The following is a 111,213-nucleotide window of genomic DNA, read 5'->3' as shown; positions in this document are numbered from 1 at the left end:
ATCTATGGCATGGGCAACAGCCTCACGGTGCAGATGGACCGCCACGGCCTGCGGACTGAGCGGCGGCTGCTCGGCCTTGCAAGCTTCAAGAGCGCGGCTTCGGCGAGCGAGGTGGCGCGCCTGGAGATCCAGGAAAGCTATTCCACCACCACGGGCGGCAACAGGGAGACCTACTACCGCCTGCAGGCAGTGCTGGCCAGCGGCAAGGGCATCACCGTGGCCGACAGCCTGCGCGGCAGGGCGGCGGCGCAGCAACTGCTGTCCTCGCTGTGCCGCCAGACGGGCTACACGAAGGGATCGGCGCTGGATTGAGGGGCGAGCCTCACCCCGCCCTGCGGAAGGTCAGGTTGATCCGAAAGGCCCCCGTCAATGGGTGCACGGCCTCGGCCAGCGGCATCACGCCGTGGTAGCGCAGGCGCGCCGGGCCACCCCAGACCACCACGTCGCCATGGACCAGGGGAATGCGCTGCGGCTTGTCGGCCCGCGCATCGCCACCGAACAGGAACACGGCAGGGATGCCCAGTGACACCGAGACGATAGGGTGCTCGTGGCTCTTCTCGTCCTTGTCCTGGTGCAGCGACAGGCGCGTGCCGGGGGCGTAGCGGTTGATGAGGCAGGCGTCGGGCTCAAAACCGCCAAAGCCTGCGGTATCGGCTGCCTCGCGCGCCAGGGTCGCGAACACGGTGGGCAGGGGTGGCCAGGCGCGGCCGGTCAGCGGGTCGGCCCGGCCATAGCGGTAGCCGCTGCGGTCGGAGATCCAGCCCAGCGGGCCGCTGTTGGTCATGGCCACCGACATGCGCTGGCCGCCGGGCGTTTCGAGGTGGCGGAATGGGGCGTGGGCGGTGATCGCGCCCACGGCCTGCAGCAGAGAAGGCGCCACGCCGAGTGCAAAGCCGCGCAGCAGCGCCGCCCCGGGGGCCAGGGCTTCGCGGGTGCCGGCCTGCTGCGCCAGCAGCAAGGCCTCTTCGTCGTCGCTGAACAGGTTCAGGGTCATGTCGCGTCGTGGAAGATGATGCCGGCGGTGTGGCGCATGCCTGAGCGCAGGCGGCTCACCCCGTGGCGCATGTTCACCCGGTAAGGCCCGCGCGTGCCGTTGACCGGGCGGTGGTGTACCGCGAACACCACGGCATCGCCCTGGCGCAGGGGCACGACCTCGGCACGCGACTGCATGCGCGGGCGCTGCTCGGTGAGCACGAATTCGCCGCCCGTGAAGTCGCGGCCCGGCTCCGACAGCAGTATCGCCGCCTGCAGCGGAAACACATGTTCACCGTACAGGTCCTGGTGCAGGCAGTTGTAGTCGCCCGCCTCGTACTGCAGCAGCAAGGGCGTGGGGCGCACCTGGCCGGCCGCGTGGCAGCGGTCGATGAACTCGGCATGCGTGGCCGGGTAGCGGGTGGCGATGTCCATCACCGCATTCCAGTGGTTGGCCGTGGGGTACAGGTGCGGGTACAGCGCCTCGCGCAGCCCGGCCACCAGTGGCGTCAGCGGGTAGGCGAAGTACTGGTACTCGCCCTTGCCGAAGCCGTGGCGGGCCATCACCACGCGGCTGCGGAAGATGCCTTCTGTGGCATACAGGCTGGCCAGGGCTTGGCACTCGTATGGGCTGAGCAGAGCGGGCAGGATGGCCGCGCCCTCGGTGTTCAGGGTGTCCGTCACAACAGGCCAGTCGATGGCGCTGGCGCGGGCAGCCCAGTCGGTCGTCTGTTCGGGAAGCCGGGCGTTCATGCGGGCTGGCCCTCTGTTTGGCCATGCGTGGCCTGCCGCTGCTCACGCTCCAGCAGGGCCTGCTTGCGTTCCACGCCCCAGCGGTAGCCCGACAGGGCGCCATCGTTGCGCACCACCCGGTGGCAGGGGATGGCCACGGCCAGGGCATTGGCGGCGCAGGCCTGGGCCACGGCGCGTGCGGCGGTAGGGCTACCGATGCGCTGGGCAATGTCTGTATAGCTGGCCGTTGCGCCGGCGGGAATGGCCTGCAGCGCCTGCCATACACGCTGCTGGAAGGCCGTGCCCTGCACATCGAGTGGCAGGGCGAGGCCGAGGCCGGGGGCCTCGACAAAGGCCACCACCTGCGCCACCAGCGTGTCGAAGCTGCGGTCGTCGCCCACCAGGTGGGCCTGGGGGAAGCGGTCCTGCAGGTCCTGCGCCAGCAGCTGGGCATCGTCGCCCAGCAGGATGGCGCACACGCCGCGCGCGCTCTGCGCCACCAGGATGGCGCCCAGCGAACACTGCGCAATCGCAAAGCGGATGGTGACCTGATTGCCGCCCGCCTGGTAGCGCGTGGGCGTCATGCCCAGCACGCCATCGGCCTCTTCGTAGAAGCGGCTGGCGGTGTTGTAGCCCGCGTTGAAGATGGCATCGGTGACGCTTGCAACCGGTGCCACCAGTTCGCTGCGCACGCGCCGGGCGCGCTGGGCGGCGGCGTACGCCTTGGGCGTGAGGCCCGTCGCCTGCTTGAAGATGCGGTGGAAGTGGTGGGCGCTCATGCCCACGCGGCCGGCCAGTTCGTCCAGCGTGGGCGGCGTGTCGGCCGCCTCGATGATGCGGCAGGCCTCGATGACCAGGGCGGCATGGTGCGCCAAGGGCGACGCCTGGGTTGGCTTGCAGCGCTTGCAGGGGCGAAAGCCGGCCTGCTCGGCGTCAAGTGTGCTGGCATGGAAGCGCACGTTTTCGGGCAACGCCGGCCGTGCGGCGCAACTCGGGCGGCAGTAGACGCCGGTGGTCTGCACCGAGTAGTAGAACGTGCCGTCGGCCTTGGCGTCGCGCGTGCGCACCGCCGCCCAGCGCGGATCGGCCAGGGTGGCTGCTGCCTGGGCGGCCCTGGTGGCCCTGGAGAGGCGGGTTGGCGGCATGGTGCTGTCAGCGGTGGCGGTGGAATGCATGGGGTGGCCTCGCAAAGTGAATGGAGATGGCCTGACTGTAGAAACAGCCCGCGATCCATGCACCCCGAAGCTTGCTTTTGAATTCTGCACCCATGTCGCATGCCAGGGGTGGCCGTGGGGTCAGGGATCAGGCACAAAGGGCCGCGCCCTGCGCAGGCCCGTGCCACCCCAGCGCCGCGCATCCTCGCCCGGTATCGCCAGCGGGTTGTTCTGCGGCTCCGACAGCGGTGCCAGCAGGGCGTGCAGGTCGGCCTCGCTGAACTTCACGGCGCCCTCGGCATCGTGTCCCAGCACGCCCTGGGCCAGGGCGGCCTTGCGGGCCTGCAGCTCCAGCATGCGCTCTTCGATGCTGCCTTTCACCACCAGCTTGTAGACGAACACCGGCTGGTCCTGCCCGATGCGGTGGGCGCGGGCCGTGGCCTGCTCCTCCACGGCGGGGTTCCACCACGGGTCCATGTGGATCACGGTGTCGGCGGCCGTGAGGTTCAGGCCCACGCCACCGGCCTTGAGGCTCACCAGCAGGATGGGCGGGCTGGTCTCGTCCTGCGCCTGGAACTGCCGCACCACGGCGCCACGCTGGCGCGGCGGTGTTTCGCCCGTGAGGCTCAGGAACGGCAGCTCCAGCGTGTGCAGCTGCGCTGCCACCAGGTTGAGCATTTCGGTGAACTGCGAGAACACCAGCACGCGCCGGCCTTCGGCGACCAGGGCGGGCAGCATGTCGGCCAACAGTTCGAGTTTTGCACGCTCCATGCCGGCAGAGGTCTTGCTTCCTTTGACCAGGCGTGGGTCGCAGCACACCTGGCGCAGCTTGAGCAGGGCGTCGAGGATGGTGATCTGCGCGCCATCGAAGCTCTCGCGCTCCAGCACGCGGCGCACCTGCTTGTCGGCGGTGGCGCGCACGGCCTCGTACAGCTCGCGCTGCTTGCCCTGCAACTGCACGCGCTGGATGACCTCTGTGCGCGGGGGCAGCTCGGTGGCCACGTCCTGCTTGCGCCGGCGCAGGATGAAGGGGCGCACGCGCTGCGAGAGCAACTGCGCGCGCAAGGTCTCGCCGTTCTCCTCGATGGGCTTGCGCCAGCGCGCGTTGAAGCTGCGCACGTCGCCCAGGAAACCCGGCATGAGGAAGTCGAACTGCGCCCACAGCTCGCCCAGGTGGTTTTCCAGCGGCGTGCCGGTCAGGCACAGCAGGTGCGGGGCCTGCAGGCGGCGCAGGGCGCGCGCGCTGCGGCTGCCGGCGTTCTTGACCATCTGTGCTTCGTCCAGGATCAGGAGGTGAAAGGCTTGTGCTGCCAGCGCCTCCACGTCGCGCCAGAGCAGGGGGTAGGTGGTGAGCACCAGGTCGTGCTCGGCAATGTCGGTAAACAACTGGCCCCGCTCGGGCCCGTGCAGGGCCAGCAGGCGCAGGCCGGGCGCCATGCGCTGGGCCTCGGCCTGCCAGTTGAACAGCAGCGAGGTGGGCAGCACCACCAGGGCCGGGCGGGTGAGGCGGCCGGATTCCTTTTCCACCAGGATATGGGCCAGCGCCTGCGCGGTCTTGCCCAAGCCCATGTCGTCGGCCAGGATGCCGCCCAGGCCCTGCGCGCGCAGGTACTGCAGCCAGGCCAGGCCTTCGAGCTGGTAGGGGCGCAACTGCACCTGCAAGCCCTTGGGTGCGGCGACCGGCTCGGGCGTGCCGATGGCCTTCAGGCGCTTGGCCAATTGGGACAGGCCGATATCGCCCTGCAGCTGCCAGTCATTGGCGCCATCCACCCGGTGCACCTGCACCAGGCCGGCGCGCAGGGCTTCGAGCCGGCGCAATTCCCAGACGCCCAGGCGCAGCGGGTCGCCGTCACGGCGCTGCTTGCGCTCGGGGTCGGTGAGCAGGTCGACCATGGCGCCCACGATGGCCTTGAGCGGGCCGGCGGGCGCGTCGATGCGCCGCCCGCCGGGGGCGCGCAGCGAGATGATCTCCAGGTCATCGATGCGCGCCATGCGCCGCGCGATGAGCCAGCGCGCGTCGCGCTTGAGCAGGTCGGCCAGCATGGGCGCCAGGTCCAGCGTCTCACCGTCGATCTCAATGCCCAGGCTCAGCAGCCAGGCGCCTTCGCGCGCGGGCAGCTGCAGCTTTTGCACCGGGCGCTCGCGCGGGCCCACGGGGCCGGCCAGTTCCTTGCCCAGCACCTCGCCGGTGTCGGGGGCGATGATGAGCTTCCAGCGCTGCACGGGCACGCTCTCGTGCGCAAAGCCGGGTCGCACCACCACGCTCCAGCCCTTGGCCGAGAGGCGCGGCACCTGCTCGGCCCAGAAGTCGCCGAAGAAGGCCTCCTGCGCCAGTGTCCACAGCGGACCCAGGTTGGCCGCGGCATCGCGGTTGCGCCATTGCAGGGTGCGTGCGTCCAGGGGCTGCAGGCCCAGCTCCCAAACCAGGTCCATGGCGTCGGATTCGGCCGCCAGGTCGCGCTGCATGCGCACCAGGGGGCCACCGGTGTCGTACAGGTCCTGCAGCGGTGCAGGGCGCGAGTTGAGGATGGAGGTGGGAGCCGGTGCCTGCCAGGCAATGGTGGCCTGGGGCATGTCTTCGAGGCGGTACGTCCAGTCGATCTGCGCCAGCGTCACGCTGTCGCCGCGTGGGCCCATCTTGCCCTGGGGCTTGAGGCCCAGCAGCCCCTCGCCCCGGCCCAGGGTCATGAGCGTGATGCGCGGCTGGAAGTGGCCGGCGGCAATGCCGGGCGGCAGGGTGGGGCGCCTGGATGGGATCGCCTCGGTGCTGGCCTCCCCGTCTCCACGCATCAGCCCCATCACCCTGGCGGCCTCGGCGTCCGTCAACGGGGGCAGGGCCTTCAGGGCGGCGGCATCGGCCTGGCGGCGCAGGGCAGCCACCCAGGCAGCGACCACTGCCTGGCGGTCGAAGCGCGGCGGGAGGGGTTCTGCGGGGGAGGGAAAGGGGTCGCCGGAACGTGTCACTGGGCGGTGATTGTGCCCGCACTACCCGACACGATCGGGCACTATCCGACCACGGGCACAGCGTAATGCATGACGGAAGTTTCCGATCCGCCCTGGTAGCTGGGCCCGTAGATTTCCAGGTCCGCGCCGCCGCTGTGGCGGTGTTCGGCCCCCGACAGCCAGTTGGCGTAGATGTAGTTGACGGTATGGTTCACGTTTTCGGGCGCGCCCCGGTGCTCGAAGGTCGCGTAGCGGGCGGCCGGCACTTCAAAATGCACCATGCCCTCGGGCAAGTCGCCGGCTTGCGAGACCTCGATGGCGGCGTGGTACAGCAGCAGGTCCGAGGTGCTCGCGGTCTGGCTCACCACGCCATAGCAGACCCCGGGCACCCGGTGGGGGATTTCTGCCAGCCGGGGCATGAAGCGGGCCCACAGCGGGGGCAGCTTCTGGCCCAGGTTGTCCTTGTCGGAGTCTGCACCGTAGAAGTGGGTGGCCAGCCCCACCAGTTGCAGGGGCGCACGCTCGCGGATGTCCGGGGTGAGCGACAGGTTGCGGTCCAGCTGGCGCAGGTAGTCTTCGTCGAACTGGATCTTCTTCACGAAAAGGCTGCGCCTGCCGAATTTGCGGTACTGGTTGGGGGTGAGCTCGAAGCAGGCCTTGAACGCACGGGTAAAGCTCTCCTGCGTGTCGTAGCCGGCCGCCAGGGCAATGTCGAGGATGCCCAGGCGCGTATTGAGCAACTGGTCCAGCGCCTTGGCGAAGCGCCGCGAGCGGATGTAGGTCTTCAAGGTCTCATTGGTCAGGGCCTTGAAGATGCGCTGGAAGTGCCACTGGCTCAGCCCCGCCGCCTGGGCCACCTCCGACAGGGCAATGTCGGTATCGAGGTGCGCTTCGATGAAGTCGATGCCGCGCTGGATGCGGTGCAGGTAGAACATGCCGTACTAGATTCAGGGGGTGTCGTAGAAGCCCGTCATGGCCACCAGCTTACCCTGGCCGTTGTACTGGCCAAAGCTCACGCCTTCCCCCATCACTGCGCCGCTGCCGTCGTGCATCTTCCACTGGGCCATGCAGACGTTGTGGTGGCTGGCGAAACGCTCGGTCACGAAATAGGCACCGGGCAACTGCTGGTGAAAGCCCTGCATGGTCTGCGCCAGCGCCTCCCAGCCTGAGGCCACGCCCAGCGGGTCGGTGTAGGTGCAGTGTTCGTCAAGGCTGGCGGCGAACAGGGCCTGCTTTTCAGCGGGTGTGGGGGCCTTCCATGAGGCGACGTAGGTTTCCCAGGTGGTTTGCAGTGCGTTGTCCATGTGAGCTCCTTGAAGTGAAATAGGAGCTGCGATGGTGCCCACGGCCGCACGCTGGTTTTGATATTTTGTGCTTTTGCCACCGATCTACTTCGCGACCTGCGCAGCTGGCTCTTGCGTCGCCCGCGGCCGACTGCCCTGCAGATTCATGGCCGCTGCGGCCAGCAAAATGGCGGCCGCGCCCAGCCACTGGGCGGGCTGCAACCGGTGGCCGAAGGCGATGAAATCTACCGCAATCGCCACCACCGGGTAGATGAAGGACAGCGCGCCCTGCAGGTAGGTGGGCAGCTTTTGCACCGCGCCGTAGAGCAGGATGTACATCAGCCCGGTATGCACCACGCCCACGGTGACCAGCAGCAGCCAGGTGCGCGCATCCTGGGGCAGGGTGCCAAAATTGGCGAAGGGCGCGAGCATGAGCACGCCCACGCAGACCTGCACCAGCGCGATCAGGTGCGGCGGTGTGCCCGTGAGCCGCTTGGCGATCACCGAGGCCACGGCCCAGAAGAAGGCCGCGCCCAGCGCCATGGCAATGCCCAGTGCATAGTTGCTGCCCGCATCGCCGGCACCCGGGCGCGCCTGCACGATGAGCAGCATGCCGCCAAAGGCCAGGGCCAGCCAGCCGAGCTTGGGCAGGGTAACGCGTTCGCCAAACAGCAGGGCCCCAAAGGCCACCAGCATGAAGGGCTGGGTGTTGTAGACCGCCGTGGCAATCGAGATGGAGGCATGCGAGTAGGCGCCGAACAGCAGCAGCCAGTTGGTGACGATGGCCACGCCGCCGAGCGCGGCCCAGGCCGCCTGGCGCCAGCTGAGCACGCCGCGCAGAATGCCCATCGCCGCGCAGACCAGCGCCAGCGTGGCCGCGCCGAAGGCGCAGCGCCAGAACACCACGTCGAGCGCGGCCTGCCCCGATTGCACGACAAACCAGCCGATCGTGCCTGAAATGGCCATGGCGCCGCTCATTTCCAGCGTGCCCTGCGTCTTCTTGTCCATCACCGTTCCACCTTGTAGTCAGATGCACCGAGTGTAGAAAAATGGCAGTGCCGAGTGAATGGTTGAAAGAAGGCTGATTTTCAGATAGTCCTCATAATCGAAGGCATGGCTCGAAATTGGAGTAATTTTCCATGGACCTGGTCGATCAATCCATTCTGTCTGTGCTGCACGCGGACTCGCGCACCTCGCTCAAGCTGCTGGCCGAGCGCGTGGGCCTTTCGGCACCGAGCGTGTCCGAGCGGCTGCGCCGGCTGGAGGAGCGCGGGGTGATCCGCGCCTTCACCCTCGACATCGAGCCGCGCGCGCTGGGTTACCAGTTGCAGGCCATCGTGCGCATCAAGCCGCTGCCGGGGCAACTGGCGGCGGTGGAGGCGCTGATACGCGATACACCCGAGTTCTGCGAATGCGACAAGGTGACGGGCGACGACTGTTTCATCGCCCGGGTCTACGTGCGCTCCATCGAGCAGCTCGACGGCGTGCTCGACCGCATCGCCGACAAGGCCCAGACCAGCACCGCCATCGTCAAGGCGCAGACCATCCGGCGCCGGCCGCCGCCCTGGAATTTCGGCGGCTGAACGCTACCGCCCCAGCACTTTCGCAAACAGCTCGTTGCGAAAGTGAATGCCCAGGCGGGCAAAGGCGCGGTTGCGGTAGGTCTTGACGGTGGGCACGCCCAGGCCCAGGTCGGCGGCGATGCCCTCGTGCGTCATGCCCTGCAGCACGCGCGCGCAGACGTCGAGTTCGCGGTCTGTCAGGTCATGCTGCAGGCGCAGCAGCCGCTCGCGCAGCGCCGGCAGGCCCTGGGGCAGGGCGACCAGGGCAGGGAGCACGGCATGGTCCGTGTCTTCCTCCTGCACCAGCGGCACCATGGCCTGCGGGCGCGCCAGCGCGATGTGCTTGCGGGCCAGGGCCAGCAGTACGGGCGCCACACTCTCGAAGCCGCTGATCTGGCCATCGCGAAACGGCGGCTGGTGCAGGTGGCGGTAGAAATTGACCGCGAACACCGAGCCGTCGCTCTCATAGTCGACCACCGAGACGCGCTCGGCCACGCCATGCGCTTCGTAGACGCGGGCGCGGTGCTCACCCTCGACCTCGGTGGCCGTCACATGGCACAGCCGCGTCAGCGGTTCGGCGGGGGCGTCCTCGAACGAGCGGCCCCAGGTGCGGTCGCGGCGGTAGGGCCCTGACAGGTACGCCCACCAGCAGTCCTGCGTGGTGTCGGGCACGCCCCGGCTGGCCGACATGAACAGGGTGGGCTTGCAGCGCTGGCCCGTGCGGTACACCGACCAGGAGGCCGCAGGCAGCACCGGCGCCAGGTCGTCGAGCAGGCCGGATGCAAAACCGGGCTCGCCCAGGCGCTGCACCATGCCGGCCAGGGCCTGGCCGCTGGAGGGTTGCCTGCCCGATGCGGGCGCCACAGGGGGAAGCCATTGCCTCATGGGGTGGGGGAGATCCGTGTCATAGCGCTGTCATCCTCAGGGATGACAGGCGGTGGGCACAACCGGATTTACGCTAGGTTCATAACCAATTTTGCCGCCAACACCGCCCATGTCCGACCTGCCCCCCCTGCCCGAACCCCGCCTGAAATTCTTTGCCGACCTGCGCGTGCAGGTGGGTGTGCCGCAGGAGGTGGGACAGACCGCCCATGGCCTGCGGCGGTTGATCCCCATCACCGGTGGCACGGCCACGGGCGATGGCTGGACGGCCCGCGTGCTCCCGGGCGGCGCGGACTTTCAGCTCATCGTCAATGACCGCCTGTCCGAGCTCGATGCGCGCTATGTGCTCGAAACCGATGGCGGCGATTTCATCTACGTGCAGAACCGGGCCGTGCGCTCGGGCCCGCCCGAGCTGATCGCCCGCCTGGTGCGTGGCGAGCCGGTGGACCCGGGGCAGATCTATTTCCGCTGCAGCCCGAGTTTCGAGACCGCCTCGCCCACGCTGGCCTGGATTGCCGAGCGCATGTTCGTGGGCTCGGGCGCGCGCTACCCGGATGCGGTGGCGATGCGCTTCTTCGAACTGGCCTGAGCTTTCCATTTTTTCTTCCCCGACTTTCCCTCACAAGAACCACTGGAGACAAGCATGATGAACACCTCTTTCAAACCCGTGCGGCGCGCCTTGCTGGCTGCGGCCGTTGCAGCAGGCCTGGCCGCACCGTGGGCCGGCGCTCAGGCGCAGCCCGCTGCCTACCCGAACAAGCCGGTACGCATCATCGTCGGCTTTCCGGCCGGTACGGGGCCGGACATCGTGGCGCGCCTGCTGGCGCAAAAGCTCTCCGAGGGCTGGGGCAACATGGGGGTCATCGTGGACAACAAGCCGGGCGCCGGTGGCCTGATCGCCGCCAGCGAAGCGGCCCGTGCAGCACCCGATGGCTACACGCTGATGCTGGGCGAAACCGGCCAGCTGAGCATCGCGCCCAGCAGCTACAGCAAGCTGCCGTACTCGCCGCAAAAGGATTTCGTGGCGGTGAGCCAGGTGGTCACCTCGGACTTCGTGCTGCTGGTCAACCCGCAGAAGGTGCCCGCGCGCAACGTCCGGGATTTCTTGGAGTGGACCAAGCAGCAAAAGGGCCTGTTCCTGGCCACCTTCGGCGCGGGCACGCCGGGGCATTTTGGCGCTTTCATGTTCGGTGACGCGGTGCAGCTCAAGCCCGAGCCCGTGCACTACAAGAACACGGCCGACGCGCTGGGCGGCCTGTTCAGCGGTGACGTACAGGGTGTGTTCGCCAGCGTGGGCCTGGCCGCCCCCAATGTGAAGGCCGGCAAGCTCGCGGCCCTGGGCAGCACCGGCGCCACGCGCACCAACGCGCTGCCCGACGTGCCCACCATCAAGGAGCAGGGCTACGCCAACCTGGAGTTCTCGTCCTGGTTCGGCATCGTGGCGCCCGCCAAGACCCCGCCCGAGATCGTGGCCAAGTTGAGCGCCGACATCGTCAAGGCAGTGCAGTCGCCCGAAGGCAAGGCCAAGATGGAAGAGGCCGGCTTTCGTGTGACGGGTACGGGGTCGCCGGAGTTCACCAAGATCATCGCGGCCGACACGGTCACCTGGGGCAAGGCCGTGGCCGCCACGGGCTTCAAGGCGGATTGAGGAACGCAGGCAAGAGAAACCAACACACAACAGGAGACAAACCCCATGCCTTCCCTTCCATCCCGGGCGCTGATCCCTCGCCGCGCTGCATTGCCCGCGGCCGTGCTGCTGCCCATCGCGCTGGCCGCCTGCGGCGGCAGCAATGACGGGCCCATGTGGCCCCCGGCCAATGGCGCCTATTCGGCCGCCTGTACCGGCCTGGTGGCCAGTGCCAAGCTGGCGGGCACCACGCTGGCCACCAGCTATGTGGCGCCCGACAGCAAACGCCCCGGCGGAGCCGCCACCGGCGCCTTTCTGCCCGGCCATTGCGTGGTCACGGGCAGCATCAATCCGCGCGTCGGCGTGGATGGCAAGAACTACGCCATCGGCTTCCAACTGAGCCTGCCGGACAACTGGAATGGCCGTTTCCTGTTCGTGGGGGGCGGCGGCAACGATGGCGTTCTGCGCGATACCTCGCTGAGCTCCAGCATCTCGGGCGGCACGCCCTCGCCGCTGGGGCAGGGCTTCGCGGTGGTGTCCACCGACGGCGGCCACATCGGCACCACCGCCAGCTTCGGCGCCGACCCGCAGGCGCGCATCGACCATGCGTACAACTCCTACGACAAGACGGCTGTATCGGCCAAGTCGCTGATCGCCACGCACTATGGCCGCAAGCCCGACCGCTCGTATTTTTCGGGCTGCTCGGGCGGGGGGCGCCAGGGGATGGTGTTCTCGCAGCGCTTTCCGGAGTATTTCGACGCCATCACAGCCGGCGCGCCGGCGATGCGCGTATCCAGCGGCGCCACGGTGGCGGCGATGTGGAACACCGTTGCCTTCAACGCCATAGCCCCGCAGGACGCTTCGGGCAACCGCATCCTGTCGCAGGCCTTCAGCAACGCAGACCTGAACCTGGTGGCCAATGCGGTCAAGTCGTCTTGCGACGCCGCCGACGGTGTGGCCGACGGCATGGTGAACAACACCAAGGCCTGCCAGTTCAACCCGGCCGTGTTGCAGTGCAGCGGCGCCAAGGGGGCGGATTGCCTCTCGGCGGGGCAGGTGGACGCGCTCGCCAAGGTCTTCACCGGGCCGCGCAACTCGGCCGGCCAGGCGCTGTACGCCGGCCAGCCATGGGATCCGGGCCTGGCGGCCCCCGGCTGGCGCGCCTGGACGCTGGGCAGCTCGACCACCGCCACGCCGGACGCGCGCTACATCACGCTGATGGTGGACGCGCTGATCAACGAGTTTTTCACCCCGCCGGACCTCAGCTTCAACCCGCTGGCCTTCAACTTCGACACCGACCCGGCGCGCATGGCCGCCTACTCGGCGATCTATGACACCTATGCCGACGACAAGCTTACGGCCTTCCGCCAGCGCGGCGGCAAGCTGCTGCTGATCCACGGCATGTCCGACCCCATCTTCTCGGCCAAGGACACGGTGGACTATTACGAGCGGCTGGCGGCCAACAACGGCGGCATGGCCAGCACCCAGGGCTTTGCGCGGACCTTCCTGGTGCCGGGCATGAACCACTGCTCGGGCGGCCCGGCCACGGACAGCTTCGACTCGATACAGACCATGGTGGACTGGGTGGAAAAGGGCGTGGCGCCCGACACGATCGCGGCCCGGGCGCTGCCCACGCAGGCGGACTACCCGAACCGCACGCGGCCACTGTGCCCCTATCCCCAATTCGCCAAGTACAAGGGGACGGGCAGTGTGGAGGATGCGGGCAGTTTCGTCTGCTCGGAGCAATAGCCGCAGATCTACTCGACAGCCATAGCACTGCGCACAAGTCATCAACCCATGCAACTGGCGTGACTCAGGCCAGTGCCCCCGCGCAAGGGCCGCCCCGCCGCACAAGCGGCGCTTCGCTTGCGTGCGCTGGGGGCGTCCCCCTCGGGGGAAGGCGCGCAGCGACTCAGGGGGGCTTATTTCCTGGGGGCGGGCAGTTGCAGTTGGGCTTCCTTGGCCACACGCACGCAGTCCTGCATGTGCTGCTCGCCCAGGTAGCGCAGCGTGGCGTAGCCGATGGCCGCCGAAACGGCCTGGCCGGCCAGCGGCACGTACTTGGCCAGCTGCTTGGTGGTCAGGCGCAGCCCCACGGTCTGCGTGGCGCGTATCACCAGTTCACGGGTGATGAGCTTGCCGATCAGCACCGAGCCAACCAGGCCCACGGCCTTTTGCACCTTCTCGCGCTTTTCGGGGTCGAGCTGGTCGAGTTGCTGGGCCGACAGGCCGAACTCCGAGCTGATCTGCGGCAGCAGGCGCGAGAGCAGGGCGGCGTCCACCGCCCAGTCCAGGCCCGGCACGGGCACGGTGCTGGCAGCGGCCGCCACCAGCGCGCGCCGGTGTAGCAGGCGCCGGCTGCGCTGCACGGCAGCGGCCAGGTCGGGGTCGTCAGCGGCCATGGTCTGGGCAGTGGGCATCGGTCAGGTCCTGAAAAAGTGCTCGCTCTGATCTGGGGCCGCCGCGGCCCAGGGCAAGAGGCCAGCGCTCAGCTCTTGCCCTTGATCAGGCTGTAGATGAACAGCAGCACCATGGCGCCTACGATGGACGCGATCCAGCCGGCTGCGTCGCCTTGCTGGTACCAGCCCATGGCCACGCCCACATAGCTGGCCAGGAAGGAGCCCGCCACGCCGAGCAGGGCCGTCATGATCCAGCCCATGGAGTCGTTTCCGGGTTTGATGGCGCGCGCGATGAAGCCCACGACCAGTCCAATCAACAGCGTTCCTATCAGTGAGAACATGGTTTGTCGCTTTGTATGCAGGTGAAAGAATGGCCCGACTGTAGCTGCACCACGGATGCCCGTCTGTCGGACGGGATGCCTTGGCCCGCGTTGGTGCCACATTGTTCACAATGCCGGGGCGCCATGTAGGACTTGTCTCACAGGCTGGCGCGCGTAGCGCTGATGACGGCCGGGACAGCAAGTGCCTAAAGTCATGGACATGCCCAGCACCGCCAGAAAGAGGCCCGCCATGCGTCCATTGACCCCTCCCATTTCTCCCACGTCCTTCATGGTTGCCATCGCGCTGGTGGTCGGGGTGTTTTCTGCCTCCCCAACCGCTGCGCACGCCCAGGGCGATGAGGCATCGCTGCAGCGCGGCGCCGTGGCCGACATCACCCCGCAGCAGCGCTACAACACGGCCATCCGCGAGGCGGGTGGCGGAATGAAGGTCGCCCTGGAAGAATGCCGCACCCTGGCCGCTGCCGAGCGGCGCCCGTGCGAGGCGCAGGCCCGGGCACGCTACCAAGCGGACATGGCGGCCGCCAAGGAGTTCCTGCGCAACCCGAATGCACGGCCGGTGAACGTGATAGGCGGCCACATTCGCGGCACGGAATCCACCTATGTGGTCAAGCCATGACCCAAAGCAAAAGCGCGCCGAGGCGCGCTTTTTTCGTGGTCACTGACGCGGTTTACTTTGCGGCAGGTGCGCTGGTTTCGACCGCGCTGGCTTCGGGAGTGACGCGGCGCGCCCCATCGAAGCGACGCTGCCAATACGAAATACGCATGTCTTCGACCCGGATTTCCGATCCACTGCGAGGAGAGTGAATGAATTTGCCATCACCCACGTAAATGCCTACATGGCTGAACGCACGGCGCATGGTGTTGAAGAACACCAGATCGCCGGGCTGCAGTTCCTTCTTGTCGATCACCGTGGTGGTGGCGGCCTGCTGGTCTGCGCGGCGGGGAAGCAAAAGGCCCACCGTCTGCTCGTACATGGCGCGCACGAAACCGCTGCAATCAAAGCCAGTCTCGGCACTGTTGCCGCCACGCTTGTAGCGGACGCCCAGGAAGCCCATGGCATTGCCCACCAGATCGGACGCCTTGTCCGCCACCGTGTGGGCCTTGTCGGCCACGGTGTGCTGCATGTCCTTGAGCTGGGACAGGAGCCCCTTGTCCATCAGTATTCGCTCCATGTCATCCGCTTGACCGGTGGATGGTGCAGCCTGTGCGCTGACAGCGCAAGCCATGAGGAGGGTGCAAAACCATTTGGACATGGGGGCGAAGGGTACCACGCTAAATTGCCCGTTTTGTGAGGGAAGTCACGTATGCCTGCATGTGTGTGCTGGACTTGCCTTCTCCGTTCCCTTATGCCAGTGGGTTGCATGGAACCCAGGGCCACCAAGGTTGACATGTATCTGACATCGAAATGCCGCATTTCTGCGCGCGCCGTGGGGTTTCTTGCTCTTTTTTGCGTAGCATCCGCAGGCGTGGGGACCGTCCATGCCCAGGCGACCTCCGCGCCCGTCAAGGCTGTCACCTTGGCGTCAGTCGCCACCGGTCTGGTGAACCCGTGGGCCGTGGCGTTTCTGCCTGAAGGCCGCTTTCTGGTCACCGAACGGCCTGGCCGTATGCGGGTGGTGGAGGCCAATGGCCAGCTCGGCCCGGCGCTGGCGGGCCTGCCGAGCATTGCCGCAGGAGGGCAGGGAGGCCTGCTCGACGTGGTGACCGACACCGACTTTGCGAAGAACCGCCGCATTTTCTTCTGCTATTCGGAGCCCGGCGCCGCGGGCACCTCGGACAACAGCACGGCGCTGGCACGTGCCACCCTGGCCCCGGACAACCGCTCGCTGCAGGACATGAAGGTCATCTTCAGCCAGAAGCCCAAGGTAGCGAGCAACCTGCACTTTGGCTGCCGCATCGTGCAGGCGGGTGACGGCAAGCTGTTTTTGACCCTGGGCGAGCGTTACCACCGCAAGGACGACGCGCAAAAGCTCGACAACCACCACGGCAAGATCGTGCGCATCACGCCCGATGGTGCGGTGCCGGCCGACAACCCGTTTCGCGAGCGCGCAGGCGCCTTGCCCGAGATCTGGAGCTACGGCCACCGCAATGCCCAGGGTGCCACGCTGGCGCCGGACGGCAAGCTGTGGATGCACGAGCATGGCCCCCAGGGGGGTGACGAGATCAACCTGCCCCAGCCGGGTCGCAACTATGGATGGCCGGTGATCACCTATGGCGAGAACTACGGCGGTGGCAAGGTGGGCGAGGGCACGGCCAAGGCGGGCATGGAGCAGCCGGTGCACTACTGGGTGCCGTCCATAGCGCCCTCGGGCATGGCCTTCCTGACCAGTGACCGCTATGGCGCCGCCTGGCGCGGCAGCCTGTTCGTGGGCTCGCTCAAGTTCGGCACGCTGCACCGGCTCGAAGTGGCGGGCGGCAAAGTGCAGCGCGAGGAGAAGCTGCTGCAGGGCAACAACGAGCGCATCCGCGATGTGCGCCAGGGGCCCGATGGCTGGCTCTACCTGCTGACCGACAGCCCGCAGGGGCGCCTGCTGCGGCTGGCACCGGCGCCCTGAAGCTCCGCTCAGGGTCCTGGGGCTGCGACAATGGGGCATTCCCATTGAATTGCCGGTACACGCCATGCTGCTCGACGCCTCCGAATCCCAACTCGTCCTGGTGGATTACCAGGAACGCCTGATGCCCGCCATTGCCGAAGGCGCCGCCGTGCTGGCCAATGCCCGCCGCCTTGCGCAGATCGCGCAGCTGCTGGAGGTGCCGGTCTGGGGTACCGAGCAGAACCCCTCGCGCCTGGGACCCAATGACCCGGCGCTGCGCGCGCTGTGCGCCAAGACCCTGGCCAAGATGCACTTCAGCGCCGCCGAAGAAGGCCTGGGCGAATGGCTGCGCCCCCCCGCCAAGGCCCAGCAGGGCGGCAATGCACGCAGCCTGCCCAAGCACCTGCAAAAGCCTGCCCAGCAGGCACCCGAGCGCGGCACCATCGTCATCGCCGGCTGCGAGGCCCATGTCTGCCTGCTGCAGACCGCGTTGGACCTGATCGAGGACGAGTTCGAGGTCTGGGTCGTGACCGACGCCTGCGGCTCGCGCACCGACCGCAACCGCGACGCCGCCTTCGACCGCCTGGCCGGCGCGGGCGCCGAACTGGTGACCACCGAGATGGTGGCTTTCGAATGGGTGGGAACTTGCGAGCACCCTGACTTCAAGGACGTGCTGGCGCTGATCAAGTAAGCGAGGCGCTGGCAGGCACATGTTCACCTTTGGCCGCGCCCATGAGGTCCAGCATGCGGTGCGTTTCGTCGGGTCCCCTGAAAAAGCAGTCCTGCTGGTGGCGGTGATCGAAGCTGTCCATGACCTGCTGGAAGGGCATGACTCCGAGGTGGTGGTGCTGGGTTGCCTGCGCACCGCCTTGGTCGAGGGCCAGTCGGGGACCTGGGAGTCTGCCGGCGGCTGGTTGCGCAAGCTGGGCACCGACTATCCCGCCACACAGGCCTTGTGGACCGAGCTTGCCGCGCATCGCAGCGCGACGGTACGCTTTCGCGTGGCTTGCCATGTGGAGGATCTTGCGGAGCCTCAGCGGTCCGAAATCTCGCGCCTGCTGCTCCAGGACCCCAGCAAGCGGGTGCGCGAGCGCTTGGAAGGGAAGACGCCCTGAAGATCGGCGGGTCTGTGCGTCAGCTTGCAGCAAGCCCATCATGAATAATTATGAATTCAGAAATGCGCTCCCAGCCGAGGAGTGCAGACGAGATGCAGGAGACACCGCATGACGCGCTACGCAGATTTCTACCGCCACTCCCTCGAGCAGCCTGATGCCTTCTGGGCCGAGCAGGCCACCCTCATCGACTGGCAGACCCCGCCCCAGCAGATCTGCGACTACAGCAACCCGCCTTTTGCGCGGTGGTATGTGGGCGGCACCACCAACCTGTGCCACAACGCGGTGGACCGGCACCTGGCCGCGCGGGCCGACCAACCGGCGCTGGTGGCCATCTCCACCGAGACGGACAGCGAGCGCAGCTACAGCTTTGCCGAGTTGCATGCCGAGGTGCAGCGCATGGCGGCCGTGCTGCGGGCCCTGGGCGTGAAGAAGGGCGACCGCGTGCTGATCTACATGCCCATGATCGCCGAGGCGGCGTTTGCCATGCTGGCCTGTGCGCGCATCGGGGCGCTGCATTCGGTGGTGTTTGGCGGCTTCGCATCGGGCTCGCTGGCTTCGCGCATCGAGGACGCCGAGCCCGTGGCCGTGGTCAGCGCCGATGCTGGTTCACGCGGCGGCAAGGTCGTGCCCTACAAGCCGCTGCTCGATGAGGCCATCGTCCAGTCGCGCCACAAGCCGGCCGCGGTGCTCATGGTCAACCGGGGCCTGGCACCCATGCAGCTGCACCCCGGCCGCGACCATGACTGGGCCGCTCTGCGGGCGCAGCACCTGAACGCCGTAGTGCCCTGCGAGTGGGTGGAATCCATCCACCCGAGCTACACCCTGTACACCAGCGGCACCACCGGCAAGCCCAAGGGCGTGCAGCGTGACACGGGTGGCTATGCGGTGGCCCTGGCTGCCAGCATGAAGCACATCTTCGACGCCAAGCCCGGCGACACCTACTTCGCCACCAGCGACATCGGCTGGGTGGTGGGCCACAGCTACATTGTCTACGGGCCGCTGATCGCGGGCATGACCACCATCATGTACGAAGGCCTGCCGACCCGGCCCGACGCGGGGGTGTGGTGGAGCATCGTCGAGAAGTACCAGGTCACCCACATGTTCTCGGCCCCCACGGCCGTGCGCGTGCTCAAGAAGCAGGACGCGAGCTGGCTGCGCAAGTACGACGTATCGAGCCTCAAGGCCCTGTGGCTGGCCGGCGAGCCGCTGGACGAGCCCACCGCCCAGTGGATCAGCGATGCGCTGCGCGTGCCCATCATCGACAACTACTGGCAGACCGAGACCGGCTGGCCCATCCTCACGCTGGCCAATGGCATCGAGCAGCAGACCACGCGCTTCGGCAGCCCGGGCAAGGCCATGTACGGCTATGCCGTGAAGCTGATCGACGAATCCACGGGGGAGGAACTGACTGGTGCCAACCAGAAGGGCGTGGTCGCCATCGAGGGGCCTCTGCCGCCCGGCTGCATGCAGACGGTGTGGCGCGACGACGAGCGCTTCGTCAACACCTACTGGAAGAGCATCCCCGGCAAGCTGATCTACAGCACCTTCGACTGGGGCATCCGCGATGCCGATGGCTACCACTTCATCCTGGGCCGCACCGACGACGTCATCAACGTCGCCGGCCACCGCCTGGGCACGCGCGAGATCGAGGAGAGCATCGCCTCACACCCCAACATCGCCGAGGTGGCGGTGGTGGGCGTGGCCGATGCGCTCAAGGGCCAGGTGGCCATGGCCTTCGCGGTGGCGCGCGATGCCAGCGGGCTTGACGACTCGGCGGCGCGCCTGAAGCTCGAGGGCGAGGTCATGCAGCGCGTGGACCAGCAATTGGGCGCCGTGGCCCGGCCCTCGCGCGTGCACTTCGTGACCGTGCTGCCCAAGACGCGCAGCGGCAAGCTGCTGCGCCGCGCCCTGCAGGCCGTGGCCGAGCGGCGCGACCCGGGCGACCTGACCACCATGGAAGACCCGGCAGCGCTGCAGCAGGTGCGGGAACTGGTGGGATAGCGCGGAGCGCTTTCTTCAGAGCCGGTGGACCTTGCCACCGGTGCCGCGCACGCTGGCCCCGATGAGGGCCTGCATCTCGGGCGACAGGTCGGCCACCGGCAGGGTACTGAACTGGGCCGGAGAGAAGAGCAGCAGCCAGACGCGCTCGAACTGCCAGACCTCCTTCACGCTGGACCAGGGCAAGGTGGCCAGGCCCGCAGCCGAGGCGAGCGTGAAGCTGTGCTCGTCCGCCCGCAGCGTGGCCTCTGGCGTGCCGCCCATGTCGCGCAGCTTGCCCATGGCATTGCGGTAGTGCACCACATAGACGGTGGCGCACACCAGCAGGCTGATGGCCACCGCCGCCCCGGTCACGCCGATCTGCCACGACCGGTCGCCGCGCGCCACCAACACCCCGAACCAGATAGCCAGCGCCGCGCTGACCAGCAGCGTGCGCCGGCCCGTCGAGCGGCGCCAGAAGCAGATGACGGCGTGGCGCACCAGGTCGGGGTGGTAGTGCAGGGTGGTTTCCAGGGGCATGGCAATCAAGGCATGGCGAAATGGCTGCAGTGTGCCATCTGCTGCAGGCCGTGCTTAGCCGCCCTAGTGCCGCTGCCGCTGCCATCCCGCCGGCGTCTGCCACTGGGCGGCCCAGTCCACGAACTGCTCCATGGCCATGGGCCGCGCGATGCAGTAGCCCTGGGCCTGGGCGCAGCCCAGTTGCTGCAGCATCTGGCCCTGCTCGATGGTTTCCACCCCCTCGGCGATGACGCGGTAGCCGAAGGAGCGGGCCAGGCCGATCACGCCCTGCACGATGGCCAGGTCGCCGGGGTCGCCCATCATGCCGTGCACGAAGCTCTGGTCGATCTTGAGCGTGTCCATGGGCAGGCGGCGCAGGTAGGTCAGCGATGAATAGCCGGTGCCGAAGTCGTCGAGCGACACGGTGACGCCCAGCTCGCGCAGCTGTGTCAGCGTGGCGGCCACGGCGCTGATGTCGTAGAGCGCGGCACTCTCGGTGATCTCGATCTCCACCTGGCGCGGGTCGATGTCCGGGCGCTCGGCCAGCATGTGCGCCATCCAGTCGGCAAAGCCGGCATGCTGCAGGTGCAGGGCCGAGATGTTGATGCTCACCGGCAGGGCCAGGCCGTGGCCGTTCAGCCGCCTGAGCAGGGTCAGGGCGGCCTCGACCACCCATTGACCAAAGCCGATCTCCAGCTCCGTGCCTTCCAGCAGCAGCAAAAAGGCACCGGGCGGCAGCAGGCCGCGTTCGGGGTGCTGCCATCGGGCCAGGGCCTCGGCGCCCACGATGGCGCCGCTGCGCATGTCCACTTTGGGCTGCAGGTGCAGGATGAACTGCGCGCCCGCAATGGCGTCCTGCAGGTGCTTGCCTTGCTCGCGCTGCGCCACCAGGGCCCGCTCCTGCGCCGCATCGAACTGATGGAAGCGGTTGCGCCCGGCCTGCTTGGCCGCATACATGGCCTGGTCGGCATGGCGCAGCAGGGTGTCGGCGTCGGCCTCGTCCAGCGGGTACACGGTGTAGCCGATGCTGGCGGTGACCACCACCCGCTCGGTGTCCAGCGCGTAGGGAGCGGAGATGTTCTCCATCACCCGGCCCAGCATGCGCTCGCACTCGGCGGTGTCGGCCAGGTCGGGCAACAGCATCACGAACTCGTCGCCGCCCAGGCGGGCCACGCTGTCACCGGGGCGCAGGGCGCGCGAGAGCCGGCCCGCCACCATCACCAGCAGGCGGTCGCCCGCGCCATGGCCCAGGCGGTCGTTAACGGGCTTGAAACCGTCGAGGTCCAGGTAGCCCACCCCGAGCTGGGTGCCATGTTCGCGCGCCTGGTCCAGGCACTCTTGCAGCCTGCGCGCCAGCAGCACGCGGTTGGGCAGACCGGTAAGGGCGTCGAAGTGCGCCAGCTTGTGAAGCAGCACCTCCTGCTCGCGCTGGGGGGTCACGTCCAGCGCCACGCCCAGCATGCGCAGGGGCTGGCCATCGGCGCCAAAGCTCACGATCTTGCCCAGGTTGCGCACCCAGCGCGTGCCCTCGTGGGGGGCTGGTACTTTCCAGGTGGCATCGAAGGGCGTGGCCGGCCGCGCCGCGTGGCGCGCCACTTCGGCCGTGATGCGGTCGATGTCGTCCGCCGCCACAGCGCTGGTCCAGCGCACCGAAGTCTGCGCGATGGGCCCCGGCGTTCTGCCCTGCATGGTGGCCCAGCGGCTGTCGCCGGTGATGGTGCCGCGCGCCATGTCCCAGTCCCACAGGCCCAGGGAAGCGGCGGAGATGGTGAGCGACAGCAGCTCCTCGCGCTCGCGGATCTGCTCTTCGTACCGCTTGCGGTCGGTGATGTCATGTACCGAGAAAAGCCAGCACGGCTCGCCGTCGAAATCGATGGCGCGCATGGACTGCAGTACGGTCAGCCGGGTGTTGGGCCGGCCTTGGAGGGTCACCTCATGGCTGGCCTGTGGGCCCTTCTGCTCGAAGGCCTGCATCAGCTGTCGCCGGTCCTCTGCCGTGAAGATGCCCAGTTGTACGGCAGTCTGGCCCACGGCCTCCTCGCGTGGTATGCCCAGCAGGGCCTCCCAGGCCGGGTTCACGTCCAGGTACTGCCCATCGCTGCGGCGCGACAGGCCCATGGGAAAGGGCATGAGCTGAAAGATGCGCGAGAACCGCTCCTCCGACTGGCGCAGGCGCTCGTTGGCGCGCTTGGCTTCGTCGATGTCCTGCATCACCCCGCGCACGCGGGTGACACGGCCGTTTTCGACGACGGGCTCGCCGCGGGCGCGCACCCAGACCAGCCGGCCATCGGTGTGGTGCACTTCCAGCTCCATGCTCCACTCGGCGCGCTCGAGGATGCTGGAGCGAAAATGGTTGCGCAGCGTCTCGCGGTGGGCAGGGGCCACCATGCGGTCGATGTAGTCGCCCGGCAAGGGCGAGCCGGGTGGCATGCCGTGGATGTCAAAGCACACGTCCGACCAGTAGACCAGGCCCTGGCCGCGCACGTCCTCCCAGGCGCCCAGGCGTGCCAGCCGGCCGGCCTGCTGCAGGAGCCCGTTGAGTGCGCGCAACTCGTCGCTGGTGCGTTGGGCTTCGGTCATGTCGTGGAAAACGAAGACGAAACAGTCTTCACCGTCCACAAGCACGGACCGTGCCGACATCAGCCCCGGAATGCGCACTCCGCCCCGCTGCGCCACCAGGGGCAGCCGGTCCACCTGGCCATGGCGCTGGAAGGCGTCCAGCAGGCGATTGCGCTCCTCGTCGGTGGCCCAGATCCTGAGTTCGGTCGAGGTGCGGCCCAGAACTTCGCTGTGCGGTAGGCCCAGCAGCTCGCAGAACGCGGGGTTCACGTCGATGTAGCGGCCATCCGAGATACGGCTGATGCCCGCCGCATCGGGCAGCGTCTGGTAGAACGAGGTGTACTTGGCCTCGGAGTCGCGCAGCGCCTGCTGCGCTTCGCGGTGCGCGGAGATGTCCACGTCCATGCCGATCATGCGCAGCGGCCGGCCCTTGGCATCGCGCAGCGCCACCATGCCGCGCGACATCAGCCAGCGCCAGCGCCCGGCGGTATCGCGCACACGGAACTCGGCTTCGTAGGATTCCTCCAGCCCATCCATGGCGCGGGCCAGCCGGGCGGCGTTGCGCTCCCTGTCCACCGGGTGGCGCAGCTCGTACCAGCGTTGCCACAGGTCTGGCGCCGCGCGATCGGCTGCGGTGATGCCGAACAGGTCGTAGAAACTGCCTTCGCAGCGGAACTGGCGCGTTTCCACATCCCACTCCCAGCGGCCACCATTGAGGGACTCAAGCGCCATGCGCAACTGCTGCTCGCGCTGACCAAGGGCGTGCAGGGCCGACGTAGTGGCCACCAGCGACTGGGCCTTGCTGATCAGCAGCAGCCGGCAGGCGCCCAGCACCACGATGCCGACGCCATGGTTCCAGGGCAGATTCGTCCACCAGTCCACCGTGGCAGGGCCAGGAGAGGGGATGCCCGCCAGCGCCAGCACGAGCCCGCTGACCACGGGCAGTGTCAGTGCCAGGCCCAGCAATTCGCGCCAGCTGCTGCGCCCGCTGCGCAGCGCCAGTTGCCGCCACAAGGCCCCGGTGGCCCAGGCGACGGCCAGCACCCAGGCGCCGACAAGCGAAGCTGAGCCCTGTATCCAGGTCCCTGCCAGCAGGGCCAGGCCTGCGGTGAGTGCGGTTGCCCGGGCGCCAAAGCACAGGGCCACGAAGGCCGTGGCCGTCGGGTAGACCACCATGCCGGGGCCCGGCGCCTGAAAATTGAGCATACCCAGCATGGCCGCCGAGACGAGGCCGCCGGCGACGCCCGCCAGCCATTCGGTGCGCCGCGAAGGGGCCAGCACCTCCATGGGCGGCAGCAGGGCCAGCGCCAGAACGGCCAGCAGCAACAGCAGGCTGCCCGCCAGCAGGGTGTTATGCGCCATGGTGCCCATGGCCTGGTCTGTGTGCACGCAGGCTTGCGCGCGCCGCCTTGCCGGTGGCGTCAGGCTTGCACGGCGATCCCGTGGCATGTGAAAGCGTGCTGAAAACCGACGCGACTAAGAGCATGCATCGAGTTTAGGGCCGTTCCGGGGCCTCCACGGCGGGGCCGCGCGTCCTGACAAGCCCGGTTGACAACAGCGTGCCGGTGACGATCACGAGTGCGCTGCCCACCGTCCATGCGGTGATGCGCTCCTCAAGGAACAGAGCACCGTAGAGCATGGCGAACACCGGGGTCAGGAATGTCACTGCCAGAGCCCGGCTCGGACCGGCATGGGCGATCAGCCGAAAATACAGGATGTAGGCAATGCCTGTGCACAGCACGGCGATGGCGATGACGGCGCCCCAGGCGCGGGGTCCCGGCATCTGCGCAGGCCAGAACCAGAGGGTGGGCAGGGCCAGCCCGAGGGCCGCGCCCAACTGGCTCCCCGTGGCGGTGGCCAGTGGGGGAATGCCGACCAGGCGCGTGCGCGCAAAGCTGGCCGCCAGCCCATAGAACGCCGACGCCAGCAGGCAGGCGCCGATGGCCCACAGTGCCTGGTCGGTCTTGAAGCCCGTGCCCGCCGGGGCCTTCCAGGCCAGCAGTGCGACCCCGAGGAAGCCCAGCGCCAGCCCGACCCAGCGCAGGCGGCCGATGCGGTCGCCCAGCCAAAGCCAGGCGATCAGTGCACCAAACAGGGGCACTGTGGCATTCAGGATGGAACTGAGCCCGGTGGCGATGTGCAGCACCGCCCAGGAGAACAGCGCGAAGGGGATGGCCGAGTTGATGATGCCGGCCACCATGATGGGCCGCCAGTGGCGGCGCAAGGCGGGCCAATGGCCTTGGCGCAGCATGATGGGCCACAGGAAGACGGTGGCCAGGGCAACGCGCAGCCCGGCCGTGGGCAGAGGCCCGAACTCCGAGGCGCCCATGCGCATGAACAGAAAGGACGCTCCCCAAAGCGAGGCCAGCAGCACGAACTCGCCGATCCAGGCGGAGACGGGTTTGGATCCGCAATCGCTCATGCCGCCAGCGGGCGCGCGCCCTCGATGGCCAGCAGGGCGCCCTTGCGGTCCAGTCCGCCGGCATAGCCGGTCAGGCTGCCGTCGGCGCCCAGCACCCGGTGGCAGGGCACGATCACGCTCACGGGATTGCGCCCGACAGCCGCGCCCACGGCCCGCACCGCGCGCGGGCGGCCCAGGTCTTGGCTCAGGGTGCCGTAGGTGGTGGTGGCGCCGCAGCCGATGGCCAGCAGGGCGCGCCATACCTCTTGCTGGAACGGCGTGCCGCCCGACAGGTCCAGGGGCAGGTCGAAGCCCCTGCGCTTGCCGTGCAGGAACTCCTGCAGCTGCGAGGCGGCTTCCTGCATCAGGGCATGGCCGGGCGCTTCGGGCCAGGCTCCGGGCCCGTCCAGCAAGGCGGTGGGCTGGTGCCGCTGGCCGTCGAACCACAGGCCGACCAGGCCCTGGGGGGAGGCAGCCAGGCGCACCGGGCCGAGCGGAGAAGGGGTGCGCGATTGCACCGTGGCAGGATGGAATTGCATGGGAGGGGCTGATTCAGAGGGTTTTTTGCGCGGCAGCGCCGGGCAGGGGTAGCTCCGCCCAGGCGCGCAGCACGGCATAGCTGCGCCACGGGCGCCAGGCCGCCGATGCCTCGGTAGCGGCGCGGGCCGGGTTCTTCTGGCCCTGCACGCCGAGGGCCTTGTGCAATGCCACGTCGCCCGCCGGGAAGGCATCGGGCCAGCGCAGCACGCGCATGGCGATGTACTGCGCGGTCCAGTCGCCGATGCCGGGCAGGGCGCACAGGGCCGCCGTGGTGGCTGCCACGTCGGCACCGGCATGCAAGGCCAGGGCCCCGCTGTCCACCGCTTGCGCCAACGCCACGATGGCCGCCTGGCGCTGGCGCACGATGCCCATCTGGCCGAGCACGTCGCCCTCGGCGCGGGCCAGCACAGAGGGGGGCGGGAACAGCCGGCTCAGCTCGGGCCACGGTGTCTCGAGGGGCTCGCCCAGCCGCTCCACCAGGCGCTGGCCCAGCGTGCGCGCGGCGGCCACGGTGATCTGCTGGCCCAGCACGGCGCGCACGGCCAGCTCGAAGCCATCGAAGGCCCCAGGCACACGCAGGCCGTCGCCGTCGGGGAAGCGCGCGTGCAGCACCGCGTTGATGGCGCTGGGCTCGGCATCCAGGTCCAGCATGGCACGCACCCGGGCGATCACCACCGGCAGCACCGGGTACAGGCTGTCGCTGGTCTGCAGCAGCACCTGGTGGCGGGTGGTGTCGAAGCGGGCGCTGAGCCAGCCGGTGGCTTCCAGCCCGCCGGTCACGGCGGGGGACAGGCGCACCGTGCGGCGCAGGGCCGGGGCGCCTTCGCCCTCCTGCTGCACCCATTCAACCCCCAGAAAGCGACGGCGCTCGAAGAAGGCCAGCAACGCCGCCACGTCGAGCGGCGGGCGGTAGGCCAGGCGCAGCGTGCCGGTGCTGCCGGCACCTTCCACGCTGCCGCTCTTGCGCAACTGGGTGGGGTTGAGCCCGTAGTGCTCTGCAAACGCGGTGTTGAAGCGGCGCACGCTGCCAAAGCCGCTGGACAGCGCCACCTGGGTAATGGGCAGGGGGGTATCTGTCAGCAACTGCTTGGCGGTGAGCAGGCGCCGCGTCTGCAGGTACTGCAACGGGGAGACGCCCAGGGCCGCCTCGAAGATGCGGCGCAGGTGCCGGTCGCTCACGCCCAGGCGCTCGGCCAGCCGGGCGACGGTGGCCCCCTGGGTGTTGTCCCGGGCCCAGCCTTCAGGAGCGTCGAGCAGGCGCACGGCCTGCTGCACGAGGATGCCCGAGGCGTCCTGCACCGACCAGGCCAGGGACTGCGGCGCCATCTCGGGCCGGCAGCGCAGGCAGGGTCGAAAACCCGCGCTTTCGGCCTGGGCTGCCATGGCAAAGAAGCGGCAGTTCTCGCGCCGGGGCGTGCGCACCGAGCAGACCGGGCGGCAGTAGATGCCGGTGGACGTCACGCCTGTGAAAAAGCGCCCGTCGAAGCGGGCATCGCGGGTCTGCAGAGCCAGGTAGCGGCCCTCGTCCTCCACCGCTGGAGCGGCAGCGGTGGGCGACGGGCCGAGGGGGCTGAGAGGGGTGGGCATGGCTGGAATGATAGGCCCCGCCTACAAGCAGTCTGGCCGTTTTCGGACATGTGCCTCCAAGCGCTCTGGTCTACCGTTGAGAGGCATCCCCGGCACAGCATGGGGTGCCCCCCTACAATCCAGCGCACCGTTCCAACGCTCACAGCAAAGGCCCCCCACGTGCAACCCACGCCTGCCATTTTCAAAGCCTATGACATCCGCGGCATCGTGCCGTCGACCCTGAACGAAGAAGTCGCCCTGGGCCTGGGCCGCGCCTTTGGCACGGCAGCCCGCGCCGAAGGCCAGACGGCTGTGGCCGTGGGCCGCGACGGCCGCCTGTCCGGCCCGGCCATGTCGGCTGCGCTGATCCAGGGGCTGGTGGAGGCGGGCATTGAAGTGATCGACGTGGGCATGGTCACCACGCCCCTCTTGTACTTTGCCGCCAGCACGCTGTGCAAGAGCGGCATCCAGGTGACCGGTAGCCACAACCCGCGCGACTACAACGGCTTCAAGATGGTGCTCAACGGCCGCGCCATCTATGGCGAGGAGATCCAGTCCCTGCGCCGCACCATGGAAGAAGAGAGTTGGCAGCTTGCGCCCGGTGGCAGCGTGCGCCATGTGGACGTGCTGCCCGCCTACCGCGAGCGCATCATCGGCGATGTGAAGCTGGCCCGCCCCCTGAAGATCGTGGTCGACTGCGGCAACGGCATTGCTGGCGCCACCGCCCCGGGCATCTTCCGCGCCCTGGGCTGCGAGGTGATCGAGCTGTTTTCCGAGGTGGACGGCAATTTCCCCAACCACCACCCCGACCCGAGCAAGCCCGAGAACCTTCGCGACCTGATCGCCGCGCTGCAGGGCAGCGATGCCGAGCTGGGCCTGGCCTTCGACGGCGACGGCGACCGCCTGGGCATCGTCACACGCGACGGCGTCAACATTTTCCCCGACCGGCAGATGATGCTGTTCGCCCAGGACGTGCTCTCGCGCGTGCCCGGTGGCAACATCCTGTTCGACGTGAAATGTACCCAGCGCCTGGCGCCGGCGATTGCCGCCGCGGGCGGCGTGCCGGTGATGTTCAAGACCGGCCACTCCCTGATCAAGGCGCGCATGAAAGAGCTCGACTCGCCCCTGGGCGGCGAGATGAGCGGCCATATCTTCTTCAAGGAGCGCTGGTACGGCTTTGACGATGGCACCTACGCCGGCTGCCGCCTGCTCGAGATATTGAGCCGCCATGCCGACCCAAGCGCCGTGCTCAACGCACTGCCCACCAGCTTTTCGACGCCCGAACTCAACGTCTCGTGCGCCGAGGGCGAACCGCACCGCCTCACGGCCGGGTTGCAGGCCCTGGCGGCCGGCACCTTCAGTGAACCTGCCAAGGTCAACACCATCGACGGCCTGCGCGTGGACTGGCCGGACGGCTTTGGCCTGATCCGCGCCAGCAACACCACGCCGGTGCTGGTGCTGCGCTTCGAGGGGCATACCGAGGAGGCGCTGGCGCGCATCGAGGCGGCCATGCTGGCGCTGCTGCACCGGGTCAAGCCCGACGCGAAGCTGGGCGCGGCTGCCCACTGATTTCCAGGCCCGATCCCATTTTTGCGAACGCGTTCTCCTTGACCACCCCCATGCCTTCCTTGCTGTGCATCGCCGCAGCGCAGTCGATTTCCGCTCCCGGTGAAGTACGGGCCAATGTGCAGGGGCACCTGTCCATGGTGCAAGCAGCAGCCCGCCATGGCGTGCAGTTGCTGGTGTTTCCCGAGCTGTCGCTCACCGGCTATGAGCCTGCACTGGTGGCCGGCCTGGTGCTGGGCGCGGACGATGCCTTGCTCGCGCCCCTGCGCGACGCCGCCCGGGCCACCGGCATGGCGCTGGTGGTGGGCGCACCCGTGGCCCCGGTGGTGGCGGGGGACAAGCCGGCCATCGGCGCCTGGGTGTTCGGGGCCGATGGCAGCGCTGCCCTGTACCGCAAGCGCTACCTGCACCCTGGCGAAGAGCAGTTTGCCAGTGCGGGCAGCGAAAATGTCCACCTGCGCACGCTCGCGGGCCAGCCCACGGCCCTGGCCGTGTGTGCCGACACCACCCACCCCGAACACGCCCTGGCGGCACGGGAGGGCGGGGCAGCCCTGTATGCCTGCGGCTCGGTGATCTCCGAGGGCGGGTATGCCAGGGATTCCAGCCAGTTGCAGGGCTACGCGGCCGACCTGGGCCTGGCCGTGCTCATGGCCAACCATGGCGCGCCCACGGGGGGCTACACCTGTGCAGGCCGCAGCGCCTTCTGGGCGCCGGGGGGCGAGGCCGTCGTGGCCGCACCGGGGGCAGGGGCCTGCCTGGTCATCGCCTCCCGCCAGGGCCTGGCATGGCAAGGCCGCGTGGTCGACGTCGTCGCGCAATGAGACCCCGGATGACCACCGCACGCGCCCTGTATTCCATGGTCACCTGGGCGGCCCAGCCCCTGCTGCGGCGCAAGCTGCGCCGCCGCGCCGCTGCCGAGCCCGGCTATGCGGTCGCGGTGGGCGAGCGCTTTGGCCGCTACCCGCAGCCCATCGACAGCCTGGTGCTGCACAGCAGCACCGACCCGCTGGGCCAGTTCGTCTGGATCCATGCCGTGTCGCTGGGCGAGACGCGCGCAGCCGCCATCTTGCTGGGCGAGTTGCGCGCACAGCTGCCCGGCATGCGCCTGCTGCTCACGCATGGCACGGCCACCGGCCGTGCCGAAGGTGAAAAGCTGCTGCAGGCGGGTGATGTGCAGGTGTGGCAGCCGTGGGACACCCAGGGCGCCGTGCTGCGCTTTTTGCGCCAGTTCCGCCCGGCCATCGGCATTCTGATGGAAACCGAAGTCTGGCCCAACCTCGTGGCCGCCTGCCGGCAGCGCGGTGTGCCGCTGGTGCTGGCCAATGCCCGCTTCAACGAACACTCGCTGCGCAAGGCCCGGCGCGTGTCTCCGCTGGCGCGCCCGGCCTATGCCGCGCTGACCGCCGTGTACGCCCAGACCGAGGACGACGCCGAGCGCCTGCACGCCATCGGCGCGCAGGTGCACGGGGTGTTCGGCAACCTCAAGTTCGACGTGGTGCCCGATGCGGCGCAGTTGGAGCTGGGCCGCGCCTGGCGCGTGCAGGCCCTGCGCCCGGTGGCCATGCTGGCCAGCAGCCGCGAAGGCGAAGAGGCGCTGTGGCTGGAAGCGGTGCGCGCCTGGATCACCTCCCGCGCAGATGCGGCGCAACCCGTGCAATGGCTGGTCGTGCCACGGCATCCGCAGCGCTTCGATGAAGTGCAGCAACTGCTCCAGGGCGCCGGCCTCACGGTGTCGCGGCGCAGCACCTGGAGCCTGCAACCCGAACCGGCGGACGTGTGGCTGGGCGATTCGCTGGGCGAAATGTCCCTGTACTACGGCATGGCCGACGTGGCGTTGCTGGGCGGCAGCTTCGCCCCCCTGGGCGGACAGAACCTGATCGAGGCCGCCGCCTGCGGCTGCCCCGTGGTGCTGGGCCCGCACACCTTCAACTTTGCGGAGGCCGCCGAACTGGCCTGCGCCGCCAGGGCGGCACAGCGCGTGCCCGACCTCACGGCCGGGGTGGCGCAAGCCATGCAACTGGCGCGCGACCCCGCGCAGCAGGCGGCTGCCAGCGAGCGCGCGGCCCGCTTTGCGCGCCAGCACCGGGGTGCCGCCCGCGCCACGGTGCGGGAGTTGCTGCAACTGGTGCGCCAGCGCACGGTGGGGCGGCATGAAGAAGACGTCGATGCCTGAGCCGCAGCCGTCTCCGCCGCACATCCGCACGGCGGTGGCGGCCGACGCGCCGGCCATCGCTGGCTTGATGGGGCAATTGGGCTACGAGGCCAATGAGGCGCTGATCGTCCGCAAGCTCGCGATCCTCGTCGCGAATACCTGTGACAGCGTGCTGCTGGCCGAGGTCGATGGCTGTGTGGCCGGCGTCATCAGCCTGCACGTGATGGAGCTTTTCCACGCCGAAGGCCGCATCGGCCGCATCACCTCGCTGGTGGTCGATGCCGGGCACCGGGGCCGCGGGGTAGGGGAGGCACTGGTCGCCGCAGCCGACCGCTCCTTCACCGGACAGGGCTGCGTGCGCGCCGAAGTGACCAGCGGCGACCACCGGCCTGCAGCGCATGCCTTCTATGCGGCGCAGGGCTACGCGCCGGATGAGCGGCGCTTTCTCAAACGCTATGCCGGCTTGAGCGCCCAGGAATCTGGCTGACCTTGCCTGGGGCTGCGCAAAGTAAAGGCCTTGATTGCCTTACGTCCCCACCACGCCTCCATCCGCCTTGCGGATCACCACCGTGGCCGAACGCGGGCGCCCAGCGGGGCGCTGGTCAGGCCAATTCGAGAACTTGCGCGGCTCGCTGGGGTCGCTGCGCTCGCTCGGGCTCTCGCCAGGGTGCTGGATGTTGATGAACATGGTCTTGCCATCGGGCGTCATCGTCGCGCCGGTGATCTCGCAACCCGAGGGGCCGACCAGGAAGCGGCGGATCTCGCCCGTGCGCGGATCGGCCGCCAGCATGGCATTGTTGCCCATGCGCGAAAGGTCTCCCTTGCCCATGGCCGAGGTGGACATGTCCGTCTGCACCCAGAGCACGCCGCGGCCGTCGACCCACAAGCCATCGGGGCAGGCGAGCATATCGCCCTTGACACTGCCCTTGGCATCTGCGCGTTCGTTCGCCGGATCGCCGGCCAGGATGAAATGGTCCCACTGGAAGCGGGCGCCATCGAAGTCGCCGGCTTCCTTCCAGCGGATGATGTTGCCCATGCTGTTGTTGGCACGCGGGTTGGCTGCATCGACGCCAGGCTGGCCTGCCGTGCCACGGCTGCTGTTGTTGGTCAGCGTGCAGTAGACGGCGCCGTCCTTGCCCACGGCAATCCACTCGGGGCGGTCCATTTTTGTGGCGCCCAGCAGGTCGCTGGCCTGGCGCGTCTTGACCATCACCTCGCCGGCATCGGCAAAACCATTGGCGGCGGTGAGCGGGCCCTGGCCATGGGTGAGGGCGATCCACTGACCACTGCCATCGGCGTTGAACCGGGCGACGTACAGCGTGCCGTGGTCGAGCAGGTCGGCGTTTTCACGCGCGCCGCCCTTGCGGATCGCTTCCCGGCTTACGAACTTGTAGATGTACTCGAAGCGCGAGTCTTCGCCCGAATAGACCACGGCACGGCCGTCCCGGGTCACGGCAACCGTGGCGCCTTCGTGCGCGGCGCGGCCCAGCGCCGTGCGCTTGACCGGGGTGGAGCTGGCGTTGAACGGGTCGATCTCCACGATCCAGCCGAAGCGGTTGGGTTCGTTGGGGTTCTTGGTGGCGTCGAAACGTGCATCGTGCTCGGCCCAGCGGTAGCCGGCGGGCTCGCCCTTGCGCAGGCCCCAGCGGGTGTCGTGGGCATTGGGCGCGTCCGGGCCCTTGAAGTAGTTGATGAAGTTCTCTTCGCAGGTCAGGTAGGTGCCCCAGGGCGTGATGCCGCTGGCGCAGTTGTTCAGCGTGCCCAAGGGTTGTCGGCCGGCGGGATCGGCTGCGGTGCGCAGCAGGGCGTGGCCGGCGGCCGGGCCGCCAAATGCCATGGGCGTGCGCGCGGTGATGCGGCGGGCCCAGGGCGAGGGGCGCACGATATCCCACTGGCCATCGGCCTTCTGCTCCACCTCGATGACCGAGACGCCGTGCGCGGCCTGGGCCTTGCGCACCTTCTCGGCCGTCCAGGTCTTCATGCCGTCGGCGTGCAGCAGGCCGTCGTCGGTGTACTCGTGGTTCATCACCAAGAGGCCCTGGCGGCTGCCTTCCTGCGAATAGAAATGGATGCCGTCGTGGTGCATGCCGAGCTGCGCTTCCTGCTCGGCGGCGGTGTTGGAGCCGTCTTCCTTGAAGGCCGGGTTTTCGCCCGACAGGCCCACGGGATCGCCCCAGGGCGCAATGATCTGGGCCACATAGCCCTCGGGCACGACGATGCGGTCGGCCGTGCCGATGGGCACGCTCTTGAAGCCCAGCAGCGGGCCGCTGGCGATGCCGGCACCCGTGGCACAGCCGGGCAGCGACACGGCGGCCAGCGGCGCCAGCAGGCCGCCGACGGCCGAGGCCAGGCCACCGCTGAGCAACGTGCGCCGGCGCAGTGCCGACACCTCATGGATGCTGGGGTTGCCCGAGCGGTTGCTGTCTTCCATCGAGTCAAAGTCTTTTGCCATGAAAAATCCTTCAGTGGGGTGGGATCGCTTCTGGGGGAGGGAGAAAACTCATGCGCGCCGGGGCTGCAGCGTCTGGCGGTAAATCGCGGTGCCGGATGCATCCTTGAGCTGCACCGATAGGGTCCGGCTCTGCGCATCGACGTCGAGTTGGCCGAAGAACTGCAGACCCGCCAGGGGTGAGAGGGTCTGGCCCGGCTCGGCCCCCTTGCTGAACACCACCTGGGGTCCGAAGGTGTTGTCCATGGGGAGCGGCGCAGCGGTGCCCGCGTGGATGGGGCCGGCCACGAACTCCCAGAACGGCTCGAAGTCGTGGAACTGCGCGCGTGTGGGGTCGTAGTAATGGGCGGCGGCGTAGTGCACGTCGGCTGCGGTGAAGACCACGTTGCGCACGCGTTCGCGCGCCAGCTGGCGCAGCAGGCGCGCGATCTCAAGCTCGCGCCCCAGGGGCGGGCCATCGCCGTTGGCGCTGTTTTCCATGATTGGGTGGCCCTGCGCGTCCCGCAGCTGGCCGTCGCGCACCATCGCGCCCAGGGGCATGTCCAGCGAGACGATCTTCCAAAGTGCGCGCGAGGCCTTGAGCTCGCGCAGCAGCCAGTCCACCTGCGCATTGCCGAAGTAGGCCGTCTCCGCGCTCTCGCCGCCTTGCAGGTTGCTGCTGTTGCCACCCCGGTAGCTGCGCATGTCGGTCACGAACACGTCGAGCAGGGGGCCGTAGGGGATGCGCCGGTAGATGCGCTGGGCCTCGTCCTGCGCATGCCAGCGCATGGGCGCGTATTCGAGGAAAGCACGCGTGCCATGGGCCTGCAGGATGCCCACCTGTTTTTCGGTGTAGTCCTGCCAGGGGCCCAGGTCCTTGGCGGAGGACCAGTTGTTGGTCACCTCGTGGTCGCTCCAGTTCCAGACCTGGGCCACCTCGGCGTTGAATCGGCGCAGGGGTTCGTCCAGCAGGTTGTAGCGGTAGCAGCCGCGAAATTCCTCCAGCGTCTGCGCAGGCCGGGTGCGCGCTGGCGTCACCAGGTTGCGCCACAGCTGGCCGCCCTCGACTGCCTTTTCGGCCTGCAGCGGCGTGGTGGCGTAGATCGTGTCGCCCGCGTGGAGGAACAGGTCGGGCTCGGCGCGGCGCATGGTGTCGTACATGCGCATGCCACCCATGTCGGGGTTGATGCCGAAGCCCTGGCCGCCCGTGTCGGCCGACCAGATGATGCGTACGTGCCGCCGTGCCGCCGGGGCGCTCTGAAAGCTTCCCTGGGTCCAGTCGCTCAGGACGCGGGGCTGCCCCGCATCCTGGAACTGCACCCGGTAGAAAATGGTCTGGTCCGGCGGCAGGCCGGTGAGGTCGAGGCGGGCGGTGTAGTCGGTCACGTCCAGGGCCAGCGGACCCACGACGCTGCGGGGGTTGGCAAAGCGGGGCGTCGTGTCCCATTGCACGTGCATGCGGGCGGGCCGGTCGGTGGCGCTCCAAACCATGGCCCGACCGTGGGTCACGTCGCCGCTCATGATGCCCTGGGCCAGCGAGGGGCGGTGGGCCTCGGCGATGGCGCGCGCTGCCTGTCCCCTGCCCGTTGCCGCCAGCCAGGGTGCGGCGAGAATGCCGCTGGCCCCCGCGACAGAGCGCAGGATCGCCCGCCGTCTCGGCGGCATACCCTCCAGTATCTTCATGTCCGGTTTTTCTCGCGATGTCCATGGTGTCGTAACACTTTGCGCGAGCTGTCACGGCGCAGGGCGTACCAGGAGCAGCCAGCTTAGGATGCGAAGATGGCAGATTGATGACAGGCGAGCATCCCGCCTGCGGCCAGGGCCTTGGGCTTGCGCCAGGCCCTCGTACCGGGGCCAATGGCCCGGCACTCTACAAAGAGAAGAGAAACCATGGAAGTCGAATTCAAGTTCATCATCCCGGCAAAGCGCCTGGCCGCCGTGAAGGCCGCGGCCCGCCGGGGTACGTCCAGTGCCATCCGGCTGGAGGCGCGCTATTTCGATACCGCCGACAAGGCGCTGTCCTCGCGCGGCATCGCCCTGCGCCTGCGCAACGAGGGCGGGCAGTGGGTGCAGACTGTCAAGGCCACGGGCGATGGCCCGCTGGACCGGGAGGAGCACAACGTCAGCTTCGATGGCGCCACGCCGCTGGCGCGCCCGGCGCTGCATGCCGGCACCAAGGCCGGTGAGCGCCTGCGCGCGGCGCTGGACAGCGCGGATGGTCCGCTGCTGGAGACCTACCGCACCGAGATCGACCGCGTCACGCGCGACCTGGCCTTTCGGGGCGGTGTGGTCGAACTGGCGTTCGACCTCGGCCGCATCGTGGCCCATGGCGGCACGGCGCAGGAAAAGCAGGCACCGGTGTGCGAACTGGAACTGGAGCTCAAGGAGGGGCCGGTGGCGGGCCTGGTCGAAGTGGCCACGCAGTGGGCGGCCCAGCATGGCCTGCTGCTGAACACGGTGTCCAAGGCCGAGCGCGGCGAGCGGCTCATGGCAGCGCAATGGGCAAGGCCCGCTGCCAAGGCCCGGCCCATGGCCGCCGGCAGCCGTAAAAAGCAGTTTCTCAAGGGGCCGAACCTGCAGCGCGCCGTGGTGGCCAACTGCCTGGCGCAAATCCTGGCCAATGCCAGCGAGATCGTGGAAGGTTCGGCCGGCGAAGAGCATGTGCACCAGTTGCGCATCGGCATCCGCCGCCTGGGCACGGCGTTGCGCGAGCTCGATGCCCTGGCGCCGGGCCGCTTCGATCCCGCCTGGGAGCCACCGCTGGTCGACGTGTTCCGCCGCCTGGGCCAGCTGCGCGATCGGGAGCAGGCGCTGGACTCCATTGGCGCCGAACTGCGCGAGGCGGGGGCGCCGAAATCGGCAGCCCGGCCTGCGGGTGCCAAGGCATCGCCCCTCACCATTGTCAGCACGCCTGCCTTCCAGGCGGTGCTGATCGGCCTGATGGGCTTCACGGCCCAGGCCCCTGCGGCCGAGGGCGACGGCGAACTGGGGGCGGCCAAGGCCCGCAGGTACCTGGACAAGCGCCTGCAGGCGCTGCGCGCCAAGGTCCACCGGGATGCGCGCCGCTTCGAATCCCTGTCGGTCGAGGCGCAGCACCGCGTGCGCAAGCGCTTGAAGCGCCTGCGCTTCCTGACCGAGTTCGTCGCGCCGGCACTCGAGGGCGGGGCGGACGATTTCCTGGCCAGCCTGCAGCCGGCCCTGTCCGCACTGGGTCGGCTCAATGACGAGCAGGTGGCCAGCGCGCTCTACCGCAGCATGGCAACCCAGGACCCCAAGGCCTGGTTCGGCGTGGGCTGGCTCGCGGCGCGGCGCGGGCCGTCGGTCAAGGCCACGAAAAAGGCCCTCTCCCGGATGGGAGAGGGCCCGCGCTTTCGCAAGGTCTGAGCTGTGCCCGTCAGGGCGTGAGCAGGGCGTTGATGGCCTGCACGTCTTCGATGGTGAGCGTGCCGGCGGCCTGGCGCAGCTTGAGCGTGCCCAGCAGCACGTTGTAGCGGGCCTGGGCCAGGTCGCGCTTGGTCTGGAACAGCTGGCTCTGGGCATTGAGCACGTCGATGTTGATGCGCACACCCACCTGGTAGCCCAGCTTGTTGGCATCCAGCGCGCTCTGGCTCGATGCCTCGGCGGCCTGCAGGGCCTGCACCTGGCCCTGGCCCGACTGCACGCCGAAGAAGGCGGCGCGGGTCGCCTGGGCCACGTTGCGGCGCGTGGTCTCCAGGTCGGCGCTGGCCTTTTCTTCCAGGGCCAGGGTTTCCTTGACGCGGTTTTGCACCGAGAAACCGGCAAACAGCGGCAGGTTGAAGGCCACGCCCAGGCTGGCGTTGTTGGTGCGGCTGTTGATGCCCGGCGCGGTGATGGTGCCGGTGGGGTTGCGCTGGATGTTGTAGCCGGCCTGCAGGTCCACCGTGGGCAGGTGGCCGGTTTCGGCCTTTTGGGTCTCCAGGCGCGCGATGTCCAGCGCAATCGCGGCCTGGCGCACGCCGGGCTGCAGTTCGCGGGCGGTGTCCACCCAGGTGATCACGTTGTCGGGCTGCACCGGGGGCAGTTGCAAGGGCAGTGCCAGGGGCTTGGGTTGGGTGCCCGTGATGCCCACCAGTTGGTCCAGCGCCAGCTTCTTCACGCGCAGGTCGTTTTCGGCCGCGATTTCCTGGGCGATCACCAGGTCGTAGCGGGCCTGGGCTTCGCGCGAGTCGGTCACGGTGGAGGTGCCGACCTCGAAGTTGCGCTTGGCCGAGGCCAGTTGCTCGGATACGGCGGCCTTTTGCGCCTGCACGAAGGTCAGCGTGTCCTGCGCGGCCAGCACGTCGAAATAGGCCTGGCTCACGCGCACCAGCAGGTCCTGGCTGGCGGCATCGAGCTGGGCCTGGGCCACGTCCACGCCGCGCTGGGCCTGTTCCAGGTTGATGCGGTTGGCCGGGCGGTACAGGGGCTGCGAGGCATTCACGCCCAGGGTCTGGGTGGTGGCGGTGCGCTCGATGGGCGGGCGGCTCACATCGGTGTTGGCGCGCGATACACCCGCCGACAGGCCGGCGCTGGGCAACAGGCCGGCGCGGGCCTGGTCGGCGCGGCGGGCCGAGGCATCGAGCTGCAGCCGGGCCGACTGCCAGGCCGTGTCATAGGTGCGCGCAGACTCCAACAGCTCCGTCAGGCTCTGGGCCTGTGCGGGTGCGCACAAGGCAGCGCCCAGCGCCAGTGACAGGGGAAGTAGCCGGAACGATGTCATGGATGCCTTTCAGGAGTAGCTGCATGTCGGGGATGGGACGAAAGAGACCGGGAACCTTCAATAGCGGGGCACGGCCGGGTCGTTCTCATGCGACCAGGCGTCGATGCCACCACTGATGTTGGCCAGCCGCTCGAAACCCTGTTGCTCCAGGAACGCCGCCACGCGCAGGCTGCGTGCGCCGTGGTGGCACAGGCAGGCGATGGGCGTGCCCGCATCGCGGGCGGCATCGAGTTCGGCCAGGCGGCCCGTGAGCTGCCCCATGGGGATGGCCACCAGCTCGAAGCCTTCAGCGCGCACGCTGGCCGTCTGCAGTTCCCAGGCCTCGCGCACATCCAGCACCACGGGCCGGCTGCCAGCGGGGGCGGTGGCGAACCAGGCGGCGAGTTGGGCGGGGCGGATGTGCTCGATCATGCAAAAAACTCCAGAGAAGGCAGGTCAGAAAGTGAAGCCGGAGGGTTCAGGGAAGCCCACCAGGCGCGGCGCGATGGTGTCCCAGGGCGACGTGGTCTCGAAACGGTCGCCGGTGCGGCGGGTCAGGGTGAAACGCATCACGGGATCGTTGCCCACGATGGCGCCCAGGCGGCCACCGTCGCGCAGGTGCGAGAGCAGGGCAGCAGGCACTTCGGCCACGGAGCCGCTGAGCACGATCACGTCGAAGGGGCCGTCCGTCGTACCGTTGGCACCATCGGCCAGGCGGACTTCGGCGTTCTGCACACCGGCGCTGAGCAGGTTTTCGCGGGCCATTTCGGCCAGCTCGGGCACGATCTCGATCGACACCACCTGCTGCGCGCGGGCCGCCAGCAGCGCAGCCATGTAGCCCGAGCCGGAACCGATTTCGAGCACGCGGTCGGTGGGCTTGATCGCCAGGTCCTGCAGGATGCGGGCTTCCACGCGGGGCTGCAGCATGCTGTGGCCCAGGCGCACGGCGTCTTCGGCATCGCTGCCCAAGAGGGGCACCTCGATGTCCATGAAGGCCAGGCTGCGGTAGGCCGGCGGCACGAATTCCTCGCGGCGCACCACGGCCAACAGCTCCAGGATGTCGAAGTCGAGCACATTCCAGGGGCGGATCTGCTGCTCGATCATGTTGTAGCGGGCCTGGGCGACAGGGTCGCTGATGTTGGCAGACGTGTTCAGTGGCATGTTCATGGAAGTTCTCCGTGGGGCGGGTGTCAGGACAAACCCTCGATTTTACGGGCCTCGGGCGCCTTCTGGCCGCGACCCATGCGCGCCAGGGCCCAGCGCGCCAGATCGTCCATGTAGCAATACACCACCGGCACCACCACCAGGGTCAGCAGCGAGGAGGTGATGACCCCCCCGATCACGGCCTGGCCCATGGGGGCGCGCTGCTCGGAACCCTCCGACAAAGCGAATGCCAGCGGCACCATGCCGAAGATCATGGCCAGCGTGGTCATGAGGATGGGGCGCAGGCGCACGCGGGCGGCCAGCAGCAGGGCATCGGCCCGGGGCAGGCCGGGCACGGTGGTGCCGGTGTCGTCGGTGTGCTCCTCGCGGGCGCGGATGGCGAAGTCCACCAGCAAAATGGCGTTCTTGGTCACCAGGCCCATGAGCATCACCACGCCGATGATGGAGAACATCGACAGCGTGGAGCGGAACATCATCAGCGCCAGCACCACGCCAATCAGCGTGAGCGGCAGCGAGGTCATGAGCGCCAGCGGCTGCAAGAAGCTGCGGAACTGGCTGGCCAGGATCATGTAGATGAAGACGATGGCCAGCACCAGCGCCGAGATGGCGTAGCCGAAGGATTCGGCCATGTTCTTGGTGGAGCCGCCGAACTGGTAGCGGTAGCCGGGCGGGAAGTTCACGCTTTCCAGCGCGGTCTTGATGTCGGCCGACACCTCGCCGGCCGAGCGCTGCGACACGTTGGCGTTGATGGCCACCTCGCGCGTCAGGTCGCGGCGGTTGATCTGGTTGGCGCCGGTCGACTCGGTCACGCTGGCCACCTGGTTCAGGCGCACGATGCGCGTCGTGCCATCGGCGGCGCTCATGGCGAAGGGCAGGCGCTCCAGGTCCTGCGGGGCGGTGCGGGCTTCGGGCGCCAGGCGCACGTTCACGTCGTAGGTCTGGTCGTCGGGCGCGCGCCAGTTGCCCACCGTGGTGCCGGCCACCAGGGTGCGCAGCGATGCCGCCATCTGCGCCACCGACAGGCCCAGGTCCGAGGCCACGTCGCGCTTGATATCGAGGGCGATCACCGGCTTGTTGGGCTTGGCGCTGGTGTCGAGGTCCACCAGGCCGGGGATGCTGCGGATCTTCGCGGTCACGGTGGCCGTCAGGCGCTCCAGTTCCTGCAGGTCCGGCCCCTGCAGCGAGAACTCCACCTGTTTTTGCCCGCCCACGGCGTCGAGCAGGCCCACGTGCGTGACGGTGATGCCGGGCACGGTCTTCAGGCGCTCGCGCAGCACGTCGGACATCGCGTCCACGCTGCGGCTGCGGTCCTTGCGGTCCACCAGGCGCACGTAGATGTTGGCGTAGATCTTGCCCTGGGCATTGCCGGTGTTGATGGTGGACAGCGTGTAGCGCACCTCGGGCAGCTCGTGCAGGATGGCCTCCACCTGGGCCGCCTTGGCCTCGGTGGCTTCGAGCGACGAGCCCACAGGGGTGTAGAAATTGATCGACGTCTCGGAAAAATCCGCCTTGGGCACGAACTCGGTGCCCAAGAGCGGCACCATGAAGATGCTCAGCACGAAGATGGCCAGGGCAATCGCCATGGTGGTCAGCTTGTGCACCAGGGCCCAGCGCAGGATGTGCTGGTAGCCCTCCGCCAGGGCGTCGGTGGCGCGGTCGAACCAGCCCGTGACGCGGCCGATGGTCTTGTCGTAGAAGGTGACGGGCCCCGTCTTCTGCCCATGGCTGTGGATGCTCGGGTCGTGCCAGATGCTCGACAGCATGGGGTCGAGTGTGAAGCTGACGAACATCGAGATCATCACCGCAGCCACGATGGTGATGCCGAACTCGTGGAAGAACTTGCCGATGATGCCGCCCATGAAGCCGATGGGCATGAACACCGCCACGATGGACAAGGTGGTGGCCAGCACCGCCAGGCCGATCTCCTGCGTGCCGTCCATGGCCGCGTTGTAGGCGGACTTGCCCATCTGAACGTGGCGCACGATGTTCTCGCGCACCACGATGGCATCGTCGATCAACAGGCCCACGCACAGGCTCAGCGCCATCAGCGTGATCATGTTGATGGTGAAGCCGAACATGTTCATGAACAGAAAGGTGCCGATCAGCGCAATGGGCAGAGTGAGGCCCGTGATCACCGTGGAGCGCCAGGAGTTCAGGAACAAAAAGACGATCAGCACCGTGAGGATGGCACCCTCGATCAGCGTCTGGCGCACGTTGTTCACCGCAACGCGGATGGGGCGCGCGCTGTCGCCAATGGTTTCGAGGCGCACGCCGGGCGGCAGCTGGTTGCGCAGCTCGACCACGGCCGCGTTCAGGCCGTCCACCACCTCGATGGTGTTCTCGCCCTGCGACTTCTGCACGGACAAGAGCAGCGTGCGCTGGCCGTTGTACAGCGCCAGGCTATCGACCTCTTGCGCGCCGTCGTTGACGCGGGCCACCTGGTCCAGGCGCACGGGGGCGCCGTTCTTGCGCGCCACGATGATGCGGCCGAAGTCCTCGGGCCGCTCCATGCGTGCGTCGATCTGCACCACGCGCTCCTGCGCCAGCGATCGGATGGCGCCCACGGGCAGGTCCTGGTTCTCGTTGCGCACGGCACTGGCCACCTGGTCGGGCGTGACGCCGAAGGCCTCGAGCGCCTGGGGGTTCAGGTAGATGTTGATCTCGCGCTTGGTGGCGCCCACCAGGTTCACGGCGCCCACGCCGCGCACGTTCTCCAGGCGCTTTTTCAGGATCTGCTCGGCCCAGGTGGTCAATTCGACGGCGCTGCGCGCAGGGGCACCGTCTTGTGCATCGGGCAGCACGGCCAGCGACCACACGGCGCGGCTCGCGGGGTCGAAGCGCAGCACGCGCGGCTCCTTGACCTCGGTGCGCAGCAGGGGGCGCACCGTGGCCACCTTCTCGCGCACGTCCTCGGCGGCCTTGCGGCCATCGATGTGCAGTTGGAACTCGATGATGACGACGGCCGTGCCTTCATAGCTGCGCGAGGTCAGGGCATTGATGCCGGCAATCGAGTTGACGCCTTCCTCGATCTTCTTGGTGACCTCGCTCTCGACGATCTCGGGCGATGCGCCAGGGTAGTCCACCGTGACCACCACCACCGGAAAATCGATGTTGGGGAACTGGTCGACCTTCAGGCGCTGGTACGAAAACAGGCCCAGCACCACGATGGCGAGCATCACCATGGTGGCGAACACCGGGTTCTTGAGGCTGACCTTGGTGAACCACATGGCGGGTCAGGGCGCGGTGCGCGATGCAGGGGCCGCCGCGGAAGCCGCTGCCGAGGGCGCTGCAGCCGTGGTGACGGCCGTGCCTTCGCGCAGCTGGCCCATGCGGCCGGAGACCACCACCGTGCCTTCGGGCGCACCCTCGATGGCGACCAGGGTCTGGCCGTCGACCACGGCGCGCGCGCCGGTCTTGACCGGCAGGTAGGCCACCTTGCCACCCTGTACCGCTTGTATATAGGGCGCGGGCTTGTCGGTGCGCACCGCATCGAGTGGCACGGTCAGCACGTCGGCGCGGCCGGTGTCGAGCAGGCCCTGCACGAACAGGCCCTGGCGCAGCGCGGGTGCGCCGCGGTTCTGCGCGATGGCCAGGTACACGGGCACCGTGCGGCTGCCGGCCTGGGCGCTGGGGTTGATGCGTGCCACCGTGGCCACCACGGGCTCGGTGCTGCCTTCGATCTGCAACTGGGCCTTCTGGCCCACGCGCACGGCCAGCGAGTCGGCCGGGCTCAGCAGGGCTTCGAGCTCCAGGCGCGACAGATCGACTACCTCCAGCACGCGGCCATCGATGGGCATGCGCTCGCCGGGCTGGGCCAGGCGCTGTGACACCTGGCCGCTGATGGGGCTGCGCAGCACCGTGTCGTCCAGCGATTTTTTGGCCACATCGGCGGCGGCCAGAGCCGCACGGTAGGTGGATTGGGCCGATTCGAGGCTGGCCTGCGAGGTGACGAGGGCCGTGGCCGAGATGAAGCCCTGGTTCACCAAGGCCTGGTTGTTGGTGACCGTGCGCTGGTTGATGTCGACCTGCGCCTTGGCCGCGTCGGCCTGCTGCTGCGCCTGGCGCAGGCGGGCCTGGGACTCGGTGGCCTCGATGCGGGCCAGCACCTGGCCGGCGCGCACGCTGTCGCCTTCGCGCACCGTGAGGCCCTGCAGTTCACCCGCCACCCGCGCCTTGACCATGGCCGATTCGGTGGCGCGCAGCGAGCCCGACACCGGCACGCCCAGCACCAGGCTCCTGCGCTGTACGCCCACCAGTTCACTGGCGGCCAGTTGCAAGGGCGCCTCGGCGCGCTGGGTGGCCGCTTGCGCCAGGGCTTTTTGCTGCGCCTGGCGTGCGGCCATGGCGCGCCACGCGCCCCCGCCGACCAGCACGACAACGGCGGCCGCAGCCAGCCAGGGAATCCAGCGTTTCATGGGTCAGGCCGCAGAAGAAGAGGGAGGAGGGGACGCGGGGGCAGGGGCGAAAGGCCCCGTCTCCGGGCGGGCACAGAGGCCGTACAGCACGTTGTCCACCTGCGCATCGATGAACTTCTCGGGCCCGAGCTCCAGCGCATCGGGCATGCAGGCGCCCATGGAGTGCTTCCACAGCATCAGGAAGATCATGGGTGCCATCACCACGTGCACGGCGTAGTCGAGGTTCACGCAGCGGAATTCGCCGCGGTCCATGCCGCGGCGCAGGATGCGGCGCACCAGGTCCTGGCCGGGCTGGATCACTTCCTGCTGGTAGAACAGGGTGATTTCGGGGAAATTCTGCGATTCGCTGAACATCAGCTTGGTGATGCCCGAGGCCTTGGTGGCGCCGATGCGCTCCCACCAGACCTGGTAGCAGTGGCGCAGCAGTTCGCCGGTCGTGCCCTCGAAGGCTTCGAGCTCGTGGCTCCATTCCTCGAAGCGGCCCACGATGTTCTGGCGCACCACGGCCTTGAACAGCTCTTCCTTGCTGGGGAAGTAGAGGAACAGCGTGCCCTTGGACACCCCGGCACGCGCGGCCACGTCGTCCACCCGGGTGGCGGCAAAGCCTTTCTCGACGAACAGGTCGAGCGCAGCCTCCAGCAGTTCGCCGGGGCGCGCTTCCTTGCGGCGCTCACGCTTGGTACCGGCAGAAGGGGTGGTGGGGACAGTGCTCAAGAGGCTTTCTAGTTAATGACTGACTGGTTAGTAATATAGCAACTGCGCCTGCGCCAGTCAATTGATCGGTGGGCGAATGAGACAAAAGACCGAGCGCTGTTGCCTTCTGGGGTAAACCCTGGGAGCGACGCATGCGTTACCCCCAATCGCTGTGGCGAACGCCGCGACGAGGTGCTCCACGGCGGTGCATGGTGCCTCTCCAGGCCCCGAACAGGTGCGCGATCATGCTCCAAAAATGGGAGCGCCTTGCAGCCAGTCGCTCTCGGGGACAAATGTCCTTAAAACAGGACCAAATAGCCTCAAATGTCTCATTGACAGGACATTAAGGATGTTTGACGATGGGCCCATGTCGCCGAAGCTGCCACTGCCCAAGTACCACCAGATCTACCTGGTGCTGCGCGAGCAATTGCAGGAAGGCTGTTTTGCTGCGGGCCTGCCGGGCGAGCTGGCGCTGATGCAGCAGTTCTCCGTGGCGCGCGTGACGGTGCGCCGCGCGCTGGAGCTGCTGCAGGGCGAGGGCCTGATCTCCCGCCAGCCCGGCAGGGGCACCCGGCCCGTGCCCCAGCCCGACGCAGGGCAGGGCGGCCAGGAGAGCCACCCCCACAGCAACCGCGCCCAGCTCACCGGCCTGCTCGAAAACCTGGTCAGCATGGGCCTGCGCACGTCCGTCAAGGTGCTCGACGTGGAGACGGTCACGGCATCCCGCGCGGTGGCCGGGGCCTTGCAGATCACCGTCGGTGATTCGGTGCAGAAGGCGGTGCGGGTGCGCAGCACGCGGGAAGGCCCGCTGTCGCACATCACCACCTATGTGCCGGCCGACATCGCCCGCCAGTTCGGCCGCCGCGAACTCGCGCGCAAGCCCATTCTGGTGCTGCTGGAGGAATCCGGCGTGAAGGTCGGTCGCGCCCACCAGACCATTTCCGCCAGGCTGGCCGATGCCGTGGTGGCCCGCCACCTCGATGTGTCGGTGGGCTCCGCGCTGCTGGCCGTGCGGCGCCTGATCTACGACGACCAGGAGCGGCCCGTGCAGTGGCTGCACGGCCTGTACCGGCCAGACCGCTATGAATACGAAATGCAGCTGTCCCGCGTGGGCAGCATCGATGCCAAGGTCTGGGTCAGCAAAGAGCTGTCGGCCCAGTTCCACTGATTTCAACGACCCCCTTCGACCATCCCCCAAGGAGAACGCCCATGAGCAACCGCCGCCATTTCCTATCCCAGTCGGCCGCCGCCGCATCGGCCCTGGCCTTCCCCCTGGTGGGCGGCGCACAGGCCAAGGCGGTCAAGGTGGGGGTGCTGCACCCCGTGACGGGCGCGCTGGCCTACTCGGGCCAGCAATGCCGCGAAGGCGCGATGATGGCCATCGAGGACATCAACAAGGCCGGCGGCATCAAGTCCCTGGGCGGCGCCAAGCTCGAGGCGCTGCTGGGCGATGCGCAATCCCAGCCCCAGGCCGGCGCGGCCGAGGTCGAGAAGATGAACGAGGCGGGCGTGTCCGCCGTGGTCGGGGCGTTTGCCTCGGCCATCTGCCTGGCGACCACGCAGGCGGCCGCCAAGTACAACCTGCCGCACATCGTGGACGTGGGCGTGGCCGACCAGATCGTGGAGCGCGGGCTGAAGAACACCTTCCGCTTCGGTCCCGGCTACAAGAAGTGCGCCGAAACCGCTGTGGCCAACCTGCACGTGCTCAACACCGCGGCCGGCAAGCCCGCCAAGACGGTGATGATCATCCACGAGGAGTCGCTGTTCGGCTCGGGCACGGCCCAGTTGCTGGCGCGCGAGCTGCCCGGCTACGGCTACGAGGTCAAGGAGGTCGTCAAGCACGCCAACCCCACGCGCGACTTCAACAACATCGTGCTGCGCATGAAGGCGATCAACCCCGACATCGTGATCCCCGCCAATTACTACAACGAGTACGCGCTGCTGGTGCGCACCATGCAGCAGCAAAAGGTCACGCCCAAGGCCATCTATTCGGTGCTGGGCGGCGCCGCGTCGAGCTACAAGTTCGTCAAGGAGTTTCCGGACGCGGCCAACGGCATCATCGACTGCAACCACTGGTTCAACCCCAAGGACAAGCGGGCGCAGGACCTCAAGAAGCGCGTGGAGGCCAAGGGCCTGTTCTTCAGCTACGAGCTGTTCATGACCTACACGTCCATGTGGCTGCTGGCCGATGCGCTGGAGCGTGCCAAATCGGTGGACCGCGCCGCCATCATCGACGCGCTGGAGAAGAGCACCTTCGCTGACCACATCATGCCGTACGGCGCCACGAAGTTCGTGGCCGGGCAGAACCAGGGCGCCCAGCCGCTCATGACCCAGGTGCTGAACAAGGACATCAAGGTCATCATCCCGCGCGACTACCGCGAAGCGGACCCGCTCTTTCCGCTGAAGGCCTGAGCGGCTGACAACTCCCACTTTTGCGGCCATGCACAGGTCTGCACGGCGCCAGAACCCTCTGGTGCCAGGCCGCGCCTTTGCCTGACTGCCGCACACACCACCCATGTTCGAGCTCAGCATCCTCTTCCCCTCGGTCCTCAACGGCCTGACGACCGGCGCGGTCTACGCACTGATCGCGCTGGGCCTCACGCTGATCTACGGCGTGCTGCACATCATCAACTTCGCGCATGGCGCGTCGCTGATGCTGGCGCTGTACGCCGTCTACCTGCTCAAGCAGCACTGGGGGATCGATCCCTACCTGGCGCTGCCCATCCTCGTGCCCGGCATGTTCGCCCTGGGCTATGTGCTGCAGCGCGTGGTCATCAATCGCGCCAGCCACGGCAAGGACGAGAACATCCTGCTGGTCACCCTGGGCATCTCCATCGTCATGGAGAACCTGGCGCTGCTGTTCTTCAAGTCCGACACGCGCACCATCGAGACCGCCTACACCCTGACCACCGTGGCCATCGGCCCGGCCATGATCGCGCTGCCCAAGCTGGTGTCGTTCGCCGGGGCGCTGGTGGTCTCGGGCCTGCTGCTGTGGATCGTGGGGCGCACCGACCTGGGCCGGGCCATCCGCGCCGTGGCGCGCGAAAAGCACGGCGCCAAGCTCATGGGCATCCATGTAGACCATGTCTACGCCATGAGCTTTGGCATCGGCCTGGCCTGCCTGGGGGCCGCCGCGTGTTTTCTGCTGCCGGCCTACTACGTCAATCCGCAGGTGGGCAGCGGCTTCGTGCTGGTGGCCTTCACCATCGTCGTGCTCGGCGGCATGGGCAGCTTCACCGGCGCGCTGGTGGGCGGGCTGCTGATCGGGGTGGTGGAGTCGCTCGGGGGGCTGTTCCTGGGTGAATCGCTGGGGCAGATCGGCATCTTCGCCATCTTCATCGCCGTCTTGCTGTTTCGCCCGCAGGGCCTTTTTGGAGCCAGGCAGTGAACAAGCAACTCTGGGCCATCGGCCTCTTCGCACTCGCCATCGCGGCCCTCACGGGCTGGTCCGACTCGGGCGTGCTGCTCAACTTCGTGATGATGGCGCTGTATGCGGCCTTGCTGGCGCAGGCCTGGAACATCCTGGGCGGTTTCGGCGGGCAGTTCTCGTTCGGCCATGCGCTGTTCTTCGGCACGGGCGCCTACATCCAGGCCATTGCACAGATGCAGGGCGGCATCAATGCCTGGCTGGCGCTGCCCATGGCGGTGGCCGGCAGCGCGCTGGTGGGGCTTTTCGTGGGCGGGCTGTCGTTCCGCTACGGGCTCAAGGGCTCGTACTTCGCGCTGGTCACGCTGGCGTTTGCCGAGGTGTTCCGCATACTGGCGCTGTCGGTGCCCTTCACCGGCGCGGGCGTGGGGTTGATGCTGCCGCTAAGGGAGTCGCTCGCGAACATGCAGTTCGGCTCGCGCAAGGGCTATGTGTTCCTCATCCTGGCGCTGGTCACCCTGGCGCTGCTGGTGAGCTGGTGGCTGCGCAACTCGCGCTTCGGCGCCTGGCTGCAGGCCGTGCGCGACAACGAGGACGCGGCCCGCGCCATCGGCGTCAACCCCTTCACGGTGAAGATGGGCGCCATCGCGCTGTCGGGCGGCTTCATGGGCGCGGCCGGGGCGTTCTACGTGCAGGTGTTCCAGTACATCGACCCGGGCATTGCCTACGGCTCGGTGACCTCGGTGGAGGCCCTGGTGGCGGCCATCGTGGGCGGCATCGGCACCGTCTGGGGGCCGGTGCTCGGCGCGCTGGTGCTGCATGTGCTGGCCGACCTCACGCGCAACCTGTTCGGCCAGTTGCCGGGGATCAACATGGTGATCTACGGCGTGGTGCTGGTGCTCATCGTCATGTTCCTGCCGCGCGGCATCGCGGGCCTGGGCCAGTCGGTGGTGGACCTGTGGAAACGTTCGGGAGGTCGCCATGGCCAATGATCTCTTGACCCTCACGGGGCTGGGCAAGTCGTTCGGCGGCCTCAAGGCGGTGCAGAACGTCAGCCTCACGGTGCCCGAAGGCTCGCTCACCGCGCTGATCGGCCCCAATGGTGCCGGCAAGACCACGCTGTTCGCGCTGATGACCGGTTTCGTCAAGCCCGATTCGGGCACGGTGCAGTTCGCCGGGCGCGACATCACCGGCCAGGCGCCGCACCTCAATGCCCGCCTGGGCATGGCGCGCACCTTCCAGATCGTGCAGCCCTTTGCCGCCCAGACCGTGCGCGAGAACATCGCCGTGGGCGCCCACCTGCACGAGCCACGCCGCGCGGCGGCCCTGGCATTGGCCACCGAAGTGGCCGCGCGCGTGGGCCTGTCCGCGCAGCTCGACAAGCCGGCATCAGACCTCACCGTGGCGGGGCGCAAGCGGCTGGAACTGGCGCGCGCGCTGGCCACCCGGCCGCGCCTGTTGCTGCTTGACGAGGTGCTGGCCGGCCTCAACCCCCAGGAGATTGCCGAGATGATTCCCGTGGTGCGCGGCATTGCAGAGGGCGGTGTGACGGTGCTGATGATCGAGCACGTGATGCAGGCTGTGATGAACCTGGCCGAGCACGTGTGGGTGCTGGCCCAGGGCCAGCTGATCGCCGAGGGCAACCCAGGCAAGGTGACATCCGACGAACGCGTGATCGAGGCCTACCTGGGCCACGGCACGGCAGCGCGCCTGCGTGCCGCGGCCGCGAAGGAGGCTGCATGAGCACAGCGCCCTTGCTTGATATTGCCGGCCTGCGCGGCGGCTATGGCCGCGTGGAGGTGCTGCGCGGGGTGGACCTGCACGTGAACCCCGGCGAAACCGTGGCCCTGCTGGGCAGCAACGGCGCGGGCAAGTCCACGCTGAACAACGTGGTCTGCGGCATCTACCCGGCCTGGGCCGGGCGCGTGGCCTTCGGTGGGGCGGACCTGAGCGGGGCGCACTACACGGCGGTCGTCAAGGCCGGGCTGATCCAGGTGCCCGAGGGGCGCAAGATCTTCCCCAACCTGAGCGTGCTCGAAAACCTGTCGCTGGGCAGCTTTTCGCGCGCCCGCGAGCGCCGGGCCGAGAACATCGACAAGGTGTTCGCCACCTTCCCGCGCCTGAAGGAGCGCACCACCCAACTGGCCGGCACCATGAGCGGCGGCGAGCAGCAGATGCTGGCGATTGGCCGCGGCCTGATGGCCGAGCCGCGCCTCTTGATCCTGGACGAACCCTCGCTCGGGCTGTCGCCCCTGCTGGTCGAAGAGATGTTCGGCCTGATCCGCCAGCTGCGCTCCACGGGTCTGGCCGTGCTGCTGGTGGAGCAGAACGTGGGCCAGTCGCTGGAGATCGCCGACCGCGCCTATGTGATGGAGAACGGGAGCATCCGGTTTTCGGGCGCCCCCGACGAACTGCTGCGCAGCGACGAACTGCGCCGGGCCTACCTGGGCCTTTGAGAAGGAGACAACCACATGACCGTTCCCCGCCGAAAACTGCTGCTGGCCTTGCCGGCGGCCCTGTCCATGGGCCATGTGCTGGCCCAGAACGCGCCCATCCGCATCCTCGTGGGCGCGCCTGCGGGCGGCTCCACCGACACCCTGGCGCGCAACTTGGCCAGCGAGATGGGGCGCCAGCTTGGCCGCACCGTGGTGGTGGAAAACCGTCCGGGCGCCGGCGGCAACATCGCGGCCGATGCGGTGGCCAAGGCCGCGCCCGATGGCAATACGCTGCTCATGAGCTTCACGAGCCACGCCATCAACGCCAGCCTCTACCCCTCACTGCCGTTCGATCCGATCAAGGATTTCACCCCGCTCACCTGCGTGGCCACCTCGCCCTCGATCCTGGTGGCCAATCCCTCGGTGCCGGCCAAGGACGTGCGCGAGCTGATTGCGCTGGCCAAGGCGCGGCCGGGCAAGCTCAACTTCGCCATTGGTGCCGTGGGCTCCTCGCTGCACCTGGCGGGCGATGCGTTCAAGATGCAGTCGGGCGCGTACATCGTCAACATTCCCTACCGGGGCACGGCGCCGGCACTGCAGGACGTGTTGGCCGGGCAGGTGGAGCTGATGTTCGCCGCCGTGGGCAACGCCCAGGCGCAGGTGCGGGCGGGCAAGCTGCGCGCGCTTGGCGTCACCAGTGCCAGGCGCCTGCCGGCCTTTCCGGACGTGCCCGCGATTGCCGAGGTGCTGCCGGGCTATGAGTCGAGCGCCTGGTTCGGCCTGTTCGGGCCCGGGAACATGGCCCCCGAGCTGGCCAAGCGCCTGAGCGACGCAGCCCGCCAGGCCATCGCCACGCCCGAAGTGAAAAAGCGCCTGGAGACCGAGGGCGCCGTGCCCGTGGGCAACAGCCCCGAGGAATTCGCCCGCTTCGTGCAGGCCGAGATCCCGCGCTGGGCCAAGGTCGTGCGTTTTGCCGGAGCCAAGCCCGAATGAGCTCCGCACCCAGCACCCTGGCACAGAAGCTGGTGGCCCGCGCGAGCGGGCGCACCGGCCTGGCGCCGGGTGACATCGTCAACTGCCGGGTGGACCTGGCCATGTTCCATGACTCGTCCGGCCCCCGGCGCCTCAAACCCATGCTCGACGAGCTGGGCGCCACCATCTGGGACAAGTCGCGCGTGGTGCTGGTCATGGACCACTACCTGCCCGAGCGCGACGAGGAGTCGCGCCGCATCGTGCGCATCGCGCGCGACTGGGCGCGTGAGCAGGCATTGCCCCACGTGTACGACGGCCAGGGCATCTGCCACGTGGTGGTGCCGCAGCACGGCCACATCCGCCCCGGCATGTTCTGCGTGGGGGGCGATTCGCATTCGCCCACGGGTGGGGCCTTCGGTGCCTACATGTTCGGCATTGGCAGCACCGAGATGCTGGGCGTGGTGGTCACCGGCGAGATCTGGCTGCGCGTGCCGCACACGCTGCAGATGCATTGGAGTGGAAAGCTCGCCGCTGGCGTGACCGCCAAGGACATGATGCTGCACATGATCGGCCGCTTCGGCATGAATGGCGGCCAGTACCAGGCAGTGGAGTTCGCTGGCCCGGCCGTTCAGGCCCTGTCGATGCAGGAGCGCATGACGCTCTCGAACATGAGCGCCGAGCTGGGCGCCCAGGCCGGCCTGATCGCACCCGACGCGACCACGCGCGACTGGCTGGCCGCCCACGGCGTGCCAGAGGCCGACCTGCAAGGCCTGGACGCCTGGGCGACCGACCTCGGCGCGCCGCTCACCCGCCATGATTTCGACGCCGGCACCCTGGCCCCCCAGGTGGCCGCGCCCCACAGCCCCGCCAATACCGCCGCAGTGGGCCAGCATGCGGGCACGCGCATCGACGTGGCGTACATCGGCGCCTGCACGGGCGCCAAGCTCGACGACCTGCGCGCCGCAGCCAGTGTGCTGCGCGGCCAGCGCGTGGCCAGCGGCGTGCGCCTGATGGTGGCACCCGCCAGCCAGCAGGACCAGGCCGCCGCCCGCGCCGAAGGCGTGCTGCAGGTGCTGGAGGAGGCGGGCGCCGAGCTGTTCCCGACCACCTGCGGCGCCTGCGCCGGCTATGGCGATAGCGTGGGCGACGGCACCACCGTGATCTCCAGCACGGCGCGCAATTTCAAGGGGCGCATGGGCTCGGCGACGGCCCAGGTGTACCTGGCCTCGCCCTACACCGTGGCCGCCTCGGCCCTCAAGGGCCGCATTGCCGACCCGCGCGAGGTGCTGGCATGAACGCCGCACTGCACAGGGTCTGGAAGCTCGGTGCCGACATCGACACCGACGTGCTGGCCCCCGGCCACGCGATGAAGCATGGCATCGATGTGCTGGCCCGCCACTGCCTGGAATCGGTGCGGCCGGACTTCGTGGGCGGGGCAGGGAAGGGCGACGTGATCGTGGCCGGCCCCAATTTCGGCATCGGATCCTCGCGCGAACAGGCCGCTGCGGTGCTGGTGCGGCTGGGCGTCGTGGCGGTCATCGCGCCCTCGTTCAGCGGCCTGTACTTTCGCAACGCCTTCAACCTGGGCCTGCTGCTGCTGACCTGCCCGCAGGCGGGCGAGGTGGCCGAGGGCGAGGCCGTTGCCCTGGACTGGCAGGCCCCAGCCGTGATCACAGCGGATGGTACGCGCCTGGCGTGCGATCCGATTCCCCCGTTTCTCATGGACATGGTGCGCGCTGGCGGTCTGATGAACCAGCTGCGCACCCGATTTGGCAAGGAGGCCATCAATGGCTGAAAACACCCCAACCACCACAGCAACGTCGATGGACCCGGTCACGCTGGCCGTGCTGCGCGGGCGGCTCGAGCAGATTGCCGACGAGATGGACGCCACGCTGTACCGCAGCGCGTTCAACCCCATCATCGCCGAGGCGCACGATGCCTGCCACGGCCTGTACGATGCCACGAGCGGCGACACGCTGGTGCAGGGCAAGTCGGGCCTGCCGGTGTTCGTGGGGGCCATGGCCTTCGCGGTGCGCGCGGCCATGCGCATCGCCGCCGGGCGCGGCGGCATGGCACAAGGCGATACCTGGCTGTTCAACGACCCTTACGAGGGCGGCACGCACGCCAACGACTTCAAGCTGGTGCGGCCCTTCTTTCGCGATGGCAGGCTGTACTGCTTTCTCGCCTCGGCCGCGCACTGGCACGATGTGGGCGGCAACGTGCCCGGCAACTACAACCCGGCTGCCACCGAATGCTGGCAGGAGGCGGTGCAGATACCGCCGGTGCGCATCGTGCGCGGCGGCGCGCTCGATGAGGACGTGCTGGCCATCCTGAAAGCCAATACCCGCCTGCCCGACAGCCTGTGGGGCGACCTCAACGGCCAGCTCTCGGCGCTGGACTTGGGCGAGCGCCGCCTGCACGACCTGCTCGACCAGTACGGCGACACCGTGGTGCTGCAGGCCATGGGCGAGCTGCGCACGCGCGCTGTCAGGCTGATGCGCTCGCACATCGCGGCGCTGCCCGATGGGCGCTACAGCTTCAGCGACATGCTGGACAACGATGGCGTGAAGGACGAGGCGCTGACCATCGCCCTGGACATGACCGTGCAGGGCGACCGGCTCACGCTCGACTTCTCGCGCACCTCGCCCCAGTGCGCCGGGCCGGTGAACATCTCGCGCGCCACGGCCATCGCGGCCTGCTACGTGGCGCTCAAGCACCTGTTTCCGGATGTGCCGGCCAATGCCGGCGTGCTCGATGCGGTGGATTTCGTGCTGCCCGATGGCCTGGTGATCAGCGCCGCGCGCCCGCGCCCGGTGGGCGGCTACACCGAGACCATTTTGCGCATGATCGATGTGATCTTCAGCGCCACGGCCCTGGCCGCGCCCGAGCGCGCCATGGCCCAGGCCTACGGCACCATCAATGCCCTGTCCATCGCCGGGCACCGCACCGATGCCGCCCGCAAGGGCCAGCGCTGGGTGATGTTCAGCTTCTTCGGTGGCGGCCACGGCGGGCATTCGGACGGCGACGGCATGAGCCACGGCAATGCGCCCATTTCCACAGCGACCATTCCGCCGCTGGAGATCCTGGAGGCAGCCTACCCCGTGCGCTTCACGCAATGGGCGCTGCGCCCGGGGTCGGGCGGCGACGGCCAGCACCGGGGCGGCCTGGGGGCCATCTATGAAATCGAGTTGCTGGAGCAGGATGCCGAGGTCTTCATCTTCGGCGAGCGCGGCAAGGCTGCGCCCCAGGGCATTGCCGGGGGCGGGGAGGCCGCCATGAACGTCTTCAGCTACGAGAGCGCGGGCACGTGGAAGGTGCCGCCCATGCGTTCCAAGATGATCGGCATCCGATTGCAAAAGGGCGAGCGCGTGCGCCTGGAGACCCCTGGTGGCGGCGGCTACGGCCTGGCTGCGGCACGGTCGGCTGCAGCACGCCAGAGCGATGAGGCGATGGGTTATGTAGTGGCGGACAACAGCGCAGCAGCAGTGAAAGGCGCAGCATGAGCGGCAAGGCTTCCTTTGTGGTGGGTGTGGACGTGGGTGGCACCTTCACCGATCTGTTCGTTCTCGACGAGGCGGATGGCAGTGCGCGCATCGTCAAGGTGCCCTCCACGCGGGGTGAAGAAGCGCGCGGCTTCATGAACGGCGTGGCGCGCGTGGCGGATTCGGCCGCAGCCATCGCCACCATCGTGCATGGCACCACGGTGGGCACGAATGCGCTGCTGGAGCGCAAGGTGGCGCGCACCGGCATCATCACCACGCGCGGCTTTCGCGACGTGCTGGAGATGCGCCGGCGCGACCGCCCGCAGACCTGGGGCCTGCGCGGCAGCTTCGAGCCCATCGTGCCGCGCCACCTGCGCCTGGAGGTGGACGAGCGCGTGCTGGCCGACGGCACGGTGCACACGCCGGTCGACCTGGACCAGGTGAAAGCCCAGGCCCAGGCACTGCTCGATGCCGGCTGCGAAGCCGTCTGCGTGTTCTTCATCAACACCTATGCCAACCCGGCCAACGAGCAGGCGGCCGTGGCCGCCGTGCGCAGCCTGTGGCCCAATGCCCACGTGACGGCGGCCAGTGAGGTGCTGCCCGAGATCCGCGAGTTCGAGCGCTGCTCCACCGCCACGCTCAATGCCGCCTTGCAGCCCGTTGTGGGCAGCTACCTGGAGCGGCTGGAGGGCGACCTGCGCGGCCAGGGCTTCGCGGGTGAACTGCTCATCGTGCAGAGCAACGGCGGCGTGATGTCGCGCCAGACGGCGTGCGATGTGCCTGTGCGCACGGCGCTGTCGGGCCCAGCGGCGGGGGTGATCGCCTGTGCGGCCATCGCACGGGCGGCAGGTTTCCCGGATGCGATCACGGGCGACATGGGCGGCACCTCGTTCGACGTGTCGCTGGTGGCGGGCGGCGAGGCGGCGCTGGCGGCGCAGACCTCCATCGAATTCGGCATGGTGGTGCGCTCGCCCATGATCCAGATCGAGACCATTGGTGCGGGCGGCGGCTCCATTGCCTCGGTGGACGCCAGCGGCATGCTGCAGGTGGGCCCCGAGTCGGCCGGCAGCGTGCCCGGCCCCGCCTGCTACGGGCGCGGCAACACCCGGCCCACGGTGACCGATGCCAACGTGCTGCTGGGCCGCATCGCGGCCGACCGGCCGCTGGGCGGTGGCCTGCTGGCCGCCATGGACGCTGGCAAGTCCCGCGACGCCATCGAAACCCACGTGGCCCAGCCCCTGAGCCTGGATGTGATGGCGGCGGCCGAGGCTATCCTCACCGTGGCCAATGCCAAGATGGCCGGCGCCGTGCGCGTGGTCTCCATCGAGCGCGGGCACGACCCGCGCCAGTTCGCCTACATGCCCTTCGGCGGCGGCGGCGCGCTGCATGTCTGCGCCATGATGCGCGAGGTGGGCGTGGGCACGGGCATCGTGCCGCGATACCCCGGCGTCACCTCTGCCCTCGGCTGCGTGATGGCCGACATGCGCCATGACGCGGTGCAGACCCTGAACAAACCCCTGGCAGACCTCGACGTGGCCGACCTGCGACAGCGCGTGCAGGCCCTGTCGGCTGCCTGCCAGCTGCGGCTGGACTCGGCCGGTGTGCAGTTCGTGCAGGTGCAAGAGGTCATTGCGCTGGACATGCTCTATGCCGGGCAGACGCACACCGTGCAGGTGCCGCTCGCCGCGGAGGCGCTCCACCGCGAGGGCATCCAGGCGGCTTTCGAGGCCGCCTACCGCGCCGCCTTCGGCCGCGTGCTCGACGGCATCGCCGTGCGGGTGATGAACCTGCGCTACGCCCGCGTGGGTGTGCGCCCCAAGTTCGACCTCACGGTGCTGGCCCCGCAATCGACCACGCTGAACCCTTCGTTGGGCGTGCAGCGCGTGTTCCATGCCGGCCGGTGGTGGGATGCGGCGCGCCATGCGCGGCTGGAGCTGCCGGTGGGCGCCCGCATCGATGGTCCGGCCATCCTGGAACAGCCCGACACCACGGTGTGGCTGGAGCCGGGCTTTCACGCCACAGTGGATACGCTGGGCAATCTTCTGGTGCGTTCCGCATGACCGCCGCCGCAGCTCCCCTGCACACCCGGCGCGTGGCGCTGGTCATCATCGACCTGCAGAACGACTTTCTAGCGGCCGACGGGGCCTATGCGCGCGGCGGCGCGGTGAGCCCGGCTGCGCAGGCCTTGCCGGCGCGTGTGGCGCAGGTGGCCACATCCGTCAAGGCCGGGGGCGGCCTGGTCGCAGGCAGCCAGTTCACGCTGTGGCCCGACGCACAGGGCGAGCCCATGGTCTCTCCCCACCTCAAGACCTTGCGGCCCTTCCTGCGGCGCGGCGCCTTCGCGCCCGGCAGCCGGGGGCAGGCCCATGTGCCCGAGATCGCGCCCTGGGTGGACCTCTCGGTGTGCAAGGTGGCCTATTCGGCCTTTTTCAACACCCAGCTCGATTGGGTGCTGCGCCGCGCAGGCATCGATACCGTGGCGGTGTGCGGCATCGTCACCAACGGCGGGGTGGCCAGCACGGTGCGCGATGCCCACATGCGCGACTACCGCACCCTGGTGCTGTCGGACGGCTGCGCCGCCTTCCGCCAGGACGTGCACGACACCGCGCTGGCCGACATGGCCACCGTGGCCCAGGTGCTGGGCTGCGCAGAGTTCATGGCTGCGCTGGCGGCGGGCACGCCATGACGGGCACGCTGCCCAACATTCGCCGGGCCGACCGGATGCCCGCGGCCGCGCAGGGCAACCATGTGCCCGTGGCCATCGTTGGCGGCGGCGCCTGCGGCCTGACGGCCGCGCTGGTGCTGCACGACCTGGGTGTCGAATGCGCCGTGCTGGAGCGCGATGCCACGCCCACGGGCTCCTCGGCCCTGTCCTCGGGCTTCATCCCGGCGCCGGCCACGCGGGTGCAGAAGGAACTGGGTATTGACGACAGCCCCGAGCGCTTTGCCGCCGACATCAGCGCCAAGGCCGAGGGCAGGGCGGCGCCGCAGCTGGTGCAGGCCTATGCCCGGGCCATCGGCCCCGCGCTCGATGCGCTGCAGCAGCGCCACGGCCTGCAGTGGCAGGTGCTAGACGGGTTTCTGTACCCCGGTCACAGCGTGCGCCGCATGCATGCGGTGCCCGAGAAGACCGGGGTGGGCCTGATGGGCCGACTGGCCAATGCCGTCGCGGCGGCCGACATCCCCCTGGTGACCGATGCCACCGTGCGCGAGTTGTGGGCGGACGACACCGGCCTGGTGATCGGCGTGGGCTACGAGCGGCCCGGCGGCCGGCTGGAACACCTGTCGTGCGACGCGGCCATCCTGGCCTGCAACGGCTTTGGCGGCAACGCCGCCATGGTGCGCGAGCTGCTGCCCGAGATGCGCGATGCCCTGTTCGCCGGCCACATGGGCAACGACGGCAGCGCCATCGCCTGGGGCCGCGCCCTCGGTGCGCGCCTGGCCGACCTGGGCGGCTACCAGGGCCATGGCTCCTGGGCCATCCCGCAGGGTGCACTGATCTCCTGGGCGCTGATGATGGAGGGGGGCATCCAGGTCAACGCGCTGGGCCGGCGCTTCCACGACGAGACGCAGGGCTACTCGGAGGCCTCGGTGCATGTGCTGGCGCAACCGGGTGGTGTGGCCTGGAATGTGTTCGACGCGCCCCTCCTGGCGCTGGCGCGCGGCTTTCCGGACTTCGTGGACGCCGAATCGGCCGGTGCTGTGAAGCACTGCGACAGCGTGCAGGCCCTGGCGGCCGTGATCGGTTGCGACGAGGCGGCGCTGGCCGCCACGTTGGCGGGGCAGGGCCCGTACCCGCGCCCAATGGCGCGGCCGCTGCAGGCACCGTACTGCGCCGTCAAGGTCACGGGCGCGCTGTTCCACACCCAGGGCGGGCTCGACATCGATGCGCAATGCCGGGTGCTCGACACGGTGGGCCGGCCATTTCCCAACCTGCTGGCGGCCGGCGGCGCGGCGCGTGGCGTCTCGGGCGATGCCGTCTGGGGCTACCTTTCGGGCAACGGCCTCTTGAGCGCCGTGGCCGGTGGCTACATCGCGGCCCACACCGCCGCCCATCTGCTCCATCCCTCCACGGGCAATACCCCATGACTGGCATTTCCTTGCACGAACGGCTGCAGCAGCCGCAAATCTTGCTGGCCCCCGGCATCTACGACGCGCTGAGCGCCCTGGTGGCCGAGCAGGCGGGCTTCGAGGCGCTGTACCTCTCGGGTGCCTCCATCGCCTACACCCGGCTGGGCCGCTCCGACGTGGGCCTGACCACCTACACCGAGGTGGAAGACACGCTGGCGCGCATCACCGAGCGGGTGCGCACGCCGGTGATCGTGGATGCCGACACCGGTTTCGGCAATGCGCTCAACGTGCAGCGCACGGTGCGCGGCTTCGAGCGCGCGGGCGCCGCCATGGTGCAGATCGAGGACCAGGGCTTTCCCAAGCGCTGTGGCCACCTGGACGGCAAGAGCGTGGTGCCGGCCGCCGAAATGGTGGGCAAGCTGCGTGCGGCCCTCGACGCCCGGCGCGACGCCCGCACCCTGATCCTGGCGCGCACCGATGCGCTGGCGGTCGAGGGCATCGATGCCGCGTTCGACCGCGCCGAGCGCTATCTGGAGTGTGGTGTGGACGCGCTTTTCATCGAAGCCCTGCGCACCCCGGAGCAGATGGACGCCGCCTGCCAGCGCTTTGCCCACCGCATCCCGCTGCTGGCCAACATGGTCGAAGGCGGCAAGACCCCGGTGCAAAGCGCGAAGGAGCTGGGCCAGCGCGGTTTTCGCATCGCCATCTTCCCGGGCGGCACGGCGCGCGCCGTGGCCCACACCCTGCAGGGCTATTACGCCAGTCTGCAGGCCCACCAGACCACGGCGCCGTTCAAGGAGCGCATGCTGGATTTCGATGGGCTCAATGCGCTGATCGGGACACCCGAGTTGATGGAGCAGGGCAAGAAGTACGAATAGCCCCGCCGGCACTGCGGCACCCGAGGCCGCTTACCATTCCATGGAAATCCTTCATTGCATGGAGAACACATGGCAGACAAACTGCAAACCATCACCCTGGGCGGCGGCTGCTTCTGGTGCACCGAGGCGGTGTTTGACCGCGTGCGCGGCATCACCGACGTGGAAAGCGGCTACACCAACGGCCAGACGATCAAGCCGACCTACGAGCAGATCTGCCAGGGCGACACCGGCCATGCCGAGGTGGTGCGCCTGACTTTCGATGCCGACGAGATCAGCCTCGAAGAGATCCTGGAGATCTTCTTCCACACCCACGACCCGACCACGCTCAACCGCCAGGGCAACGATGTGGGCACCCAGTACCGCAGCGGTATTTACTACGAAGACCCGGCCCACGGCGAATTGGCCAACGCCATGGTGCGCCAGATGTCGCAGGACAAGCTGTTCGGCGCACCCATCACCACCGAGGTGCAGCCCCTGGCCAACTACAGCACGGCCGAGGACTACCACCAGGACTACTTCGCCAAGCACCCGGGCCAGGGCTACTGTGCCTTCGTGGTGGGACCCAAGGTGGACAAGTTCCGCAAGACCTTCCGCAAGTACCTCAAGGAGGACTGACGGTACCCGCCCCGGGCGCTACCCGCACGCGCACCACGCCGCCCAGCAGCCCGCCCATGGCCCGTTGCAGCCGGGAGGCGGGGCGGCTCGACAGCAGGGTGCGCATGATGTCCTGCGCACTGATGATCTCCGGGGGCGCAAAGCCGCAGTCCGCGAGCATGGCCTGCAGTTCGCTGTCATCCAGGAAGCAATGCCAGGGCTCGCCCATGCGGCGAAAGCGGCGTGCCATCAGACCCAAGGTCAGCCGCCGGCCAAGCTCCTTTGGTGCAGGGCGCCGCACGTAGTCGAAAACGAGCACGCTGCCCGGCGCCATCTGCGTGCCTATGCGTTCCAGCGTGGCCCGTACGGCGGTGGGTGCCAGGTACATGCTGACGCCCAGCCAGGCAAACACGGTGCGTTCTTGCGGGTCCAGACCCTGGGCTACCAGGTGCTGCATGAAGTCCTGGCGCTCGAAGTCCACCGGCACATGGGTCGCCCCCGGCCGCATCCACAGGCCGGCGCCTGCGGCCAACTGCTGCTTCCAGGCCTGGGTGGCCGGGTGGTCGACCTCAAACACCCGGGCGAGCCCCTTGGGCCAGCCCCTGCGCAAGGCGAACGTATCCAGGCCCGCGCCCAGCACCACGTACTGCGTGGCCCCGGCGGCTACCGCTTCGCGCAGTGTGTCTTCGGCGATGCGGCTGCGGGCGGCCAGGGCACCGCGCATGGCTTCGGAGAAGCTGCCCCGGTCGCTCAGGTGCCCCCCGGGTCCGTGGTCGATGGCCCATTGGCGCACCGCGACGCCCAGCTCCGGCCCCAGGATCTCGAGGGCCAGCGGGTCTGCGAACACTTCACCCCCGTCCAGCAACTGGTGCCGGGCCCGGGCAATGCCGCACAGCAAGGCCGTGCGGCTGGGCCGGGCCGAGGCCAGAAGGGGTTGCAGGGCAGGGGAGAGGGAGGGTGGGTTGTGGGCCATGGTGGGCGATTCTGAAAGGTCTGCGCCCGGCCGTCTTGAACGATTTCGCCAAGGGCACCCCGGGAGGGTGCCTGGCGAACCCGTTTACGATGCAGGGCGTGCGCCTGCGATTCCAGCTCCCCTTTGCCACCGTCGCCCTGCCGCCCCTGGCGCTGGCGGGTTGCATCCGTGCTTACCTCATCAAGGACACCACGGGCGGCAAGCACCCGCAGGAGGCTCCGCGCCTGAACCGCTACCCGGCATCGGTCTACTGCGGCGTGGCCTGGTTTCTACAGGGCAGCTCCGAGCGCATCGATGCCGAAGGCGGCGCACCCCAGCCCCTGGCCTCCACGCTGTTGCTGGGTCCGCAGACCCGCCCCTGGGCCACGCGCAATCCCGGGCCGGTGCGCACCTTCGGGGTGGTGTTCCAGCCCCATGCCTTCCACCAGCTGACCGGCCTGCCCATCAGCGCACTGGTGGATGGCCTGCTGCCCGCCCAGGAGGTGCTGCCGGCACCATGGCGTGCGCTGTGCGATGCCGTGAGGCAGGCGCAGGACGATGCCGCCAGGATGGCACTGATCGAAGACACGGTGGCCACCCATTGGCGCAGCCGCGATGGCGCGCAGGTTGCCGATGGTGCCCCTGGCACCCGCTGGTTGCAGGAACTGCAGGCCCATGCAGCTGCCAGCGGACTGGGCGGCAGCCTGCGCAGCCTGGAGCGCCATGCCCGCGCCTGGGCAGGCCAGCCCGTGCGCCGCCTGGCCTGGCTGTCGCGCGCCGAATCGACCTTGCTGCAGGCACGCACCGACAGCGAGCACAGCGGCCAGGTGCCGCGCTGGCAGGACGTGGCCTCCGGCGCCGGCTATGCGGACCAGTCGCACCTGTGCCGCGAGACACAGCGCGTCACCGGCCACAGCCCGGGCGAACTGGCGCGCGGCGTGGACACGGACGACAGCTACTGGTTCTATCGACTCTGGTCTTGACCGCAGGGTTCGTCCGGAAATGGCCGGTGACCGGCATGCAGCATGCATAATGCAAATCGATTGCGTTACCAGGCCTGCGCCGGTCAGCCATTCCGTTCATGCCCACGATTCGCTCCCCTCTTTCTGTTGTCGCAGCCACGCCAAGCGCCTGGACCCTGCCCGCCGGCATGCGGGCCACGCGCGCCACGCGGGCGCTGGCGCAACTGTTTGAGGCGCGGCCCGACGCCGCACTGTCCGAAGCCGAGGTGGAATCTGCTCTGGCGGCCGCCGGCGCGCCGGTCAACAAGGTCACCGTCTACCGCATGCTCGACCGCTTTGCCGCCGCCGGCCTTCTGCAGCGGCAGGTGGATGGGGCCCGCGTCACGCGCTTTGCGCTGGCGCCGCAGGGCGGGGAGGGCGCTGTTCCCCGCTTCGAGTGCGGTGACTGCCACCGCCAGTTTCGCCTGGCGCAAGGCTCGGCGCGCGTGCAAAGCGCCTTGAAGCAGGTGCTGCAGGCGCTGGCCACGGCCGGGCACGAAAGCCTGGCGGTGGAGATTGCCGTGCGTGGCCGTTGCGCCGGGTGCGCGCATCCGGCCGAGGGGGCTGCCGCATGATCCGCACACGGGGCCTTTCCTACGCCTATGCCGCAGGCAGTGAAGCACTGCGCTTTCCCGACGTGGACTTGCGCCAGGGCGGCACCTTGCTGCTGCGCGGGCGCTCGGGCACGGGCAAATCGACCTGGCTGGCGCTGCTGGCGGGCCTGCGTTCGCCCGCTGGCGGCGACCTGTTCGTGGCCAGTACGCAACTGGGCACGCAGCGCGGCGCCGAGATCGATGCCTGGCGCGCGCGCAGCGTCGGTTTTCTGCCGCAGAAGCTGCACCTGAGCAGCGCGCTCACGGTGGCCGACAACCTGGCGCTGGTGTACTTTGCGGCCGGCCTGCCGCGCGACGATGCGGCCATCACGCGTGCGCTGGCGCAGGTGGGCATTGCAGAGCTGGCGGTGCGCAAGCCGCACCAGCTTTCGGGCGGGCAGGCGCAGCGCGTGGCGCTGGCGCGTGCCGTGCTGCTCACGCCCCAGATCCTGCTGGCGGACGAACCGACGGCCAGCCTCGATGACGAGGCCGCCGCCGACGCCCTGGCGCTGCTGCAGGCCAGCGCCACGGCCTGCGATGCCAGCCTGGTCATCGCCACGCACGACCAGCGCGTGGTGCAGGCCCTGGCCTCCGTGCAGGGGCTGCAGCAGCTCGACCTGAACGCCCTGCGCGTCACCTGAATCCCATGGCCCAACTCCTCTCGCTCTCGTGGCGCTATCTCTGGGCGCGCCCGCTGGCCGCCGTGCTCAACCTGCTGGTGCTCACGCTGGGTCTGGCGGCGATCACCCTGGTGCTGCTGGTGGCCACGCAGCTCGACCGTGCCTTCGAGCGCGACCTGGACGGCATCGACCTCGTGGTGGGGGCCAAGGGCAGCCCGCTGCAGCTCATCCTGGCGGGGGTGTTCCATATCGATGTGCCCACCGGCAACATCCCGCTGCAGGAGGTGCAAGCCCTGCAGAAGAACCCGCTGGTGGCGCAGGTGATCCCGCTGAGCCTGGGCGACAGTTACCAGGGCTTTCGCATCGTGGGCACCACGCGCGACTACCTGGCGCTCTATGGCGCCACTCTGGCCGAGGGCCAGCCCTGGCAGCAGCCCATGGATGCGGTGCTGGGCGCCACGGTGGCGCGCGGCATCGTGGGCGCAGCGCATGCAGGCGCGCCCTTGGTCGGCGCCACTTTCATCGGCAGCCATGGCCTGGGCGGGGGAGGGCATGCCCATGGCGAGCACCCGTACCGCGTGGCCGGCGTGCTGGCTGCCTGCAGCTGCGTGCTCGACCGGCTCATCCTCACCTCCACCGAGTCCGTCTGGATGGTGCACGAGACCGCCACCGCCACCGAGCCCGAGGACCTGGCGGTGCTCAAGGAGGAGCGCGAGGTGACTGTGGCCCTGCTGCGCTACCGCACGCCCATGGCCGCCGTCACGCTGCCGCGCCAGATCAATGCCGACACGTCGATGCAGGCGGCCGCTCCCGCCATCGAGGTCACCCGCCTGCTGCGCCTGCTGGGCGTGGGGGCCGACGTGCTGCGCGCCTTTGGCGGCGTGCTGCTGGCCGTGGCCGCGCTCAGTGTGTTCATCGCCCTGTGGAATGCCGTGCGCGAGCGCCGCACCGACCTGGCCATGCTGCGCATGTTGGGCGCGCCGCCGGGCCGCGTCGCCGGCCTGGTGCTGTGCGAGGCGCTGTGGCTGGCCGCCATGGCGACGGCCCTGGGCCTGCTGCTGGGCCATGGCCTGGCGCAGGTGCTGGGCTGGGTGCTGCAGGCGCAGGGCCTGTTGCCCGTGAGCGGCCTGGTGTGGCTGCCAGCCGAGGCGGGCGTGCCGCTGATCGCCGTGCTCGTGGCCGCCTTTGCGGCGCTGCTGCCCGCCATGCAGGCCTACCGCACCGAAGTGGCCGATCTCTTGAGTCAACCCTGATTACCAACTGCTCCCGAAAGGATTTCCATGAAAAAGCTGCTCACCGCCCTGGCCCTGGCCCCCTTGCTGCTGGCTGGCGCCCTGGCGCACGCCCAGGGCGCGCACTCCGACCAGGAAACCAAGGCCGACATCCAGCGCCACCGCGCCATGGCGGCCGCGCACGAGGCCGCAGCCAAGTGCCTGGAATCGGGCAAGGGCCATGACCAGTGCCAGAAGGAACTCCAGGTCGCTTGCAAAGGTCTAGGTATCGGTAAATTTTGCGGCATGCGCCACGTGCACTGACCCATTGCACGCCACGCCCGCGCATCTGTAAGAAAATACGCCAGCCCTGCCACCAAGGACTTTCCATGCACCGCCACCCTCTCTCGTCCCGTTCCTTGCCAGCCCAGTCTGCCGCACTGGTGCTGGCCTGCGCCCTGGCGGGGGTGGGCAGCGCCCATGCCGAAAGCAAGCCTGCGGCGACGGCCGGCGCGCCCTACAACACGCCTGTGCTCAGTTCGCCCATGCCGGGCACGGCGCCCACGGGCTCCGGCGCGGGCTACCACAGCCCCAACAGCCCGATTGCGCCACTGCCCCAGCGCACCGACGTGGTGCCATGGTCGTTGCTCAGTGACCTGACCAAGAAGACCACCAAGGACGGCATCCTGCCCGTGTTCAACGCCCAGCAGCAGGGCATGGACAAGACGGTGCAGCGCATCCAGGGCTTCATGATGCCGCTGGATGCCAAGGCCACGCAGACGCACTTCCTGCTCACCTCCGTGCCGCTGACATGCTCGTTCTGCATTCCGGGCGGGCCCGAGAGCATGGTCGAAGTGAAGGCCAAGACGCCCGTGCGCTACTCGCTCGAACCCGTGGTGGTCGAGGGCCGGTTCACGGTGCTGCAGAACGATCCTTACGGCCTGTACTACCGCGTGGTCGAAGCCGTGCCGGTGAAGTAAGCAGACCATCCTTGTCGTGACCCACCCGCGCATCCAGCCGACTGCCCTTGCGGCCGCTGCCACCCGTCCCGGTCAGCGGCAGGGTGGGCGCGCGTGGGCGGCCCATGCGGCGCTGGTATGGCTGGTGCTGGCGCTGGCCTGGGTGCCCACCATCGGTCGCCTGCACCAGATCGCCCATGCCCAGCCACTGGCGCAGATCCATGCCGGCCATGGCGCGCTGGCCGTGGTGGAGCATGCGTCCGTCCATGCACCGGGCATGCTCGGCGGCTTCCTGTCCAGCCACAGCCTGGTGGACTGCCTCTTGCTCGACCAGCTCGCGCTGGGTGATACCTTGCACAGCGCCGCACCGGCGCTGCTGCCCAGCTTGCCGGCCCTGGCGCCGGTGGCCACGCACGCCGAGCGCGTGCTGGCGCGCCATGTCGCGCTGTTCCAGGCGCGCGGGCCGCCCGCCTTGCGGGGCTGAAGACTCTGCCTTTGCCATCCCTGCCGCACTGCGCAGGGGCTGGCGGGTGCATCCGGCCCCCTTCCCCTTGATCCCCCTGATCCCCTAGCGGCAGCTGCCTTGAATCCAGGCGGCTCAGCCGTGCGTCCCCTTTTTTCTCCATGCCTGCCTAGCAGCATGAATGCGCGCACCTGCGCCTGGCCTTTGCCTACGAACACCATGACGACACCACAACGCCACTCCACCCCTCGCCGTACTGCCCTGCATCCCACCTTGCATCCCGTGGCCCTGGCCGCCATGCTGGCGATCTCGTCGGGCGGCAGCTTCGCCCAGACGGCTCCCCCCGCAGCGCCCGGCGCCGCAACCAACGCATCCACCCTGCCTTCCGTCACGGTGTCTGCCAGCGGCCTGCAACTGGGCGCCGGCGAAATGACCACGCCGGTGAGCGTGCTCGAAGGCGACGAACTCGTGCGCCGCCGCGAGGCCACGCTGGGCGAAACCCTCAACAGCGAGCCGGGCATCACCAGCAGCCACTTCGGCGCGGGCGCCAGCCGCCCCATCATCCGCGGCATGGACGGCCCGCGCGTCAAGGTGCTGTCCGACGGTGCCGAGCTGCACGACGCCTCCACCATCAGCCCCGACCACGCTGTGGTGTCCGAGCCTCTGCTGGCCACGCAGATCGAAGTGCTGCGCGGCCCTTCGGCCCTGGTGTATGGCAATGGCGCCGTGGGCGGCGTGGTCAACGTGCTCGATGGCAAGATCCCCACCGCCATTCCGCAAAAGGGCTATGAAGGCAGCGCCGAGCTGCGTGCCAACACCGGTGCGCGCGAGGGGGCAGGGGCCTTTTCGCTGACCGGCGGCGCCGGCAACCTGGCCGTGCACGCTGAAGGCGTTTCGCGCGACGCCGGCGACTACCGCGTGGGCAAGGGCTGGGCGCCCAATGGCGAGCCCGCGCGCAAGGTGCTGGGCAGCTTCAACCGCACCGACACCGGCAGCGTGGGCCTGTCGTGGGTGGGTGACCGGGGTTACCTGGGCGCCGCCTACACGCGCCAGACGGCACGCTACGGCCTGCCCGGCCACAACCACAGCTTCGAGGGCTGCCACACCCATGGCAACAGCCTGCACTGCGGCGAGCACGGTGGCGAAGAGGACGGCCATGACCACGGCGCCGAGACCGGCGACGTGCCGATGGTGGACCTGCGCAGCGAGCGCTTCGATGTGCGCGGCGAGTTGCGCAACCCGTTTGCCGGCTTCTCGGCCCTGCGCCTGCGTGCGGGCGTGACCGACTACGTGCACGACGAGGTGGAGGACGGCGCCATCAGCACCACCTTCAAAAACAAGGCTTACGACACCCGCCTTGAGCTGCAGCACGAGCCGATTGCCGGCTTCAAGGGCGTGTTCGGCCTGCAGACGTCGCAGCGCAAGTTCAGCGCCGAGGGCGAGGAAGCCTATGTGCAGCCCACCACCACGCGCAAGACCGGCCTGTTCGTGCTGGAGGAATACCGCCTGGGCGACTGGCGCTTCGAAGGCGCGCTGCGCCATGACCGCCAGACGGCCGAGGCACAGACCTCGGGCATAGAGCGCAGCCACAACGGCACCTCGGCATCGCTGGGCGCCGTGTGGCAGTTCACGCCCGGCTATTCGCTGGGCACATCGCTCACCCGCGCCAGCCGCGCACCGTCGGCCGAAGAGCTGTACGCCAACGGCCTGCACATGGCCACCAGCACCTACGAGCGTGGCAATGCCGACCTGCGCTCCGAAACCTCGCAGAACATCGACCTGAGCCTGCGCAAGACCAGTGGCGACACCACCTTCGGCGTGAGCGTGTTCCGCAACCGCATCAGCAACTACATCTACGGCCGCACGCTCGACGAGGTGGATGGCCTGCAGCTGCTGCAGTACGCCCAGGCCGACGCCACCTTCACCGGCATCGAAGGCCAGGTGCGCCAGCGCCTCACGCGCAACCTGGGCGTGACGCTGTTCGGCGACACGGTGCGTGCCCGCCTGGCCGGTGGCGGCTTGCTGCCGCGCATTCCTGCCACCCGTGCCGGTGTGCGGCTTGATGCGAACTGGAACGCCTGGGACGGCCAGGTCGAATGGGTGCAGGTGGCGCGCCAGAACCGCGTGGCCGAGTTCGAGTCGGCCACGCCCGGCTACGGCATGCTCAACCTGGGCGTGAGCTACAGCGGCAAGTACAACGGCGAGACGCCCTGGCAGGTCTACCTCAAGGCCAACAACCTGACGGACCGCCTGGCCTATGCCCACACCTCGTTCATCAAGAACGCGGCACCGCTGATGGGCCGCAACCTGACGCTGGGGGTCAAGGTCGCGTTCTAATGTCTGGGCCGGCCGCAGGGCCGGCCCAACGCCCAGTGTTTACACGAAACGTATATGTTTCGTATAATTCAGCCCATGGGTATCGTTAAAATTTCCGACCAAATGCATGAGAACCTGCGCATTGCCAGCAATGCGCTGTCTCGTTCCATCAATTCACAGGCCGAGCACTGGATGCGCGTGGGCATGCTCGCCGAGCTGCACCCCGAGCTCAGCCACAGCCAGATCTGCCAGATGCTGATCCGCGCCGAACAGTCCGGCGGGTTCGATCTGGCCGTGCTGGCCCAGGCCTTGCCGTCTGCCGATGGTGGCAGCAAGCCCAGCGTTCAGGTAAGGCGGGTGCAGTGATGGGAGCCAGGCCCCCCCAGGTGATCATCAAGACGCCCGCCGAGATTGCCCAGTCGCGCATTGCCGCCCAGTTGGCGGCCCAGGTGCTGCAGATGATAGGCCCGTACGTGCAGCCCGGTGTCTCCACCGAAGCGCTGGACGACCGCTGCCGCGAATTCATCGTGCACGAGTTGCAGGCCATACCGGCCAACATCGGCTACCACGGCTTCACCAAGACGGTGTGCACCTCCGTCAACCACGTCGTCTGCCATGGCGTGCCAGCGGCCGACAAGGTGCTCAAGAAGGGCGACATCATCAACATCGATGTCGCCGTCATCAAGGACGGCTGGTTCGGCGACACCAGCCGCATGTACTACGTGGGTGAGCCCAACCGCCTGGCGCGGCGCCTGGTGGAGACCACCTACGAAGCCATGTGCGCCGGCATCCGCCAGGTACGCCCTGGCGCAACGTTGGGCGACGTGGGCCATGCGATCCAGAGCGTGGCCGAGCGCGAACGCTTCAGCGTGGTGCGCGACTACTGCGGCCATGGCATCGGGCAGATCTACCATGAGGACCTGCAGGTGCTGCACTACGGCACGCGCGGCCAGGGCATCACGCTGGAAGAGGGCATGGTCTTCACCATCGAGCCCATGATCAACGTCGGCAAGCGCGAAACCCGCGAGCTGCCCGACGGCTGGACCGTGGTCACACGCGATCATTCCCTCTCGGCCCAGTGGGAGCACATGGTGGCCGTGACGGCCGATGGTTTCGAGGTGCTGACGGCCTGGCCCGAGGGCACGGGGAGCTATCCGGCGATTGCCTGAGCCAGCGCCCCTGAGGCGGTGGCGGGCGAGGCCATCGGTCGGGCCCCTAACGCGCCGCCTGCATCGCCTCGAACTGCTCCACCGGCATGGGCCGCGCAAACGCAAACCCCTGCAGCACATCGCACCCGGCGCCCACCAGGTAGTCGATCTGCGCCTGGGTCTCCACGCCTTCGGCTGTGACGGCCAGGCCCAGGCCGTGCGAGAGGGCGATGATGGCCTTGACGATCATCCGGCTGTGCTCCTGCTCGGGCAGGTCGCGGATGAAGCTGCGGTCGATCTTGAGCCGCTTCATCGGCAGGCGCCGCAGGTAGGCGAGCGAAGAGTAGCCGGTGCCGAAATCGTCGATGGCCAGGTGCACGCCCAGCTGGCTCAGGCGGTGCAGCGTGCTGGCGCAGGCGTCCATGTTCTCCATGAGCACGGTCTCGGTCAGCTCGATCTCCAGCAGGTGGGCCGGCAGGCCTTCCTCGCGCAGGATGTCCATCACGCGCTCCAGGAACTGCGGGTCGTTAAGCTGCCGCGCCGAGACGTTGACCGCCACGCGCAAGGGGTCCTGGCTCCGTGCCTGCCATCGCGCAGCGTCCCGGCATGCCGTGCGCACCACCCAGTAGCCCAGGCGCACGATCAGGCCACATTCCTCCGCGACCATCACCGCCTCCAGCGGCGGGATATTTCCCAGCTTGTCATGCGACCAGCGCAAGAGCGCCTCGGCACCGATCATCTTCTGGTCCCCGGCCGAAAACACCGGCTGGTAGTGCAGGGCCAGGCCTTGCCCGTCCTCCAGCACCTGGCGCAGCGCTTTCTCGATGGCATGCCGGCGCACGGCAGCGAGGTTCATGGACGCGTCGAAGCGCTCGCAGCGGTTCTTGCCGAGGTCCTTGGCGCGGTACATTGCCGTATCGGCGCTGCTGATGAGGCTGTCCCGGTCCGGCGCGTCTCCCGGGTAGGTGGCGATGCCTGCGCTGCAGGTCACCATCACCTCCTGGTCCGACTCGACAAAGCCTTTCTCGAACACGGCGACGATCCTGCCCGCGTAGCTGCCAAGGGCTGCCTCGTCCATGTCCAGCCGCAGGATGACCGAGAATTCGTCGCCCCCCATGCGGCAGATGTCATCCCCCGCCCGCACCACCGACTGCAGGCGCTGCGCCACCTGGCGCAGCAGGCCATCTCCGGCGGCATGGCCGAAGGTGTCGTTCAAGGCCTTGAAATTGTCCAGGTCGATGTAGACCAGCGCCAGCTTGCTCCCCAGGGTCGACGCCCGGGCGATTTCATGCGCCAGCCGTTCGTTGAAGAAGTGCCGGTTGCCGACCCCCGTGACCGCATCCTGGTGGGCCAGCACCTGCAGGCGGTTTTCCGCCTCGCCGACCGCCGCGCGGCTGCGCAGTACCAGCGCGGTGGCCAGCGCCATGGTGCCCCCGGCGATCAGCAGTGCGCCGCCGAAGCGGATGACCAGGTGGGTGTAGACCTCGGCCATCGACTTGCGCAGGTAGATGCTGCCCGAGCTTTTGCCCCTGAACTTCACCGGTTTGGCCATCTCCAGCAGGTACAGGCTCTGGTACTCGAAGTCCCCGTTGCCGCCACCCGGCAGCGTGCCGGGCGCCACCTGGTCGCCATCGCGCTGGTACGAGGCGAGGAGGACGCCCTGCGCATCGTAGATGCCGGCCATCAGCACCATGGGCGAGGCCCTGAGTGCGCCCAGCATCTCTTCGGTGGTGTGTGCATCGCGGAACATCACGGCCGTGGAGACGTTGTCGGCCACGATGGCCGCTTCCACCCGGCTGTCTGCGAGCATGGCCTTGCGGCTGCTCCAGTAGTCGAAGGCCGTGAGGGCCAGGACCATGGTCAAGAGGGCCAGCCCGGTGGCGAGCAGCCCGGTTGCCACCACGCGCGATGACAGCTGCGCTGAGTCGGCGCTGGCCGGGCTGTCGAAATTCATCGGGCCCCCCTGGACAGGCGCAGCAGGCGTGAGCTGACCGACAGGCCCGCCTTGCCGATCGCCTCGGCATTGATGTCGAAAACGATGCGGTCGCCCTCCCGGTGCAGGGTAATCATGATCTCCGCCGGGGCGGTGGCCGGGTCGTCGGCAATGGTCAGCACCGCCGTCTTGCCGGGCATGGCGCGCAAGGCACGCAGGGCGCGGTCCGTGTCCGCGCCATGCAGGACCAGCACGCGGCAGTCGTCGAGCTCGTTGGCCTCCCACAGCCGGATGCGGATGGGGTTGTCCTTGCGCGCGGGCCGCCCCTCCAGCGCCAGCAGGGTGCGCTTCAGGGGGCTGAAGGGGGACACGCAGATGGTCCAGTCGCTGCCCGCGCGGCCGTCCCCCTGGGGCCATTCGATGAACTGGATGAAGTTGAAGACATAGGCCGCCTTCATCTCGTTTTCGCCGACCTTCTCCTGTGCACGGCCCCAGGGGCAGCACGCAAGCACGCACAGGCCCGCCAAAAGGGCTTTGTGCAGGCGGTACACGTGCAGCATGGCCTAGAACGCGTAGGTGAGCTTGAGGCGCCAGGTTCTGCCGTCCTGCGCCATCGAGTCCCCGCGGATCTCGAAGGACGCCGGGTCGGCAAACCGCTTGTCGAACAGGTTGTACACCCCGAGGGCGACGTCGGTGCCCGCCAGCCGCGTGGTGTAGGTCAGGTTGGCCACCGCGTGGGCGGGCAGGCGCGATGCCAGCGTGCTGCGCGCGCCGATGGCGATGGCCTCCACCCCGTAGCGCCCTCGGGCCCAGGGGGCAGCGTCGGCGCCGCCGATGGCGCTGGACCAGTGCGCCTTCAGCAGGTGCCGGGGCGAATTGGCCAGTGTTTCGCGGGTGACGGCATCGCGCGCCCGCTGCCAGCTGTAGGCCACGCGAAACCGGGCATCGGGCCCCAGGCGCCTCTCGATTTCTGCCTCCATCCCGTACACGCCGGCACTGTGGGCGTCGCTGAACATGAGCCGGTCGGCCTGCAGCGCATCGCCGATGGCCAGCAGGTGCGACACGCGCGACTTGAACACCGTGACCAGTGCCCGCGTGGCACCCGAGGGGGCGTGCTCCAGCACCAGCTCCGTGGTGCGCACGCGCTCCGAGCGCAGGCTGGCCGTGCCCACCACCCCGCCAGGGGTTTCCACGCGGTAGTCGCGCTCATAGGCATTGGGGGGCCGGTAGGCCGTGCCATACAGCAGTTTGAGGGCCGTGGCGGGCCCCACCAGGTACACCAGGCCCAGGCGCGGGTGCAGGCTGCCCTTGCTGTCCGAGTGCTTGCCCCAGCGCAGCCCGGCGTGCAGCACCAGGTCGGGGCGCAGCGCGAATTCGTCCTGCAGGTAGATGCCCATGACATCGCCGCTGCTGCTCTTGTCCAGGTACTGCGCTGCGGGCGCCAGGTCCATGTTGCGCTGGGTGATGTCCAGGTCGCGCCGGTAGTCCACGCCCCAGGAGATCTTGTGCCGCTGCAGCGCCGTGCTGACCCATTGCAGTTCCGAGCCCACCCACCGGCCACGGCCAAGGTCCCGGTTGGCGGTGACGGGCGGGTAGTCGTAGACATAGTCGCCCACATACCGGTACTGGCCGCCATGGATGCGCGCCGTGAAATGCAGGGCCGGGCTCCACAGGCCTGCGTACTCCGCAGAGACGCGCGTGCTGGAGTCGGCCACGCGCGATCGCGGGTCATTGAATACCTGCGAGAAGGCGGCCGTGGGCAGGCCCTTCACGCGTTCGCCATGCGACAGTGAGAGTGTCACGCCCCCGCGCCGCACCTTGGCAAACAAGGTGGTGCTGCGGTCGTAGTCCAGCCCTTGCGCGATCCCGTGGTTCTGCTGGGGCGTATCGTAGGTGGGGTAGTAGAGGTCATCGCCCCGGGTGGTGGAGCGCGATGCGGACAGCAGCCAGTCGCCACCGTGTTCGTCCACCGTGCCCAGCGTCCAGCGCAGCTTGGCGTGGCCGTGGCTGCCCAGCTCGGTGCTGACCTGCGCGCCCTTGAACTGCCGGCCCTCGCGCGTGATGATGTTGAGCACGCCGAAAAAGGCATTCGCGCCATACACGGCCGCACTGGGGCCGGGCACGAACTCGACGCGTTCGATCAGGTCGACGTCGATGGGGAAATCCGTGCCCACCGGCGCCTGGTCGTACAGGTTGTCATTGAACCGGACCCCGTCGACCAGCAGCAGCACCCGGGTGTTGTAGTCCCCGGGCGTGGAAAAGCCGCGCATGCCCAGGTAGTGGTAAGACCGGTCGTAGGACACATACAGCCCGCGCATGCTGGCCAAAATCTCGGCCAGGTTGCGGTACCCGAAGGTGCGAATGTCCTCGGCCGTCACCACGCTGACCGCGGCGGGGGCCTCCAGCGCGCTCTGCAGGTAGCGGCTCGCGGTGCGTACCTCCATCTGCATCAATTGCTCCAGCGGCAACTGGGCGACATCGGCCTGGGCGTGGGCCCTGGGCACCAGGCAAGCGGCCATGCAGATCCCGAGGGCAAGGCGGCTGCTTCCTGCGTGGGGGGCTGTGTTGGTCATGGCATCCCTATCGAGTGGCATGTCGTGCAACTGCCACCAAGCTCTTCAGATGGCGGTAACAACTGCTTGCATGCTACTCCTCTGGTGCTCGTTGAGGCCCGTGTTTACCTTAGTTCAAGATCACCGGATCCGTAAACTCTTTCAATGAAAATATACGCAATGCGTTTGTTTGGAAACTCATTGCGTATAATTCATGGCCATGAACAGCCAACAAGACTTCCTGCGCGACGCCATGCGCCGCCTCAACCTGACGCGCGACGCGTTTTCCGACCGGCTGGGCGTGCGCCGCCGGGCGCTCGACACTTGGCTGCTGCCGGCCGACTCGGGCGAGGCGCGCAGCATGCCGGAGATGGTGGAAAAGTTCGTCTCCGAAATCCTCACGCACGAGGCGCGAGACACCGGGGCCGGGCCGGGCAGGGCGCCCGCAGCCAAGCCGCTGGCCCAGCGCATCGCGGCCGAAGGCCGGCCGCACCTGCTCTCGGTGGCCCAGTTCGACCGCGGCAGCCTGGAAGAACTGTTCCAGGTCGCCGACCTGATGCAGCCCATCGCCCGGCGCCAGAAGGTCTCACGGGTGCTCGAAGGGGCGGTGCTGGGCAGCCTGTTCTTCGAGGCCAGCACGCGCACCCGGGTGAGCTTTGGCGCGGCGTTCTGCCGTCTGGGCGGCACGGTGTGCGACACGACGGGATTCACCTTCTCGTCCATGGCCAAGGGCGAGTCGATCTACGACACCAGCCGGGTGATGGCCGGCTATGTGGATGCGCTGGTGGTGCGCCACCCCGAGCAGGGGGCGGTGGCCGAGTTCGCGCGCGCCACCAACATCCCGGTGATCAACGCGGGAGACGGCCCGGGCGAGCACCCGAGCCAGGCCATCCTGGACCTGTACACCATCCAGCGCGAGTTCTCGCGCCTGGGCAAGCTGGTCGACGGCACGCATGTGGCCCTGGTCGGCGACCTCAAGTACGGCCGCACGGTGCACTCGCTGATCCGCCTGCTGGCGCTGTACAAGGGGCTCAAGTTCAGCCTGGTGGCTCCGCCCTCGCTGGAGATGCCGGCCTACCTGCTGGAGCTGGTGGCGCGCAACGGCCATGTGATCGAGCAGACGGCCTCGCTGGAGGAGGGGCTGCGCGGTGCCGACGTGGTCTATGCCACGCGCATCCAGAAGGAGCGCTTCGTGGGCGAAGCCATCGAGGGCTACACGCCCGAATTCCAGGTGCGCAAGGCGTTGGTGGACGCGCTGTGCAAGCCCGACACCATCCTCATGCACCCGCTGCCGCGCGACGGCCGCCCTGGGGCCAACGACCTCTCCACCGACCTCAACCACGACCCGCGCCTGGCCATCTTCCGCCAGACGGACAACGGCATCCCCATCCGCATGGCCTTGTTCGCGGTGCTGATGGGGGTGGAGAACCAGGTGGCGCGCTCCATGCGCGATGCCGGCTGGCGCTCGCCCTCGCACGTGGGGCCGGACGACGCTGTGTTCGATGGCTTGGACTGATTCAGGGAAAACCCTTGGCAAGACTACACTCGATGCCTTCCCCTCGCGAACTGCTTTCTCGTGAATTCCCCCGTCTTCGCCTCCCTGATCCCCGTCGTCCTGTTCATCGCCATCGGTTTCCTGTCGGGCCAGCAGGGCTGGATAAGGGCGGGGTCGGTCAAGGACCTCTCTAACCTGGTGTTCATGGTGCTCACCCCAGCGCTGCTATTCAGAACCATGAGTTCGGTGCACCTGGGCGATGTGGACTTTGCGCCCATCGCTGCCTACTTCGCGGCGGCGGGCCTGGTGTTCGGCGGCACCATGGCGCTGCTGGGCTTCACCAGCCTGGCAGCGGCCCGGGCGCTGGCCAACATGTTCAGCAACACGGTGATGATCGGCGTGCCGCTGGTGGGCCTGGTGTTCGGCGAGGCGGGCCTGGTCACACTGTTCACCCTGATCTCGCTGCACGCGCTGATTTTGCTCACGGCCGCCACCGTGGTGTTCGAGCTGGCGGCGGCGCGCGAGCGTGCCGGCACCCCCGGGCATGAAGGCCGCTCCATGCTGCGCACGGTGCTGATGGCGGTGCGCAACGGCATCATCCACCCCATCCCCATGCCCATCATCGCGGGCCTGCTGTATGCACAGACGGGTCTGCCGATCCCGCTGGTGATCGACAAACCGCTGGAGCTGCTGGGCCAGGCGCTGGGGCCGCTGGCGCTGCTGCTGGTGGGCGTGACGCTGGCTTTCACCAAGGTGGGCACGCATTTCCGCGCGGCCATGCGCATCGCCCTGGTCAAGTGCCTGGTGCACCCGGTGGCCATGGCGGCGGTGGGCTGGGCCGTGGGCCTTCAAGGCATGCCGCTGGCCGTGATGATCGTGGCCGCATCGCTGCCCGTGGGGGCCAACGTGTTCCTGTTCTCGCAGCGCTACGAGGTGGCGCAGGACGAGGTGACGGCCAGCGTGGCCGTGTCGACCGCATTGGCGCTGATCACCATGCCGGTGGTGATCATTTTGGTGACCCGTTTTCTGGTTTAGGGCGCCAGCCGCTCCCGCACCCAGTCGGCACCGTCAAGCCGGTAGCGCAGCCGGTCGTGCAGGCGGCTCTTGCGGCCCTGCCAGAACTCCCATTGCTCGGGCTTGAGGCGGTAGCCGCCCCAGTGCGGCGGGCGCGGGGGCTTGAGCATGAACTGCGCCCCATACTTGGCGGCGTTGGCCACCAGCACGCTGCGGCCCGGGATCACCTGGCTTTGCGGGCTGGCCCAGGCACCGATTCGCGAGTCGAGCGGGCGGCTGGCAAAGTAGGCGTCGCTTTCCTCGTCGCTGACCTTTTCCACCACGCCCTCGATGCGCACCACGCGCTCGAGCTCTACCCAGTGAAACTGCAGCGCCGCAAACGGGTTGCCCGCGATCTGGCGGCCCTTGCGGCTGTCGTAGTTGGTGAACCAGACGATGCCGCGCTCGTCGAATCCCTTGATGAGCACGATGCGCGTGCTGGGCCTGAGGTCGCCGCCCACGGTGGCCAGGGTCATGGCATTGGGCTCGGGTACCTGGGCGGAAATGGCTTCCTTGAGCCATTGATCAAACTGCTGCAGGGGTGCAGCATGCGAGGCGTCTTCGTTGAGTTCGGCGCGCTCGTAGCTCTTGCGCAGATCGGCGATGGAGGTGGTCATGGCACACGATTGTGCACCCGGTGGAGCACCGCAAAGGGCAGGCCGCGCGGGCGCTGTTGTTGCCGAATAAAAATTCGCTTATATTGGCGAGGCGATGAAACCCAAAGACGACGAAAAGCAGCGCGCCATTGCGCAGGCCACCTTCGACCTGGTGGGCCAGACGGGCCTGAGCGGGCTCACCATGGCGCAGATCGCGCGCGCTGCGGGCATTGCCACGAGCACGCTGTACGTCTACTACCCGTCCAAGGACGAGCTCATCAGCCAGCTCTACCAGGACGCCAAGACCGTCACCGCCGCGCGCATCATGGACGGCGTGGTGGCGGGCCTGCCCTACCGTGCCCGGGTGCGCCGCATCTGGGGCAACCTGCTGCGCCACCGGCTGGACCAGCATGCCGAGGTGGTGTTCCAGGAGCAGTACTACAACTCGCCCTGGTTCACCGAGGGCAACCGCGAGTTCTCCACCCGCCTCATGGCCGGCTTTTTCGCGCTGATGCAGGAGGGCCAGCAGCAGGAGATCCTCAAGGCCGTGCCAGTGCCACTGCTCACGGCCAGCCTGATCGGCTCGGTGCGCGAAACCGCCGGCCTGATACGCACGGGCGTCCTGCCCGACGACGAGGCCCTGCACCAGACCGCCTTCAGCCTGTGCTGGGATGCACTCAAAGCATAAACCGCCGATTTGCGCTTTAATCGAATAAATATTCTTTTAAAAATGCCGCGATTTCAACTGTACCTGCTGCGCCCCGACCCACGGCGATGGCGCCGCTGACCTGTCGGCCTGACACATCACCGCCTTACCGTTCTACCTGCTTTCCCTCAAAAATATCCCCCACGGAGAACCCACGATGCCCACCCTCAACATCAATGGCAAAGAAACGGCTGTGGATGCCGATGAATCCACCCCCATCCTCTGGGCCCTGCGCGACACGCTGGGCATGACCGGCACCAAGTTCGGCTGCGGCGCTGCGCTGTGCGGCGCCTGCACCGTGCACCTGAACGGGGCGCCGATCCGCTCGTGCATCACGCCCATCTCGGCGGCGGCGGGCCAGAAGATCACCACCATCGAGGCCATCGCGTCCAGCGACAAGGTGGGCAAGGCCGTGCATGCCGCCTGGGTCAAGCACGACGTGGCGCAATGCGGCTACTGCCAGAGCGGCCAGATCATGAGCGCCACGGCCTTGCTCAAGGGCAAGAAGAAGCCGAGCGATGCCGACATCGACACCGCCATGGCCGGCAACGTCTGCCGCTGTGGTACCTACGTGCGCATCCGCGCGGCCATCCACGATGCCGCCCGCACCCTGGCCTGAAGGAGAACCACACCATGCATTTCGACCCCGTGGCCGTACAGGCCCACATGCCCAAGCACCTTCTGGCCCTGATGGAGAAGGCGCAGAGCGCCGATGAATCCACCGGCCCCGGTTTTTCAGAAGGCCTGGCGCGACGCACCTTCCTCAAGGTGACGGCGGCCTCCGGCTTTGCGCTGGGCGCATTCCCCCTGGCGGCTGTGGCGCAGGGCGCCGCCGCGCCGGCCGCCGGCCTCAAGCCCTTCGAGCAGCCCTCGGCCTTTGTGCGCATCGAGCCCGATGGCACGGTCACCGTCACCATCAACCGGCTCGACTTCGGCCAGGGCGTGCAGACCGGCCTGCCCATGATCCTGGCCGAGGAGCTCGACGCCGACTGGTCCAAGGTGCGCAGCATGCACGGCGACGCCAACCCGGCCTATGCCGACCCTGCCTACGGCATGCACCTCACGGGCGGCTCCAACTCCATCAAGAACTCCTACACCCAGTACCGCGAACTCGGTGCCCGCACCCGCGCCATGCTGGTGTCGGCTGCTGCAGCGCAGTGGGGCGTGGACGCCTCGGCCCTGCGCACGCAGAACGGCTTTGTCGTGGGCCCCGGCGGCAAGAAGCTCGGCTATGGCGAGCTGGCCGAGGCCGCCATGAAGCTGCCCGTGCCCGAGAAAGTCACGCTGAAGGACCCCAAGCAGTTCCGCCTGATCGGCCAACCCACGGGGCGGCTCGACGCCAAGGCCAAGTCCAGCGGCCTGCAGGACTACGGCATCGATGTGCGCCTGCCCGGCATGCTGACCGCCGTGGTGGCGCGCCCGCCGGTGTTTGCAGCCAAGCTCAAGTCGCTGGACGACTCGGCCGCCAAGGCCGTCAAGGGGGTGAAGGCCGTGCTGCGCGTGCCTACTGACCGGGGCGGCGAAGGTGTGGCGGTGATCGCCGATGGCTACTGGGCGGCCAAGCAGGGCCGCGATGCGCTCAAGGTGGAATGGGACACCAGCGCCGTGGAAAAGCCCGACACCACCGCGCTGCTGGCCAGCTACCGCGAGCTTGCGGCCAAGCCCGGCCTGGTCGCCATGCAGGCCGACACGGCCCCGCTGGCCGGCGCGGCACACAAGATCAGCGCCGAGTACGTTTTCCCCTACCTGGCGCATGCGCCCATGGAGCCGCTGAACTGCACCGTGCTGCTCAATGGCGACAAGGCCGAGCTGTGGATGGGTACGCAGATGCCGGGCACGGATGCGCTGGCGGCTGCCAAGGTGCTGGGCCTGCAGTCGCAGAACATCAAGGTCCATACGCAGATGGCCGGAGGCGGCTTTGGCCGCCGGGCCATTCCCACCAGCGACTACGTGGTGGAGGCCTGCGGCGTGGCCAAGGCCGCGCTGGGCGCGGGCCTCACGGCGCCGGTGCGCACGCTCTGGAGCCGCGAGGACGACATCAAGGGCGGCTACTACCGCCCCATGCACGTGCACCGCGCGGAGATCGGCTTCGACGCCCAGGGCAATATCCTCGCCTGGGACCATGTCATCGTGGGCCAGTCCATCCTCAAGGGCTCGCCGTTCGAGGCCTTCATGGTCAAGAACGGCATCGACGCCACCGCCATCGAAGGCATGAAGGAGCCCTATGATGTGCCCATGAAGCTCTCGGTGCACCACCCGCAGGTCAATGTGCCGGTACTCTGGTGGCGCAGCGTGGGCTCTACCCACACCGCCTATGCCATGGAGACGCTGATCGACGAGGTCGCCCGCACCACCAAGCAGGATCCCGTGGCCTACCGCATGCGCCTGATGGGGGACAAGCACCCGCGCCACAAGGCGGCGCTGCAACTGGCGGTGGCCCAGTCGGGCTACGGCAAGAAGAAGCTGCCCGCAGGCCGCGCCTGGGGTGTGGCGGTGCACGAGTCGTTCGAATCCGTGGTGGCCTATGTGGTCGAGGCCTCGGTGAAGGACGGCACGCCCAAGCTGCACCGGATTACCGCCGGGGTGCACTGCAACCTGGTGGTCAACCCCAAGAGCGTGGAAGCCCAGGTGCAGGGCGGGGCGCTGATGGGCCTGTCGATGTGCCTGCCCGGTGGCGCCATCACCCTCAAGGACGGCGTGGTCGAGCAAAGCAATTTCGGCGACTTCGCAGTGCCGCGAATCACTGACATGCCCCAGGTGGCGGTGCACATCGTGCCCAGTGCCGACCCACCCAAGGGCATGGGCGAGCCCGGCCTGCCCCCTCTGGCACCGGCGTTTGCCAACGCCATTGCCCAGATCACCGGCAAGACGCCGCGCGAGCTGCCCTTCAAGCTGGCGTGATGGTTGTTGTTCCGGACCCGCTGCCGTCCCCCGTGGTGCTGGTCCTGGCCTCGGGCCGGGGCGAGCGCTTTGCCGCATCGGGTGGGTCCGTGCACAAGCTGAGCGCATTGCTGCGTGGCGTGCCCGTGCTGGAGCACACGCTGGCCGCCGTGCGCGAGAGCGGCTTGCCCTGGCACCTGGAAGACGCCGGCCACCCGGGCATGGGGGATTCGATTGCGGCGGCGGTGCGGGCCACGGCCACTGCACCTGGCTGGCTGGTGCTGCCGGCGGATCTGCCCCTGGTGCGGCCAGAAACCCTGCGCGGCATGGTGGGTGCGCTGTACGGGTGCGCGGTGGCCGTGCCGGTGCACCGTGGCGAGCGCGGCCACCCGGTGGCTTTTTCAGCCCTGTGCCTGCCTGGCCTGCTGGCGCTGGCGGGCGAGCAGGGCGCCGCCGGCGTGGTGCGCGAGCAGGCGCAGCAGGGCAGGTTGCGCCTGGTGGAGGTGCATGATGAAGGCACGGTGACCGATGTGGACACCGTGCAGGACCTGGCCCGCGCCGAGCAGATCCTGGCGGGCAGGCTTACTTCGCCGTGATCACCGCGCACGCCAGGCGCGGGCCGGCATTGCCCGTGGGCTGGGTGGTGTAGTCGTCGGGGTCGCGGTGCACGATCAGGCCCTTGCCGACGATGTCGTTGGCGGTGCTGCCCACGCGGATGGATCGCGACTCGAAGCTGATCTTGGCCACGCCACCGGCGTCGGCCTTCAGGCTGGGCAGGTCGCCCGTGTGGTGCTCGGCGCCGCCGTGGCTGCCGTGCGGCTTGGCACCGGGGTTGAAGTGGCCGCCGGCGCTCATGCCGTCGCCGCTGGAGCAATCGCCCTTTTCATGGATGTGAAAGCCATGCTCGGCATTCGGCTTGAGGCCACGCACCTCGCCCATTACCTTGACCGTCTCTCCCGTCTGGGTGAAGGTCACTGTACCGGTGGTGGTATTGCCGCGCGTGGCTTCGAGCTTGCCGGTGGCGCTGGGGCCGGAGGACGAAAAGGCGGCGCAACCCGCCAGGGATGCCACGGCAAGGGCAAGCGATGCAAAACGAAGATTCATGAAATTCACTCCTGGAATGGGGCGGGGGGCGGCGCACCGCAGTGGACGCCCATGCCTTGGACATTGTTGCAATACCGACTAGCGCGATGCAAATGACTCGCACCTTGCAGGTGCGTCACTATGCCTGCTTTTTGTCGGTAAGCGAAAGTAATCTTCCCAGCGAGCGGTCGTGGATGCCCATGCGGCGCAACTCGTCGTAGGTGGCCTGGGCGTAATCGCGCGTGGTGCCGAACTTGCCACAGGCCTGCTCAAAGATGCGGCAGTATTCCTGGTCGGGCAACTCGCCCGTGTGGTTGGGGCTTTTGCGCGACAGGGTGAAGGCCAGCGCCTGCACGCTGCCATGGGGCGTATGGCAGGTGAGCCAGCGCGGGTCATACACGCCGGTCATCATCTCGCGCTGCCACAGGTTGATCAGCACCTGGCGGGCGTGCGCCTTGTCCACCCGGAACACCATGCCCCGGCAACTGCCGCCCGAGAGCATGCCGAACACCAGGCCCGGGCACTCGGGCGTGCCGCGGTTGATACGGCTCCACATCTTCAATGCGCGGTGCCAGCCATGCACGCGCGCAGCACGGCGCTCGGAAAAGTCGAAATCGGGGCGCCAGATCAGGGAGCCGTAGCCGAACACCCACAGGTCCTTGTGGCCACCCCACTCGTGCAAGGCCCGCTCCAGCATGGGAGCGGGATCGCGGAGCGGTGCGGGAAGACTCGTCATGCCATCACTCTACAATGAAGAAGGTGCCCGAGCTGGCACCCGACAAGATCCATCACGCATATAGATATACATACAGGGAGACCCCATGTCCGGTAGTTCCGACAACGACAGCCAAGAACGTTTTGCACTCGGTTTTTTGTTCATCCTGATCGCTCTGGTCATCTCCACCGCGGTCGGCACCGTGGTGGTCAAGCGCCTGGGCGCCGCGTCTGCCAGTAAGGCAGCGCCTGCGCCCACCACCGCCCTTGCAAACAACGCGCCAGCCGCCCCGGCCGCTGACACCGCCGCTGCTGCAGCCGACGCAGCCAGCGTGCGCGTGGACAACGGTGTGGTGAAGTTCTACTTCGCCAGCGCCAAGGCCGAGCTGGCTGCGGGTGCCAACGAGGCCCTGGCCGACGTGGTCAAGGGCGTGGCCGAAGGCAAGAAGGCCGTGGTCTCGGGCTTCCACGACGCCACGGGCGACGCCGCCGCGAACGCCGAACTGGCCAAGCAGCGCGCCTACGCTGTGCGCGATGCACTCAAGCGCCTGGGTGTGGCCGAAGACAAGATCGAGCTGAAGAAGCCTGAGGAAACCACTGCCAGCGGGAATAACTCAGAGGCGCGGCGGGTTGAAGTGACCTTAGCTGCCAATTGACAGCGTTTGAAGGCCACGTTCAGCTGTGGACTGCCCCCGACAAAAAGCCCTGCAGAGCCGGGCTTGGGCTGTCCCAGCAGGCTGAGATACTGGTCTTGGGCCTAAACTTGAACGAAACAAGAACTCTGGATCTTGCCTCGCGAGAAAGAATCGCGTATGGGCGCTAAAAATCAAGCGTTCTGTGCCAAAATTTTTTCAATCTTTTCTTTTATTTGATCAATATTCTCAAGCACCACTGTGGCAGAAAAATGCTGAAGGCACATTTGCTCGTCCAGTCCAATGTGCTTTGATATTTCAAAAAACTCATTGTGCTTTCCTGCTTGATTTGCATATTCTATTGCATCCTCAAGTATATCTGGCTCAGTCCCCAGTGCTGCTGACAATGGCTCGAGCAATGTTAAAGCGCGCTCCATTAACCAAGCCTCGGGCCAAGTACTCCCCGGAAGATAGAAAAGCCGCTCAGAAATCCATGAATGAAAATCATCCTCGGGATTTTCTGTCATCTTTTTAGCATGATTTATATTATCTTTTTCTTTTGATCGCTGGTCGCCATCAAAAATCGCCAAGACTTGCGTGGATTTGTTTCTAATATAGCTCGCTGCAAGCTGTCTTGACAGGGCATTTGCAGAGCCAATAACAGTAAGTGTGATTCTTTTCCGAATCGACGAGGGTAGATTTGATGTTAATATCGCCTTTGCAACATCATCTTCTACAAATATATCTAGCTCTGTTGATATTTCCCCACCCATTTTATTAAATGCGAAATCTGATGAAATCCCTTGGGTGATTTTTGTTTTTCCTGCTATATTTTCCATGAAATATCTGGCGTCAGGTGGGAGGCACTCGAAAATCTCTCTGGAATGAGTTGTGCATACAATTTGTGTAAGCATTTCCGCGCATACATCCTTTAATTTATCCACAAATCTTTTCTGTGCATCTGCATGTAATCCGAGCTCAATTTCATCCATTGCGAGCAGGGCACCAGGCCCCGCGGAATATATTGTGGAAAATATCTCAAATAATGCATTTTCACCAGCGCCCATGTTGAATCCAGAATACGTACTGTCCTTTGTTTTAACTATGGGCAGCGTATATTTTGAATGCTCGAGATATCTAAAATCGAGGTATGATTTGTTTAAAATATAGCCAACAGCATCTTTAACCTTATCCTCCCAGCCTCTGATTGTGCCGTGTTTAAAAACTTTTGAATATGATCGTGACTGACTTCTCTCGCTGTGAGGAACGATGCGATCAATGCCCAAAAAAATTACCGTCCGCTTGACGCGGGTATCGTAGTCATTCCATTTACCATTCTTCTTTTTTTTCCGCACTTGGTCTGCAACCGCGACTCCTGTCGCGATGGTGGCCTTTGACCAATTATTGTAAGCAATGGAATACCTAATGCTGAATTCTTGATGGGTAATTTCTTCGGAATTTTGAACAAAAAAATCTTGGAAGGTGTAATAACTATTTTTTCTCTTCGGCAATTTAAACATGCTGTCGCCATTGTGAAAGGCGCAACAGGCAAGTGCTAATACCGTTGATTTTCCCGCACCGTTTCTGCCTGCAATTGCAGTTATTGGATATTCAAATTTAATATCCAATGCATTCATGCCTCTGAATGTGCCTTTTTCAAGCTTAATTCGCTTTAGTGAAGCTTTTGACATGTCGGTGGCGAACCACTCGCGCAATTTTTTGTCTTTTTGGCTTTCCCGATACTTCATTCCGCCCCTCCAGATGGTGTTAACCCTAATATGGATGCATAGGACAGCAAAGTTCGAGGTCGAAATGCATCAAGTCAATCCACATCGTAGTGCAACCAGATGTGACTGTCTTGTGAAAATTGGTTGGCCGGCCGTTTGGGCCCCGTCGCAGAGCGAGGACTACGCTGGCAGCACTCCAGTTAACAGGTTGACACCAACTTTTCATACGGAAAAAGAGGAGCCTTCAACGAAAATATGTCTTGATGACTCCAACTTAAACCTCTCCGTAGAGGGCAGAACCGATACTAGCTCCAGCTGAAGCTGGCTACAAGTTTCAGTCTTGAGTGGGATGCCACCAAAAACAAAGCCCGGCATCGCCGGGCTTTGTTTTGATTGAAGGCAATGCGCCTCTCAGCGCAATCCTGTGCCTCCTGTATCGCCCTTGCGCTCGATGAGTTCAATTTTGTACCCATCGGGGTCCGTCACAAACGCGATCACCGTGCTACCGCCTTTGACCGGCCCCGCCTCGCGCGTCACATTGCCGCCCGCCGCCTTGATCTTGTCGCAGGCCGCATACGCATCCGGCACGCCCAGCGCGATATGGCCATAGGCCGTACCGAGGTCGTAGCTCTCGGTGCCCCAGTTGTAGGTCAGCTCGATCTCGGCCTGGCCGGGGTTGCCGCCGTCGAAGCCGAGGAAGGCCAGCGAGTACTTGTACTCGGGGTTTTCGGACTGGCGCAGCAGCTGCATGCCCAGCACCTGGGTGTAGAAATCAATCGAGCGTTGAAGGTTGCCAACGCGGAGCATCGTGTGGAGGAATCTCATGCCCTCGATTGTGCCGGTAGATCGAAAACCAGGCAGGTGGTGGTGGCGTGGGCATAAAGGGTGCCGTCGGGGCCCACCAGGCGCGCCTCGGCCGTGGCCAGCTGGCGCCCGCAGTGGATTACCCGGCCTTCGGCGCGCACGCGCTGCACCTTGGGGGTGATGGCCTTGACCAGGTTCACGCCCAGCTCGGCCGTGGTGTAGCCGCGGCCGGGCAGCATGCGGGTGTGCACCGCGCAGCCCAGGGCCGAGTCGAGCAGGGTGGCGAACCAGCCGCCGTGCACGGTGCCCATGGGGTTCAGGTGCTCCACGCCGGGTGTGCCCTGGAAGATGGCCACGCCCTCGCTGACCTCCACCAGGCGAAAGTCGAGGGTGCGTGCGATGGGAGGGTAGGGCAGTTCGCCGCGCAGCATGGCCTGCATCATCTGCAGGCCGTCGAGGCCCGCCACCTGGTCGGGGCGGGACACGCCGGGGCCCACGCCAGCGTCCATGCGGGCCATCACCTCTTGCTCCAGGGCAAGCCATTGTTCGAGTTGGTTGTGTTGTGTCATGGGGTCTTCTTCCGTTCAAAGTGTTGCATATGCAATTATTGCAGATACAATCGAATCCATGCAAGCCGAAATCACCCTTCCTTCACCCGCTGCGGCGCGTCCGCAGGGCTGTACCAATTTCAAGCTGCGCCAGTTGCTGCGCCGGGTAGGGCAGCACTACGACGCCGAGATGGCCAAGTGCGGCCTCAAGACCACGCAGTACTCGCTGCTGTCGCATGTGCTCAAGCTCGGCCCCATCCGCCCCGGCGACCTGGCGGCGGAGATGAAGATGGATGCCTCCACCCTCACACGCAACCTGCGCCCGCTAGTGGATGCCGGCTGGGTGACCCTGCAGGCCGGCGCCGATGGCCGCAGCCGCCTGGTGCACATCACCGATGCGGGCCGTGACAAGCGCGCCGAAGCCCAGCATTGCTGGAAGGTGGCGCAGTTGTCGCTCAACGACCTGTTGGGCGTGGAACGTGTGATGGCGCTGCACACCCTGGCAGATGAGTGCCTTGAACTGCTGTCCCCCATCTCGGAGCTCGACCATGGCGAATGAACAGACCTTTTCCGCGCCAGCTTCCCCAAAGCCTGCCGTCCCACCCATCGCCATCTGGCTGGTGCTTCTGGCCGCCGCAGGCGCCTTTGCACTCACCATGGGCACGCGCCAGACCATGGGTTTGTTCCTCTCTTCCCTGAACACGTCCACGGGCCTGGGCGTGGGCAGCATCAGCCTAGCGTTTGCCTTCGGCCAGCTGTGGTGGGGCCTTACGCAGCCGTTTGCGGGCGCGGTGGCCGACCGCATCGGCACCGGGCGCGTGATCTTTCTGGGGGTGGTGCTGGTGGCCCTGGGCACGTTCATCACCCCGCTGATGACGACGACGGCCGGGCTGATCTTTGCCATTGGCGTGCTGGCGGCGGGCGGAGCCGGCATGGCCGGCCCTTCGGTGCTGATGGCCGCCAGCACCCGGCTGGTGCCCGCGAACAAGCGCGGCCTGGCCACCGGCATCGTGAATGCGGGCGGCTCGTTCGGCCAGTTCGCCATGGCGCCGATTGCCATTGGCCTCACGGCTGCGGTGGGCTGGGCCAGCGCCATGCAGTGGCTGGGCGTGCTGGTGCTGCTGGCGCTGCCGGCGGTCTTCGTGCTCAAGGGCAACTCGAAGGCGCTGGCGGCACAGGCCGCAGCGGCATCGGGTGTCAAGGCGCTGACGGCGCGCGAAGCCATTGCCCAGGCGCTGGGCACGCGCAGCTACCTGTACCTGTCGGCGGGCTTTCTGGTGTGCGGTTTTCACGTGGCCTTTTTGGCAACGCACCTGCCCGGTGTGGTGGCCGCCTGCGGTCTGCCACCCGAGGTGGGGGGCTGGTCGCTGGCGATGATCGGCTTGTTCAACATCATCGGCAGCCTGGCCATGGGCTGGGCGGTGGGCCGCTGGCGCATGAAGTCGCTGCTGTCGCTGCTGTACGCCACGCGCGGCCTGGCGGTGCTGATCTTTCTGTTCGCGCCCAAGACCACGGCCGTGATGCTGGTCTTTGCCGCAGTGATGGGCGTGACCTTTCTGTCCACCGTGCCGCCCACGGCCGGCCTGGTGGCCAAGATGTTCGGCACGGCCAACATGGCCATGCTGTTCGGTGTGGTGATGCTGTCGCACCAGATCGGCGGCTTCTTCGGCGCCTACCTGGGCGGCAGCGTGTTCCAGGCCACGGGCAGCTACGACTGGGTCTGGTACATCGACATCGCGCTGGCCCTGGGTGCCGCGCTGGTGAACCTGCCGATCCGCGAGGCGCCGCTCAAGCGCCTGGTCCCCGCCGCCGCCTGATACCCCGATCCCGTTTGCAAAGAGCCTGTTGACCATGACCGATACCATTGCTGCAACGCAGCCCCTGTACCTCGAAGACATGACCGTGGGCCGGCGCTTCACGAGCGGCGAGCACGCGATGGACGCCGAGCAGATCGTCAGCTTTGCCCGGCAGTTCGACCCGCAGCCCTTCCATCTGGACGACGCCGCCGCAAAAGGCACGCTGTTCGGCGGCCTGGCCGCCAGCGGCTGGCACACCGCGGCCATCACCATGCGCCTGCAGGTGACCACGGGCCTGCCGGTGGCCGGCGGCATCATCGGCGCCAGCGGCGACGTGGCCTGGCCCCGGCCCACGCGCCCCACCGACGTACTGCATGTGGTGAGCGAGGTGATGGAGACCAACCCCTCCAGGTCCAAGCCCGACCGGGGCATGGTGACCGTGCGCAGTGAGACCCTGAACCAGCATGGTGACGTGCTGCAGGTCTCGACCGTGCGCATCGTCGTGCCGCGCAGGCCAGGGGCGGTGGCATGACCGCCGCAGCGGCGACCGGGGCGCCCGGGGCGTCCGTAGGTGCCCTCAACCCGCGCACCCGCATGTTGCTGGAGGCGCCCATCGCCTCCACGCTGCTGCGCATGGCGGCCCCGAATGTGCTGGTGATGCTGGCCCAGGCCGGCGTGGGGCTGATCGAGACCTATTTCGTCGGCAAGCTCGGCACCGATGCGCTGGCTGGCATGGCGCTGGTGTTCCCGGTGGTGATGCTGATGCAGATGATGTCGGCCGGCGCCATTGGCGGCGGCGTGGCGGCGGCCATTGCGCGGGCGCTGGGGGCGCGCCGGCGCGAGGACGCGGATGCGCTGGTGCTGCATGCGCTGGTCATCGGGCTGGTGTTTTCGCTCGTGTTCACCCTGGCCGTGGTGGGGGGCGGGCGCTGGCTCTACACCCGCATGGGCGGGGCAGGGGGCGCGCTGGAGGCGGCGCTGATCTATTCGAACTGGGTGTTTGCCGGCGCGGTCTGCGTCTGGGTGTTCAACACCCTGGCGGCCATCATCCGCGGCACGGGCAACATGGCCGTGCCGGCCTATGTCACGGTATGGGGTGCGCTGGTGCTCATCCCCCTGTCGCCGCTGCTGATCTTTGGCTGGGGCCCGTTGCCGGGCCTGGGCATTGCGGGCGGTGCCATCGCCCTCATGGCCTATTACGTGCTGGGCAGTGCCGTGCTGGCCTGGTACCTGTGGTCGCCGCGCAGCCTGCTGCGGCCTTCGTTCAAGGGGCTGCAACTGCGCTGGGCGCTGTTCGTGGACATTCTGCGCGTGGGCCTGGTGGGGGCGGTCTCCACCGTGGCGACCAATGTGGCCATCGGCGTCACCACGGCGCTAGTGGGCGGTTTCGGCACGGCGGCCATTGCCGGCTACGGCACGGCATCGCGGCTCGAATACCTGATGGTGCCGCTGGTGTTTGGCTTTGGCGCGCCGCTGGTGGCCATGGTGGGCACCTGCATCGGGGCGGGCCAGCGCGAGCGCGCCTTGCGCGCCACCTGGATCGGCGCCGCCATGGCGTTCGGCATGACCGAGGCCATCGGCCTGTGGGCCGCGTTTTTTAGCGCCACCTGGCTGTCGCTGTTTGCCAGCGACCCGGCCATGATCGCCGCAGGCAGCCAGTACCTGCGCACGGTGGGCCCGGTGTATGGCTTCTTTGGCCTGGGGCTGGTGCTGTATTTCGCCTCGCAGGGGGCCGGGCGCCTGTTCTGGCCGGTGGCCGGCAACCTGGCCCGGCTGGTGATCGCCGTGGTGGGCGGCTGGCTGGCGCTGCGCTGGGACGGCGGCCTGGCCGGCGTGTTCGCCGCCCAGGGTGTGGCCCTGGTGGTCTACGGCATCGTGATCGGCTGGGCGATTGCCGGCGGTGCCTGGTTCGGCCGCGTGGGCTGGCCGAGCAGCCCGGCAGGGCTGCTCAGGCGGGTGCAGCAGGCCTGATGGTCAGACCGGGACGGTGTAGTTGAGGGTCATGCGGCCGCCGTCCACGGTGACGATTTCGCCCGTGACGTAGCTCGCCGCATCGCTGGCCAGCCAGGCCACCACGTCGGCGATTTCGGCCGGGTTGCCCAGGCGCTTCATCGGCGTGCGCGACATGATCTTGGCCTTGGCCTCGTCGCTGGTGAGCACGGCCTTGGCGGCCAGCTCGGTGGCGATGGTGCCGGGCGCAACCGCATTCACGCGCACGTTCTTGTCGGCCAGGGCCAGTGCCATCACGCGCGTGAGCTGGTTGATGCCGCCCTTGCTCACGTTGTAGCTGGAGATGCTGGGGATGGTGAGCACGCCGTTGACCGAGCTCATGTTGACGATGGAGCCGCCACCCGAGGCCACCATGGCCCGCGCCACGGCCTGGCCCACCAGGAACGAGCCCTTGAGGTTGACGCGCAGCACGGCGTCGAAGTCTTCCTCGGTCACTTCGAGGAAATCGGCGGCACGGAAGATGCCTGCATTGTTCACCAGCACGTCGATGCGGCCATGGGCCTGCAGCGTGCGCTCCACCAGGGCATCCACCTGGGTCTTGTCGCCCACATCGCAGCGCACATAAAGGGCGCCGAGTTCCTTTGCCAGCGCATGGCCACGGGCGTCGTCCACGTCGGCGATCACCGTGTGGGCGCCCTCGCGGGCAAAGCGCCGCACGCAGGCCTCGCCAATGCCTTGCGCGCCACCGGTGACGATGCAGACGCGGCCCTGGTGGCCGAAGTGGACGGTGGAAGAGGCGATGGGGGAGGGCGCAGTAGGCAATGTCATGCCCGGGATGGTAGCGGTTTGCCTGGCGCGCGGTGGCACTGGCCTACCGGCGTGTTCGCACGCGCCGCTGGGCCTTGGGGGTGACGACCGTGCCGGCCCCCTTGGCGCCGGCCTGTTTCGCGCGGCTGCGCGGCAAGGGTTTGAAGCGGGCGCGCTCCTTGTTAGCCCGGTGGCCGCGCCACAGCCAGGCAAGTGCCAGCATGAGCACCAACGCCCAGGCGGTCACCATCCTGGGGTTGCCGCCCAGCCAGGACACCAAAAAATCGACATACTCCATGGGGCACAAGCTATCACAGCGCGAATTCCCGTCCCATGGGTGTAAACAATCATCAACAAACTGCCCGGCACGCGGGGTTTTGTTGAAACCCTTGGATACACTGCGGTCATGAGCGACCTGACGGCCACCACGACCGAAGCGCCTTCGCACACCAAGGCCTTGCTGCAGCTGTGCAAGCGCCTGGAGCGGGCGTGGAGCCTGCCCGATATCCTGGATGCGGTGTCCCCGGTTGCGGAGCAGGTGCTGGGCTACCCCCATTGCTGGCTGGGCGTGTACGGGCTGAAGCCGGGGTTCGTATCGATCGTGCTGCATTCGAGCCAGATCAGCGACCCGGCCCTCGCCCGGGCCATCGACACCACGGAAATACCCATCGCAGGCGACAGCATGGTCCAGGAGATCATTGCTGCGGACCACGTGGTGGTGGTGGTCGACGCGCGCACCGACCCGCGCACCAACAAGGAGATCGTGGCGGCGCTGGACAACCGCACCATCATCAATGTGCCCCTGATCATGGCGGAGCAGCGGCTCGGTGCCGTGGGCATGGGCACCTACGGCGATGCGGAAGGCGTGCGCCCGCCCTTGCCCTGGCAGATCGACTTCATGCAGGCCATGGCCGCCCATGTGGCGGTGGCCATGGACCGCGTGCGCTTCATGCAGGCCCGCAAGGAGGCCGAGGACGCGCTCTACCATGAGAAGGAGCGCCTGCAGGTCACACTGCACTCGATTGGCGATGCGGTGATATCGACCAATGCGCAGGGGCACCTGCTCTATATCAACCCGGCGGCAGAGATGTTGACCGGCTGGAGCCTGACCGCCGCCGTGGGCAAGCCCTACGGCGAGGTGTTCCGTCTGCTCGCTGCGGATGGATCGACGCAGCCAGCGCCCGACATGGTGGCCAGCACCATTGCGACAGCGCAGGCCCAGCGCCATCCGGAACTGCATTTGCAGACCCTGCACGGTGGCCGGGTGCTGGTGGAGGCGACGGTGTCGCCCATCAAGGATGCGGATGGCGAAGTGCAGGGCGCAGTGCTGGTGTTCCGCGATGTGACCGAGCAGCGCCGCCTGAGCCGCGAGATGGCCTACCAGGCGACCCACGACGAGCTCACGGGGCTGGGCAACCGGCGCGCGTTCGAGCAAGCCCTGGCCCATGCCGTGGAGCTCACGCGCGGCCATGCGCTGCAGCATGTGGTGTGCTACCTGGATCTGGACGAGTTCAAGGTCGTGAACGACACCTGCGGCCATGCGGCAGGCGATGCCATGCTGCGCGAGATCGCCCAGTTGTTTGCCGGCCTGCTGGCCGAGGACGACCTGCTGTGCCGCATCGGCGGGGATGAATTCGGCATCCTGCTGGCCGGCCACAGCGTGGCCGCCGCGCTGCAGGTGGCCGAGCGGCTGCAGCAGCGCCTGGCAGGCTACCACTTCGTGTGGCTGGAGCAGCGCTTTGGCGTCGGCGTCAGCATCGGCATGGTGGCGCTGGACGCGCAGACCGAAAGCGTGGGTGCCCTGCTGCAGGCCGCAGACAGCGCCTGCTACGTGGCCAAGGACGCAGGGCGCAGCCGCATCCACGTGTACGCCATCGATGATCCGGCGCTGGCGCAGCGCTATGGTGTCATGGAGTGGGTGAGCCGCATCGAACATGCCCTGGCGCACGACCATTTCGAGCTGTTTGCGCAGCCCATCGTGCCGCTGCAGGGCGGTGAGTCACAGGGCTTGCACTGCGAAATCCTGCTGCGCATACGCAGCGAACAGGGCGAACTGGTGCTGCCAGGGCTGTTCATGCCGGCCGCCGAGCGCTACCACCTGGCCGCCCGCGTGGACCGCTGGGTCGTCACCCATGCGCTGCGCTGGGTGGTCGCGCAGCAAAGCCGCATCGGGCAGTGCTCGATCAACCTGTCGGGCCAGTCGCTGGGGGATGCGGCCTTCACGGCCTTTGTGCTGCAGGCTTTGGAGAACCCCGAGGTGCCGTGCTCCAAGCTGTGCTTTGAGATCACCGAGACGGCGGCCATCAGCAATCTGCAGACGGCCAGCCACTTCATCGAGACCCTGCGCGGGCGCGGCTGCAAGATCTCGCTCGATGATTTTGGCAGCGGCCTGTCCTCGTTTGCCTACCTGCGCAACCTGCCGGTCGATGTGCTCAAGATCGACGGCCAGTTCGTCAGGGACATCGACCGCGACCCGGTGAGCCTGGCCATGGTCAAATCGATCCACGAGATCGGCTGCCTGATGGGCAAGCGCACCGTGGCCGAGTTTGTCGAGAGCCAGGCCCTGGTGGCCATACTGCAGGACATTGGCGTGCACTACGCCCAGGGCTACGCCGTCGGCTACCCCGTGCCGCTGGCGCAGGTGCTCGAAGGGCACCACGGCACAGCGTCTCACCCGTCCGTGCCGTGATGAAAAACCTCTTGTGAAAGGCCGCTACGCCATGGCACCACGATCGCAGGCACGCGTGTTGCATGCCGCTGCAACGTAACCGGAGCCATTGAGGATGCGTGCCTTCCAGTTGTCTCTGCGGACTGCCATTGCGGTGCCTTTTGCGGCACTGTTTGCGGCCACGGTCGTCTTGCAGGCGGTCACGCAGCACCGGCAGATCAGCCAACTGATCGACCAGGAGAGTGTGCGCGTGCTGGAGGCCCTCACCAGCAACTCGCGTGCGCGCCTGGCGGAGTTTCTGGAAACCCCGTTCCTGATCCAGAGCACGGTGGCCGACGCCATCAGCCGCCATGGCCTGTACCAGGAGGGGAACCTGCGCCCCGTGTACACCCACCTGCGGGGCGTCTTCTCCGACCTGTATGCCGGGCAGCAGCAGATCAGCCTGCTGAGCTTCGGGAGCAGGGCGGGGGAGTACACCGGCATCCGCCGGGAGCCCGGTGAGGGGTTTCGCCTGATCCTCAAGGATGCCACGACGAACGGCATGATGAATGTGTACGAGGACGATACGCTGCGCAAGGTGGCGGCGGCCTTTCCCAACTATGACCCGCGTGTGCGGCCCTGGTATGCACCGGTGGCGGGATCGGGCCAGTCGCGCTGGTCCCCCATCTACACCACGGCGGGCGAGCGGGGCGACATCACCATCTCGGCAGCGACGCCGGTGGTGGCCGAGGGCAGCCTGCTGGGCGTCATGGAGGCCGATGTGCGGCTGGACAGTCTGAACCGCTTTCTGCGCGAGGAGCCTTTGCGCGGGCAGGGGCAGATCTTCATCGTCGATGCGCAGGGCCTGATCGTGGCCCATTCGGAACCGGGTTCCGTGCTCAGCGACCGCCGCAATGCCGCAGGCCAGCGCGAGCGCCTGCGCATCTCGGAAAGCACAAGTGCCCAGATCCGCACGGCCGAGGGCTATTTGCGCGGGGTGCCGGCGGCGGACGGCGCAAGCTTTCACTTCGAGCACCTGGACGCACGCTATTTCGGCCGCGTCACTTCCTATGCGGACCCCCGTGGTATCGACTGGCGCATCGTGGTGCTGCTGCCCGAGTCCGAGCTGCTCGGAGATTCGCGCAGTGCAGGCCAGGGGGCGCTGCTGGCTGCTGGCGCCATTGCCATCATTGGCCTGCTGCTCGGCCTGTGGGTGATCCAGTGGGCGGCGCGGCCCATTCTCAGGACGGCCGAGGCCGCCAACCGGATCGCGCGTGGCGACTGGGACACGGACATCGCTGCCAGCAGTCCCCTGCGGGAGACCACGGTCCTCGTGCTCGCCTTCAATGAGATGGCCCACCGGCTGCAGCGCTCGTTCCAGCAGATGCAGGAACTGCTCACCCACGACAGCCTCACGCAGCTGCTCACGCGCCGGGGATTGCTGGAACAGGTCCAGTGGACGGAACCGAAACGCGCCGTGCTCAGCCTCGTGGGGCTGAACGCCTTCCGCGCCATCAACGACAGCGTGGGCTACGGCACGGGTGACCGGTTGCTGCAGGCCGTCGCCAACCGGCTGCGGGGGCACTTTCCTGCGCCGGTGCTGCTGGCCCGCGTGGGCGGGGACGAGTTCGCCCTTCTGAGCCTGGTGGAGGAAGAGGGGGACCAGTCCGCAGAGCGGTTCGGCAAGGCCGTGCTGGGCCTGTTTGCCACACCGTTCTCGGCCGGGGCCGACGAGGTCATGGTGTACGCATCGGTGGGGCTGGTGGCGGGGCATCTGCGTGGCGAGGGGCTGGCGGAATGGCTGCGCAACGGCAGCATCGCCCTGGGCGAGGCCAAGCGCCATGGCCAGAGCCAGTGGATGGTGTTCGAGCCCGGCATGGCAGACCAGGCGATGGAGCGCACCCGGCTGGCCTCCGAACTGCGGCAGGCCCTGGACAAGGACCAGTTCCTCGTGCACTACCAGCCAGTGATCGACCTCGCCACGGGCCGCGTCACCGGTGCCGAGGCCTTGCTGCGCTGGCGCAGCCCCACGCGCGGCATGGTGCCGCCCGGCGTGTTCATCACCATGGCCGAGGAAAGCGATCTGATACTGGCGCTGGGCGACTGGGTCATGCTGCGCGCCACCCGGGACATTGCGCAGCAATTGCCGCAACTGCCCGAAGACTTCGGTCTGCATGTCAATGTCTCGGCCCGCCAGCTGATCCAGTCGGATTTCGTCGAGCAGGTGCAGCGCACCCTGGAGGCCAGTGGCCTGCCAGCACGGCACCTGACGCTGGAGCTCACCGAATCCGTGCTGATCGAAGGCGACGCCGTGACCCACCAGCAGCTCTCGCGCCTGCGTGCCCTGGGGCTGAAGATCGCCATCGACGACTTTGGCACCGGCTACTCATCGCTGGCGTACCTGAGCCGCTTGCCGTTCGATTGCCTGAAAATCGACCAGACCTTCGTGCGCGACCTGGTCGAGTCGTCCCAGAATGCCGCCATCGTCACGGCCGTACTGCACATGGCCAAGGGCTTTGGCGTGACGGTCGTGGCCGAGGGAGTCGAGACCGAGGCCCAGGCGCGGCGCCTGCTGCAGCTGGGCTGCGCCAGCGCCCAGGGCTACTGGTTCGGCCGCCCGGCGCCGCTGGAGCAGATGAACCTGGCCCAGCGCAGTCTGGACGGCGCGGGCCTGGGGCTGAAGTGAGCCTGTAAGTGAGCCAGCGTAAGGGCGCAGCAGCCCACAGCAGAAGCAGGACGCAGACAGGAATGGGTTGTGGGCAGCAAATATCTGTGACTAGATACGATGTATATTATGTTAAATAAAATGCGGGCCAAACACGGTGGCTGCATCGGCACCTTGCCAAGGACGGGAAAACAAGCTGCACCACTCGCCCCTTCTATACTGGCTGGGTTGACAGTTGAACCCTCATCGAGAACCGTATGGCACCAGAACTCACCGAACAAGGTCAGCAACTTGTCTCCAGGCTGGCTTCGCGCACAGGTTTCAGCCCCGAGGCAGTCACGCAGTTGCTGATGGCCCTGCAGCGAGGCAACGGCGCCATGGCGCAGTTTTCGCATCCCGAGTTTGGCGGCAGCGGCCAGTGGGCGCGCGGCGGCATGGTCATGCTCGGGGACATGTTCAACAATGAATTGAAGGCACGCGTGGATGGGTTGGCCAATGAATTGGCCAGTGCCATCGCCACGGCCCCTGGGCTCGTGCCAACGGGCAGCTTTCAGGCGCAATCCCAGGGTGACGGCGCGGCCGCGTTCGTCCCGTCATCGGCGTTTTTCGTTTCCGATCCGCAGGCCCAGTGGTACCCGGCAGAATTGGGGACGCCGAGCAGCAGTGGCTCTCAGAACAGCACCCGCTACGCGTACTTCGCTGACCAACGCCGCCTTGCGGTGGATGCCGGCGGCGACGTGTCGCTGTATGACACGCTGGACCATCGGATCAGCGGCTTCGGCCAGCAGCATGGTGGCAACTCTGCGCTGACCTTTACCAGCCAGCACGGAACCGTGAACCTCTCGGCCCTGCCGTTGGCCCGCAAGGGTGGTCTGGCGCAGGCTCCGATGGCTGCGGCCAGTGAGGCGCCCCGCGCAGGCGGCGCGTCCCATGGCGCGCAGGCTTCCATATTCGAATCCATCGCGCAGCTGTCTGCGCTCAAGGACAAAGGCATCCTCACCGAGGCGGAATTCGCAGCGAAGAAGGCGGAGCTGCTCGCGCGAATTTGAGCAGCCGCCCAAGGGCTCCCTGGGTGTAGGGCCGTTCTAACTTCTCTTCCTTCTGACCCGAGTTGGTGGTGGTGGCGTCGCCCCCACGGCGGCACCCGTCGGCAACCGGTCCCGCAGTTCGTTGAGCAGTGCGAACATGTCATTGCTGCGTTCATCGAATTTCGCCTGCAAACCCTTCACCTCGTCGCGGGCGGATTGCAGTTCCTGGGACAGGCCCGCTTTATCGATCTGCAGCGCGCCCACATGGGTGTCAAGCTCGCGGGTCCTGTCCATGGCATCGGCCAGGGCTTTGGCGGCCTTCTTGCCGTCACCTTCCAGTTGCAGCGCCAGCCGCTTGGATTCCTGGCGGGCCCGGTCGACCTCGGCATTGAGCCTGCGTTCCTGGGCCTGCGCGCGCTCTTCGAGCCGCGAGCGCTCGGCCTGGTGTTCTGCCTCCTTGGCCTCGTGGCGCCGCCGCTGTGCATCTGCCTCCTGCCGCAGTTGCGCGCCCTCGGAACGCGTGGTGTCCAGCAGCTGTTGGCTGGCCTGCAGTTGCTGCTGCAGTTCCTGGGCCTGGCGCGCCAGCTCGGCGATCTGGGCATCCCGAGCCTGCATGGCCACGGCATAGGCCTCATTGCGGTCATCCAGGCGTTGCTGTTCCCGAGCCAACTCCTCCTGCGCATGGCGCAGTGATTCGGCTTGCGCCTCCAGCGCTGTGCGGGCTTGTGCAAATTGCTCGGCAGCCCTTTCGTCAGCCTGCTGCAGCGCCCTTCCCCACAGAGTCTTCGCCGCCCGGATGACGGGCCCCGGCAAGGGAATCTCGACATCTGCCGGCCCGTTGGCCGAGTCAGCGTGGTCTGCCGGCGCCTGCAGCCGTCCGGCCAGCGAGCCAAACCACCCATCGAGCATGGGCCCCACCGTATTCGGTGAGCCGCGGCCCAGTTGCAGGCGCACCCGCTCGATGGTCGGGCGCTCCCCCAGGGCGAGAACTGCGTCCGCAGCAGCCCACACCTCTTCCATCTGAACGCCGCGCGGGCCCCTCGTACTTTTCGCTTGCATCGCCCGACTCCACTTCCTGAAATTACCCACGATAATAGAAGCTTATCGTGGGTAAAAAGCTAAATTGATAATAAACAATACATCATATGTACGATAAATGCAAAACTTAGGCTGAAGGAACACAAATGCGCTTGCCAGCCCTCAAAACGCATGCCGCGCTGGAGCCCGGCGTGCTCTCGGATATGACCGCGCTTGCCGTCGATCAGCTGATGCGCGAGGGGGAGTCTGCGAACACCCTGGCCAGCTACCGATCGGCCGTGCGCTACTGGGCCGCCTGGTTCAACGTGCGCTATGGCCAGCCGATTACGCTTCCGCTGCCGCCGAGCGCGGTGCTTCAGTTCATCGTTGACCATGCCCAACGGACGACTGCCGAAGGGCTGGCCCACGAGCTGCCGCAGGCCATCGATGCGGTGCTTGTCGACGCAGGCTTCAAGGGCAAGCCGGGGCCCATGGCGCTCAGCACCCTGGTGCACCGCGTGTCGGTGCTGTCCAAGGCCCACCAGGTGCGGGACATGAAGAACCCCTGCCAGGATGCCCAGGTGCGTGAGCTGCTGTCGAAGACGCGCCGCGCCTACGCCAAGCGGGGAGCCTTGCCCCAGAAAAAGAATGCACTCACCAAGGACCCGCTGATGGCGATCCTGGCGACCTGCGATGCCACCACCCTCAAAGGACTGCGCGATCGCGCCCTGCTGCTGTTTGCCTTTGCCAGCGGTGGTCGGCGGCGCTCGGAGGTCGCGTCGGCGCAAATGAGGCATCTACAGCGAAGCGGGCCCACTTCGTTCGTCTACACCCTCGCCCACTCCAAGACCAACCAGACCGGTTCAGACCGGCCGGAGAACCACAAACCCATCCAGGGGATGGCGGGCGAGGCTTTGCAGGCATGGTTGGAGGCCACGGGCATCACCGAGGGGCCCATTTTCAGGCGCGTGCGAAAAGGCGGCAGGCTCGGTGAGGCACTGTCGGCCGCCGCCGTGCGTGACATCGTTCAGGAGCGTGCCCGGGCGGCCGGGCTGCCCGATGTGTTTTCAGCGCACTCGCTTCGCTCCGGCTTCGTGACCGAGGCCGCCACCCAGAAAGTCCCCATGGCCGACACGATGGCCATGACGGGCCATCGGAGCGTGGCAAGCCTGCTGGGGTATTTCCGGGTTTCGGACGCCAGCCAGGCGGCGAGGCTGCTGGAAGAAGAAGGCCCCCAGGCTTGATGCGGGCGACGACCAGCGCTACGGAAGATCCTGCGCGCGTGCGCCCAGGCGCAGGCTGGCGCAGAAGGCCGAGAACTCGCCCGTGTCGTCGATGGGCGGGTTTTGCAATTGCACGAAGAGATCGGGTGCGAGCGGCACCAGCGTGACATCGGTGCCCCCCGAGCCGGCATAGATTTCGGTGTAGTTCTTGGTGCGTGTTCGCCCCCAGAACACGCGCATGACAGTTTCGCCCTTCCATGCGGGCCTGCCGCAAAAGTCGGCGGCTGTCGCGGGCTGGTCGCCGGCCTGTGCGTTCGGCACCATCCAGCGGCCGTCCTCTGCAAGCGTGAACGAGTCCAGCAGCGCAGTGCCCCCAGGCCGTGTGCGCGCCACCTGCACGCTGGGCGACGCGGGGCCGGCATCGACCATCCAGTCGCACACCTTGTAGGGTGGCTGGCCGCCCTCTTCCCTGCCCTTGCATTCGCCGCGCGGCGCAGGCTCGGGCCGGATCTTGACGATGTAGAACGCACAGGCGCGGCCATCGCGCTCATCTGCGGAGCGCTTGGGCCGCGTGATCCTGTAGCCGGTCGGCAGGTCAAATTCAAGCCCGCAGGCCGCGACGTGGACGGTGGCCGCTGGCTCGGCATGGGCGCAAGAATGGAAGGAGACGCAGGCCAGCATTGCGGAGAATGCCAGGGTGGTGCGCGTGGGGCCCATCATGCGGTCTCCTGGCGGCCATCGACGAGTTGCTGCAGCAGCGCAGCCCGGAAATCCGCACTGAAGTGCCACTGCCCCTCGGTCTGCACCAGCTCGCCGGTGCCCACGCGCGCCTGGAACCAGTCCTCCACGAAGCCCGGTGCCCAGCCACCGGTGCCAAAATGCGCGCCGCCCACCATCGCGATGACGCCGGGGTAAGACTGCAGGAACCCCTCCATCGACCGCACCGGCCGGCTGTGGCTGAGCAGCAGGAATTGCGCGGCGTACAGCAGGTGAGAGTTCGCGTCCGCATGCAGTGCGAAGTACCCTTTGTCCTCCACGACGGCCTCGGCCAGGCGGCGGATGGCCGCGGGCATGCGCGGGTCGGGCCACTGCTCGCACAGCTTGTGCAGCCGCGAGTTGAAAGGCGCGCTGCGGACATGCGCCAGCGCGTCGTTCTTCACCTCCTCGGGGTCGTCTTCGTATTCGGATTCATGCACGAGGCCGCGCACGAAGGTTTCGAAATCCGGCGCGAGCGGCGTGATACGGTAGTCATCTTCCTGGTCGACATGTACCACCGAGGGCTCGCCGGACGGCCCGCAGGCACGGTAGTCGAGCGCGATCATGTCGTGCCCGGCAGAGGGGCAGTCGCCGAAGTAGACACCGATGTCCGGGTAGTCCCACTCTTCGATCTTGAAGCGGCTGCCCAGGCCGCCGCACAGGGTCCACTGCTGTGCGAAGCCAATGCCCTTGAAGGCGCTGATCGCTACATGGTCCTCGGCCCAGGAGGTTGGCGTTTGGGTGGGAAAGCACCCACGGGCGGGAATGCCGCCGTTTTGCGACAGCATGAGTGCGATGTAGCTCGCCGGGAGCCGATAGCCCAATTGTGCCTCGACGGCGGCAATGGTCTCTGGCGTGGGCGGTGGCTCCACATACTCCTTGCGCGCATAGTCGCTGTCTTCCCAGAAGCCGGGCAGATCGAAACCCGAAAACGGCGTTGCCTTGGTGCTATTCATGCGCCTTCCCCCTCTTCCCCTTGCGCGGCACGCGCCTTGTCGAGCAAAAATTCGATGCACAGGCGCACGGCGCGCGTCTGGTGGCGGTTGGGCATGTACAGGAGGTGCATGCGGGTGCCGAAGATGCTCAGGCGGTAGTCGTCCAGCGTGCTCAGCACTTCGCCGGATTCGATGGCGTCCTTCACCACATAGTCGGGCACCAGGCCCACGCCCAGGCCCGCGAGAATGCCCTGGCGCAGAAACGGAAAATGCTCCGAGATCAGCGTGGGCTCCAGCAGCAGCTCCTGGCGCTCTTCGCCCTGGTAGGCACTCAGGCGCAACTGGCGCCCCGTCACGCCGGCGGTGATGAGCGGCGCGCTGCGCAACTCCAGCAGCGTCTGGGGCAGGCCGTGCTCCTGCGCAAAGGCGCGCGAGGCGCAGGCGATGTAGCGCACCGTACCCAGGCTGCGCGCCACCAGGGACAGCGGCGGCTCCTGGATCACGCGGATGGCGATGTCCACCTCATCACGCAGGTTGTCGGCGCGGTTCTCGAACAACACGTCCAGCACGATACCGGGGTACAGGCGCTTGAACTCGATCAGCCAGTCGCTCATCACGATCTGCCCGTAGCCGCTGGGCACGCTGATGCCCACGCGCCCCTGCAGGCCTTGCCCCAGGGTGGCAATGGTCTCGCGCGCCGCCAGCATCTCGTTCTGGATGCTGCGGCCGTGCTCGTACAGGCGCAGCCCCACCTCGGTCGGTTCCACCCGGCGTGTGGTGCGCCGCACCAGCTGCACGCCCACGGACTTTTCGAGCTGGGTCAGGTGGTAGCTGACATTGGCGCGGGACACCTTGAGCTTGCGCGCGGCCTGGCTCAGGTTGCCGCTGTCGATGATTTCGACCAGCAAGGCCAAAGAATGGGAGTCCATCGGTCGATTGTTTCAAAAATTTTGACAGTCTGTCAATTCAAGCTGGGATTGTTATAAATCATTGTCACCGCAAGAATCCCGGTTTCCTAAAAGCCCATAGAGGAGACATGCGCGTGACCCTTCCAGCCCCTGCTTCTGTCGTTCGGTGGACCCCACAAGAGGGCGTGCTGCTGGTCAGTGTGGACAACCCGCCGGTGAATGCCCTGGGGGCTGCCGTGCGCCAGGGCTTGCTGGCGGCGATCACAGCGGCCGAGGCCGATGCCGGCATCAAGGCGGTGCTCATCATGGGCGAAGGCAGGGCCTTCATCGCCGGGGCCGACATCCGCGAGTTCGGCAAGCCGCCGGTGCCGCCCGCCCTGCCCGAGGTCTGCCAGGCCATCGAGGCCTGCAGCAAGCCGGTGGTGGCCGCCATCCATGGTGCGGCACTGGGCGGGGGCCTGGAAGTGGCCCTGTCGGCCCATTACCGGCTGGCGCTGCCGGGGGCCCAACTGGGCCTGCCCGAGGTGTTGCTGGGCTTGCTGCCCGGCTCCGGCGGCACGCAGCGCGCACCGCGCCTCATGGGCGTGAAGGCCGCCACCGAACTCATGCTCAGCGGCAAGCACCTCAACGCCCAGGCGGCGCTGGCGGCAGGCCTGGTGGATGCGGTGGCCGAGGGCAGCGACCCCGTGGCCGCCGGCCTGGCCCATGTGCGCGAGCTGCTGGCTCGCCAGGCACCGGTGCGCCCCACCAGCGCCCTGCCCGGCCGCCTGGCCGACAAGGCCACCGCCCAGGCCGAACTCGATGCCCTCCGGGCCGACACCGCCAAGGCCGCGCGCGGCCTGTTCTCGCCGCTGAAGATCATCGACTGCGTGCAGGCCGCGCTGGACCTGCCTTTTGACCAAGGCATGCAGTTCGAGCGCGCCCAGTTCCTCGCCTGCCTGGAGAGCCCGCAGCGCGCCGGCCTGATCCACGCCTTCTTTGCCGAGCGCGAGGTCGCCAAGGTGCCCGAGGCCAAGGCCGCCGCGCCGCGCCCCATCACCTCCATTGCCGTGATCGGCGGGGGCACCATGGGCGCCGGTATCACCGTCTCGGCGCTGGACGCCGGCCTGCCCGTGACCATGATCGAGCGCGACGCGGAATCGATCGCGCGCGGCCGGGCCCATGTGGAAAAGGTCTACGACGCCCTGGTGGCCAAGGGCCGCATGAGCGCCGAGGCCAAGGCCGCCACCCTGGCGCGCTACAGCGGCAGCACGCGCTACGAGGACATTGCGAGCGCCGACCTGGTGATCGAGGCGGTTTTCGAAGACATCGAGGTCAAGAAAGCCGTGTTCCGCGAGCTCGACCGCGTCTGCAAGCCCGGTGCCGTGCTGGCCACCAACACCTCCTACCTCGACATCGACGCCATCGCGGCGGCCACGGCGCGCCCGCAGGACGTGATTGGCCTGCACTTCTTCAGCCCCGCCAACATCATGAAGCTGCTGGAGATCGTGGTGCCCGGCCAGGTCAGCGCCGACGTGGTGGCCACCGCCTTCGCGCTGGCCAAACGGCTCAAGAAGGTGCCGGTGCGTGCCGGCGTGTGCGACGGCTTCATCGGCAACCGCATCCTGGCCGTGTACAAGCAGGCGGCCGATTACCTGATGGAAGACGGCGCCAGCCCCTACGAGATCGACGCCGCCGTGCGCGCCTTCGGCTACCCCATGGGCCCCTTCCAGGTGACCGACCTGGCCGGTGGCGACATCGGCTGGGCCACGCGCAAGCGCCGCGCCGCCACGCGCGACCCGAAGGCGCGCTATGTGGAGATCGCCGACCGCATCTGCGAACGCGGCTGGTTCGGCCAGAAGACCGGCCGGGGCTTTTATCTCTACCCCGAGGGCGCCCGCTTGGGCCAGCCCGATCCGGAGGTGCTGGCCATCGTCGACGCCGAGCGCGCCAGGAAGGGCGTGGTGCCGCGCCCGTTCAGCGCCGACGAGATCATGCGCCGCTACATGGCCGCCATGGTCAACGAAGGTGCCAAGGTGGTGGCCGAGGGCATTGCCCTGCGCCCGCTGGATGTGGATGTGACCTTTCTGTCCGGCTACGGTTTTCCGCGCTTTCGCGGCGGCCCCATGAAGTGGGCGGACATGCAGGGCCTGCCACAGGTGCTGGCCGACATCCGCGAATTCGCCAAGGACGACCCCCTGTTCTGGAAGCCCGCCGCCCTGCTGGAGCAGTTGGTGGCCCAGGGCCGCAATTTCGACAGCCTGAACCAAACCGCCTGAGAACAGCTGACAAAACTCTTCTGGCGTCGTTGCTGTGCCTTGTCGTACTAACGTACTGCCTGCGGCCCAGCGCCTAGCCAGAACCGCTACGCTGAGTTTTGTCAGCCGCTCGAAGTCACCACCAAACTAACAGAGACAGGAGACACCCACCATGCGCGAAGCCGTCATCGTTTCCACTGCCCGCACCCCGCTGGCCAAGTCGCACCGCGGCGAATTCAATGCCACGCCAGCCGCTCAGCTGGCCGCGTTCTCCCTCACGGCGGCCGTCGAGCGTTCGGGCGTGGACCCCGCCATGTTCGAGGACTTCATCCTGGGCTGCGGCAACCCCGACGGCTTCCAGGGCCGCAACCTGGGCCGCCAGACCGTGCTGCGCGCCGGGCTGCCGCTGTCGGTGGCGGGCACCACGGTCACGCGCTTTTGCGCTTCGGGCCTGCAGTCCATCGCCATTGCGGCGGGCCGCATCGTGGCCGAAGGCGTGCCGGCGATGCTTGCCGGTGGCGTGGAAACCATCTCGGGCATGCGCCCGGGCAACAACCTGCCCACCGACATGGACCCCTGGCTGGTGGAGCACAAGCCGGCCCTGTACATGGCCATGATCGACACCGCCGACGTGGTGGCCCACCGCTACGGCATCTCGCGCGAGGATCAGGACGCCTTCTCGCTGCAAAGCCAGCAGCGCACGGCGGCCGCGCAGGCTGCGGGCCTTTTCGACGATGAAATCATCCCCTGCGCCACGCGCATGGCCGAAAAGAACAAGGACACCGGCGAAGTCACGTACCGCGAGGTGGTGGCCACGCGCGACACCTGCAACCGCCCCGGCACCACGCTCGAAGGCCTGCTGGCGCTCGAACCCGTCAAGGGCCCCGGCCAGTCCGTCACGGCCGGCAATGCCTCGCAGCTGTCCGATGGCTCCTCGGCCTGCGTGCTGATGGAGGCCAAGGAGGCCGAGCGCCTGGGCCTGCAGCCGCTGGGCGCCTTCCGCGGCATGGCCGTGGCCGGCTGCGAGCCCGATGAAATGGGCATTGGCCCGGTGTTCGCCGTGCCCAAGCTGCTGGCACGCCATGGCCTCACGGTCGAGGACATCGGCCTGTGGGAGCTCAACGAGGCCTTCGCCTCGCAGGCCCTGTACTGCCAGCGCCGGCTGGACATCCCCATGGAGCGGCTGAACGTCAACGGCGGCGCCATCTCCATCGGCCACCCCTTCGGCATGACGGGCGCACGCCTGGCAGGCCACATCCTGCTCGAAGGCCGGCGCCGTAAGGCGAAATGGGGCGTGGTGACAATGTGCATCGCCGGCGGCATGGGCGCCGCCGGGCTGTTTGAAATATTCTGAAGCAAGGCACGACATGGATCTGCAATTCACCCCTGAGGAACAGGCCTTCCGCGAGGAAGTGCAGGCCTTTCTGAAAGACAAGCTGCCGGCGGCCCTGGCGCACAATGTCAAGGCCGGGCAGCGCCTGACCAAGGCCGACCAGGAGGGGTGGCATGCCATCCTCAACGCACGCGGCTGGTTGGCCAACCACTGGCCCGTTCAGTACGGCGGCCCCGGCTGGGGTGCGGTGCAGAAGTTCATCTTCGACACCGAGTGCGCCGTCGCGGGCGGGCCGCGCATCGTGCCGTTCGGACTCAACATGCTGGGCCCGGTGCTGATCAAATACGGCAACGAGGCGCAAAAGCAGTACTGGCTGCCGCGCATCCTCGATGGCTCCGACTGGTGGTGCCAGGGCTACTCCGAGCCCGGTGCGGGCTCGGACCTGGCCTCGGTGAAGACCACGGCCGTGCGCGGCGTGGATGGCGAGGGCGAGCACTACATCGTCAATGGCCAGAAGACCTGGACCACCCAGGGCCAGCACGCCAACATGATCTTTTGCCTGGTGCGCACCGACCGCGAGGCCAAGGCCCAGGCGGCCATCAGCTTTCTGCTGGTGGACATGGACACCCCGGGCGTGGAGGTGCGCCCCATCCGCACGCTCGATGGCGACAGCGAGGTCAACGAGGTGTTCTTCACCGACGTGCGCGTGCCGGCCCAGAACCTGGTGGGCGAAGAGAACAAAGGCTGGACCTACGCCAAGTACCTGCTGACCTACGAGCGCACCGGCATCGCCGGCGTGGGCTTCTCGGTGGCCGCACTCGAAAAGCTCAAGGTCATTGCCGCCAAGGTGCAGCGCAATGGTCGCCCGCTGGACCAGGACCCGCAGTTCGCCACCCGCATGGCCCGGGTCGAGATCGACCTGGAGAACATGAAGACCACCAACCTGCGCGTGATCGCGGCCGTGGCCGGCGGCGGCGTGCCGGGGGCAGAGAGCTCCATGCTCAAGATCCGCGGCACCGAGATCCGCCAGGAGATCCTGTCGCTGATCCGCCGCGCGATGGGGCCCCATGCCCTGCCCTACATCGAGGAAGCGCAGTACCAGGACCTGGCCGACGCATCCGCAGGCCCCGCCGAGGCGGCCACGGTGGCGGCGAACTATTTCAACTACCGCAAGCTGTCGATCTTCGGCGGCTCCAACGAAATCCAGAAGAACATCATCTCCAAGATGATCCTGGGCCTGTGAGGCTGATGCGATGAACTTTGAACACACCGAAGACCGCCGCATGCTGGCGGACACGCTGGACCGCTTCGTGGCCGGGCAGTGCCCCATGGAGACCCGCAACGCCATTGCCTATGGCGCGACCGGCATGTCGGGCGCCCTGTGGGGCCAGTTTGCCGAGCTCGGCGCCATCGGCGCCCTCTTCCCTGAGGCCGATGGCGGCTTTGGCGGTGCCGGTTTCGATATCGCCGTGGTTTTCGAGGCCCTGGGTCGTGGCTTGGTGGTCGAGCCCTTTCTGGGTGCCCTGGTGGTGGGCCGCGCCCTGAGTGCCGCTGGCACGCCCGCGCAGAAGGAGCGCATCGCCAGCCTGATCGACGGCAGCACCGTGGCCGCGCTGGCGCACGACGAACCGGGCAGCCACTACGAACTGGCGCGCGTGGCCACGCAGGCGGTGCGCAATGGCCAGGGCTGGGCACTTTCGGGCGCCAAGGCCGTGGTGCTGCAGGGTGGAGCGGCGCAGCTGCTGCTGGTATCGGCCCGCACTGCGGGCGCGGTGGACAGCGAGGACGGCATTTCGCTGTTCCTCGTGCCCGCCGATGCACCGGGCGTGGTGCGCCGGGGCTATGGCCGTATCGACGGCGGGGGCGCAGCCGACATCACCTTCAACGGCGCGCAGGTGAGTGCGGACGCCCTGCTGGGCGCCGAGGGCCAGGGCTTTGCCACGCTGGAGCTGGCCGTGGGCTGGGGCGTGCTGGCGCTGTGTGCCGAGGCATTGGGCGCGATGGAAGTGGCCAAGAAGGACACACTCGAATACCTGCAGACGCGCAAGCAGTTCGGCGTGCCGATCGGCAGCTTCCAGGCGCTGCAACACCGCATGGCCGACCTGCTGCTGGAGGTGGAGCAGTCGCGCTCGGCCGTCATCAACGCCGCTGCGGCCATGGACGGCGAGCGAGTGGTGCGCGAGCGCGCGCTGTCGGCCGCCAAGTTCACCATCGGCCGCATCGGCACCCTGGTGTCCGAAGAGAGCATCCAGATGCACGGCGGCATCGGCATGACCTGGGAGCTGCCGCTGTCGCACTATGCGAAGCGGCTGGTGATGATCGACCACCAGCTGGGTGACGAAGACCACCACCTGGCGCGCTACATGGCACTGGGCCAGCACAGCTGATACCGGGCCTGAATATTCCGGGACACCCCAAGGAGACTGAACCATGACCAACCAACAACCGTCCCAGGAAATTGACCTGCCCCTCGAAGGGGTGCGCGTGCTGGACTTGTCGCGCGTCTTTGCCGGGCCGCTGTGCGGCCAGGTGCTGGCCGACTTCGGCGCAGAAGTCATCAAGGTCGAGCACCCGGGCCGCGGCGACGACACGCGCGACTGGGGCATGCGCATCGGCAAGACCGAGACCACCTACTACAACAGCATGAACCGCAACAAGCGGTCGATCACGCTGGACCTGCAAAGCCCGGAGGGCCTGCAGATCGTGCACGACCTGCTGCCGCAGTGTGACGTGGTGATCCACAACTTCAAGACCGGCGGCGCCGAGAAGCTGGGCCTGGGCTACGAACAGCTCAAGACCATCCGGCCCGACCTCATCTACTGCGCCGTGGCCGGCTACGACGCGAGCGGCCCCGAGGCCAAACGCCCCGGCTACGACCTGGTGATCCAGGGCGAGGCCGGCCTCATGGCGCTGAACGGCGAAGCCGAGCAGCCGCCCCTGAAGTTCGGCGTGGCGGTGGTGGACCTGGTGACCGGCATGCATGCGGCCCAGGCCGTGCTGGCCGCCCTGTTCCGCCGCGAGCGCACGGGCAAGGGCCGGCTCATCGAGATGGCGCTGTACGACTGCGGCATCATGGTCACGGGCTACTACGGGCTCGATGCACTGCAGTTGGGCCGGGACCCCGCGCGCTACGGCAACGCACACCCTTCCATCGTGCCCTACGGCATGTTCGAGGCGGCGGACGGCCCGCTGATCATCGCGGTGGGCAACAACGCGCAGTTCGACAAGTTCTGCCGCCAGGTCATCGGGCGGCCGGACATCGTCGAAGACCCGCGCTTTGCCACCAATGTGGAGCGCGCCAAGAACCGCCCCGCACTGGTGCCGCTGCTAAACGCCATGATCCACTCGTTCAAGCGCGACGTGCTGATCGAGCGCATGACGGTGGCCGGCATCCCTTGCGGCAGGGTTGCAGGCCTGCACGAGGCCTTGACCAGCGAGCGCACGCGCGCGAGCGGCCTGGTGCACGACATGCCCCACCCCGTGACGGGCACGACGCCGGTGTTCGCACCGCCCTACCGCCTGGACGGGCAGCGCCTGCCCTTGCGCAATGCCCCGCCCACGCTGGGCGAAGGCACGCGCGAGGTGCTGCACCGGCTGCTTGCCCTGAACGACGAGCAATTGCAGCAGTTGCAGCAGCGCGGCGTGCTGACCTTGCCCGAAGCCTGAGATGAACACCCCCTGAGTCGCTTCGCGCCTTCCCCCTCTCTCGTATTGCTGCGCAATACGGGAGGGGGACGCCCCCAGTGCGGCGGGGCGGCCCTTGCACGGGGGCGCTGGCCTGGGGCGCGCCAGTTTCCACCCACCGACATCCACAACACCGAGACAAGACCATGACAACGCATTTGAATCGCCGCACCGCTTTGCAGGGCCTGGCCGCACTGGGCAGCGCGGGCCTGCTGGGCACCAGCCTGGCCCAGAGCACCAAGGACGCCTGGCCCGCCAGCCTCATCAAGCTGATCGTGCCCTTCCCCGCGGGCGGCCCCACCGACACGGCCTCTCGCATCGTCGGGCAGAAGCTGGCCGAGCGCCTCAAGCAGGCCGTGGTGGTGGAAAACCGCCCCGGGGCCTCAGGCTCGATCGCTGCGCTGCAGGTGATGAAGGCCGAACCCGATGGCTACACGCTGATGATGCTGGCCACCCCCACCCTGCTGGCGCCCCACCTGTACAAGAAGGCGGGCTACGACACGGTGAAGGATTTCGCCCCCGTGGCCACAGTGTACGACCTGCCCATCGTCGTGGTGGTCAACCCCACGCAGCTGCCGGACGTGACCGACCTGCGCAAGCTCATCGCCAACGCCAAGGCGCAGAAGAACCCGCTCAACTACACCAGCTCCGGCGCGGGCAGCTTCGGCCACCTGAGCATGGAGCTGCTCAAGCAGATGGGCGGCTTCGACATGCAGCACGTGCCCTACAAGGGCGGCGTGCCGGCCATCACCGACACCATCGGCGGCCAGGTGCCGGTGATGTATGCCGACCTGGTAGCCGCCCTGCCCCACATCAAGGCCGGCAAGCTGCGCGCCATCGCCGTGGGGTCGCCCCAGCGCGTGGCCATGCTGCCCGACGTGCCGACCATCGCCGAGCAGGGCTTCAAGGGCTATGACGCGGTATCCTGGGGCGGGCTGCTGGCCCCCGCAGGCACGCCCAAGGCCGTGGTGGATCGCATCGCCAGCGAGGTCCGGCAGATCCTGGCCGAGAAGGAAACCCAGGAGAAGCTGCTGCACGCGGGGGCCATTGCCCGCTTCCAGGATCCGGCGCAGATGGGCCAGCACCTGCAGCAGGACTATGCCAAGTGGGGCCAGCTGATCCGCGACAAATCCATCGCCTCGGAGTGAACCGGCCATGAAGACACGCATCACCGAACTCTTCGGCATACAGCACCCGATCATCCAGGGCGGCATGCACCACGTGGGCCTGGCCGAACTGGCGTCGGCGGTCTCCAACGCAGGCGGCCTGGGCATGGTCACGGGGCTGACGCAGCGCACGCCCGAGCTGCTGGCCCGCGAGATCGCGCGCTGCCGCGGCATGACCGACAAGCCCTTCGGCGTGAACCTCACCTTTCTGCCCTCGGTCAATCCGCCCGACTTTCCGGGCTACGTGAAGGCCATCATTGACGGCGGCGTGAAAGTGGTCGAGACCGCGGGCAACAACCCGCAGAAATGGCTGCCGGCGCTCAAGGAAGCCGGCATCAAGGTCATCCACAAGTGCACCTCGGTGCGCCATGCGCTCAAGGCCCAGGCCATCGGCTGCGACGCGATCAGCGTGGACGGCTTCGAGTGCGGCGGCCACCCGGGCGAGGACGACGTGCCCAACTTCATCCTGCTGCCGCGGGCCGCGGAAGAGCTGAGCATCCCCTTCGTCGCTTCGGGCGGCATGGCCGATGGCCGCTCGCTCGTGGCCGCGCTGGCGCTGGGCGCCGAGGGCATGAACATGGGCACGCGCTTCATCGCCACACAGGAGGCGCCGGTGCACGAGAACGTCAAGCGTGCCATCGTCGCGGCCAGCGAGCTCGATACGCGCCTGGTCATGCGCCCGCTTCGCAACACCGAGCGGGTGCTGAGCAACGCCGCCGTGGAGCGGCTGCTGCTCAAGGAGCGCGAGCTGGGCGCGGCGATCACCTTCGAAGACATCCTGCCCGAAGTCGCCGGTGTCTACCCGCGCATCATGCAAAGCGGCGAGATGGATGCGGGCGCCTGGTCCTGCGGCATGGTCGCCGGCCTGATCCACGACGTGCCGACGGTGCAGCAGCTGATCGAGCGGACCATGGCCGAGGCCCATGCCCTCATCCACGAACGCCTGGCAGGCCTGGCCCGCTGAGCTTTCCACCCACTCCAGAAAGAATTCCATGAAAGCAATCGTCGCCGTCAAGCGCGTGGTGGACTACAACGTCAAAGTCCGAGTCAAGT

Annotated in this window: 102 protein-coding genes (1 of these 102 only partly in view); 62 read left to right on the top strand and 40 right to left on the bottom strand. The window is 67.7% G+C overall.

The window, feature by feature from the left end:
* A protein-coding gene (locus tag ASE31_RS17310; protein ID WP_057203062.1) for a DUF3592 domain-containing protein crosses the window boundary here: on the top strand, window positions 1-312 show its 3' end. 1,494 nt of this gene lie to the left of the window's left edge; the window shows 312 of its 1,806 coding nt (coding positions 1,495-1,806); the start codon falls outside the window, past its left edge; it ends in the stop codon at window positions 310-312.
* Between the two features lie 10 nt (window positions 313-322).
* Here ASE31_RS17310 and alkB read toward each other — a convergent pair whose 3' ends face one another.
* The 7 genes from alkB to ASE31_RS17275 all read right to left on the bottom strand — a co-directional run bounded on the left by alkB (window position 323) and on the right by ASE31_RS17275 (window position 8,092).
* On the bottom strand, window positions 323-994 hold the full coding sequence (gene alkB / locus ASE31_RS17305) for a DNA oxidative demethylase AlkB (protein ID WP_057203061.1): 672 nt from the start codon (window positions 992-994) through the stop codon (window positions 323-325).
* Entirely contained in the window at window positions 991-1,725 is a 735-nt protein-coding gene (locus ASE31_RS17300; RefSeq protein WP_057203060.1) for a 2OG-Fe(II) oxygenase, read from the bottom strand. Before ASE31_RS17300 ends, alkB begins: the two co-directional genes overlap by 4 nt.
* Window positions 1,722-2,849, bottom strand: coding sequence for a bifunctional DNA-binding transcriptional regulator/O6-methylguanine-DNA methyltransferase Ada (gene ada / locus ASE31_RS17295; protein WP_057203261.1), 1,128 nt, complete (start codon window positions 2,847-2,849; stop codon window positions 1,722-1,724). The genes ASE31_RS17300 and ada overlap by 4 nt, the downstream gene beginning before the upstream one ends.
* Before the next feature lie 150 nt (window positions 2,850-2,999).
* Window positions 3,000-5,822, bottom strand: coding sequence for a DEAD/DEAH box helicase (locus tag ASE31_RS17290; protein WP_057203059.1), 2,823 nt, complete (start codon window positions 5,820-5,822; stop codon window positions 3,000-3,002).
* A 41-nt stretch (window positions 5,823-5,863) separates the two neighbouring features.
* Window positions 5,864-6,736 (bottom strand): helix-turn-helix domain-containing protein, encoded by an 873-nt coding sequence (locus ASE31_RS17285; RefSeq protein ID WP_057203058.1) that lies wholly within the window; start codon window positions 6,734-6,736, stop codon window positions 5,864-5,866.
* Between the two features lie 12 nt (window positions 6,737-6,748).
* A complete protein-coding gene (locus ASE31_RS17280; protein WP_057203057.1) occupies window positions 6,749-7,105 on the bottom strand; it encodes a nuclear transport factor 2 family protein in 357 nt (118 codons plus the stop codon).
* A gap of 84 nt (window positions 7,106-7,189) precedes the next feature.
* A complete protein-coding gene (locus tag ASE31_RS17275; RefSeq protein ID WP_057203056.1) occupies window positions 7,190-8,092 on the bottom strand; it encodes a DMT family transporter in 903 nt (300 codons plus the stop codon).
* Between the two features lie 131 nt (window positions 8,093-8,223).
* On the opposite strand from ASE31_RS17275, the gene ASE31_RS17270 reads away from it, so the two are divergent.
* Window positions 8,224-8,667, top strand: a complete 444-nt coding sequence (locus ASE31_RS17270; protein ID WP_057203055.1) for an Lrp/AsnC family transcriptional regulator — start codon at window positions 8,224-8,226, stop codon at window positions 8,665-8,667.
* Window positions 8,668-8,670: 3 nt separating this feature from the next.
* On the opposite strand, the gene ASE31_RS17265 is transcribed toward ASE31_RS17270, so the two are convergent.
* A complete protein-coding gene (locus ASE31_RS17265; protein WP_200961125.1) occupies window positions 8,671-9,531 on the bottom strand; it encodes a helix-turn-helix transcriptional regulator in 861 nt (286 codons plus the stop codon).
* Between the two features lie 109 nt (window positions 9,532-9,640).
* On the opposite strand from ASE31_RS17265, the gene ASE31_RS17260 reads away from it, so the two are divergent.
* The 3 genes from ASE31_RS17260 to ASE31_RS17250 are packed head-to-tail and all read left to right on the top strand — an operon-like array spanning window position 9,641 to window position 12,904.
* The gene (locus ASE31_RS17260) at window positions 9,641-10,117 is read left to right on the top strand and encodes a DUF3237 domain-containing protein (protein ID WP_057203054.1); all 477 of its coding nucleotides are present in this window, start codon (window positions 9,641-9,643) and stop codon (window positions 10,115-10,117) included.
* A gap of 54 nt (window positions 10,118-10,171) precedes the next feature.
* Entirely contained in the window at window positions 10,172-11,176 is a 1,005-nt protein-coding gene (locus ASE31_RS17255) for a tripartite tricarboxylate transporter substrate binding protein (protein ID WP_157412538.1), read from the top strand.
* A gap of 45 nt (window positions 11,177-11,221) precedes the next feature.
* On the top strand, window positions 11,222-12,904 hold the full coding sequence (locus tag ASE31_RS17250) for a tannase/feruloyl esterase family alpha/beta hydrolase (RefSeq protein WP_057203053.1): 1,683 nt from the start codon (window positions 11,222-11,224) through the stop codon (window positions 12,902-12,904).
* A gap of 173 nt (window positions 12,905-13,077) precedes the next feature.
* Here ASE31_RS17250 and ASE31_RS17245 read toward each other — a convergent pair whose 3' ends face one another.
* Entirely contained in the window at window positions 13,078-13,575 is a 498-nt protein-coding gene (locus ASE31_RS17245) for a hypothetical protein (protein ID WP_057203052.1), read from the bottom strand.
* 68 nt (window positions 13,576-13,643) lie between these two features.
* Complete coding sequence (locus ASE31_RS17240; protein WP_057203051.1) at window positions 13,644-13,895, bottom strand: GlsB/YeaQ/YmgE family stress response membrane protein; 252 nt, start codon at window positions 13,893-13,895, stop codon at window positions 13,644-13,646.
* A gap of 229 nt (window positions 13,896-14,124) precedes the next feature.
* On the opposite strand from ASE31_RS17240, the gene ASE31_RS17235 reads away from it, so the two are divergent.
* The gene (locus ASE31_RS17235) at window positions 14,125-14,511 is read left to right on the top strand and encodes a hypothetical protein (protein WP_057203258.1); all 387 of its coding nucleotides are present in this window, start codon (window positions 14,125-14,127) and stop codon (window positions 14,509-14,511) included.
* Window positions 14,512-14,563: 52 nt separating this feature from the next.
* Here the strand turns inward: ASE31_RS17235 and ASE31_RS17230 are convergent, their stop codons facing one another.
* A complete protein-coding gene (locus tag ASE31_RS17230; RefSeq protein WP_057203257.1) occupies window positions 14,564-15,148 on the bottom strand; it encodes a C40 family peptidase in 585 nt (194 codons plus the stop codon).
* Between the two features lie 135 nt (window positions 15,149-15,283).
* Here ASE31_RS17230 and ASE31_RS17225 point away from each other — a divergent pair, with 135 nt between their 5' ends.
* The 4 genes from ASE31_RS17225 to ASE31_RS17210 all read left to right on the top strand — a co-directional run bounded on the left by ASE31_RS17225 (window position 15,284) and on the right by ASE31_RS17210 (window position 19,545).
* Complete coding sequence (locus tag ASE31_RS17225; protein ID WP_369819465.1) at window positions 15,284-16,450, top strand: PQQ-dependent sugar dehydrogenase; 1,167 nt, start codon at window positions 15,284-15,286, stop codon at window positions 16,448-16,450.
* Between the two features lie 64 nt (window positions 16,451-16,514).
* On the top strand, window positions 16,515-17,120 hold the full coding sequence (locus ASE31_RS17220) for an isochorismatase family protein (protein WP_057203049.1): 606 nt from the start codon (window positions 16,515-16,517) through the stop codon (window positions 17,118-17,120).
* Window positions 17,121-17,139: 19 nt separating this feature from the next.
* Entirely contained in the window at window positions 17,140-17,544 is a 405-nt protein-coding gene (locus ASE31_RS17215) for a hypothetical protein (protein ID WP_057203048.1), read from the top strand.
* Between the two features lie 81 nt (window positions 17,545-17,625).
* Window positions 17,626-19,545 (top strand): propionate--CoA ligase, encoded by a 1,920-nt coding sequence (locus tag ASE31_RS17210; protein ID WP_255357685.1) that lies wholly within the window; start codon window positions 17,626-17,628, stop codon window positions 19,543-19,545.
* Between the two features lie 15 nt (window positions 19,546-19,560).
* On the opposite strand, the gene ASE31_RS17205 is transcribed toward ASE31_RS17210, so the two are convergent.
* The 5 genes from ASE31_RS17205 to ASE31_RS17185 form a co-directional block, all read right to left on the bottom strand.
* Window positions 19,561-20,061 carry a YcxB family protein gene (locus tag ASE31_RS17205; RefSeq protein ID WP_157412536.1) on the bottom strand — a complete coding sequence of 167 codons (501 nt, stop codon included), beginning with the start codon at window positions 20,059-20,061 and terminating at the stop codon, window positions 19,561-19,563.
* 63 nt (window positions 20,062-20,124) lie between these two features.
* The gene (locus ASE31_RS17200; protein WP_057203256.1) at window positions 20,125-23,961 is read right to left on the bottom strand and encodes an EAL domain-containing protein; all 3,837 of its coding nucleotides are present in this window, start codon (window positions 23,959-23,961) and stop codon (window positions 20,125-20,127) included.
* 133 nt (window positions 23,962-24,094) lie between these two features.
* Window positions 24,095-25,021: a DMT family transporter gene (locus tag ASE31_RS17195; protein WP_057203045.1), complete on the bottom strand. Its 927-nt coding sequence runs from the start codon at window positions 25,019-25,021 to the stop codon at window positions 24,095-24,097.
* Entirely contained in the window at window positions 25,018-25,539 is a 522-nt protein-coding gene (locus tag ASE31_RS17190) for a methylated-DNA--[protein]-cysteine S-methyltransferase (protein WP_057203044.1), read from the bottom strand. Before ASE31_RS17190 ends, ASE31_RS17195 begins: the two co-directional genes overlap by 4 nt.
* Window positions 25,540-25,552: 13 nt before the next feature.
* Window positions 25,553-27,127, bottom strand: a complete 1,575-nt coding sequence (locus tag ASE31_RS17185) for a DNA-3-methyladenine glycosylase 2 family protein (RefSeq protein WP_057203043.1) — start codon at window positions 27,125-27,127, stop codon at window positions 25,553-25,555.
* Between the two features lie 159 nt (window positions 27,128-27,286).
* Between ASE31_RS17185 and ASE31_RS17180 the strand changes: the two genes are divergently transcribed.
* Genes ASE31_RS17180 through ASE31_RS17165 form a run of 4 tightly spaced genes read left to right on the top strand, consistent with a single transcriptional unit; the run spans window position 27,287 to window position 31,311 of the window.
* Window positions 27,287-28,675 carry a phosphomannomutase/phosphoglucomutase gene (locus tag ASE31_RS17180; protein ID WP_057203042.1) on the top strand — a complete coding sequence of 463 codons (1,389 nt, stop codon included), beginning with the start codon at window positions 27,287-27,289 and terminating at the stop codon, window positions 28,673-28,675.
* Between the two features lie 50 nt (window positions 28,676-28,725).
* Window positions 28,726-29,493 (top strand): carbon-nitrogen hydrolase family protein, encoded by a 768-nt coding sequence (locus ASE31_RS17175; protein ID WP_200961124.1) that lies wholly within the window; start codon window positions 28,726-28,728, stop codon window positions 29,491-29,493.
* Window positions 29,494-29,501: 8 nt separating this feature from the next.
* Window positions 29,502-30,845, top strand: coding sequence for a 3-deoxy-D-manno-octulosonic acid transferase (locus ASE31_RS17170; protein WP_057203041.1), 1,344 nt, complete (start codon window positions 29,502-29,504; stop codon window positions 30,843-30,845).
* The gene (locus ASE31_RS17165; RefSeq protein WP_235514585.1) at window positions 30,823-31,311 is read left to right on the top strand and encodes a GNAT family N-acetyltransferase; all 489 of its coding nucleotides are present in this window, start codon (window positions 30,823-30,825) and stop codon (window positions 31,309-31,311) included. Before ASE31_RS17170 ends, ASE31_RS17165 begins: the two co-directional genes overlap by 23 nt.
* A 39-nt stretch (window positions 31,312-31,350) precedes the next feature.
* Here ASE31_RS17165 and ASE31_RS17160 read toward each other — a convergent pair whose 3' ends face one another.
* Both ASE31_RS17160 and ASE31_RS17155 read right to left on the bottom strand, forming a co-directional pair.
* On the bottom strand, window positions 31,351-33,276 hold the full coding sequence (locus ASE31_RS17160; protein ID WP_057203039.1) for a PhoX family phosphatase: 1,926 nt from the start codon (window positions 33,274-33,276) through the stop codon (window positions 31,351-31,353).
* A gap of 48 nt (window positions 33,277-33,324) precedes the next feature.
* Window positions 33,325-34,935 carry an alkaline phosphatase gene (locus ASE31_RS17155; RefSeq protein WP_235514583.1) on the bottom strand — a complete coding sequence of 537 codons (1,611 nt, stop codon included), beginning with the start codon at window positions 34,933-34,935 and terminating at the stop codon, window positions 33,325-33,327.
* 207 nt (window positions 34,936-35,142) lie between these two features.
* Between ASE31_RS17155 and ASE31_RS17150 the strand changes: the two genes are divergently transcribed.
* Entirely contained in the window at window positions 35,143-36,636 is a 1,494-nt protein-coding gene (locus ASE31_RS17150) for a CYTH and CHAD domain-containing protein (RefSeq protein WP_057203037.1), read from the top strand.
* Window positions 36,637-36,646: 10 nt separating this feature from the next.
* Here the strand turns inward: ASE31_RS17150 and ASE31_RS17145 are convergent, their stop codons facing one another.
* From ASE31_RS17145 to ASE31_RS17120, 6 genes are read right to left on the bottom strand one after another with little or no spacing between them, the layout of a single operon-like run.
* On the bottom strand, window positions 36,647-37,972 hold the full coding sequence (locus tag ASE31_RS17145; RefSeq protein WP_057203036.1) for a TolC family outer membrane protein: 1,326 nt from the start codon (window positions 37,970-37,972) through the stop codon (window positions 36,647-36,649).
* A 57-nt stretch (window positions 37,973-38,029) separates the two neighbouring features.
* Window positions 38,030-38,383, bottom strand: coding sequence for a rhodanese-like domain-containing protein (locus tag ASE31_RS17140; protein ID WP_057203035.1), 354 nt, complete (start codon window positions 38,381-38,383; stop codon window positions 38,030-38,032).
* A 24-nt stretch (window positions 38,384-38,407) separates the two neighbouring features.
* Complete coding sequence (locus tag ASE31_RS17135) at window positions 38,408-39,118, bottom strand: protein-L-isoaspartate O-methyltransferase (RefSeq protein ID WP_057203034.1); 711 nt, start codon at window positions 39,116-39,118, stop codon at window positions 38,408-38,410.
* Window positions 39,119-39,141: 23 nt separating this feature from the next.
* Window positions 39,142-42,342: an efflux RND transporter permease subunit gene (locus tag ASE31_RS17130; protein ID WP_057203033.1), complete on the bottom strand. Its 3,201-nt coding sequence runs from the start codon at window positions 42,340-42,342 to the stop codon at window positions 39,142-39,144.
* A 6-nt stretch (window positions 42,343-42,348) separates the two neighbouring features.
* The gene (locus ASE31_RS17125) at window positions 42,349-43,530 is read right to left on the bottom strand and encodes an efflux RND transporter periplasmic adaptor subunit (RefSeq protein WP_057203032.1); all 1,182 of its coding nucleotides are present in this window, start codon (window positions 43,528-43,530) and stop codon (window positions 42,349-42,351) included.
* A 3-nt stretch (window positions 43,531-43,533) separates the two neighbouring features.
* Window positions 43,534-44,244: a TetR/AcrR family transcriptional regulator gene (locus tag ASE31_RS17120; RefSeq protein WP_057203031.1), complete on the bottom strand. Its 711-nt coding sequence runs from the start codon at window positions 44,242-44,244 to the stop codon at window positions 43,534-43,536.
* Between the two features lie 346 nt (window positions 44,245-44,590).
* Between ASE31_RS17120 and ASE31_RS17115 the strand changes: the two genes are divergently transcribed.
* From ASE31_RS17115 to msrA, 15 genes are all read left to right on the top strand, one after another.
* Entirely contained in the window at window positions 44,591-45,391 is an 801-nt protein-coding gene (locus ASE31_RS17115) for a GntR family transcriptional regulator (protein ID WP_057203254.1), read from the top strand.
* Window positions 45,392-45,432: 41 nt separating this feature from the next.
* Window positions 45,433-46,635, top strand: coding sequence for an ABC transporter substrate-binding protein (locus tag ASE31_RS17110; protein ID WP_057203030.1), 1,203 nt, complete (start codon window positions 45,433-45,435; stop codon window positions 46,633-46,635).
* A 103-nt stretch (window positions 46,636-46,738) separates the two neighbouring features.
* Complete coding sequence (locus ASE31_RS17105) at window positions 46,739-47,611, top strand: branched-chain amino acid ABC transporter permease (protein WP_057203029.1); 873 nt, start codon at window positions 46,739-46,741, stop codon at window positions 47,609-47,611.
* The gene (locus ASE31_RS17100) at window positions 47,608-48,582 is read left to right on the top strand and encodes a branched-chain amino acid ABC transporter permease (protein WP_057203028.1); all 975 of its coding nucleotides are present in this window, start codon (window positions 47,608-47,610) and stop codon (window positions 48,580-48,582) included. The genes ASE31_RS17105 and ASE31_RS17100 overlap by 4 nt, the downstream gene beginning before the upstream one ends.
* A complete protein-coding gene (locus ASE31_RS17095; protein WP_057203027.1) occupies window positions 48,572-49,333 on the top strand; it encodes an ABC transporter ATP-binding protein in 762 nt (253 codons plus the stop codon). Before ASE31_RS17100 ends, ASE31_RS17095 begins: the two co-directional genes overlap by 11 nt.
* Window positions 49,330-50,046 (top strand): ABC transporter ATP-binding protein, encoded by a 717-nt coding sequence (locus ASE31_RS17090; protein ID WP_057203026.1) that lies wholly within the window; start codon window positions 49,330-49,332, stop codon window positions 50,044-50,046. Before ASE31_RS17095 ends, ASE31_RS17090 begins: the two co-directional genes overlap by 4 nt.
* Window positions 50,047-50,061: 15 nt before the next feature.
* A complete protein-coding gene (locus ASE31_RS17085; RefSeq protein WP_057203025.1) occupies window positions 50,062-51,018 on the top strand; it encodes a tripartite tricarboxylate transporter substrate binding protein in 957 nt (318 codons plus the stop codon).
* Complete coding sequence (locus ASE31_RS17080) at window positions 51,015-52,292, top strand: 3-isopropylmalate dehydratase large subunit (RefSeq protein WP_057203024.1); 1,278 nt, start codon at window positions 51,015-51,017, stop codon at window positions 52,290-52,292. The genes ASE31_RS17085 and ASE31_RS17080 overlap by 4 nt, the downstream gene beginning before the upstream one ends.
* Window positions 52,289-52,792 (top strand): 3-isopropylmalate dehydratase, encoded by a 504-nt coding sequence (locus ASE31_RS17075; RefSeq protein ID WP_057203023.1) that lies wholly within the window; start codon window positions 52,289-52,291, stop codon window positions 52,790-52,792. Before ASE31_RS17080 ends, ASE31_RS17075 begins: the two co-directional genes overlap by 4 nt.
* Window positions 52,785-54,500 carry a hydantoinase B/oxoprolinase family protein gene (locus tag ASE31_RS17070; RefSeq protein ID WP_057203022.1) on the top strand — a complete coding sequence of 572 codons (1,716 nt, stop codon included), beginning with the start codon at window positions 52,785-52,787 and terminating at the stop codon, window positions 54,498-54,500. The genes ASE31_RS17075 and ASE31_RS17070 overlap by 8 nt, the downstream gene beginning before the upstream one ends.
* Window positions 54,497-56,539, top strand: coding sequence for a hydantoinase/oxoprolinase family protein (locus ASE31_RS17065; protein WP_057203021.1), 2,043 nt, complete (start codon window positions 54,497-54,499; stop codon window positions 56,537-56,539). The genes ASE31_RS17070 and ASE31_RS17065 overlap by 4 nt, the downstream gene beginning before the upstream one ends.
* Window positions 56,536-57,165, top strand: a complete 630-nt coding sequence (locus tag ASE31_RS17060) for a cysteine hydrolase family protein (RefSeq protein ID WP_057203020.1) — start codon at window positions 56,536-56,538, stop codon at window positions 57,163-57,165. The genes ASE31_RS17065 and ASE31_RS17060 overlap by 4 nt, the downstream gene beginning before the upstream one ends.
* Complete coding sequence (locus tag ASE31_RS17055) at window positions 57,162-58,568, top strand: FAD-dependent oxidoreductase (protein ID WP_057203019.1); 1,407 nt, start codon at window positions 57,162-57,164, stop codon at window positions 58,566-58,568. Before ASE31_RS17060 ends, ASE31_RS17055 begins: the two co-directional genes overlap by 4 nt.
* Window positions 58,565-59,428 carry an oxaloacetate decarboxylase gene (locus tag ASE31_RS17050; protein ID WP_057203018.1) on the top strand — a complete coding sequence of 288 codons (864 nt, stop codon included), beginning with the start codon at window positions 58,565-58,567 and terminating at the stop codon, window positions 59,426-59,428. Before ASE31_RS17055 ends, ASE31_RS17050 begins: the two co-directional genes overlap by 4 nt.
* A gap of 69 nt (window positions 59,429-59,497) precedes the next feature.
* Window positions 59,498-60,043: a peptide-methionine (S)-S-oxide reductase MsrA gene (gene msrA / locus ASE31_RS17045; RefSeq protein ID WP_057203017.1), complete on the top strand. Its 546-nt coding sequence runs from the start codon at window positions 59,498-59,500 to the stop codon at window positions 60,041-60,043.
* On the opposite strand, the gene ASE31_RS17040 is transcribed toward msrA, so the two are convergent.
* The gene (locus ASE31_RS17040; protein ID WP_057203016.1) at window positions 60,030-60,995 is read right to left on the bottom strand and encodes a class I SAM-dependent methyltransferase; all 966 of its coding nucleotides are present in this window, start codon (window positions 60,993-60,995) and stop codon (window positions 60,030-60,032) included. The genes msrA and ASE31_RS17040 overlap by 14 nt on opposite strands.
* Window positions 60,996-61,093: 98 nt before the next feature.
* Here ASE31_RS17040 and ASE31_RS17035 point away from each other — a divergent pair, with 98 nt between their 5' ends.
* The 10 genes from ASE31_RS17035 (at window position 61,094) to map (ending at window position 69,306) form a co-directional block, all read left to right on the top strand.
* Window positions 61,094-61,957, top strand: coding sequence for a DUF6597 domain-containing transcriptional factor (locus tag ASE31_RS17035; RefSeq protein WP_157412535.1), 864 nt, complete (start codon window positions 61,094-61,096; stop codon window positions 61,955-61,957).
* Between the two features lie 167 nt (window positions 61,958-62,124).
* Window positions 62,125-62,550, top strand: coding sequence for a transcriptional repressor (locus ASE31_RS17030; protein WP_057203014.1), 426 nt, complete (start codon window positions 62,125-62,127; stop codon window positions 62,548-62,550).
* Window positions 62,547-63,209, top strand: a complete 663-nt coding sequence (locus ASE31_RS17025; RefSeq protein WP_057203013.1) for an ATP-binding cassette domain-containing protein — start codon at window positions 62,547-62,549, stop codon at window positions 63,207-63,209. Before ASE31_RS17030 ends, ASE31_RS17025 begins: the two co-directional genes overlap by 4 nt.
* 5 nt (window positions 63,210-63,214) lie before the next feature.
* On the top strand, window positions 63,215-64,441 hold the full coding sequence (locus tag ASE31_RS17020; protein ID WP_057203012.1) for an ABC transporter permease: 1,227 nt from the start codon (window positions 63,215-63,217) through the stop codon (window positions 64,439-64,441).
* Between the two features lie 27 nt (window positions 64,442-64,468).
* Window positions 64,469-64,723, top strand: a complete 255-nt coding sequence (locus ASE31_RS17015; RefSeq protein WP_057203011.1) for a hypothetical protein — start codon at window positions 64,469-64,471, stop codon at window positions 64,721-64,723.
* A 65-nt stretch (window positions 64,724-64,788) separates the two neighbouring features.
* Window positions 64,789-65,379, top strand: a complete 591-nt coding sequence (locus ASE31_RS17010; protein ID WP_057203010.1) for a DUF3299 domain-containing protein — start codon at window positions 64,789-64,791, stop codon at window positions 65,377-65,379.
* Window positions 65,380-65,395: 16 nt separating this feature from the next.
* Window positions 65,396-65,842 carry a hypothetical protein gene (locus ASE31_RS17005; RefSeq protein WP_200961123.1) on the top strand — a complete coding sequence of 149 codons (447 nt, stop codon included), beginning with the start codon at window positions 65,396-65,398 and terminating at the stop codon, window positions 65,840-65,842.
* Between the two features lie 198 nt (window positions 65,843-66,040).
* Window positions 66,041-68,158 (top strand): TonB-dependent receptor domain-containing protein, encoded by a 2,118-nt coding sequence (locus ASE31_RS17000; protein WP_057203253.1) that lies wholly within the window; start codon window positions 66,041-66,043, stop codon window positions 68,156-68,158.
* A gap of 75 nt (window positions 68,159-68,233) precedes the next feature.
* Window positions 68,234-68,503 carry a ParD-like family protein gene (locus ASE31_RS16995; RefSeq protein ID WP_057203009.1) on the top strand — a complete coding sequence of 90 codons (270 nt, stop codon included), beginning with the start codon at window positions 68,234-68,236 and terminating at the stop codon, window positions 68,501-68,503.
* A complete protein-coding gene (gene map / locus ASE31_RS16990; protein ID WP_057203008.1) occupies window positions 68,503-69,306 on the top strand; it encodes a type I methionyl aminopeptidase in 804 nt (267 codons plus the stop codon). The genes ASE31_RS16995 and map overlap by 1 nt, the downstream gene beginning before the upstream one ends.
* 46 nt (window positions 69,307-69,352) lie before the next feature.
* Here the strand turns inward: map and ASE31_RS16985 are convergent, their stop codons facing one another.
* The 3 genes from ASE31_RS16985 to ASE31_RS16975 are packed head-to-tail and all read right to left on the bottom strand — an operon-like array spanning window position 69,353 to window position 73,737.
* Window positions 69,353-71,239, bottom strand: a complete 1,887-nt coding sequence (locus ASE31_RS16985) for a bifunctional diguanylate cyclase/phosphodiesterase (protein WP_057203007.1) — start codon at window positions 71,237-71,239, stop codon at window positions 69,353-69,355.
* Complete coding sequence (locus ASE31_RS16980; protein WP_057203006.1) at window positions 71,236-71,778, bottom strand: YfiR family protein; 543 nt, start codon at window positions 71,776-71,778, stop codon at window positions 71,236-71,238. The genes ASE31_RS16985 and ASE31_RS16980 overlap by 4 nt, the downstream gene beginning before the upstream one ends.
* A gap of 3 nt (window positions 71,779-71,781) precedes the next feature.
* Window positions 71,782-73,737, bottom strand: a complete 1,956-nt coding sequence (locus ASE31_RS16975; RefSeq protein ID WP_057203005.1) for a TonB-dependent siderophore receptor — start codon at window positions 73,735-73,737, stop codon at window positions 71,782-71,784.
* Window positions 73,738-73,990: 253 nt separating this feature from the next.
* On the opposite strand from ASE31_RS16975, the gene ASE31_RS16970 reads away from it, so the two are divergent.
* On the top strand, window positions 73,991-75,286 hold the full coding sequence (locus tag ASE31_RS16970; protein WP_057203252.1) for an aspartate carbamoyltransferase: 1,296 nt from the start codon (window positions 73,991-73,993) through the stop codon (window positions 75,284-75,286).
* A gap of 60 nt (window positions 75,287-75,346) precedes the next feature.
* The gene (locus ASE31_RS16965) at window positions 75,347-76,300 is read left to right on the top strand and encodes an AEC family transporter (protein WP_057203004.1); all 954 of its coding nucleotides are present in this window, start codon (window positions 75,347-75,349) and stop codon (window positions 76,298-76,300) included.
* Here ASE31_RS16965 and pdxH read toward each other — a convergent pair.
* On the bottom strand, window positions 76,297-76,935 hold the full coding sequence (gene pdxH / locus ASE31_RS16960) for a pyridoxamine 5'-phosphate oxidase (protein WP_057203003.1): 639 nt from the start codon (window positions 76,933-76,935) through the stop codon (window positions 76,297-76,299). The two genes, ASE31_RS16965 and pdxH, sit on opposite strands and share 4 nt — an antisense overlap.
* 94 nt (window positions 76,936-77,029) lie before the next feature.
* Here pdxH and ASE31_RS16955 point away from each other — a divergent pair, with 94 nt between their 5' ends.
* The 4 genes from ASE31_RS16955 to ASE31_RS16940 all read left to right on the top strand — a co-directional run bounded on the left by ASE31_RS16955 (window position 77,030) and on the right by ASE31_RS16940 (window position 81,096).
* Entirely contained in the window at window positions 77,030-77,602 is a 573-nt protein-coding gene (locus ASE31_RS16955; protein ID WP_057203002.1) for a TetR/AcrR family transcriptional regulator, read from the top strand.
* Between the two features lie 175 nt (window positions 77,603-77,777).
* A complete protein-coding gene (locus ASE31_RS16950) occupies window positions 77,778-78,239 on the top strand; it encodes a (2Fe-2S)-binding protein (protein WP_057203001.1) in 462 nt (153 codons plus the stop codon).
* Between the two features lie 14 nt (window positions 78,240-78,253).
* Window positions 78,254-80,521 (top strand): xanthine dehydrogenase family protein molybdopterin-binding subunit, encoded by a 2,268-nt coding sequence (locus tag ASE31_RS16945; RefSeq protein WP_057203000.1) that lies wholly within the window; start codon window positions 78,254-78,256, stop codon window positions 80,519-80,521.
* Entirely contained in the window at window positions 80,521-81,096 is a 576-nt protein-coding gene (locus ASE31_RS16940; protein WP_057202999.1) for an NTP transferase domain-containing protein, read from the top strand. Before ASE31_RS16945 ends, ASE31_RS16940 begins: the two co-directional genes overlap by 1 nt.
* Here the strand turns inward: ASE31_RS16940 and ASE31_RS16935 are convergent.
* Together ASE31_RS16935 and ASE31_RS16930 are read right to left on the bottom strand one after the other, a co-directional pair.
* Window positions 81,083-81,604 (bottom strand): superoxide dismutase family protein, encoded by a 522-nt coding sequence (locus tag ASE31_RS16935; protein ID WP_057202998.1) that lies wholly within the window; start codon window positions 81,602-81,604, stop codon window positions 81,083-81,085. The two genes, ASE31_RS16940 and ASE31_RS16935, sit on opposite strands and share 14 nt — an antisense overlap.
* A 118-nt stretch (window positions 81,605-81,722) precedes the next feature.
* On the bottom strand, window positions 81,723-82,319 hold the full coding sequence (locus tag ASE31_RS16930) for a gamma-glutamylcyclotransferase (protein ID WP_057202997.1): 597 nt from the start codon (window positions 82,317-82,319) through the stop codon (window positions 81,723-81,725).
* Between the two features lie 85 nt (window positions 82,320-82,404).
* Between ASE31_RS16930 and ASE31_RS16925 the strand changes: the two genes are divergently transcribed.
* Window positions 82,405-82,953, top strand: coding sequence for an OmpA family protein (locus ASE31_RS16925; RefSeq protein ID WP_057202996.1), 549 nt, complete (start codon window positions 82,405-82,407; stop codon window positions 82,951-82,953).
* 170 nt (window positions 82,954-83,123) lie between these two features.
* Here ASE31_RS16925 and ASE31_RS31090 read toward each other — a convergent pair whose 3' ends face one another.
* The 3 genes from ASE31_RS31090 to ASE31_RS16915 all read right to left on the bottom strand — a co-directional run bounded on the left by ASE31_RS31090 (window position 83,124) and on the right by ASE31_RS16915 (window position 86,029).
* Complete coding sequence (locus ASE31_RS31090; RefSeq protein ID WP_082604212.1) at window positions 83,124-84,677, bottom strand: ATP-dependent endonuclease; 1,554 nt, start codon at window positions 84,675-84,677, stop codon at window positions 83,124-83,126.
* 390 nt (window positions 84,678-85,067) lie between these two features.
* Entirely contained in the window at window positions 85,068-85,481 is a 414-nt protein-coding gene (gloA, locus tag ASE31_RS16920) for a lactoylglutathione lyase (protein WP_057202995.1), read from the bottom strand.
* A complete protein-coding gene (locus ASE31_RS16915; protein WP_057202994.1) occupies window positions 85,478-86,029 on the bottom strand; it encodes a PaaI family thioesterase in 552 nt (183 codons plus the stop codon). The genes gloA and ASE31_RS16915 overlap by 4 nt, the downstream gene beginning before the upstream one ends.
* 58 nt (window positions 86,030-86,087) lie before the next feature.
* Between ASE31_RS16915 and ASE31_RS16910 the strand changes: the two genes are divergently transcribed.
* From ASE31_RS16910 to ASE31_RS16895, 4 genes are read left to right on the top strand one after another with little or no spacing between them, the layout of a single operon-like run.
* Window positions 86,088-86,567 carry a MarR family winged helix-turn-helix transcriptional regulator gene (locus tag ASE31_RS16910; protein ID WP_057202993.1) on the top strand — a complete coding sequence of 160 codons (480 nt, stop codon included), beginning with the start codon at window positions 86,088-86,090 and terminating at the stop codon, window positions 86,565-86,567.
* Window positions 86,557-87,825, top strand: coding sequence for an MFS transporter (locus ASE31_RS16905; protein ID WP_057202992.1), 1,269 nt, complete (start codon window positions 86,557-86,559; stop codon window positions 87,823-87,825). The genes ASE31_RS16910 and ASE31_RS16905 overlap by 11 nt, the downstream gene beginning before the upstream one ends.
* A 34-nt stretch (window positions 87,826-87,859) precedes the next feature.
* Window positions 87,860-88,336 carry a MaoC family dehydratase gene (locus tag ASE31_RS16900; protein ID WP_057202991.1) on the top strand — a complete coding sequence of 159 codons (477 nt, stop codon included), beginning with the start codon at window positions 87,860-87,862 and terminating at the stop codon, window positions 88,334-88,336.
* Window positions 88,333-89,775: an MATE family efflux transporter gene (locus ASE31_RS16895; RefSeq protein WP_057202990.1), complete on the top strand. Its 1,443-nt coding sequence runs from the start codon at window positions 88,333-88,335 to the stop codon at window positions 89,773-89,775. The genes ASE31_RS16900 and ASE31_RS16895 overlap by 4 nt, the downstream gene beginning before the upstream one ends.
* Window positions 89,776-89,778: 3 nt before the next feature.
* Here the strand turns inward: ASE31_RS16895 and ASE31_RS16890 are convergent, their stop codons facing one another.
* Both ASE31_RS16890 and ASE31_RS16885 read right to left on the bottom strand, forming a co-directional pair.
* Window positions 89,779-90,582, bottom strand: a complete 804-nt coding sequence (locus tag ASE31_RS16890) for an SDR family NAD(P)-dependent oxidoreductase (protein WP_057202989.1) — start codon at window positions 90,580-90,582, stop codon at window positions 89,779-89,781.
* A gap of 43 nt (window positions 90,583-90,625) precedes the next feature.
* The gene (locus ASE31_RS16885; protein WP_057202988.1) at window positions 90,626-90,859 is read right to left on the bottom strand and encodes a hypothetical protein; all 234 of its coding nucleotides are present in this window, start codon (window positions 90,857-90,859) and stop codon (window positions 90,626-90,628) included.
* Window positions 90,860-90,967: 108 nt separating this feature from the next.
* On the opposite strand from ASE31_RS16885, the gene ASE31_RS16880 reads away from it, so the two are divergent.
* The 3 genes from ASE31_RS16880 (at window position 90,968) to ASE31_RS16870 (ending at window position 96,922) form a co-directional block, all read left to right on the top strand.
* On the top strand, window positions 90,968-93,250 hold the full coding sequence (locus ASE31_RS16880) for an EAL domain-containing protein (RefSeq protein WP_082604211.1): 2,283 nt from the start codon (window positions 90,968-90,970) through the stop codon (window positions 93,248-93,250).
* A 94-nt stretch (window positions 93,251-93,344) separates the two neighbouring features.
* Window positions 93,345-95,894 carry an EAL domain-containing protein gene (locus ASE31_RS16875; RefSeq protein WP_082604210.1) on the top strand — a complete coding sequence of 850 codons (2,550 nt, stop codon included), beginning with the start codon at window positions 93,345-93,347 and terminating at the stop codon, window positions 95,892-95,894.
* A gap of 236 nt (window positions 95,895-96,130) precedes the next feature.
* Window positions 96,131-96,922, top strand: a complete 792-nt coding sequence (locus ASE31_RS16870) for an SHOCT domain-containing protein (RefSeq protein ID WP_057202986.1) — start codon at window positions 96,131-96,133, stop codon at window positions 96,920-96,922.
* A gap of 36 nt (window positions 96,923-96,958) precedes the next feature.
* On the opposite strand, the gene ASE31_RS16865 is transcribed toward ASE31_RS16870, so the two are convergent.
* Window positions 96,959-97,921, bottom strand: a complete 963-nt coding sequence (locus tag ASE31_RS16865; protein ID WP_235514581.1) for a DNA-binding protein — start codon at window positions 97,919-97,921, stop codon at window positions 96,959-96,961.
* Between the two features lie 164 nt (window positions 97,922-98,085).
* Here ASE31_RS16865 and ASE31_RS16860 point away from each other — a divergent pair, with 164 nt between their 5' ends.
* Window positions 98,086-99,162 carry a site-specific integrase gene (locus ASE31_RS16860; protein WP_057202984.1) on the top strand — a complete coding sequence of 359 codons (1,077 nt, stop codon included), beginning with the start codon at window positions 98,086-98,088 and terminating at the stop codon, window positions 99,160-99,162.
* 18 nt (window positions 99,163-99,180) lie between these two features.
* Here ASE31_RS16860 and ASE31_RS16855 read toward each other — a convergent pair whose 3' ends face one another.
* The 3 genes from ASE31_RS16855 to ASE31_RS16845 are packed head-to-tail and all read right to left on the bottom strand — an operon-like array spanning window position 99,181 to window position 101,761.
* Entirely contained in the window at window positions 99,181-99,861 is a 681-nt protein-coding gene (locus ASE31_RS16855; protein ID WP_057202983.1) for a hypothetical protein, read from the bottom strand.
* Complete coding sequence (locus tag ASE31_RS16850; protein WP_057202982.1) at window positions 99,858-100,853, bottom strand: SMI1/KNR4 family protein; 996 nt, start codon at window positions 100,851-100,853, stop codon at window positions 99,858-99,860. Before ASE31_RS16850 ends, ASE31_RS16855 begins: the two co-directional genes overlap by 4 nt.
* Window positions 100,850-101,761 carry a LysR family transcriptional regulator gene (locus ASE31_RS16845; RefSeq protein WP_057202981.1) on the bottom strand — a complete coding sequence of 304 codons (912 nt, stop codon included), beginning with the start codon at window positions 101,759-101,761 and terminating at the stop codon, window positions 100,850-100,852. Before ASE31_RS16845 ends, ASE31_RS16850 begins: the two co-directional genes overlap by 4 nt.
* Window positions 101,762-101,874: 113 nt before the next feature.
* On the opposite strand from ASE31_RS16845, the gene ASE31_RS16840 reads away from it, so the two are divergent.
* The 7 genes from ASE31_RS16840 (at window position 101,875) to ASE31_RS16810 (ending at window position 111,124) form a co-directional block, all read left to right on the top strand.
* Window positions 101,875-103,998: a 3-hydroxyacyl-CoA dehydrogenase NAD-binding domain-containing protein gene (locus ASE31_RS16840; protein WP_057203250.1), complete on the top strand. Its 2,124-nt coding sequence runs from the start codon at window positions 101,875-101,877 to the stop codon at window positions 103,996-103,998.
* A gap of 151 nt (window positions 103,999-104,149) precedes the next feature.
* On the top strand, window positions 104,150-105,331 hold the full coding sequence (locus ASE31_RS16835; RefSeq protein WP_057202980.1) for an acetyl-CoA C-acyltransferase: 1,182 nt from the start codon (window positions 104,150-104,152) through the stop codon (window positions 105,329-105,331).
* Window positions 105,332-105,344: 13 nt separating this feature from the next.
* Complete coding sequence (locus ASE31_RS16830; RefSeq protein WP_057202979.1) at window positions 105,345-106,553, top strand: acyl-CoA dehydrogenase family protein; 1,209 nt, start codon at window positions 105,345-105,347, stop codon at window positions 106,551-106,553.
* Between the two features lie 10 nt (window positions 106,554-106,563).
* On the top strand, window positions 106,564-107,697 hold the full coding sequence (locus tag ASE31_RS16825) for an acyl-CoA dehydrogenase family protein (RefSeq protein WP_057202978.1): 1,134 nt from the start codon (window positions 106,564-106,566) through the stop codon (window positions 107,695-107,697).
* 43 nt (window positions 107,698-107,740) lie between these two features.
* The gene (locus ASE31_RS16820; RefSeq protein ID WP_057202977.1) at window positions 107,741-108,976 is read left to right on the top strand and encodes a CaiB/BaiF CoA-transferase family protein; all 1,236 of its coding nucleotides are present in this window, start codon (window positions 107,741-107,743) and stop codon (window positions 108,974-108,976) included.
* Window positions 108,977-109,140: 164 nt separating this feature from the next.
* Window positions 109,141-110,142, top strand: a complete 1,002-nt coding sequence (locus tag ASE31_RS16815) for a tripartite tricarboxylate transporter substrate binding protein (protein ID WP_057202976.1) — start codon at window positions 109,141-109,143, stop codon at window positions 110,140-110,142.
* A gap of 7 nt (window positions 110,143-110,149) precedes the next feature.
* Window positions 110,150-111,124, top strand: coding sequence for a nitronate monooxygenase family protein (locus ASE31_RS16810; protein ID WP_057202975.1), 975 nt, complete (start codon window positions 110,150-110,152; stop codon window positions 111,122-111,124).
* Window positions 111,125-111,213 lie beyond the last annotated feature (89 nt).

The organism is Acidovorax sp. Root217 (assembly GCF_001428645.1).
Classification (GTDB): domain Bacteria; phylum Pseudomonadota; class Gammaproteobacteria; order Burkholderiales; family Burkholderiaceae_C; genus Acidovorax.
Note: the sequence above shows the minus strand (reverse complement) of the source record. Positions and strands in the feature narration are given on the sequence as shown.

Coding starts and splice junctions, on each gene's coding strand:
- alkB (WP_057203061.1), bottom strand. CDS start 994: ATGACCCTGAACCTGTTCAGCGACGACGAAGAGGCCTTGCTGCTGGCG.
- ASE31_RS17300 (WP_057203060.1), bottom strand. CDS start 1,725: ATGAACGCCCGGCTTCCCGAACAGACGACCGACTGGGCTGCCCGCGCC.
- ada (WP_057203261.1), bottom strand. CDS start 2,849: ATGCCGCCAACCCGCCTCTCCAGGGCCACCAGGGCCGCCCAGGCAGCA.
- ASE31_RS17285 (WP_057203058.1), bottom strand. CDS start 6,736: ATGTTCTACCTGCACCGCATCCAGCGCGGCATCGACTTCATCGAAGCG.
- ASE31_RS17280 (WP_057203057.1), bottom strand. CDS start 7,105: ATGGACAACGCACTGCAAACCACCTGGGAAACCTACGTCGCCTCATGG.
- ASE31_RS17275 (WP_057203056.1), bottom strand. CDS start 8,092: ATGGACAAGAAGACGCAGGGCACGCTGGAAATGAGCGGCGCCATGGCC.
- ASE31_RS17270 (WP_057203055.1), top strand. CDS start 8,224: ATGGACCTGGTCGATCAATCCATTCTGTCTGTGCTGCACGCGGACTCG.
- ASE31_RS17265 (WP_200961125.1), bottom strand. CDS start 9,531: ATGAGGCAATGGCTTCCCCCTGTGGCGCCCGCATCGGGCAGGCAACCC.
- ASE31_RS17260 (WP_057203054.1), top strand. CDS start 9,641: ATGTCCGACCTGCCCCCCCTGCCCGAACCCCGCCTGAAATTCTTTGCC.
- ASE31_RS17255 (WP_157412538.1), top strand. CDS start 10,172: ATGATGAACACCTCTTTCAAACCCGTGCGGCGCGCCTTGCTGGCTGCG.
- ASE31_RS17250 (WP_057203053.1), top strand. CDS start 11,222: ATGCCTTCCCTTCCATCCCGGGCGCTGATCCCTCGCCGCGCTGCATTG.
- ASE31_RS17245 (WP_057203052.1), bottom strand. CDS start 13,575: ATGCCCACTGCCCAGACCATGGCCGCTGACGACCCCGACCTGGCCGCT.
- ASE31_RS17240 (WP_057203051.1), bottom strand. CDS start 13,895: ATGTTCTCACTGATAGGAACGCTGTTGATTGGACTGGTCGTGGGCTTC.
- ASE31_RS17235 (WP_057203258.1), top strand. CDS start 14,125: ATGCGTCCATTGACCCCTCCCATTTCTCCCACGTCCTTCATGGTTGCC.
- ASE31_RS17230 (WP_057203257.1), bottom strand. CDS start 15,148: ATGTCCAAATGGTTTTGCACCCTCCTCATGGCTTGCGCTGTCAGCGCA.
- ASE31_RS17225 (WP_369819465.1), top strand. CDS start 15,284: ATGTATCTGACATCGAAATGCCGCATTTCTGCGCGCGCCGTGGGGTTT.
- ASE31_RS17220 (WP_057203049.1), top strand. CDS start 16,515: ATGCTGCTCGACGCCTCCGAATCCCAACTCGTCCTGGTGGATTACCAG.
- ASE31_RS17215 (WP_057203048.1), top strand. CDS start 17,140: ATGTTCACCTTTGGCCGCGCCCATGAGGTCCAGCATGCGGTGCGTTTC.
- ASE31_RS17205 (WP_157412536.1), bottom strand. CDS start 20,061: ATGCCCCTGGAAACCACCCTGCACTACCACCCCGACCTGGTGCGCCAC.
- ASE31_RS17200 (WP_057203256.1), bottom strand. CDS start 23,961: ATGGCGCATAACACCCTGCTGGCGGGCAGCCTGCTGTTGCTGCTGGCC.
- ASE31_RS17195 (WP_057203045.1), bottom strand. CDS start 25,021: ATGAGCGATTGCGGATCCAAACCCGTCTCCGCCTGGATCGGCGAGTTC.
- ASE31_RS17190 (WP_057203044.1), bottom strand. CDS start 25,539: ATGCAATTCCATCCTGCCACGGTGCAATCGCGCACCCCTTCTCCGCTC.
- ASE31_RS17185 (WP_057203043.1), bottom strand. CDS start 27,127: ATGCCCACCCCTCTCAGCCCCCTCGGCCCGTCGCCCACCGCTGCCGCT.
- ASE31_RS17175 (WP_200961124.1), top strand. CDS start 28,726: ATGCCTTCCTTGCTGTGCATCGCCGCAGCGCAGTCGATTTCCGCTCCC.
- ASE31_RS17170 (WP_057203041.1), top strand. CDS start 29,502: ATGACCACCGCACGCGCCCTGTATTCCATGGTCACCTGGGCGGCCCAG.
- ASE31_RS17165 (WP_235514585.1), top strand. CDS start 30,823: ATGAAGAAGACGTCGATGCCTGAGCCGCAGCCGTCTCCGCCGCACATC.
- ASE31_RS17160 (WP_057203039.1), bottom strand. CDS start 33,276: ATGGCAAAAGACTTTGACTCGATGGAAGACAGCAACCGCTCGGGCAAC.
- ASE31_RS17155 (WP_235514583.1), bottom strand. CDS start 34,935: ATGAAGATACTGGAGGGTATGCCGCCGAGACGGCGGGCGATCCTGCGC.
- ASE31_RS17150 (WP_057203037.1), top strand. CDS start 35,143: ATGGAAGTCGAATTCAAGTTCATCATCCCGGCAAAGCGCCTGGCCGCC.
- ASE31_RS17145 (WP_057203036.1), bottom strand. CDS start 37,972: ATGACATCGTTCCGGCTACTTCCCCTGTCACTGGCGCTGGGCGCTGCC.
- ASE31_RS17140 (WP_057203035.1), bottom strand. CDS start 38,383: ATGATCGAGCACATCCGCCCCGCCCAACTCGCCGCCTGGTTCGCCACC.
- ASE31_RS17135 (WP_057203034.1), bottom strand. CDS start 39,118: ATGAACATGCCACTGAACACGTCTGCCAACATCAGCGACCCTGTCGCC.
- ASE31_RS17130 (WP_057203033.1), bottom strand. CDS start 42,342: ATGTGGTTCACCAAGGTCAGCCTCAAGAACCCGGTGTTCGCCACCATG.
- ASE31_RS17125 (WP_057203032.1), bottom strand. CDS start 43,530: ATGAAACGCTGGATTCCCTGGCTGGCTGCGGCCGCCGTTGTCGTGCTG.
- ASE31_RS17115 (WP_057203254.1), top strand. CDS start 44,591: ATGTCGCCGAAGCTGCCACTGCCCAAGTACCACCAGATCTACCTGGTG.
- ASE31_RS17110 (WP_057203030.1), top strand. CDS start 45,433: ATGAGCAACCGCCGCCATTTCCTATCCCAGTCGGCCGCCGCCGCATCG.
- ASE31_RS17105 (WP_057203029.1), top strand. CDS start 46,739: ATGTTCGAGCTCAGCATCCTCTTCCCCTCGGTCCTCAACGGCCTGACG.
- ASE31_RS17095 (WP_057203027.1), top strand. CDS start 48,572: ATGGCCAATGATCTCTTGACCCTCACGGGGCTGGGCAAGTCGTTCGGC.
- ASE31_RS17090 (WP_057203026.1), top strand. CDS start 49,330: ATGAGCACAGCGCCCTTGCTTGATATTGCCGGCCTGCGCGGCGGCTAT.
- ASE31_RS17085 (WP_057203025.1), top strand. CDS start 50,062: ATGACCGTTCCCCGCCGAAAACTGCTGCTGGCCTTGCCGGCGGCCCTG.
- ASE31_RS17080 (WP_057203024.1), top strand. CDS start 51,015: ATGAGCTCCGCACCCAGCACCCTGGCACAGAAGCTGGTGGCCCGCGCG.
- ASE31_RS17075 (WP_057203023.1), top strand. CDS start 52,289: ATGAACGCCGCACTGCACAGGGTCTGGAAGCTCGGTGCCGACATCGAC.
- ASE31_RS17070 (WP_057203022.1), top strand. CDS start 52,785: ATGGCTGAAAACACCCCAACCACCACAGCAACGTCGATGGACCCGGTC.
- ASE31_RS17065 (WP_057203021.1), top strand. CDS start 54,497: ATGAGCGGCAAGGCTTCCTTTGTGGTGGGTGTGGACGTGGGTGGCACC.
- ASE31_RS17060 (WP_057203020.1), top strand. CDS start 56,536: ATGACCGCCGCCGCAGCTCCCCTGCACACCCGGCGCGTGGCGCTGGTC.
- ASE31_RS17055 (WP_057203019.1), top strand. CDS start 57,162: ATGACGGGCACGCTGCCCAACATTCGCCGGGCCGACCGGATGCCCGCG.
- ASE31_RS17050 (WP_057203018.1), top strand. CDS start 58,565: ATGACTGGCATTTCCTTGCACGAACGGCTGCAGCAGCCGCAAATCTTG.
- msrA (WP_057203017.1), top strand. CDS start 59,498: ATGGCAGACAAACTGCAAACCATCACCCTGGGCGGCGGCTGCTTCTGG.
- ASE31_RS17040 (WP_057203016.1), bottom strand. CDS start 60,995: ATGGCCCACAACCCACCCTCCCTCTCCCCTGCCCTGCAACCCCTTCTG.
- ASE31_RS17030 (WP_057203014.1), top strand. CDS start 62,125: ATGCGGGCCACGCGCGCCACGCGGGCGCTGGCGCAACTGTTTGAGGCG.
- ASE31_RS17025 (WP_057203013.1), top strand. CDS start 62,547: ATGATCCGCACACGGGGCCTTTCCTACGCCTATGCCGCAGGCAGTGAA.
- ASE31_RS17020 (WP_057203012.1), top strand. CDS start 63,215: ATGGCCCAACTCCTCTCGCTCTCGTGGCGCTATCTCTGGGCGCGCCCG.
- ASE31_RS17015 (WP_057203011.1), top strand. CDS start 64,469: ATGAAAAAGCTGCTCACCGCCCTGGCCCTGGCCCCCTTGCTGCTGGCT.
- ASE31_RS17010 (WP_057203010.1), top strand. CDS start 64,789: ATGCACCGCCACCCTCTCTCGTCCCGTTCCTTGCCAGCCCAGTCTGCC.
- ASE31_RS17000 (WP_057203253.1), top strand. CDS start 66,041: ATGACGACACCACAACGCCACTCCACCCCTCGCCGTACTGCCCTGCAT.
- ASE31_RS16995 (WP_057203009.1), top strand. CDS start 68,234: ATGGGTATCGTTAAAATTTCCGACCAAATGCATGAGAACCTGCGCATT.
- map (WP_057203008.1), top strand. CDS start 68,503: ATGGGAGCCAGGCCCCCCCAGGTGATCATCAAGACGCCCGCCGAGATT.
- ASE31_RS16985 (WP_057203007.1), bottom strand. CDS start 71,239: ATGAATTTCGACAGCCCGGCCAGCGCCGACTCAGCGCAGCTGTCATCG.
- ASE31_RS16980 (WP_057203006.1), bottom strand. CDS start 71,778: ATGCTGCACGTGTACCGCCTGCACAAAGCCCTTTTGGCGGGCCTGTGC.
- ASE31_RS16975 (WP_057203005.1), bottom strand. CDS start 73,737: ATGGCCGCTTGCCTGGTGCCCAGGGCCCACGCCCAGGCCGATGTCGCC.
- ASE31_RS16970 (WP_057203252.1), top strand. CDS start 73,991: ATGAACAGCCAACAAGACTTCCTGCGCGACGCCATGCGCCGCCTCAAC.
- pdxH (WP_057203003.1), bottom strand. CDS start 76,935: ATGACCACCTCCATCGCCGATCTGCGCAAGAGCTACGAGCGCGCCGAA.
- ASE31_RS16955 (WP_057203002.1), top strand. CDS start 77,030: ATGAAACCCAAAGACGACGAAAAGCAGCGCGCCATTGCGCAGGCCACC.
- ASE31_RS16950 (WP_057203001.1), top strand. CDS start 77,778: ATGCCCACCCTCAACATCAATGGCAAAGAAACGGCTGTGGATGCCGAT.
- ASE31_RS16945 (WP_057203000.1), top strand. CDS start 78,254: ATGCATTTCGACCCCGTGGCCGTACAGGCCCACATGCCCAAGCACCTT.
- ASE31_RS16940 (WP_057202999.1), top strand. CDS start 80,521: ATGGTTGTTGTTCCGGACCCGCTGCCGTCCCCCGTGGTGCTGGTCCTG.
- ASE31_RS16935 (WP_057202998.1), bottom strand. CDS start 81,604: ATGAATCTTCGTTTTGCATCGCTTGCCCTTGCCGTGGCATCCCTGGCG.
- ASE31_RS16930 (WP_057202997.1), bottom strand. CDS start 82,319: ATGACGAGTCTTCCCGCACCGCTCCGCGATCCCGCTCCCATGCTGGAG.
- ASE31_RS16925 (WP_057202996.1), top strand. CDS start 82,405: ATGTCCGGTAGTTCCGACAACGACAGCCAAGAACGTTTTGCACTCGGT.
- ASE31_RS31090 (WP_082604212.1), bottom strand. CDS start 84,677: ATGAAGTATCGGGAAAGCCAAAAAGACAAAAAATTGCGCGAGTGGTTC.
- gloA (WP_057202995.1), bottom strand. CDS start 85,481: ATGAGATTCCTCCACACGATGCTCCGCGTTGGCAACCTTCAACGCTCG.
- ASE31_RS16915 (WP_057202994.1), bottom strand. CDS start 86,029: ATGACACAACACAACCAACTCGAACAATGGCTTGCCCTGGAGCAAGAG.
- ASE31_RS16910 (WP_057202993.1), top strand. CDS start 86,088: ATGCAAGCCGAAATCACCCTTCCTTCACCCGCTGCGGCGCGTCCGCAG.
- ASE31_RS16905 (WP_057202992.1), top strand. CDS start 86,557: ATGGCGAATGAACAGACCTTTTCCGCGCCAGCTTCCCCAAAGCCTGCC.
- ASE31_RS16900 (WP_057202991.1), top strand. CDS start 87,860: ATGACCGATACCATTGCTGCAACGCAGCCCCTGTACCTCGAAGACATG.
- ASE31_RS16895 (WP_057202990.1), top strand. CDS start 88,333: ATGACCGCCGCAGCGGCGACCGGGGCGCCCGGGGCGTCCGTAGGTGCC.
- ASE31_RS16890 (WP_057202989.1), bottom strand. CDS start 90,582: ATGACATTGCCTACTGCGCCCTCCCCCATCGCCTCTTCCACCGTCCAC.
- ASE31_RS16885 (WP_057202988.1), bottom strand. CDS start 90,859: ATGGAGTATGTCGATTTTTTGGTGTCCTGGCTGGGCGGCAACCCCAGG.
- ASE31_RS16880 (WP_082604211.1), top strand. CDS start 90,968: ATGAGCGACCTGACGGCCACCACGACCGAAGCGCCTTCGCACACCAAG.
- ASE31_RS16875 (WP_082604210.1), top strand. CDS start 93,345: ATGCGTGCCTTCCAGTTGTCTCTGCGGACTGCCATTGCGGTGCCTTTT.
- ASE31_RS16870 (WP_057202986.1), top strand. CDS start 96,131: ATGGCACCAGAACTCACCGAACAAGGTCAGCAACTTGTCTCCAGGCTG.
- ASE31_RS16865 (WP_235514581.1), bottom strand. CDS start 97,921: ATGGAAGAGGTGTGGGCTGCTGCGGACGCAGTTCTCGCCCTGGGGGAG.
- ASE31_RS16860 (WP_057202984.1), top strand. CDS start 98,086: ATGCGCTTGCCAGCCCTCAAAACGCATGCCGCGCTGGAGCCCGGCGTG.
- ASE31_RS16855 (WP_057202983.1), bottom strand. CDS start 99,861: ATGATGGGCCCCACGCGCACCACCCTGGCATTCTCCGCAATGCTGGCC.
- ASE31_RS16850 (WP_057202982.1), bottom strand. CDS start 100,853: ATGAATAGCACCAAGGCAACGCCGTTTTCGGGTTTCGATCTGCCCGGC.
- ASE31_RS16845 (WP_057202981.1), bottom strand. CDS start 101,761: ATGGACTCCCATTCTTTGGCCTTGCTGGTCGAAATCATCGACAGCGGC.
- ASE31_RS16835 (WP_057202980.1), top strand. CDS start 104,150: ATGCGCGAAGCCGTCATCGTTTCCACTGCCCGCACCCCGCTGGCCAAG.
- ASE31_RS16830 (WP_057202979.1), top strand. CDS start 105,345: ATGGATCTGCAATTCACCCCTGAGGAACAGGCCTTCCGCGAGGAAGTG.
- ASE31_RS16825 (WP_057202978.1), top strand. CDS start 106,564: ATGAACTTTGAACACACCGAAGACCGCCGCATGCTGGCGGACACGCTG.
- ASE31_RS16820 (WP_057202977.1), top strand. CDS start 107,741: ATGACCAACCAACAACCGTCCCAGGAAATTGACCTGCCCCTCGAAGGG.
- ASE31_RS16815 (WP_057202976.1), top strand. CDS start 109,141: ATGACAACGCATTTGAATCGCCGCACCGCTTTGCAGGGCCTGGCCGCA.
- ASE31_RS16810 (WP_057202975.1), top strand. CDS start 110,150: ATGAAGACACGCATCACCGAACTCTTCGGCATACAGCACCCGATCATC.